The sequence below is a fragment of the Streptomyces harbinensis genome, assembly GCF_900116145.1.
GTDB classification, from domain to species: Bacteria; Actinomycetota; Actinomycetes; order Streptomycetales; family Streptomycetaceae; genus Streptomyces; species Streptomyces carpaticus.
Window position 1 is genome coordinate 1 of sequence record NZ_FPAB01000005.1, and the last position, 111,994, is coordinate 111,994.

General features: G+C 72.8%; 106 protein-coding genes (1 of these 106 cut by a window edge). 63 read left to right on the forward strand and 43 right to left on the reverse strand.

Features of this window, described 5'->3' with window-relative positions; all coding sequences use genetic code 11:
* Window positions 1-224: 224 nt before the first annotated feature.
* The 3 genes from BM385_RS14950 to BM385_RS14960 all read right to left on the reverse strand — a co-directional run bounded on the left by BM385_RS14950 (window position 225) and on the right by BM385_RS14960 (window position 3,541).
* Window positions 225-725, reverse strand: a complete 501-nt coding sequence (locus BM385_RS14950; RefSeq protein ID WP_019431473.1) for a hypothetical protein — start codon at window positions 723-725, stop codon at window positions 225-227.
* Entirely contained in the window at window positions 725-2,161 is a 1,437-nt protein-coding gene (locus tag BM385_RS27165; protein WP_093843351.1) for a hypothetical protein, read from the reverse strand. The genes BM385_RS14950 and BM385_RS27165 overlap by 1 nt, the downstream gene beginning before the upstream one ends.
* A gap of 93 nt (window positions 2,162-2,254) precedes the next feature.
* Window positions 2,255-3,541 (reverse strand): MFS transporter, encoded by a 1,287-nt coding sequence (locus BM385_RS14960; protein WP_093843352.1) that lies wholly within the window; start codon window positions 3,539-3,541, stop codon window positions 2,255-2,257.
* A 94-nt stretch (window positions 3,542-3,635) separates the two neighbouring features.
* On the opposite strand from BM385_RS14960, the gene BM385_RS14965 reads away from it, so the two are divergent.
* The 3 genes from BM385_RS14965 (at window position 3,636) to BM385_RS14975 (ending at window position 6,330) form a co-directional block, all read left to right on the forward strand.
* A complete protein-coding gene (locus BM385_RS14965; RefSeq protein WP_093843353.1) occupies window positions 3,636-4,625 on the forward strand; it encodes a LysR family transcriptional regulator in 990 nt (329 codons plus the stop codon).
* A gap of 61 nt (window positions 4,626-4,686) precedes the next feature.
* The gene (locus BM385_RS14970; RefSeq protein WP_093843354.1) at window positions 4,687-5,826 is read left to right on the forward strand and encodes an adenosine deaminase; all 1,140 of its coding nucleotides are present in this window, start codon (window positions 4,687-4,689) and stop codon (window positions 5,824-5,826) included.
* Window positions 5,827-6,003: 177 nt separating this feature from the next.
* The gene (locus BM385_RS14975; protein ID WP_019431468.1) at window positions 6,004-6,330 is read left to right on the forward strand and encodes a hypothetical protein; all 327 of its coding nucleotides are present in this window, start codon (window positions 6,004-6,006) and stop codon (window positions 6,328-6,330) included.
* A gap of 131 nt (window positions 6,331-6,461) precedes the next feature.
* Here BM385_RS14975 and BM385_RS14980 read toward each other — a convergent pair whose 3' ends face one another.
* The 5 genes from BM385_RS14980 to BM385_RS15000 all read right to left on the reverse strand — a co-directional run bounded on the left by BM385_RS14980 (window position 6,462) and on the right by BM385_RS15000 (window position 10,595).
* Window positions 6,462-6,839: a nuclear transport factor 2 family protein gene (locus BM385_RS14980; protein WP_019431467.1), complete on the reverse strand. Its 378-nt coding sequence runs from the start codon at window positions 6,837-6,839 to the stop codon at window positions 6,462-6,464.
* A 74-nt stretch (window positions 6,840-6,913) separates the two neighbouring features.
* Entirely contained in the window at window positions 6,914-7,492 is a 579-nt protein-coding gene (locus tag BM385_RS27170) for a VanZ family protein (RefSeq protein ID WP_254791591.1), read from the reverse strand.
* 180 nt (window positions 7,493-7,672) lie between these two features.
* Entirely contained in the window at window positions 7,673-8,293 is a 621-nt protein-coding gene (locus BM385_RS14990; protein WP_093843355.1) for a hypothetical protein, read from the reverse strand.
* Window positions 8,290-9,921 carry an ATP-binding protein gene (locus BM385_RS14995; protein WP_093843356.1) on the reverse strand — a complete coding sequence of 544 codons (1,632 nt, stop codon included), beginning with the start codon at window positions 9,919-9,921 and terminating at the stop codon, window positions 8,290-8,292. The genes BM385_RS14990 and BM385_RS14995 overlap by 4 nt, the downstream gene beginning before the upstream one ends.
* Window positions 9,918-10,595, reverse strand: a complete 678-nt coding sequence (locus BM385_RS15000; protein WP_019431463.1) for a response regulator — start codon at window positions 10,593-10,595, stop codon at window positions 9,918-9,920. The genes BM385_RS14995 and BM385_RS15000 overlap by 4 nt, the downstream gene beginning before the upstream one ends.
* A gap of 174 nt (window positions 10,596-10,769) precedes the next feature.
* Here BM385_RS15000 and BM385_RS15005 point away from each other — a divergent pair, with 174 nt between their 5' ends.
* Window positions 10,770-11,555 (forward strand): SigE family RNA polymerase sigma factor, encoded by a 786-nt coding sequence (locus BM385_RS15005; protein ID WP_026047019.1) that lies wholly within the window; start codon window positions 10,770-10,772, stop codon window positions 11,553-11,555.
* Between the two features lie 156 nt (window positions 11,556-11,711).
* Here the strand turns inward: BM385_RS15005 and BM385_RS15010 are convergent, their stop codons facing one another.
* From BM385_RS15010 to deoC, 4 genes are read right to left on the reverse strand one after another with little or no spacing between them, the layout of a single operon-like run.
* On the reverse strand, window positions 11,712-12,380 hold the full coding sequence (locus tag BM385_RS15010; protein ID WP_093843357.1) for a uridine kinase family protein: 669 nt from the start codon (window positions 12,378-12,380) through the stop codon (window positions 11,712-11,714).
* 29 nt (window positions 12,381-12,409) lie between these two features.
* Entirely contained in the window at window positions 12,410-13,291 is an 882-nt protein-coding gene (locus BM385_RS15015; RefSeq protein WP_093843358.1) for an aldehyde dehydrogenase family protein, read from the reverse strand.
* A complete protein-coding gene (locus tag BM385_RS15020) occupies window positions 13,284-14,720 on the reverse strand; it encodes an aldehyde dehydrogenase family protein (RefSeq protein WP_019431459.1) in 1,437 nt (478 codons plus the stop codon). Before BM385_RS15020 ends, BM385_RS15015 begins: the two co-directional genes overlap by 8 nt.
* A 28-nt stretch (window positions 14,721-14,748) precedes the next feature.
* Entirely contained in the window at window positions 14,749-15,702 is a 954-nt protein-coding gene (gene deoC / locus BM385_RS15025) for a deoxyribose-phosphate aldolase (protein ID WP_019431458.1), read from the reverse strand.
* A 161-nt stretch (window positions 15,703-15,863) separates the two neighbouring features.
* Here deoC and BM385_RS15030 point away from each other — a divergent pair, with 161 nt between their 5' ends.
* Window positions 15,864-16,499 (forward strand): PH domain-containing protein, encoded by a 636-nt coding sequence (locus tag BM385_RS15030; RefSeq protein ID WP_019431457.1) that lies wholly within the window; start codon window positions 15,864-15,866, stop codon window positions 16,497-16,499.
* Window positions 16,500-16,572: 73 nt separating this feature from the next.
* Here the strand turns inward: BM385_RS15030 and BM385_RS15035 are convergent, their stop codons facing one another.
* The 3 genes from BM385_RS15035 to BM385_RS15045 all read right to left on the reverse strand — a co-directional run bounded on the left by BM385_RS15035 (window position 16,573) and on the right by BM385_RS15045 (window position 19,593).
* Window positions 16,573-18,240 (reverse strand): phospho-sugar mutase, encoded by a 1,668-nt coding sequence (locus BM385_RS15035; protein ID WP_093843359.1) that lies wholly within the window; start codon window positions 18,238-18,240, stop codon window positions 16,573-16,575.
* A gap of 15 nt (window positions 18,241-18,255) precedes the next feature.
* Window positions 18,256-19,062 carry a purine-nucleoside phosphorylase gene (locus BM385_RS15040; RefSeq protein WP_026047016.1) on the reverse strand — a complete coding sequence of 269 codons (807 nt, stop codon included), beginning with the start codon at window positions 19,060-19,062 and terminating at the stop codon, window positions 18,256-18,258.
* Between the two features lie 78 nt (window positions 19,063-19,140).
* Window positions 19,141-19,593 (reverse strand): gamma-glutamylcyclotransferase family protein, encoded by a 453-nt coding sequence (locus tag BM385_RS15045; protein WP_019431454.1) that lies wholly within the window; start codon window positions 19,591-19,593, stop codon window positions 19,141-19,143.
* Between the two features lie 141 nt (window positions 19,594-19,734).
* Here BM385_RS15045 and BM385_RS15050 point away from each other — a divergent pair, with 141 nt between their 5' ends.
* Together BM385_RS15050 and BM385_RS15055 are read left to right on the forward strand one after the other, a co-directional pair.
* A complete protein-coding gene (locus BM385_RS15050) occupies window positions 19,735-21,165 on the forward strand; it encodes an NAD(P)H-quinone dehydrogenase (protein ID WP_078575701.1) in 1,431 nt (476 codons plus the stop codon).
* Between the two features lie 169 nt (window positions 21,166-21,334).
* The gene (locus BM385_RS15055; RefSeq protein ID WP_254791593.1) at window positions 21,335-22,237 is read left to right on the forward strand and encodes a DeoR/GlpR family DNA-binding transcription regulator; all 903 of its coding nucleotides are present in this window, start codon (window positions 21,335-21,337) and stop codon (window positions 22,235-22,237) included.
* A gap of 1,042 nt (window positions 22,238-23,279) precedes the next feature.
* Here BM385_RS15055 and BM385_RS15060 read toward each other — a convergent pair.
* Window positions 23,280-25,058, reverse strand: a complete 1,779-nt coding sequence (locus BM385_RS15060; RefSeq protein ID WP_026047014.1) for an ATP-binding protein — start codon at window positions 25,056-25,058, stop codon at window positions 23,280-23,282.
* A 407-nt stretch (window positions 25,059-25,465) separates the two neighbouring features.
* Window positions 25,466-26,101, reverse strand: coding sequence for a nucleoside triphosphate pyrophosphatase (locus BM385_RS15065; protein ID WP_106438330.1), 636 nt, complete (start codon window positions 26,099-26,101; stop codon window positions 25,466-25,468).
* Between the two features lie 165 nt (window positions 26,102-26,266).
* On the opposite strand from BM385_RS15065, the gene BM385_RS15070 reads away from it, so the two are divergent.
* From BM385_RS15070 to BM385_RS15080, 3 genes are read left to right on the forward strand one after another with little or no spacing between them, the layout of a single operon-like run.
* Window positions 26,267-27,091, forward strand: coding sequence for a polyphosphate polymerase domain-containing protein (locus BM385_RS15070; protein WP_019431449.1), 825 nt, complete (start codon window positions 26,267-26,269; stop codon window positions 27,089-27,091).
* Window positions 27,081-27,758 (forward strand): DUF4956 domain-containing protein, encoded by a 678-nt coding sequence (locus BM385_RS15075; RefSeq protein WP_019431448.1) that lies wholly within the window; start codon window positions 27,081-27,083, stop codon window positions 27,756-27,758. Before BM385_RS15070 ends, BM385_RS15075 begins: the two co-directional genes overlap by 11 nt.
* Window positions 27,758-29,476 (forward strand): CotH kinase family protein, encoded by a 1,719-nt coding sequence (locus BM385_RS15080; protein ID WP_093843361.1) that lies wholly within the window; start codon window positions 27,758-27,760, stop codon window positions 29,474-29,476. Before BM385_RS15075 ends, BM385_RS15080 begins: the two co-directional genes overlap by 1 nt.
* A 35-nt stretch (window positions 29,477-29,511) precedes the next feature.
* On the opposite strand, the gene mmpB is transcribed toward BM385_RS15080, so the two are convergent.
* The 3 genes from mmpB to BM385_RS15090 are packed head-to-tail and all read right to left on the reverse strand — an operon-like array spanning window position 29,512 to window position 31,569.
* Window positions 29,512-29,655 (reverse strand): morphogenic membrane protein MmpB, encoded by a 144-nt coding sequence (mmpB, locus tag BM385_RS26550; RefSeq protein ID WP_019431446.1) that lies wholly within the window; start codon window positions 29,653-29,655, stop codon window positions 29,512-29,514.
* 55 nt (window positions 29,656-29,710) lie between these two features.
* Entirely contained in the window at window positions 29,711-29,917 is a 207-nt protein-coding gene (locus tag BM385_RS15085) for an acyl-CoA carboxylase subunit epsilon (RefSeq protein ID WP_019431445.1), read from the reverse strand.
* Between the two features lie 53 nt (window positions 29,918-29,970).
* Entirely contained in the window at window positions 29,971-31,569 is a 1,599-nt protein-coding gene (locus tag BM385_RS15090) for an acyl-CoA carboxylase subunit beta (RefSeq protein ID WP_019431444.1), read from the reverse strand.
* Between the two features lie 157 nt (window positions 31,570-31,726).
* Between BM385_RS15090 and BM385_RS15095 the strand changes: the two genes are divergently transcribed.
* From BM385_RS15095 to hutH, 6 genes are all read left to right on the forward strand, one after another.
* On the forward strand, window positions 31,727-32,584 hold the full coding sequence (locus BM385_RS15095) for a biotin--[acetyl-CoA-carboxylase] ligase (protein WP_093843362.1): 858 nt from the start codon (window positions 31,727-31,729) through the stop codon (window positions 32,582-32,584).
* Between the two features lie 165 nt (window positions 32,585-32,749).
* Complete coding sequence (locus tag BM385_RS15100; RefSeq protein WP_019431442.1) at window positions 32,750-33,817, forward strand: adenylate/guanylate cyclase domain-containing protein; 1,068 nt, start codon at window positions 32,750-32,752, stop codon at window positions 33,815-33,817.
* Between the two features lie 4 nt (window positions 33,818-33,821).
* A complete protein-coding gene (locus tag BM385_RS15105; RefSeq protein WP_019431441.1) occupies window positions 33,822-34,619 on the forward strand; it encodes an enoyl-CoA hydratase/isomerase family protein in 798 nt (265 codons plus the stop codon).
* Window positions 34,620-34,635: 16 nt separating this feature from the next.
* A complete protein-coding gene (locus BM385_RS15110) occupies window positions 34,636-34,860 on the forward strand; it encodes a DUF397 domain-containing protein (protein ID WP_254791595.1) in 225 nt (74 codons plus the stop codon).
* 111 nt (window positions 34,861-34,971) lie between these two features.
* The gene (locus BM385_RS15115; RefSeq protein WP_037755058.1) at window positions 34,972-36,072 is read left to right on the forward strand and encodes a GGDEF domain-containing protein; all 1,101 of its coding nucleotides are present in this window, start codon (window positions 34,972-34,974) and stop codon (window positions 36,070-36,072) included.
* Between the two features lie 76 nt (window positions 36,073-36,148).
* A complete protein-coding gene (hutH, locus tag BM385_RS15120) occupies window positions 36,149-37,717 on the forward strand; it encodes a histidine ammonia-lyase (protein ID WP_019431438.1) in 1,569 nt (522 codons plus the stop codon).
* Window positions 37,718-37,731: 14 nt separating this feature from the next.
* On the opposite strand, the gene BM385_RS27175 is transcribed toward hutH, so the two are convergent.
* Window positions 37,732-37,908 carry a hypothetical protein gene (locus BM385_RS27175; RefSeq protein ID WP_019431437.1) on the reverse strand — a complete coding sequence of 59 codons (177 nt, stop codon included), beginning with the start codon at window positions 37,906-37,908 and terminating at the stop codon, window positions 37,732-37,734.
* A 137-nt stretch (window positions 37,909-38,045) separates the two neighbouring features.
* Here BM385_RS27175 and BM385_RS15125 point away from each other — a divergent pair, with 137 nt between their 5' ends.
* The 3 genes from BM385_RS15125 (at window position 38,046) to BM385_RS15135 (ending at window position 40,219) form a co-directional block, all read left to right on the forward strand.
* Complete coding sequence (locus tag BM385_RS15125) at window positions 38,046-38,372, forward strand: hypothetical protein (protein WP_192817026.1); 327 nt, start codon at window positions 38,046-38,048, stop codon at window positions 38,370-38,372.
* 169 nt (window positions 38,373-38,541) lie between these two features.
* Window positions 38,542-39,801 (forward strand): L,D-transpeptidase, encoded by a 1,260-nt coding sequence (locus BM385_RS15130; protein ID WP_254791597.1) that lies wholly within the window; start codon window positions 38,542-38,544, stop codon window positions 39,799-39,801.
* Between the two features lie 82 nt (window positions 39,802-39,883).
* Window positions 39,884-40,219: a helix-turn-helix domain-containing protein gene (locus BM385_RS15135; RefSeq protein ID WP_093843365.1), complete on the forward strand. Its 336-nt coding sequence runs from the start codon at window positions 39,884-39,886 to the stop codon at window positions 40,217-40,219.
* 13 nt (window positions 40,220-40,232) lie between these two features.
* Here BM385_RS15135 and BM385_RS15140 read toward each other — a convergent pair whose 3' ends face one another.
* From BM385_RS15140 to BM385_RS15155, 4 genes are all read right to left on the reverse strand, one after another.
* Window positions 40,233-40,850, reverse strand: a complete 618-nt coding sequence (locus BM385_RS15140) for a ClpP family protease (RefSeq protein ID WP_019431433.1) — start codon at window positions 40,848-40,850, stop codon at window positions 40,233-40,235.
* A 1-nt stretch (window position 40,851) separates the two neighbouring features.
* Entirely contained in the window at window positions 40,852-41,490 is a 639-nt protein-coding gene (locus BM385_RS15145) for a ClpP family protease (RefSeq protein ID WP_019431432.1), read from the reverse strand.
* 356 nt (window positions 41,491-41,846) lie between these two features.
* Window positions 41,847-42,509 (reverse strand): peptide-methionine (S)-S-oxide reductase MsrA, encoded by a 663-nt coding sequence (gene msrA, locus BM385_RS15150; RefSeq protein WP_019431431.1) that lies wholly within the window; start codon window positions 42,507-42,509, stop codon window positions 41,847-41,849.
* Between the two features lie 14 nt (window positions 42,510-42,523).
* Window positions 42,524-43,729, reverse strand: coding sequence for a hypothetical protein (locus tag BM385_RS15155; RefSeq protein WP_093843366.1), 1,206 nt, complete (start codon window positions 43,727-43,729; stop codon window positions 42,524-42,526).
* A gap of 99 nt (window positions 43,730-43,828) precedes the next feature.
* Between BM385_RS15155 and BM385_RS15160 the strand changes: the two genes are divergently transcribed.
* A complete protein-coding gene (locus BM385_RS15160; RefSeq protein WP_019431429.1) occupies window positions 43,829-44,983 on the forward strand; it encodes a cystathionine gamma-synthase in 1,155 nt (384 codons plus the stop codon).
* Window positions 44,984-45,006: 23 nt separating this feature from the next.
* On the opposite strand, the gene BM385_RS15165 is transcribed toward BM385_RS15160, so the two are convergent.
* Window positions 45,007-45,501 carry a MarR family winged helix-turn-helix transcriptional regulator gene (locus BM385_RS15165; protein WP_093843367.1) on the reverse strand — a complete coding sequence of 165 codons (495 nt, stop codon included), beginning with the start codon at window positions 45,499-45,501 and terminating at the stop codon, window positions 45,007-45,009.
* Window positions 45,502-45,684: 183 nt separating this feature from the next.
* Here BM385_RS15165 and ilvA point away from each other — a divergent pair, with 183 nt between their 5' ends.
* From ilvA to BM385_RS15185, 4 genes are all read left to right on the forward strand, one after another.
* On the forward strand, window positions 45,685-46,908 hold the full coding sequence (ilvA, locus tag BM385_RS15170) for a threonine ammonia-lyase (RefSeq protein WP_026047011.1): 1,224 nt from the start codon (window positions 45,685-45,687) through the stop codon (window positions 46,906-46,908).
* Window positions 46,909-47,137: 229 nt separating this feature from the next.
* Window positions 47,138-48,256, forward strand: coding sequence for an ATP-binding cassette domain-containing protein (locus BM385_RS15175; RefSeq protein WP_093843368.1), 1,119 nt, complete (start codon window positions 47,138-47,140; stop codon window positions 48,254-48,256).
* Complete coding sequence (locus tag BM385_RS15180; protein WP_019431425.1) at window positions 48,253-49,122, forward strand: ABC transporter permease; 870 nt, start codon at window positions 48,253-48,255, stop codon at window positions 49,120-49,122. Before BM385_RS15175 ends, BM385_RS15180 begins: the two co-directional genes overlap by 4 nt.
* Before the next feature lie 173 nt (window positions 49,123-49,295).
* Window positions 49,296-52,577, forward strand: coding sequence for a tetratricopeptide repeat protein (locus BM385_RS15185; protein WP_019431424.1), 3,282 nt, complete (start codon window positions 49,296-49,298; stop codon window positions 52,575-52,577).
* Between the two features lie 85 nt (window positions 52,578-52,662).
* Here BM385_RS15185 and BM385_RS15190 read toward each other — a convergent pair whose 3' ends face one another.
* Window positions 52,663-52,971 carry a hypothetical protein gene (locus tag BM385_RS15190; protein WP_093843369.1) on the reverse strand — a complete coding sequence of 103 codons (309 nt, stop codon included), beginning with the start codon at window positions 52,969-52,971 and terminating at the stop codon, window positions 52,663-52,665.
* Window positions 52,964-53,848, reverse strand: a complete 885-nt coding sequence (gene mca, locus BM385_RS15195) for a mycothiol conjugate amidase Mca (protein WP_019431422.1) — start codon at window positions 53,846-53,848, stop codon at window positions 52,964-52,966. The genes BM385_RS15190 and mca overlap by 8 nt, the downstream gene beginning before the upstream one ends.
* Window positions 53,849-53,950: 102 nt before the next feature.
* Between mca and BM385_RS15200 the strand changes: the two genes are divergently transcribed.
* The 3 genes from BM385_RS15200 (at window position 53,951) to BM385_RS15210 (ending at window position 57,232) form a co-directional block, all read left to right on the forward strand.
* Window positions 53,951-54,361 carry a DUF4307 domain-containing protein gene (locus BM385_RS15200; protein ID WP_026047010.1) on the forward strand — a complete coding sequence of 137 codons (411 nt, stop codon included), beginning with the start codon at window positions 53,951-53,953 and terminating at the stop codon, window positions 54,359-54,361.
* 219 nt (window positions 54,362-54,580) lie between these two features.
* On the forward strand, window positions 54,581-55,078 hold the full coding sequence (greA, locus tag BM385_RS15205; protein ID WP_019431420.1) for a transcription elongation factor GreA: 498 nt from the start codon (window positions 54,581-54,583) through the stop codon (window positions 55,076-55,078).
* A 126-nt stretch (window positions 55,079-55,204) separates the two neighbouring features.
* Complete coding sequence (locus tag BM385_RS15210) at window positions 55,205-57,232, forward strand: thioredoxin domain-containing protein (RefSeq protein ID WP_093843370.1); 2,028 nt, start codon at window positions 55,205-55,207, stop codon at window positions 57,230-57,232.
* A 99-nt stretch (window positions 57,233-57,331) separates the two neighbouring features.
* Here the strand turns inward: BM385_RS15210 and trhA are convergent, their stop codons facing one another.
* Window positions 57,332-58,033, reverse strand: coding sequence for a PAQR family membrane homeostasis protein TrhA (gene trhA / locus BM385_RS15215; protein ID WP_051130984.1), 702 nt, complete (start codon window positions 58,031-58,033; stop codon window positions 57,332-57,334).
* Window positions 58,034-58,279: 246 nt separating this feature from the next.
* On the opposite strand from trhA, the gene BM385_RS15220 reads away from it, so the two are divergent.
* The 3 genes from BM385_RS15220 (at window position 58,280) to BM385_RS15230 (ending at window position 62,715) form a co-directional block, all read left to right on the forward strand.
* Window positions 58,280-60,148: a phosphoenolpyruvate carboxykinase (GTP) gene (locus BM385_RS15220; protein ID WP_019431417.1), complete on the forward strand. Its 1,869-nt coding sequence runs from the start codon at window positions 58,280-58,282 to the stop codon at window positions 60,146-60,148.
* A 361-nt stretch (window positions 60,149-60,509) separates the two neighbouring features.
* The gene (locus tag BM385_RS15225; RefSeq protein ID WP_139275180.1) at window positions 60,510-61,415 is read left to right on the forward strand and encodes a hypothetical protein; all 906 of its coding nucleotides are present in this window, start codon (window positions 60,510-60,512) and stop codon (window positions 61,413-61,415) included.
* A gap of 82 nt (window positions 61,416-61,497) precedes the next feature.
* Window positions 61,498-62,715: a helix-turn-helix domain-containing protein gene (locus BM385_RS15230; RefSeq protein ID WP_093843371.1), complete on the forward strand. Its 1,218-nt coding sequence runs from the start codon at window positions 61,498-61,500 to the stop codon at window positions 62,713-62,715.
* Here BM385_RS15230 and BM385_RS15235 read toward each other — a convergent pair whose 3' ends face one another.
* Window positions 62,716-63,927: a pyridoxal phosphate-dependent aminotransferase gene (locus BM385_RS15235; RefSeq protein ID WP_026047007.1), complete on the reverse strand. Its 1,212-nt coding sequence runs from the start codon at window positions 63,925-63,927 to the stop codon at window positions 62,716-62,718.
* A 173-nt stretch (window positions 63,928-64,100) separates the two neighbouring features.
* Between BM385_RS15235 and BM385_RS15240 the strand changes: the two genes are divergently transcribed.
* The 14 genes from BM385_RS15240 (at window position 64,101) to BM385_RS15305 (ending at window position 76,078) form a co-directional block, all read left to right on the forward strand.
* Complete coding sequence (locus tag BM385_RS15240; RefSeq protein ID WP_093843372.1) at window positions 64,101-65,396, forward strand: alanine racemase; 1,296 nt, start codon at window positions 64,101-64,103, stop codon at window positions 65,394-65,396.
* 70 nt (window positions 65,397-65,466) lie between these two features.
* Entirely contained in the window at window positions 65,467-66,519 is a 1,053-nt protein-coding gene (locus tag BM385_RS15245) for a ParB/Srx family N-terminal domain-containing protein (RefSeq protein WP_093843373.1), read from the forward strand.
* Between the two features lie 26 nt (window positions 66,520-66,545).
* Complete coding sequence (locus BM385_RS15250; protein WP_093843374.1) at window positions 66,546-67,427, forward strand: hypothetical protein; 882 nt, start codon at window positions 66,546-66,548, stop codon at window positions 67,425-67,427.
* 67 nt (window positions 67,428-67,494) lie between these two features.
* Window positions 67,495-68,244 (forward strand): Flp pilus assembly protein CpaB, encoded by a 750-nt coding sequence (cpaB, locus tag BM385_RS15255; RefSeq protein WP_019431411.1) that lies wholly within the window; start codon window positions 67,495-67,497, stop codon window positions 68,242-68,244.
* 25 nt (window positions 68,245-68,269) lie between these two features.
* Window positions 68,270-69,502: a CpaE/TadZ family protein gene (locus BM385_RS15260; RefSeq protein WP_093843375.1), complete on the forward strand. Its 1,233-nt coding sequence runs from the start codon at window positions 68,270-68,272 to the stop codon at window positions 69,500-69,502.
* A complete protein-coding gene (locus BM385_RS15265) occupies window positions 69,499-69,993 on the forward strand; it encodes a TadE/TadG family type IV pilus assembly protein (RefSeq protein WP_093843376.1) in 495 nt (164 codons plus the stop codon). The genes BM385_RS15260 and BM385_RS15265 overlap by 4 nt, the downstream gene beginning before the upstream one ends.
* Complete coding sequence (locus tag BM385_RS15270; RefSeq protein WP_093843377.1) at window positions 69,990-70,361, forward strand: TadE/TadG family type IV pilus assembly protein; 372 nt, start codon at window positions 69,990-69,992, stop codon at window positions 70,359-70,361. Before BM385_RS15265 ends, BM385_RS15270 begins: the two co-directional genes overlap by 4 nt.
* A gap of 16 nt (window positions 70,362-70,377) precedes the next feature.
* Complete coding sequence (locus BM385_RS15275; RefSeq protein WP_019434809.1) at window positions 70,378-71,724, forward strand: TadA family conjugal transfer-associated ATPase; 1,347 nt, start codon at window positions 70,378-70,380, stop codon at window positions 71,722-71,724.
* A gap of 20 nt (window positions 71,725-71,744) precedes the next feature.
* Entirely contained in the window at window positions 71,745-72,722 is a 978-nt protein-coding gene (locus tag BM385_RS15280; protein ID WP_019434810.1) for a type II secretion system F family protein, read from the forward strand.
* Window positions 72,723-72,738: 16 nt separating this feature from the next.
* Window positions 72,739-73,632, forward strand: a complete 894-nt coding sequence (locus tag BM385_RS15285) for a DUF5936 domain-containing protein (protein WP_019434811.1) — start codon at window positions 72,739-72,741, stop codon at window positions 73,630-73,632.
* A 270-nt stretch (window positions 73,633-73,902) separates the two neighbouring features.
* On the forward strand, window positions 73,903-74,109 hold the full coding sequence (locus tag BM385_RS15290) for a hypothetical protein (protein WP_380979166.1): 207 nt from the start codon (window positions 73,903-73,905) through the stop codon (window positions 74,107-74,109).
* A gap of 56 nt (window positions 74,110-74,165) precedes the next feature.
* On the forward strand, window positions 74,166-74,675 hold the full coding sequence (locus BM385_RS15295; protein WP_246337928.1) for a hypothetical protein: 510 nt from the start codon (window positions 74,166-74,168) through the stop codon (window positions 74,673-74,675).
* Between the two features lie 35 nt (window positions 74,676-74,710).
* On the forward strand, window positions 74,711-75,328 hold the full coding sequence (locus tag BM385_RS15300) for a hypothetical protein (RefSeq protein ID WP_093843380.1): 618 nt from the start codon (window positions 74,711-74,713) through the stop codon (window positions 75,326-75,328).
* Window positions 75,329-75,340: 12 nt separating this feature from the next.
* Window positions 75,341-76,078, forward strand: coding sequence for an OmpA family protein (locus BM385_RS15305; protein WP_139275181.1), 738 nt, complete (start codon window positions 75,341-75,343; stop codon window positions 76,076-76,078).
* Window positions 76,079-76,092: 14 nt separating this feature from the next.
* Here the strand turns inward: BM385_RS15305 and BM385_RS15310 are convergent, their stop codons facing one another.
* On the reverse strand, window positions 76,093-77,901 hold the full coding sequence (locus BM385_RS15310; RefSeq protein ID WP_093843382.1) for a serine/threonine-protein kinase: 1,809 nt from the start codon (window positions 77,899-77,901) through the stop codon (window positions 76,093-76,095).
* A gap of 491 nt (window positions 77,902-78,392) precedes the next feature.
* On the opposite strand from BM385_RS15310, the gene BM385_RS15315 reads away from it, so the two are divergent.
* The 5 genes from BM385_RS15315 (at window position 78,393) to BM385_RS15335 (ending at window position 84,583) form a co-directional block, all read left to right on the forward strand.
* On the forward strand, window positions 78,393-79,148 hold the full coding sequence (locus tag BM385_RS15315) for a prepilin peptidase (protein WP_093843383.1): 756 nt from the start codon (window positions 78,393-78,395) through the stop codon (window positions 79,146-79,148).
* Window positions 79,149-79,329: 181 nt separating this feature from the next.
* Entirely contained in the window at window positions 79,330-80,118 is a 789-nt protein-coding gene (locus tag BM385_RS15320; RefSeq protein WP_037756290.1) for an isoprenyl transferase, read from the forward strand.
* A 376-nt stretch (window positions 80,119-80,494) separates the two neighbouring features.
* A complete protein-coding gene (phoH2, locus tag BM385_RS15325; RefSeq protein WP_026047602.1) occupies window positions 80,495-81,829 on the forward strand; it encodes an RNA 5'-3' helicase PhoH2 in 1,335 nt (444 codons plus the stop codon).
* Between the two features lie 398 nt (window positions 81,830-82,227).
* Window positions 82,228-82,941: an aggregation-promoting factor C-terminal-like domain-containing protein gene (locus BM385_RS15330; RefSeq protein WP_019434820.1), complete on the forward strand. Its 714-nt coding sequence runs from the start codon at window positions 82,228-82,230 to the stop codon at window positions 82,939-82,941.
* A gap of 160 nt (window positions 82,942-83,101) precedes the next feature.
* On the forward strand, window positions 83,102-84,583 hold the full coding sequence (locus BM385_RS15335; RefSeq protein ID WP_254791599.1) for an AI-2E family transporter: 1,482 nt from the start codon (window positions 83,102-83,104) through the stop codon (window positions 84,581-84,583).
* Window positions 84,584-84,603: 20 nt separating this feature from the next.
* On the opposite strand, the gene BM385_RS15340 is transcribed toward BM385_RS15335, so the two are convergent.
* A complete protein-coding gene (locus tag BM385_RS15340) occupies window positions 84,604-86,436 on the reverse strand; it encodes an alpha/beta hydrolase (protein ID WP_093843385.1) in 1,833 nt (610 codons plus the stop codon).
* Between the two features lie 352 nt (window positions 86,437-86,788).
* On the opposite strand from BM385_RS15340, the gene BM385_RS15345 reads away from it, so the two are divergent.
* The 3 genes from BM385_RS15345 to BM385_RS15355 are packed head-to-tail and all read left to right on the forward strand — an operon-like array spanning window position 86,789 to window position 90,362.
* Window positions 86,789-87,313 (forward strand): PadR family transcriptional regulator, encoded by a 525-nt coding sequence (locus BM385_RS15345; RefSeq protein WP_019434823.1) that lies wholly within the window; start codon window positions 86,789-86,791, stop codon window positions 87,311-87,313.
* The gene (locus tag BM385_RS15350; RefSeq protein ID WP_019434824.1) at window positions 87,310-87,987 is read left to right on the forward strand and encodes an ABC transporter ATP-binding protein; all 678 of its coding nucleotides are present in this window, start codon (window positions 87,310-87,312) and stop codon (window positions 87,985-87,987) included. Before BM385_RS15345 ends, BM385_RS15350 begins: the two co-directional genes overlap by 4 nt.
* Window positions 87,984-90,362 carry an FtsX-like permease family protein gene (locus BM385_RS15355; protein ID WP_093843386.1) on the forward strand — a complete coding sequence of 793 codons (2,379 nt, stop codon included), beginning with the start codon at window positions 87,984-87,986 and terminating at the stop codon, window positions 90,360-90,362. Before BM385_RS15350 ends, BM385_RS15355 begins: the two co-directional genes overlap by 4 nt.
* A gap of 117 nt (window positions 90,363-90,479) precedes the next feature.
* Here BM385_RS15355 and BM385_RS15360 read toward each other — a convergent pair whose 3' ends face one another.
* Entirely contained in the window at window positions 90,480-92,285 is a 1,806-nt protein-coding gene (locus BM385_RS15360; protein ID WP_019434826.1) for a hypothetical protein, read from the reverse strand.
* Window positions 92,286-92,367: 82 nt separating this feature from the next.
* Between BM385_RS15360 and BM385_RS15365 the strand changes: the two genes are divergently transcribed.
* The 5 genes from BM385_RS15365 to BM385_RS15385 all read left to right on the forward strand — a co-directional run bounded on the left by BM385_RS15365 (window position 92,368) and on the right by BM385_RS15385 (window position 99,736).
* Complete coding sequence (locus BM385_RS15365) at window positions 92,368-93,786, forward strand: serine/threonine-protein kinase (RefSeq protein ID WP_093843387.1); 1,419 nt, start codon at window positions 92,368-92,370, stop codon at window positions 93,784-93,786.
* Between the two features lie 50 nt (window positions 93,787-93,836).
* On the forward strand, window positions 93,837-95,516 hold the full coding sequence (locus BM385_RS15370) for a fumarate hydratase (RefSeq protein WP_019434828.1): 1,680 nt from the start codon (window positions 93,837-93,839) through the stop codon (window positions 95,514-95,516).
* 77 nt (window positions 95,517-95,593) lie between these two features.
* A complete protein-coding gene (locus BM385_RS15375) occupies window positions 95,594-96,991 on the forward strand; it encodes a class II fumarate hydratase (protein WP_019434829.1) in 1,398 nt (465 codons plus the stop codon).
* Window positions 96,992-97,032: 41 nt separating this feature from the next.
* Entirely contained in the window at window positions 97,033-97,734 is a 702-nt protein-coding gene (gene fomD / locus BM385_RS15380) for a cytidylyl-2-hydroxypropylphosphonate hydrolase (RefSeq protein ID WP_051131180.1), read from the forward strand.
* A gap of 88 nt (window positions 97,735-97,822) precedes the next feature.
* On the forward strand, window positions 97,823-99,736 hold the full coding sequence (locus BM385_RS15385; RefSeq protein WP_175543002.1) for an ATP-binding SpoIIE family protein phosphatase: 1,914 nt from the start codon (window positions 97,823-97,825) through the stop codon (window positions 99,734-99,736).
* 39 nt (window positions 99,737-99,775) lie between these two features.
* Here BM385_RS15385 and BM385_RS15390 read toward each other — a convergent pair whose 3' ends face one another.
* Together BM385_RS15390 and BM385_RS15395 are read right to left on the reverse strand one after the other, a co-directional pair.
* Window positions 99,776-100,306, reverse strand: coding sequence for an alkyl hydroperoxide reductase (locus BM385_RS15390; protein ID WP_019434832.1), 531 nt, complete (start codon window positions 100,304-100,306; stop codon window positions 99,776-99,778).
* A 10-nt stretch (window positions 100,307-100,316) separates the two neighbouring features.
* Window positions 100,317-100,871, reverse strand: a complete 555-nt coding sequence (locus BM385_RS15395; RefSeq protein WP_019434833.1) for a peroxiredoxin — start codon at window positions 100,869-100,871, stop codon at window positions 100,317-100,319.
* A gap of 174 nt (window positions 100,872-101,045) precedes the next feature.
* On the opposite strand from BM385_RS15395, the gene BM385_RS15400 reads away from it, so the two are divergent.
* On the forward strand, window positions 101,046-101,978 hold the full coding sequence (locus BM385_RS15400; RefSeq protein WP_093843389.1) for a hydrogen peroxide-inducible genes activator: 933 nt from the start codon (window positions 101,046-101,048) through the stop codon (window positions 101,976-101,978).
* Here BM385_RS15400 and BM385_RS15405 read toward each other — a convergent pair.
* Both BM385_RS15405 and BM385_RS15410 read right to left on the reverse strand, forming a co-directional pair.
* Window positions 101,965-102,234 (reverse strand): type II toxin-antitoxin system antitoxin, encoded by a 270-nt coding sequence (locus tag BM385_RS15405; RefSeq protein WP_019434835.1) that lies wholly within the window; start codon window positions 102,232-102,234, stop codon window positions 101,965-101,967. The genes BM385_RS15400 and BM385_RS15405 overlap by 14 nt on opposite strands.
* Window positions 102,231-103,172: an SPFH domain-containing protein gene (locus BM385_RS15410; protein ID WP_019434836.1), complete on the reverse strand. Its 942-nt coding sequence runs from the start codon at window positions 103,170-103,172 to the stop codon at window positions 102,231-102,233. Before BM385_RS15410 ends, BM385_RS15405 begins: the two co-directional genes overlap by 4 nt.
* A gap of 116 nt (window positions 103,173-103,288) precedes the next feature.
* On the opposite strand from BM385_RS15410, the gene BM385_RS15415 reads away from it, so the two are divergent.
* Together BM385_RS15415 and BM385_RS15420 are read left to right on the forward strand one after the other, a co-directional pair.
* The gene (locus BM385_RS15415; RefSeq protein WP_093843390.1) at window positions 103,289-103,960 is read left to right on the forward strand and encodes a DUF1707 SHOCT-like domain-containing protein; all 672 of its coding nucleotides are present in this window, start codon (window positions 103,289-103,291) and stop codon (window positions 103,958-103,960) included.
* A gap of 211 nt (window positions 103,961-104,171) precedes the next feature.
* A complete protein-coding gene (locus tag BM385_RS15420) occupies window positions 104,172-104,528 on the forward strand; it encodes a WhiB family transcriptional regulator (RefSeq protein ID WP_019434838.1) in 357 nt (118 codons plus the stop codon).
* A gap of 92 nt (window positions 104,529-104,620) precedes the next feature.
* Here BM385_RS15420 and glpX read toward each other — a convergent pair whose 3' ends face one another.
* On the reverse strand, window positions 104,621-105,652 hold the full coding sequence (gene glpX, locus BM385_RS15425) for a class II fructose-bisphosphatase (protein WP_026047603.1): 1,032 nt from the start codon (window positions 105,650-105,652) through the stop codon (window positions 104,621-104,623).
* 149 nt (window positions 105,653-105,801) lie between these two features.
* On the opposite strand from glpX, the gene BM385_RS15430 reads away from it, so the two are divergent.
* Window positions 105,802-106,419, forward strand: a complete 618-nt coding sequence (locus BM385_RS15430) for a DUF4245 domain-containing protein (RefSeq protein WP_175543003.1) — start codon at window positions 105,802-105,804, stop codon at window positions 106,417-106,419.
* Here BM385_RS15430 and BM385_RS15435 read toward each other — a convergent pair.
* The 3 genes from BM385_RS15435 to xseA form a co-directional block, all read right to left on the reverse strand.
* Window positions 106,406-106,999 (reverse strand): malonic semialdehyde reductase, encoded by a 594-nt coding sequence (locus BM385_RS15435; RefSeq protein WP_019434841.1) that lies wholly within the window; start codon window positions 106,997-106,999, stop codon window positions 106,406-106,408. The genes BM385_RS15430 and BM385_RS15435 overlap by 14 nt on opposite strands.
* Before the next feature lie 100 nt (window positions 107,000-107,099).
* Window positions 107,100-107,339 (reverse strand): exodeoxyribonuclease VII small subunit, encoded by a 240-nt coding sequence (locus tag BM385_RS15440; RefSeq protein ID WP_037756298.1) that lies wholly within the window; start codon window positions 107,337-107,339, stop codon window positions 107,100-107,102.
* Window positions 107,340-107,365: 26 nt separating this feature from the next.
* Window positions 107,366-108,601, reverse strand: coding sequence for an exodeoxyribonuclease VII large subunit (gene xseA, locus BM385_RS15445; RefSeq protein ID WP_026047605.1), 1,236 nt, complete (start codon window positions 108,599-108,601; stop codon window positions 107,366-107,368).
* A 91-nt stretch (window positions 108,602-108,692) separates the two neighbouring features.
* Between xseA and BM385_RS15450 the strand changes: the two genes are divergently transcribed.
* Complete coding sequence (locus BM385_RS15450) at window positions 108,693-109,703, forward strand: 4-hydroxy-3-methylbut-2-enyl diphosphate reductase (protein WP_374314223.1); 1,011 nt, start codon at window positions 108,693-108,695, stop codon at window positions 109,701-109,703.
* 1 nt (window position 109,704) lies between these two features.
* Here BM385_RS15450 and BM385_RS15455 read toward each other — a convergent pair whose 3' ends face one another.
* On the reverse strand, window positions 109,705-110,115 hold the full coding sequence (locus tag BM385_RS15455) for a DUF6542 domain-containing protein (RefSeq protein WP_019434845.1): 411 nt from the start codon (window positions 110,113-110,115) through the stop codon (window positions 109,705-109,707).
* A 268-nt stretch (window positions 110,116-110,383) separates the two neighbouring features.
* Between BM385_RS15455 and ychF the strand changes: the two genes are divergently transcribed.
* Complete coding sequence (gene ychF, locus BM385_RS15460; protein ID WP_019434846.1) at window positions 110,384-111,472, forward strand: redox-regulated ATPase YchF; 1,089 nt, start codon at window positions 110,384-110,386, stop codon at window positions 111,470-111,472.
* 153 nt (window positions 111,473-111,625) lie between these two features.
* Here ychF and BM385_RS15465 read toward each other — a convergent pair whose 3' ends face one another.
* Window positions 111,626-111,994, reverse strand: partial view of a DUF2075 domain-containing protein gene (locus tag BM385_RS15465; RefSeq protein ID WP_093843392.1) — the 3' end only. It continues 1,512 nt past the right edge of the window; 369 of the gene's 1,881 nt are visible here — the last part of the coding sequence; the start codon falls outside the window, past its right edge; it ends in the stop codon at window positions 111,626-111,628.

Sequence of the window (111,994 nt, forward strand, 5' to 3'; positions counted from 1 at the left end):
GACGTACTCTGGGCGATGCTGCGTGACAAGAGACTGTTCACCTCCGCCCCGCCAGCCACGCAGACGGCTTGACACGGTCATTGAGATTCTCCTCACGCGAAGCGAGTGACCGCACGGCGAAGCCCCGGGGCACTCGCCCCGGGGCTTCGGACTAGGACATCGGTCAGCGCGCCGGGACTCTCTCCGGCGTCGTCGTGTTCGCGGCACGCTGCATGGCCGTGACGTTAGCAGAGCGGGTCGCCCCGGTGCAGGCTGAATTCCCGGCGCACCGGATCGACCACGGCCGCCAGCCGGGAGCCGACCACCAGCCCGGGGAAGCGGTCGTCCGGCTCGGTGGTGCGGGCCTCGAACGGGGCCAAGCCGGGCCCGGTGAGCCGGAGCAGCAGTTCGTGCTGGGTGCTGAGCCCGTCCGGGGTCACCTCCTCGGGGCCGATGGCGATCACCTCGGCGGCGGCGTCGACGCCGGTGGCGGCCAGCCGGCGGGTGGCCGCGCGTACGTCCCGGTTGTGGATCAGCGTGCCGAGCCCCACCCAGCCGACGAGCGCCGCGAACAGGGCGACGGCGCCGAAGACCACCGCGTCCACCGTGGTCTCGGCCCCGGTGGCCGCGCCGACCGTGAAGAGCACGGCACCGGTTGCGCCGCCGGCCAGCAGGACCGCGCCGACGGTGTTCGCGAGGACGGCGTGGACGCGGCCCATCGGCTCCACCCGCTCGGCGTCGCCCATCAGTAGTAGCTCGTCTCGATGAAGTAGCAGTCCGAGTAGGCCGTGCCCGAGGACAGCTCCCAGGTGCCGTGGAAGGGGGTGACCGAGGAGTCGCCCGGGGTGCGGACCACGAACTCGTACGTCCCGGCCGGGAGGCGGATCGTCGTGGTGGGGCGGTCGATGCCGGCCTGGCAGGCGCTGCCCGACCAGCCGGACAGCAGATCGCTCTGGGTGGTGCAGCCGCCGCAGGCGTCCACCGTCCCGGTGCCGGTCTCGGTGCCGGTCTCGGTGCCCGTGTACAGGATCTCCAGCGCCTCGGGTGAGTCGTTGACGATCTCCACGGTCGCGGTGCCGCCGGGAGCGCTGCCCGCCGGCGTGGGGTCGGGGAGGTCGCCGGTGGAGCCGCTGCCGATCTGGGCGATCTCGATGGCGATGAGGGTGTCGTCGACCTGTCCGCTGCGCGCGTCATCCGGGTACAGGGACCGGAACTCCTCCAGGGTGGTGCGGGCGTCGGTGTAGTGCTCGTCGCGGTAGTCGTCCATGCCGCACGCGTACAGCGCGTCCGGGAGCGCGTCGCGGGCGCGGCCGGCGAGGTCTTCGGCGAGCGGGTCGTCGCGGTGTTCGCCGGCCAGCTCCAGGAAGGGCCGCAGTTCGTCGACCGCCGGGCAGTGGTCCCCGGCGGCGAGCGCGGTCGTCCGGGCCTCGTACAGCGCGTCGAGCCGGTCGGGTACGGCCGCCGCCGGTGCCGAGCCGGGGAAGCCGGCCGGGATCGCGGCGTAGGCGGCGTAGGCGGCTTCCACGGTGCCGTCCGCCGCGAGGGAGTCGGCCTGGTCGAGGTGGAGCCCGGCCAGCCGGTCCTCGGCTCCCGGCCACGGCGGGGTGCCGTCGTACCGGGCGAGGTAGTCGCCGTAGCCGTTGATGGCGCCGGGGTAGTCGGCTTCCCCGGCCGCCGCTTCCGCGGTGAGGACGATGCGGCAGCCGGCCCGGCCGTCGGCGGCCCGGTCCAGGGCCGGCGAGAAGGTGAGTTCGTTGCGGGTGGCGGTCGCCGCGTCGTAGTGCTCGACGGCCGTGGCGCAGTCACCGGCCGCGTGGGCGGTGTCGCCGCGCTCCAGGGCGTCCTGCGGGCCGCCCCGGTACTGCACGGCGCCCGCGATCACCAGGGCGAGCAGGGCCGCGCCCGCGGTCAGCGGAAGCCAGGGAGCGCGGCGGCCGGGCGGGCCGGCGCTGCCGTGTTTCCAGCCGCTGTACACCTGGTGGGCCAGCCAGAGCGCGAACAGCGTGATCCAGAACCACGGGGTGCCCGAGGCGTGGAGGCCCAGGGCGGCGAGGACGAGCAGCGCGGTGACGAGCCAGGAGCCCACCGCCCGGCCCCACAGCCGCAGATACAGGTAACCGGCACCCAGGCCACTGGCGTTGAGCAGTGCGGCGGCGGCGCCGCGTGAGGACGAACCGGCCATCGAAGCCCCCGGAGGAGAGGTGTGTGGCCTCTATCACGTTCCGGGGGGTGCGACGGTTCCGGCCGTGCGGGGTGCCTCCGGGGTGTCCGGGGCTCAGGCCAGGGCTGCCGCGCGCCGTCGTACGACCCGGGCGCGTCCGGTGGCGTACAGGGTGATGCCCGCGGTGGTGAGCAGGGCGGCGAGGCCGAAGGCGACGACGCCCTGCCAGCCGGCGCGGTGGAAGATGACCGCGCCGAGGGTGCCGCCGGCGCTGTTGCCGAGGTAGTAGGCGACCTGGTAGAGCGCGGACGCCTGGGCCCGGCCATGGGTGACGGCCCGGCTGACCGAGCCGGAGGCGACGGCGTGGCCGAAGAAGAAGCCGCCGGTGATGAGCACGAGGGAGAGCAGGACGGTCGCCAGGTGGTCGGCCAGGCTGAGCAGCAGACCGCCGGTCACGGTGGTGATGGCCAGGTAGAGCGCGCCGCGCCGGCCGAGGCGTTCGACCAGGGGGCCGGTCACCGAGGAGGAGCAGGTGCCCACCAGGTAGATGACGAAGACGGAGCCGATCAGTCCGGCCGACAGCCCGAAGGGTTCGGCCACCAGCCGGAAGCCGATCACCGTGTACACGGCGCTGAAGGCCGACATCAGCAGCAGGCCGATGGCGAACAGCCGCAGCAGCAGCGGTTCGGACAGGTGGGTGCGGACGGTGCCGAGCAGGGCGCGGGGCCGCAGCGGGGCGGGGCGGAAGTTGCGGGCCCGGGGCACCAGCAGCCGGTAGGCGACGGCGGCGGCGAGCGCGAGGACCGCGACGGCGGCCAGCGCGGCCCGCCAGCCCCAGCCCTCGGCGACCCAGCCGGTGAGGATGCGGCCGAGCATGCCGCCCACGCTGTTGCCGGCGATGAACAGGCCGACCGAGCCGACCGTGGAGCGGGCGTCCAGTTCCTCCGACAGATAGGCGACGGCGGAGGCCGGGATGCCGGCGATGGCGGCGCCCTGGAGGGTGCGCAGCACGATCAGGGTGGTGAGGTCGGGCGCGAACGGGATGACCAGGGCGAGGGCCACCGCGACGGTCACGGAGGCGGTCATCAGCTGCCGGCGGCCGAAGCGTTCGCTGAGGGCGCTCAGCGGGAGGACGGCGGCGGCCAGCGCGATGGTGGTGGCGGAGATGGTCCAGCTGGCCTGGCCGGGGGCGACGGCGAAGGCGGTGGCGAGGTCGGGGAGGAGGGCCTGGGTGGAGAACAGCAGCGCGAAGGTGGCCACACCGAGGGCGAAGAGTGCCAGGTTGACGCGGGCACGGGAGATCGGGGCCGGGCGGGTGGCGGTCGGGGCCGGGGGAGTCGGGGGTGTGGCTGGGGCGGGGTCGGCGGTGGCCGACGCCTTCGGGGCTGCTGTGGTGGGCATGTCGTCAAAATTAGGACCGTCCGGTTTCATGCGTCCAATGCACAGAACTGCGATGATTCATGCAGGATCGCATCAACGGAGGTGGCGGGGGTCCATGTCATACCCGGGCAACGGAAAAGACATCCGTGTAACAAGCGGCCCCGGCTCCGGTGAGCTGCCCGCCGAGGAGTGGGCCGCGCTGCTCAGTCCCCGGCTGGCCCAGTTCGCCGCCGTCGCCCGCCATGAGCACATCACCCAGGCCGCCCGCGATCTCGGGGTGCCGCAGTCCACCCTCAGCCGCGCCATGGCCCGGCTGGAGGCCGATCTGGGCGTGGCGCTGCTGGCCCGGCACGGCCGCAACGTCAGCCTGACCCCGGCCGGCCGGGCGTTCGCCCGCTCGGTGGAGCGCTCGCTCGGCGAGATCGGCCGCGCGGCCGAGGCGGTACGGGCGGACGCGGACCCGGCGGCCGGCAAGGTGGCGTTCGGGTTCCTGCACACCATGGGGCCCGAGACCGTACCGGCGCTGATCCGGGAGTTCCGCGAGGACCACCCCCGGGTGCGGTTCGCGCTGGTGCAGAGCTACGGCGAGGACATGATCGAGCGGATGCGGCTCGGTGAGCTGGATCTGTGTCTCACCTCCCCGATCCCGGAGGCGCCCGATCTGGTGACCCGGCGGCTGGACGAGCAGCGGCTGTTCCTGGTCGTCCCGGCCGGCCACCGGCTGGCGGAGCGCAAGCGGGTGCGGCTCGCGGAGGCGGCGGACGAGCCGTTCGTCACCCTCGAACCCGGGTACGGGCTGCGGAAGCTGACGGATGTGCTGTGCGCCCGAGCCGGGTTCATACCGAAGATCGCGTTCGAGGGGGAGGAGCCGGAGACGCTGCGCGGGCTGGTGGCCGCCGGGCTCGGGGTGGCGCTGCTCCCGCCGCCCATGGTGCCCCGGCCCGGTGCCCGGGATCTGGCGGTGACGGCGCCGCGCGCGGTGCGAGAGATCGGGGTCGCCTGGCTGGCCGGGCACCCGGACACCCGGCCGGTCGCCGACTTCAAGCGGTTCCTGCTGGGCCGGCGCGGCCGGTTCGCCGGAACGGGCCGCGCGGCGGCCAGGTGACGGCGGCCGGTACGGCTCGTTCCAGTCGGCCGTCTACGCGCGTAGGCGCTACAGTGCCGGGATGACTCAGACCTCTCCGCCCCCGGACCGGGAACAGATCCTGCGCGCCCCCAAGGTGCTGCTCCACGACCATCTGGACGGCGGGCTGCGTCCGGCCACGATCGTCGAACTGGCCGCCGAGCAGGGGTACGACCTGCTGCCGGCCACCGACCCCGGCAAGCTGGGCCTGTGGTTCCGCGAGGCCGCCGACTCCGGTTCGCTGCCCCGCTATCTGGAGACGTTCGCGCACACCTGCGCCGTGATGCAGCGCCGGGACGCGCTGGTGCGGGTGGCCGCCGAGTGCGTGGAGGACCTGGCGGCAGACGGTGTGGTGTACGCGGAGATCCGGTACGCCCCCGAGCAGCACCTGGAGGACGGGCTGACCCTGGAGCAGGTGGTCGAGGCGGTCAACGAGGGCTTCCGGGAGGGCGAGCGGCGGGCGGCGGCGGCCGGGCGCCGGATCCGTACCGGGGCGCTGCTCACCGCGATGCGGCACGCGGCCCGGGCGTTCGAGATCGCCGAACTCGCCAACCGCTACCGCGACCGGGGTGTCGTCGGCTTCGACATCGCGGGGGCCGAGGCGGGTTTCCCGCCCACCCGGCATCTGGACGCGTTCGAGTACCTCAAGCGCGAGAACAACCACTTCACCATCCACGCGGGTGAGGCGTTCGGGCTGCCGTCGATCTGGCAGGCGCTCCAGTGGTGCGGGGCCGACCGGCTCGGCCACGGGGTGCGGATCATCGACGACATCGAGGTGGCGGCGGACGGGTCGGGTGCGGTACGGCTCGGGCGGCTGGCCGCGTACGTGCGCGACAAGCGGGTGCCGCTGGAGATGTGCCCGACCTCCAACCTCCAGACGGGTGCGGCGTCCTCGTACGCGGAGCACCCCATCGGGCTGCTGAAGCGGCTGCGGTTCCGGGTCACGGTGAACACCGACAACCGGCTCATGAGCGGCACCAGTATGAGCCGTGAATTCGAGCATCTCGTACGGGCGTTCCGCTATTCACTCGACGACCTCCAGTGGTTCACCGTTAATGCGATGAAGTCGGCGTTCATTCCTTTTGATGAACGTCTCGCGATGATCAATGAGGTGATCAAGCCGGGATATGCGGCACTACGCTCCGAGTGGTTGTTCCCATCCGTGGCTGAAAACCCGTCCTGACCTGGCCGGATGGGAGCGGGGTCGGGCGGAGGGAACGGCGTTGAAAGGCAGTTGATCCGACCGGCGGGCGGGACGCGCGAGACATTTCGATCCTTTGCGGCGCCGGACTTCCACGGCTACGTTCGCCTCGGGCTTTCGCCGCTCACATCCCCACCCCACACAAGGACGTAGTGACTCATGAAGCACACAACCGTGAAGACCCTGGGTGCCGTCGCCGCCGGTGCTGCGCTCGCCGCCACCGGTGCCGGTTCTGCCCACGCGCTGGGCGAGGAGCTGGTGGCCGGCACCACCGGCCAGGTCGTGAAGGCGGTGCCGCTGGGCGATGTGGCCGGTGGTCTCACTGGTGACAACGCCGCCGCCGGCCTCCAGGAGGTCACCAAGCCGCTGAACGGCGCCACGGACGCCAGCAGCCTGCTCGGCGGCAACAACGACGTGCTGAACCAGGCCACCAGCGGCCTCCTGGGCGGTCTGCCCGCCGGCGCCCTCGGTGGCGGGCTGCTGTAATCGGCTGCCCCGCGCAGGCGGACGAAGAAGGGCCGTACCCCCAGCCGTGGGGTGCGGCCCTTCCGGCTCGGACGCCGCCGCTCCCGGTCCGCTCGCGGTCCGCTTCCGCTGTCCTCCCGGAGCGGCGCGGACTACATCGGCTCCACGTAGGCGGCCCGCCACCGCGGGGCCTCGTCGGAGCCCGGCACGCTCCAGTACTCCCGGCCGCGGACGATGCGTCCGTCCCGGACCGTCCAGAACGACGCCACCCGGTGCAGGCCCGACTCCTCGTGCGGGACCTCCACCTCGGAGACCACCTCCTCGCCGTCCGCCACCAGGCGCAGCACCCGGATCGTCCAGCCCTCCGGGTACTCGGCGTTGAGCCGCACATAGTTGTCCCGGCCGACGATCCGCTCACCGCTGACCGGCCACTCCACCACCGCGTCCTCGGCCAGAAGCGCCCCGACCCCGTCCCAGTCCCGCTGCTGTGTGCGCTCCCAGAGCGCGCGTACTGTCTCCTCCGGCTTCATGGGTCCATCGTGACAGGCACCACTGACAACGGCGGTGCGCCGGCGCGGCGGTGGCCGGAGACCGGGCCCGGGCGCTACCGGGCGGCGGCCGACGCGCCGCCCGGGGCGAGCCCCGCCCGGTGCGCGGCGCGGCGCGCCTGCGGCGGCCGGACCGGCGCCGCCGAGCCCAGCGGCGCGGGCACCGCGTCCGGCCCCGGTCCGGGCTCCGGCCGGGAGGACGGCGAGGGCGAGGACGGACTGGCCTCGCGCAGCAACCGGTCCCGCAGCTGCGCGTAGCACAGCAGGTGGGTGACCGTGACGCCGCACGTGTTCAGCAGCAGCGAGTCCACATCGGCGACCCGGGTGGGCTCCAGGGACTGCAGTACCTCGATGCCGAGCGAGATCATCGCGGCGCCGAACACCGTGCGGAAGAGCGAGACGAACCGGGTCCCGCCCAGCCGCTGCCCCAGCAGCGGCAGCAGCACCCCCAGCGGGGCGAAGGCGGCCAGGCCGGTGCCGATGGTGCGCAGCGCCTGCGCCGGGCCGGCGGCCAGATCGGCGCGGATGGTGGCGAACGGCTCCAGGTTGGGCGGGGAGACCCACATCACCGAGCGCGGGCGCAGCATCAGCCACCCCACCACGGCCAGGTAGACGGTGAGCAGAACGAAGGCCACCACCCGAACCCTCGGGTCTACCCTCCGATCGCGGACCGCGCCACGATGACCGCTTGCGCGCTGGGCGGGCCCTGCCGGGCCGCCGTGATGACGGTGCACGGATTCCAGGACGCCGCTGCCCCTGGGCGCGGTTCCGTTTTCCGCCGATGTGATGTGCCGCTCACGCCCGCGGTGCCGGGTTCACAGCGAACGGCCCACCGACGGCGCGGACTCGGGGCTGTGCCGCATCGCCGCGCTGCACGGGTACGTCTGCGGGCGCGGGTCGGGGGAGTCGGCGGGGCCGCCCAGCACCACCGCGTGGCCGTTGCCGAGCTGCTCGACCCGGGAGAAGGTGCAGATGATCTGGGCGAGGGCGAAGGCCGGGAGATCGCTGGGGCGTTCGCTCAGCCGCAGCACCGTGTCCGGGTCGTCCCCGACCGGGCCGGTGACCGCCAGGTCCAGCGGTACCGCGCTGGTGAAACCGGCGGCCTGCTCCTCCTCGTCCGGGTCGTTCTGGAGTTCGGTGAGCAGCGCGGCGGCCAGCGCGACCCGGTCGGTGCCGGCCGTGGTGACATCCACCGGGCGCGGTACGGCCTCCACGCGGGTGCCGCACACCAGGTACACCTCGGTGGCGGCGGCGACCGCCGTGCCGGGTACGGTGCCCGCGCCGGTCTCCATCGCCGTGTCGCAGCTGGCCCGGGACGGGGCGGGGCCGGCGTCCACCGGCACATTGGTGGAGCGGATGCCGCAGCCGGCGGTGGCCGCGAGCGCCAGGCAGGCCGCCAGGAGGGCGGGGCCGGTGCGCAGGGTTCCTCGGGTCATGTGTCGCGCTCCTTCCCCGGGCCGTCCGGCTTCCCCGGACGGTCCCGCTCGCCGCTGCTGTCGCCGTTCCCGCCGTCGCCCTCGGTGCCGTCGCACCCGTCGCTCTCGCCGTCGCCGTCGCCGTCGCCGTCCCCCGGCGCCTCGCGCGGCAGCCGCAGCGTGAACACCGCGCCGCCCTCCGGCGCGTTGGCGGCCGAGATCTCGCCGCCGTGCAGATGGGCGTTCTCCAGCGCGATCGACAGACCGAGCCCGCTGCCGTCGGAGCGCGGGCGCGACGCGCTCGCCTTGTAGAACCGGTCGAAGACGTGCGGCAGGACGTCCTCGGGGATGCCGGGCCCCTGGTCGGCGACCTCCACCACCACGTCGTCCCGCCCGGCCGCCGGGTCGATCTCCTCGCGCACCGAGACCCGTACCGACCGGCCGCCGCCGTGCTTGAGGGCGTTGCCGATCAGATTGGCCAGGATGACGTCCAGGCGGCGCGGGTCGAGCCGGGCGGTGATCGTCCGGTCGGCGTCCAGCTCGACCGCGTCCAGCCAGGCGCGGGCGTCGATGCAGTGGGTGACCTGGTCGGCGATGTTGACGTCGTCCAGGACCATCTTGGCGGTGCCCGCGTCGAAGCGGGTGACCTCCATCAGGTTCTCCACCAGGCTGTTGAGCCGGCGGGTCTCGCTCACCACCAGCTGCACGGCCGGCGCGATCATCGGGTCGAGGCTGTCGACCTCTTCCTCCAGCACATCGGTGACGGCGGTGATGGCGGTCATCGGGGTGCGCAGCTCGTGCGACATGTCGGCGACGAACCGGCGGCTGGCCGCCTCCCGGGCGCGCAGATCGGTCACCCGCTGCTCCAGGGAGGCGGCGGCGGCGTTGAACGTGCGCGACAACTCGGCCAGCTCGTCCGCGCCCCGCTCCTCCAGCCGGGTGTCCAGCTTGCCCTCGCCGAGCCGCTGCGCGGCGTTGCTGAGCCGGGCGACGGGCCGCAGCACCATGGTGGCGGCGGCCTGGGCGAGCAGCGCCGAGCCGATCACCGCGAGCGCGGTGGCGATGCCGAGCGACCAGGCGAGCGAGTTGAGGTCGTCGCGCTCCGGTGCGAGGGAGGCGAGCATGTAGCCGGTGGGGCCGCCGTCGATGACCTGGGCGCCGCCGAGGAGGTACGGGTCGCCGTCGATCTCCACCCGCTGCCAGTACAGGTGGTACGGCGCGTCGGTGTCGTCGCGTTCCTGGTGCACCGCGTCGGCGAGCGAGGCGGGGACCATGTCCAGCCGGAACGCCGCCGGGTCGGTCTCGACGACGCAGTCGCCCTCGGGTCCTTCCCGGTCGACCAGCACCACCTGGTACGTCTGGTTGCCGCTGGTCATGATCGTGCCCATGTCGCGCAGCATCTCGCAGGACGCCTGCTCGGGCAGTCCGCCCGCTCCGTCGCCGAGGGCCTGGCTGAAGTCCTTCAGGGCCGAGTTCTGCGCGCGGGTGAGGACGGCGTCGCGGTTGAGCCAGTACGCGATGCCCGACACCGAGACGGCGGCGACCAGCGCCACCAGCGCGAACACGGTGACCAGGCGCAGCCGCAGCGAGGTGAGCCGCAGGGCGCCGCGTATGAGCCGGCCCCGGCTCCGGGTGGGGGAGTCGGTCACGAAGGCGCGTCCAGCCGGTAGCCCACGCCGCGCACCGTACGGATCAGCTTCGGGGAGGACGGCACGTCCTCCACCTTGGCGCGCAGCCGCTGGACGCAGGCGTCCACCAGGCGGGAGTCGCCGAGGTAGTCGTGCTCCCACACCAGGCGCAGCAGTTGCTGCCGGGAGAGCGCCTGGCCGGGGCGGCGGCTGAGTTCCAGGAGGAGGCGCAGCTCGGTGGGGGTGAGCTGGAGGTCCTCGCCGTTCTTGGTGACGGTCATGGCGGCGCGGTCGATGACGATGGAGCCGAAGGTGGCCGCGTCGTGCGACTCGCGTTCGCCGCGCCGCATGACGGCGCGGATGCGGGCGTCCAGGACGCGGCCCTGCACGGGTTTGACCACGTAGTCGTCGGCGCCGGACTCCAGGCCGACGACGACGTCGATGTCGTCGCTGCGCGCGGTGAGCAGGATGATCGGCAGCTGATCGGTGCGACGAATGCGACGGCAGACCTCAAAACCGTCGATTCCGGGCAGGTTGACGTCCAGCACGATGAGATCGGGCCGCTGTTCCCGCAGCAGCGTGAGGCCGTCCTCACCCGTCGCGGCGGTCACCACACGGTGCCCCTGGCGAGACAGGCTCATCTCCAGGGCCGTACGTACCGCCTCGTCGTCCTCGATCAGCAACAGGAAAGCCACGCGGCTCATTGTGGCCTATGGACCCCGGAGAGTTCGACCGTGCGTTCCCGGGACAAGGGGGCGCGGCCCCTGTGACACCGCTGTGACAGTTGGGGGACGGGCCCATGAAACTGGCCGGGCAATGTATTCCCCGACGCACAGAGCACAGCACGGCGAGACGATGGGGGCAGCGGGATGAGCGCACTGCACAGCATCAGCACCACGGCAGTCGGTACGACGCGCACTCGCACCTGCCTGGTTCCCGCCCGGTGCGACGTGACGGGGAACACAGCGTCCGGCGCCGCGAACCGGCTGGGGAGCCACCGCGGCATCGGTCACCCGCGCCCGGCGCACCTCAGTGCGGTGGACGCGTCGGGGGGGAAGACGGGGGAAAGCGGGGGGACCCGGGGGAACGGGGGAACGGGGGAGGCCGTGCGGGGAGCGCGGCGCGAGGGGGTCACGGAGGCGGAGTTCACCGCCTACGTGCGAGAGCGCCGCGCCTCCCTGTACGCGACCGCGTACCACCTCACCGGTGACCGCCACGAGGCGGAGGACCTGCTCCAGAGCGCGCTGCTGTCCACGTACCGCGCCTGGGAGCGGATCACCGACAAGGCGGCGGTCGGCGGCTATCTGCGGCGCACCATGACCAATCTGCACATCAGCGCGTGGCGCCGCCGCAAGCTGAACGAGTACCCGACCGAGGAACTGCCCGAGGCCCCCGGCGAGTACGACACGATGCGCGGCACCGAACTGCGCACCGTGCTGTGGCAGGCCCTGGCCCGGCTGCCCGAGCAGCAGCGCACGATGCTGGTGCTGCGGTACTACGAGGGCCAGACCGACCCGGAGATCGCGGCCACGCTGAACATCAGCGTCGGCACGGTGAAGAGCAGCATCTGGCGCACCCTGCGCCGGCTGCGCGAGGACCGCTCGCTGAGCATGGGGCGGGACGTGGAGGAGTCCTTCGGCGAACTGGTCGCCTGAGGATCGGGGGAACGGGGAAAAGCGGGGGACCGAGGGAAAGGGGAACGGGGGAAACAGGGGAAAACGGGGGACAACGGGGGAAAGAGCGGGGTCCGGTGCCTGGGGGGCGCCGGACCCCGCTGAGTTGTGCACGGGGGCGTCGCCGGTCCCGTCCCGCTACTTCGCCACCGTCACCGCCCCCGTCAGCCGCGCGATGCGGGCCCGTGCCTCGTCCCGGCCGCAGGCGTGTGCGCCCAGTGCCTCGTGGCGGGCCACGATCCCGCGCTCCGCGCGCATCAGCTTCCAGCCGCGCCGCAGCAGGAACGCCAGGGACTTGCGCGACTCCCGCACATCGCGCACCAGCCGGCGGCGGAACGTGGTCAGCGGCCGGTTGCGCAGGCACAGGGTGTCCGCCGCCAGGCCCTCGCGCCGGCAGGCGGCGCTGATCTCCGCCGCGAAGATGCCCTCCGCCACGAACAGCGGCGCCCCGCCCAGCTCCAGCCGACCCGCTCCGGTGATCGAGCTGGAGGAGATGTCGTACACCGGGACCGGCGCCGCGCCCTCGCCGCACAGCAGGCGGACGGCGGCCAGCGCCGCGTCCGCGTTCCACGACGCCGGGTCGTCCCAGTCGGTGCCCGACCCGTCCGGCAGCGGCGGGAGGGTCGGGTCCGTGCCTTCCTTGTAGAAGTCGTCGAGCCGCAGCACCGGCAGCCCGGTGCGTGCGGCGAGCCGGGACTTCCCGGAACCGGAGGGCCCGGTCAGCAGGACGACCCGGGCCCGGGGGCCGGGCTCGGGTTCCGCCTGCGACGTGGGGGGTATCGGCGGCGTCTGCGGCGTAACGGTCACGGGACCCCATTGTCCCGGATGCGCGCCGTTCAGATACCGATGGGGTGCCAGACGGTCTTCGTTTCCACGAAGGACAGCAGCCGCCCGGTGCCCGGGTCCGCCGACCAGTCCTCGGCGGCGGCCGGACGCCGTACCCGCTTGAGGTTGCCGGCCGCGGCCGTCTCCAGCTCGGTGGCCAGCGCCGCGTCACCGGCGGCGCCGGTCAGGTCGATCGCGTTGACGTCCTGGTGCGCGGCCAGCGGCGCGCCCAGCTCGGCGGTCCTCCCGGACAGGATGTTGACCACCCCGCCCGGCACGTCGGAGGTGGCCAGCACCTCGGCCAGCGACAGCGCGGGCAGCGGCGCCCGCTCACTGGTGACCACCACCGCCGTGTTGCCGCTCACCACGACCGGCGCCAGCACCGAGACCAGGCCGAGCAGCGAGGAGTCCTGCGGCGCCAGCACCGCCACCACACCGGTCGGCTCGGGCACCGAGAGATTGAAGAACGGGCCCGCCACCGGGTTGGCGCCGCCCGCGACCTGGGCGATCTTGTCCGACCAGCCCGCGTACCAGACCCAGCGGCCGATGGCCGTGTCCACCGCCGCCAGCGCCGCCTCCCGGTCCAGCCCTTCGGCGGCGGCCACCTCGTCCGCGAACTGCTCGCGCCGCCCGGTCAGCATCTCGGCGACCCGGTACAGCACCTGCCCCCGGTTGTACGCCGTCGCCCCCGACCAGCCGGGGAACGCCTTGCGGGCCGCGACCACCGCGTCGCGCGCGTCCTTGCGGGAGGACAGCGGGGCGTTGGCCAGCCAGCCGCCCTGGGAGTCGGTCACCTGGTACACCCGTCCGCTCTCGGAGCGGGGGAACTTCCCCCCGACGAACAGCTTGTAGGTCTTGAACACGCTCAGCCGCGCGCCGGACTTCTCAGACATCGAGGTACGCCTCCAGACCGTGCCGGCCGCCCTCGCGCCCGAAGCCGGACTCCTTGTAGCCGCCGAACGGCGACGAGGGATCGAACTTGTTGAACGTGTTGGCCCACACCACGCCCGCGCGCAGCTTGTCGGCCATCCACAGGATCCGCGAACCCTTCTCCGTCCAGATCCCGGCGGAGAGTCCGTACGCGGTGTTGTTGGCCTTGGCGACCGCTTCCTCCGGGGTGCGGAATGTCAGCACCGACAGCACCGGGCCGAAGATCTCCTCCCGGGCGATGCGGTGCGACTGGGCCACGCCCGTGAACAGGGTCGGCGCGAACCAGTACCCCTGGCCGGGCAGTTCGCAGCCCGCCGGGGACCAGCGCTCGGCGCCCTCGGCCTCGCCCGCGGCGGCCAGCTCCTGGATGCGGGCCAGCTGCTCGGCGGAGTTGATGGCGCCGATGTCGGTGTTCTTGTCCAGCGGGTCGCCGACGCGCAGCGTCTCCATCCGCCGCTTCAGGGCCTCCAGCAGCTCCTCGCGCACCGACTCCTGGACCAGCAGCCGGGACCCGGCGCAGCACACATGGCCCTGGTTGAAGAAGATGCCGTTGACTATCCCCTCGACGGCCTGGTCGATCGGCGCGTCGTCGAAGACGATGTTCGCCGCCTTGCCGCCCAGTTCGAGGGTGAGCCGCTTGCGGGTGCCGGCCACCGTACGGGCGATGGACCGGCCGACCTCCGTCGAACCGGTGAACGCCACCTTGTCGATCCCGGGATGGGCGACCAGCTCGGCGCCGGTGGAGCCGTCACCGGTGAGGATGTTGACGACACCGGGCGGCAGCTGGGCCTGGCGGCAGACGTCGGCGAAGAACAGCGCCGACAGCGGGGTCGTCTCGGCCGGCTTGAGGACCACCGTGTTGCCGGTGGCCAGCGCGGGGGCGACCTTCCAGGCGAGCATCAGCAGCGGGAAGTTCCACGGGATGACCTGCCCGGCCACCCCCAGCGGGCGCGGGTCGGGGCCGAAACCGGCGTGGGCGAGCTTGTCGGCCCAGCCGGCGTAGTAGAAGAAGTGCGCGGCGGCCAGCGGCAGATCGACGTCGCGCGACTCACGGATGGGCTTGCCGTTGTCGAGCGATTCGAGGACGGCCAGCTCCCGCGAGCGCTCCTGGAGGATGCGCGCGATGCGGAACAGGTACGTGGCGCGCTCGGAACCCGGCAGGGCCGACCAGGGGCCGAAGGCGGCACGGGCGGCCCGGACGGCCGCGTCCACGTCCGCCGCCCCGGCGTGGGCGACCTCCGAGAGCTGTTCCTCGGTGGCGGGGGAGTGGGTGGGGAAGACCTTGTCCTCGGCGGCGGGCCGGAACTCGCCGTCGATGAACAGGCCGTAGGAGGAGGCGATGTCGACGACGGCGCGCGACTCGGGCGCCGGTGCGTACGCGAAGATGCTCATCAGTTCGTGGTGTCCTTAGCGTCCTCGGTCAGTCGACGGTCACGTAGTCGGGGCCGCTGTAGCGGCCGGTGGCCAGCTTCTGGCGCTGCATCAGCAGGTCGTTCAGCAGGCTGGAGGCGCCCAGCCGGAACCAGTCCGGGGAGAGCCAGTCGGCACCGGCCGTCTCGTTGACCAGGACCAGGTACTTGATGGCGTCCTTGGTGGTGCGGATGCCGCCGGCCGGCTTGACCCCGACCTGCCGGCCGGTGGCGGCACGGAAGTCGCGCACCGCCTCCAGCATCAGGAGGGTGTTGGGGAGCGTCGCGTTGACGGATACCTTCCCCGTCGAGGTCTTGATGAAGTCCGCCCCGGCGAGCATCGCCAGCCAGGAGGCGCGGCGGATGTTGTCGTACGTCGACAACTCGCCGTTCTCCAGGATGACCTTGAGGTGGGCCGGCCCCGCCGCCTCCCGCACGGCGGCGATCTCCTCGAAAACCTGCAGGTAGCGGCCGGAGAGAAACGCGCCCCTGTCGATGACCATGTCCACCTCGTCCGCGCCGGCGGCCACCGCGTCCCGGGTGTCCGCGAGCTTGACGGGACGGGCCGCGCGGCCCGCCGGGAAGGCGGTGGCGACGGAGGCGACCCGCACCGGGCTGCCGGCCAGCGCGTCCTTGGCGATTGCCGCCATATCCGGGTAGACGCAGATGGCGGCGACATGAGGCACGCCGGGGTCGCCCGGATCCGGCCGCACGCCCTTGGCGCACAGCGAGCGCACCTTCCCGGGGGTGTCCGCGCCCTCCAGGGTGGTCAGGTCGATCATCGAGATGGCCAGATCGATGGCCTCGGCCTTGGCGGTGGTCTTGATCGAACGGGTGCCGAGGACGGCGGCACGGGCGTCGAGGCCGACCGCGTCGACGCCGGGGAGGCCGTGGAGGTAGCGGCGCAGGGCCGCGTCGGAGGCGGTGACATCCGCGAGAGCGGCTGGGGGTGCGGTGGGTGGCATGCTCACCAGACGAGCATATCTACGCGCGTAGTGGGAGGCCAGTCCCCCGCGTCCGCGCATTGCCCCCGCCCGCCGGGCCCCGATACGACGCGGCGGGTGAGCTGGTCTACGACTCCCGTACCGACGACCCCCGGTTCTGAGCCATCCGGCAGAATCGGGGCATGACGAGTGAGCCCCCGAAGTACGCGGACCGCGTCTACCGCTCCGGCTCGGCGCTCGCGGCCGGTGTGCTGCTGATCGGCCTGGCCGCCTGGCTGGGCGGCGACGCCATGCTGCGCGGCGAGGGCCGGACCCCGGTCACCGCCGCCGCCGCGCTGCTGCTGGCGGTGCCGCTGGTCACCGCGTTCACCTTCCGCCCGGCGGTCTTCGCCGGGGACGAGCGGCTGCGGGTGCGCAACCCGTTCCGTACCATCGTCGCGCCCTGGGCCACGGTGGAGAGCGTGAAGGCGGCCTACTCGTGCGAGGTGCGGGCCGGCGGCGCCACCTACCAGCTGTGGGCCATCCCGGTCTCGCTGCGCGCCCGCGGCAAGGCGACCCGGCACAACGAGCGTCTCGCCGCGGGCGAGTCGCCGCGCGGTGTGTTCGGTCTCGGCGGCCGGGACCGGATCGGCCAGGACGCGGACCGGCCGCGCACCGCGCCGTCCGACGCGGCGGTGGGCGAGCTGCGCGAGCTGGCCGAGCGACACGCGGACGCCCCCGGCGCGCAGGGCGAGGTCAGCGTGCGCTGGAGTTACGAGATCATCGCCCCGGCGGCGGTGGGCGCGGTGGCGCTCCTCGTCCTGTGGATCACCGGCTGACCGGACCCCCGGCTTCCCGCGCGCCCGCGGTACCGGGTCCCGGGGCGCGGAGCCGATCCGCGCCCCCGTCCGCTCACAGCCCGGCGTGCTCGGCCACCGCCTGCTTCAGGTGGGCCAGGACCGTGGTCGCCGTTTCGCGGACGCCGGGGAGGGTCGCCAGGTCCGGGACCGGCAGGACGGTCTCCAGGTAGATCTTCAGCTTGGGTTCGGTACCGCTGGGGCGCACGATCACCCGCGCCGAGCGCACCGGGCCGCTGCCGGTGCCGCCGAGCGTGTAGCGCAGACCGTCGGTCGGCGGCAGGGTGTCGGTACCCCGGGTGAGGTCCTCGGCCGAGGTGACCGGCAGGCCGGCCAGTTCGGTGGGCGGGGTGGCCCGCAGCCGCCGCATCGCCGCCGTGATCAGCGACAGATCGGTGACCCGTACCGACAGCTGGTCGGTGGCGTGCAGGCCGTGTTCGACGGCGAGGTCGTCCAGGACGTCCAGGACGGTACGCCCGTGCTCCTTCTCGGCCGCCGCCAGTTCCGCGATCAGCAGGGCGGCGGTGATGCCGTCCTTGTCGCGTACGCCCCGGGGGTCCACGCAGTAGCCCAGGGCCTCCTCGTAGCCGTACCCCAGATCCTCGACCCGGCCCAGCCACTTGAAGCCGGTCAGGGTCTCCTCGTACCGCAGCCCCGCGGCCGTCGCGATCCGGCCGGTCAGTGACGAGGACACGATCGAGGCGGCGAAGGTGCCGCCGCGCCCGCCGCGTACCAGATGGGTGGCCAGCAGCGCGCCGACCTCGTCGCCGCGCAGCATGCGCCAGCCGCCCTCGGCGAAGGCGTCGGGGACGCCGACCGCGCACCGGTCGGCGTCGGGGTCGTTGGCGATCACGAGGTCGGGGCGGACGGAGCGGGCCACCTCGAAGGCCAGGTCCATGGCGCCCGGCTCCTCCGGGTTGGGGAAGGCGACCGTGGGGAAGTCCGGGTCGGGCTCGGCCTGCGCGGGCACCTCGGCGGGCGCAGGGAACCCGGCCCGCTCGAACGCGGCCGTGAGCACGGACTGCCCGACACCGTGCAGCGGGGTGTAGACGACCCGGGTGGTGCGCGGCGAGCCCGGCGTGAGCGGGGCCATGGCGCGCGCCAGATAGTCGGTGACCAGCTCCTCGCCGAGCACGTCCCAGCCGCCCTCGGCCAGGGGGACGTCCGCCAGCGCGCCGACCGCGCCGATCTGGGCGGCGATGTCGGTGTCGGCCGGGGGCACGATCTGGCTGCCGTCGCCGAGGTAGACCTTGTAGCCGTTGTCCCGGGGCGGGTTGTGGCTGGCGGTGACCGCGACGCCGGCCACCGCGCCCAGGTGGGTGATGGCGTAGGCCAGGACGGGCGTGGGCAGCGGACGCGGCAGCAGCGCGGCGCGCAGCCCGGCGCCGACCATGACGGCGGCGGTGTCGCGGGCGAAGTCGGCGCTGCGGTGCCGGGCGTCGTACCCGATGACGACCAGGCCGCCGCCGTGGCCCCGGTCCCGCAGATAGGCGGCCAGCCCGGTCGCGGCGCGGATGACCACGGCCCGGTTCATGCGCATCGGGCCGGCGCCCATCTCGCCGCGCAGGCCCGCGGTGCCGAACTGGAGGGTGCCGGCGAACCGCTCCGCCAGGGCCGCCTCGTCACCGGCCGCCAGCAGGGCGGCCAGCTCGGCGCGGGTCTCCGGGTCGGGGTCCTCGGCCAGCCACGCCTCGGCCGCCGCCCTCAGCTCCTGCGTCGTCATTGCTTCTCCCGCTTCTCAGATGCGCCCGAGTACCTGCGACAGCAGTGTGCCCATGCGTACCGCGGAGTCACGGCCCGCCTGGAGGACTTCCTCGTGGTTCAGCGGTTCGCCGGTGATTCCGGCGGCCAGATTGGTGACCAGGGAGATACCCAGCACCTCGGCGCCGGCCTCGCGGGCGGCGATCGCCTCCAGCACGGTGGACATGCCGACCAGGTCGCCGCCGATGGCGCGCACCATGCCGATCTCGGCGGGGGTCTCGTAGTGCGGCCCGGGGAACTGGACGTACACGCCCTCCTCCAGGCTCGGGTCGACCTCCTTGCACAGCGCCCGCAGCCGGGGCGAGTACAGGTCGGTGAGGTCGACGAAGTGGGGCCCGGTGATGGGGGAGGTGGCGGTGAGGTTGATGTGGTCGCTGATGAGGACGGGCTGGCCGGGGCGCATGCCCTCGCGCAGGCCGCCGCACCCGTTGGTCAGCACGATCACCTTGCAGCCGGCCGCGACCGCCGTGCGCACCCCGTGGACGACGGCGCCGACGCCGCGGCCCTCGTACAGGTGGGTGCGGCCCAGGAAGACGAGGACGTGCTTGTCGCCGAGCCGGTAGGAGCGGATGGTCCCGGCGTGGCCGGCGACGGCCGGGGGCGGGAAGCCGGGCAGCTCGGTGACCGGGAATTCGGCGACCGCCTCGCCCAGCGCGTCGGCCGCGGGGAGCCAGCCCGAGCCCATCACCAGGGCCACGTCATGGCTGTCCACACCGGTCAACTCGCGCAGCCGGGCCGCCGCGTCGTCCGCCGACGCCTTGCCCGCAATCTCTGAAGCAGTCACGGGGGGAGCCTAGCCGAGTTTGGCCTACGCGCGTAGACGAGCAGCTGATCCGACCTGGGTGACCGGCCCCGCGGGCGGTCAGCAGGGGCGCTTGCGCAGTTCCATCACATAGTCGTGCGGGGCCCCGGCCGACTCGGCGGCGTCCGCGACCTCGCCGAGGTAGCGGGCGGAGGGCAGCCCGCCCTCGTACCCGTTCAGCACGTAGACCCACGCCTGGGCGTCGCCGTCCAGGGTGTGCACCCGGATCCGCATCCGCCGGTAGATGCCCAGACCCACCCCCTCCCAGCGGTCCATGGCGTCCTCGTCCATCGGCGCGATGTCGTACAGCGCGACGAAGACCCCGGCGCCCGGGCCGTCGTCGGGGACCGCCTCCACGATGGTGGCGAGCGCCCCCTCCCAGCCCATGTGCTCACCGCCGAAGGTGAGCCGCCAGCCCGTGATCCAGCCGGTGCCGCGCAGGGGGGAGTGCTTGGCGCGGCGGGCCATCAGCCGGGCATCGAGGTTTCCGGCGTATGCGGCGTAGAGCGACATGGAACCGAGCGTACGGGAGTGGTGCGGGTCATCGGCTGAGCCGTACGTTCCTGTCCGCCTTCGCACGGGCTTCGCAACGCCCCGGTCTGACAGGTCACAGTCAGGGGGTCGCACGTTCCCCGCGCGGTGCCATAAGGGACACTGGGGTATGTGACTCGGATCGTGATCATCGGTGGCGGACCTGGCGGCTACGAGGCGGCACTGGTGGCCGCGCAGCTCGGCGCGGAGGTGACCGTGGTCGACCGGGACGGTCTGGGCGGCGCCTCGGTGCTCACCGACTGCGTGCCGTCCAAGACGCTGATCGCCACCGCCGAGGTCATGACCAGCTTCGACTCCTCCCACGACGAGCTGGGCATCCTGCTGCCCGGCGGGGAGGGCCCGGCTCTCGCCGTGGACCTCGGGAAGGTCAACCGGCGGGTCAAGCGGCTCGCGCTGGCCCAGTCGCAGGACATCACCGCCTCCGTCACCCGCACCGGGGTCACCGTGCTGCCGGGCCGGGGCCGGCTGGCCCCGCAGCAGGCGCCGGACGGTTCGCGCCGGGTGTCGGTCACGCACCCGGACGGCAGCGAGGTGGAGCTGGTCGCCGACGCCGTGCTGATCGCCACCGGCGGGCACCCGCGCGAGATCCCGGACGCCCGCCCGGACGGGGAGCGCATCCTCAACTGGACGCAGGTGTACGACCTCGCCGAGCTGCCCGAGGAGCTGATCGTGGTGGGCTCGGGCGTCACCGGCGCCGAGTTCGCCGGCGCGTACCAGGCGCTGGGCTCCCGGGTCACGCTGGTCTCCTCGCGGGACCGGGTGCTGCCGGGCGAGGACCCGGACGCCGCCGCCGTGCTGGAGGACGTGTTCCGGCGGCGCGGCATGAACGTGATGGCGCGCTCGCGGGCGGCGGCGGCCAAGCGGGTCGGGGACCGGGTGGAGGTCACGCTCGCCGACGGCCGGGTCATCTCCGGCACGCACTGCCTGATGGCGGTCGGCGCGATCCCGAACACCGCGGGCATGGGCCTGGAGGAGGCCGGGGTCCGGCTGAAGGAGTCGGGCCACATCTGGACGGACCGGGTCTCGCGCACCTCGGCGCCCGGGGTGTACGCGGCGGGCGATGTGACCGGGGTGCTGGCGCTGGCGTCGGTGGCCGCGATGCAGGGCCGGATCGCGATGTACCACTTCCTCGGGGACGCGGTGGCCCCGCTGAACCTCAAGACGGTCTCGGCGAACATCTTCACCGACCCGGAGATCGCCACCGTCGGTTACACCCAGGCGGACGTGGACGAGGGCCGGATCGACGCGCGGGTGGTGAAGCTGCCGCTGCTGCGCAACGCGCGCGCCAAGATGCAGGGGGTGCGGGACGGTTTCGTGAAGCTGTTCTGCCGTCCCGGGACCGGGATCGTGGTCGGCGGCGTCGTGGTGTCTCCGCGGGCGAGCGAGCTGATTCATCCTATTTCGATCGCCGTTGACAACAGTCTGACCGTAGAACAGATCGCAAAAGCGTTCACCGTGTACCCGTCCCTGTCGGGTTCGCTCGCCGAAACGGCGCGGCAGTTGCAGACGAGCAAGGTCGCCGAGGAACAGTAGACACTGGTCAGCGCGGGTTGCGCGAAGCAGGCGCCTCTGGCATATATCACGCCGGGGGCGCACGTACAGACAACTTCGGTAATTCCCCGCAACCTGGTGAAACCAGACGGTCGTTAGGGTTACTGTCGGTTCCGTGTTCGCTGCAGAACGTCGTCAGATGATTCTCGAAATGGTGCGAGCCAACGGGGCCGTGTCGCTCCGCGAGCTCGCCCGCGTCGTCCAGACCTCCGAAGTGACCGTGCGGCGCGATGTGCGCGCCTTGGAGGCCGAAGGACTGCTGGACCGCAGACACGGTGGTGCGGTCCTGCCCGGCGGCTTCGCCCGGGAGTCCGGGTTCCCGCAACGCTCGCTGGCCGTCACCGCCGAGAAGGCCGCCATCGCCGAACTCGCCGCCTCCATGGTGACGGAGGGTGAGGCCATCGTGGTCGGTGCCGGCACCACCACGCAGGAACTGGCCCGCCGGCTCGCCCGGGTCCCGGGGCTGACGGTGGTCACCAACTCCCTGCTGGTGGCCCAGGCGCTGGCCCACGCCAACCGGGTCGAGGTGGTCATGACCGGCGGCACCCTGCGCGGCTCCAGCTACGCGCTGGTCGGCAGCGGCGCCGAACAGTCGCTGCAAGGGCTGCGCGTCACCCGGGCGTTCCTCTCCGGGGCCGGGCTCACCGCCGAACGCGGCCTGTCCACCTCGAACATGCTCTCCGCGAGCGTGGACCGGGCGCTGGCCAGGGCCGCTTCGGATGTCGTGGTGCTCGCCGACCACTCCAAGATCGGCGCGGACACCATGCTCCAGACGGTGCCCACCGAGATGATCACCCACCTGGTCACCGACCAGCCGCCGCCGGACTGTTCACGGGCCGGTACGGAGCTGGAGGCGCTCGCCGACCAGGGCGTACGCATCTCGGTGGCGGGCGGCACCGGCCGGGCCCAGCCGGGCGAGCGGGAGCGCACGCTCCCCGGCCCCCGTGGCGCCCAGCCGCCGCACGGCAAGCCACCGCTGTCCGGCCCGCCGCCCATCACACCGCCCTCCGCCCAGCAGCGCCTGTCCGACCTGGCGGCCCAGCGCCGCCGCTGACCCCCCCGGGGCCACGGCGGCGCAGGCGCAGGCGCCGGCGTCGGCACGGGCGCGCGGGGACCGGCGGAGCGTGGCGCCGGCCGGCCGGCCGCGGGTGACGAGGAACCGTACGCGGGGGCGATCCCGCCCGGCTCACCGAGCCGGCGCGGCAGGGTGTTCCGGCGGTGCCGCGCGAGAGCGGCCTACCGCCCCTCGGCGGACCGGCACGCCCCGGGGTGGAGTCGCCGGTGCCGGCGGGTCACGCCGACACGTACCGGCCGACGGCCGGACCGTCGCCGCAGCCTTTCGACGGCCGCGTTGGCGGACGGCGCGGACCGGCGTGAACGCGGGCGGACGCGCGCCGTGAGGGCACCGGCCATGCGCGCGGGTGAACCGCCGCACAGCGGCAGCGGTGTGCCGCGCGGCGTGGAACCGCCCCGGACTCCCCGGAAACGAACCGGCCTTCCGCCTCCCGCACACGCACCTCCCGCAGCGGGCCGCCCGATCGTCGGCGGCCGTGGTGCCACGGACGAACCCCTCCGGGGGTCGGGGGCGGAGAAGACGGCCAGAGACGCGTCGTCGGTGACGTCCGCACGTCCGCACGTTCGCCGTCCGCCGCCCCCGTCCGCACGTCCGGGCCGCCCGGCGGCCGTCCGGCCGCGCCGGGTTGGTGGCAGCCGGGACGCTCGCCCGTCCGCCGCTTCCGGGCGGTGCTCCGCGCACGCCGATCCCGGGCGCCGCCGTCCGGTACGACGGTCCGTCCCCCCGGCCGGTGCCCTGGGCATGCGGGCGGTGTCCCGCGCACCGCCGTCCGTCACGCGGGTCCGTCCGCCGGTTCCCCGGGCACGCGGGCGGCGTCCCGCGCACCCCCGCCCGTCCCGCGCGGACCGGCCGCACGGCCCGCGCGCCCCGGCACGCTCACTTCCCGCAGCGGGCGGCAAGGCCACCGCACGGCCCCCGCGCCCCGGCACGCTCACGTCCCGCAGTGGGCGGCAAGGCCACCGCACGGAGCCCCCGGCCGCCGGGCGAGGCGGCCGGGGGCTCCGGCAGGGGCGGGGCGCCCTCAGTCCTTGATGTCGCAGATCGCCGCGCCCGACGACAGCGCGCCGCCGACCTCCGCCTTCAGGTCCGTGACGGTGCCGGCCCGGTGGGCATTGATGGGCTGCTCCATCTTCATCGCCTCCAGCACCAGGATCAGCTCGCCCTCGGCGACCTGCTGGCCCTCCTCCACCGCGACCTTCACCACGGTGCCCTGCATCGGCGAGGCCAGCGTGTCCCCCGAGGCCGCGCTCGCCGCGCGCCGGCCGGCCTTGCGCCGGGCCGGCTTCGCGCCGCCCGCCACCGCCGCCCGCGCCAGCGGCATCGCCAGCGTGGCCGGCAGCGACACCTCAAGGCGCTTGCCGCCGACCTCGACGACCACCGTCTCGCGGGTGTCGCTCTCCTCCTCGGCCGTGGCGGCGGCGCCGAAGGGCTCGATGGTGTTTTTGAACTCGGTCTCGATCCACCGGGTGTGCACCGCGAACGGCTTCCCGGCCGTCTCCTCGGACACCTCCGGCGCGAACGCCGGATCGGCCACCACCGCGCGGTGGAACGGGATCGCGGTGGCCATCCCCTCCACCTGGAACTCGGCCAGCGCGCGCGCCGCCCGCTGGAGCGCCTGCTCCCGCGTCGCACCGCTCACGATCAGCTTCGCCAGCAACGAGTCCCACGCCGGACCGATCACCGAACCCGACTCGACCCCCGCGTCCAGACGGACCCCGGGACCGCTCGGCGGCACGAAGGCCGTCACGGTGCCCGGCGCGGGCAGGAAGTTGCGGCCCGGGTCCTCGCCGTTGATGCGGAACTCGAAGGAGTGCCCGCGCAGCGGCGGGTCGTCGTACCCCAGCTCCTCGCCGTCCGCGATCCGGAACTGCTCGCGCACCAGGTCGATCCCGGTGACCTCCTCGGTCACCGGGTGCTCCACCTGGAGCCGGGTGTTGACCTCAAGGAAGGAGATGGTGCCGTCCTGGCCCACCAGGAACTCGCAGGTGCCGGCGCCCACATAGCCGGCCTCCTTGAGGATGGCCTTCGACGCGCGGTACAGCTCGGCGTTCTGCGCCTCGCTCAGGTACGGGGCCGGGGCCTCCTCCACCAGCTTCTGGTGCCGCCGCTGGAGGGAGCAGTCACGGGTGGAGACCACGACCACATTGCCGTGCGTGTCGGCCAGGCACTGCGTCTCCACGTGGCGCGGCCGGTCCAGGTAGCGCTCCACGAAGCACTCACCGCGCCCGAACGCCGCCTGGGCCTCGCGGACGGCCGACTCGTACAGCTCGGGGACCTCTTCCAGCGTGCGCGCCACCTTCAGGCCGCGCCCGCCGCCGCCGAAGGCCGCCTTGATGGCGATGGGCAGCCCGTGCTGTTCGGCGAAGGCCACCACCTCGTCCGCGCCGTTCACCGGGTCGGGGGTGCCGGCCACCAGCGGCGCGCCGGCCCGCTGCGCGATGTGCCGGGCCGCCACCTTGTCGCCCAGGTCGCGGATCGCCGCCGGGGGCGGGCCGATCCAGGTCAGCCCGGCGTCCAGCACCGCCTGCGCGAACTCCGCGTTCTCAGAGAGGAATCCGTAGCCGGGGTGGATGGCGTCGGCGCCGGAGTCGGCGGCTGCCTTGAGGACCTTGTCGATGTCCAGATAGCTGGTGGCCGGGGTGTCACCACCCAGGGCGAACGCTTCGTCGGTGGCGCGCACATGGACGGCCTCCCGGTCCGGCTCGGCGTAGACGGCAACGCTGGCGATGCCGGCGTCACGGCACGCCCGGGCGACGCGGACGGCGATTTCGCCGCGGTTGGCGATGAGCACCTTACGCACGATGGCTCCCTCCTTGGAACAAGCCGAGTTTAGGTACTGACGACACCCCGCGCCGAGTCGCCCGGATGAGTGAGCTTTTCCGCACGGTGGGTGAGGGAGCGTGGAACGAGGTGCCTGCTGCCCTGCGATACCACGGTACGCGCCCGGCTCGGCGCCACCTCGTGCGGTGCTCGGCTGAGGCCCGGATGGGGGCGGACAGCGCACCCGGATTGTTGGGACTCCATAAACGCGGCCCGGATTCTTTTTCGCGGGCGGCCGGGCCCGCGCCCCCGTGGGCGCGGGAGGTGCGCGGGAGCCCGCCCGCCGCGCCGCCCGGCCGGTGCGATGTGCTCCGCTCCGTGTCCCGGCGCGGACGAAACGTGGCGGCCGGCCGCGTGGCGGTGCTCACCGGTGCACCGGCGCCCCTCTCAGTCCCGGTCCCACAGCTCGTCGACCCGGACGCCGAGCCGCCCGAGCAGGGTACGCAGCAGGGGCATCGACAGCCCGATCACATTGCCCGGGTCGCCGTCGATGCCGTCGATGAACGGCGCGGAGCGGCCCTGGAGGGTGAAGGCGCCCGCCACGTGCAGCGGTTCACCGGTGGCGACGTACGCGGCGATCTCCGCGTCGTCGGGTGTGCCGAAGCGGACGGTGGTGGCCGCCACCGCCGACTCCGCCCGGCCGGTGACGGTGTCGATCACCCGGTGGCCGGTGAGCAGGTCGGCGGACCGGCCGCGCATCGCCTTCCAGCGAATGACGGCCTCCTCGGCGGAGCCCGGCTTGCCCAGGGCCTCCCCGTCCAGGTCCAGGACCGAGTCGCAGCCGATGACCAGCGCCCCGGCGGCCCGCGGCAGCGCGGCGACGGCCGCGGCCTTGGCCTCTGCCAGCACCTGGGCGAGCGCGCGCGGGGACGGGGCGCTCAGCGCGTCCTCGTCCACGCCGCTGACGATCACCTCGGGGGCGAATCCGGCCTGCCGCAGCAGCCCGAGCCGGGCCGGTGACTGCGAGGCGAGCACCAGGCGGCGCCGGGTGCCGGGGGCGGGGGTGCGGGGCGCGGTGTCCATGCCGGCCAGCGTATCCAGCGGGGGCACCGGCCCGGTCCCGGCCGGTCGCGAACGGCGCCGGATGCCGTTCATCCCAACGCTTCAGACCGTTCACAGGCGGTTCTTATTCGTTTCTCATCTCGGCCTTGTTGGTTGGCCCTTCGGATTCGATCGAACGGAGGATGGATGGCCGCCGACGACGACGAGACCGGGCTCGCCCGGGGCGTGGCCAGCAGGCTGCACGCGTTCAACCGCTACGAGATCAAGTACCTGGTGGCGAACGAGGACGTGCCCGCGATCCGCTCGGAGCTGGCCCGCCGCATGGACCGGGACGAACACAGCCCGCCGGGTGGGTACGGGGTGTGGAGTCTCTACTACGACACCCCGGCGCTCCGCTTCTACTGGGAGAAGATCGAGGGCCTGAAGTTCCGGCGCAAGCTGCGGATCCGGCACTACGGCGAGCTGGACGCGGTCACCGACGACTGCCAGGTCTTCGTTGAGATCAAACAGCGCGTGAACCGGGTGACCCAGAAGCGCCGGGTCCGGCTGCCGTACGGGGCGGCCCGTCGGCTGTGCGACGGCCGCGAACTCGTCGATCCCGGCCCGTTCGGCCACGAGGTGGTCGATCTGCTCGTCCGGCTCGATCTGCGGCCCACCGTCATCACCGGCTACCGCCGTGAAGCGCTCAAGGGCCGCGACCAGGACGTGGGCCTGCGGGTGACGTTCGACAGCCGGATCCGGGGACGCGACCGCGACTTCCACTTCGGCGCGGCGGCGGAGAACCGTTACATCATCCCGCCCCGGCTGACCGTGATGGAGGTCAAGGTCAACGAGCGCGTCCCGTACTGGATCACCGACCTGATGGCGCGGCGCAGCCTCAGCGTGGTCCGCGTCTCCAAGTACGTCCAGAGCGTGGAGGCCCACGGCAAGGCCCCGCGCTCCGTCTTCCACGTCCGTGAGGAAGCCCTCCCGGACCCCGCCCTCCAGAAGGAAAACGCCCGTGTTCTCTGAACTCCAGGACCTCAGCGGTACGTTCAGTGTCGCCGACATCGTGCTCTCGCTGGTGATCTCGTTCGCGCTGAGCATGATGGTCGGCTACGTCTACCGCGCCACCCACCGCAATGTGTCCTACAGCCAGTCGTATGTGCAGACGCTGGTGATCATCGGCGTCATCGTGGCGATGATCCTGCTGGTCGTCGGCTCCAACCTGGCCCGGGCGTTCTCGCTGGTCGGCGCGTTGTCGGTGGTGCGGTTCCGCAACGCCATCAAGGAAACCCGGGATGTCGGCTTCATCTTCCTGGTGATGGGCCTGGGCATGGCCTGCGGCGCCCGGTTCTACGCGCTGGCCGTCATCGCCGGCATCACCATCTGCGTGATCATCCTGGTGATGCACAAGTTCAACATGTTCCAGCTGAACGTGCAGCGCCAGGTCGTCAAGGTGCAGGTGCCGGCCGGTGAGGACTACACCCAGCGCATCCAGGACGTCCTGATCGACTTCACCACCGAGTTCGAGCTGGTCAGCACCGAGTCGATACGCGGCGGGGCGCTCAGCGAGGTCTTCTACACCGTGCGGATGAAGAAGGGCCGGCAGCCGGGCGCCCTGGTGGCGGCGCTGACGGAGCGCACCATGGGCCAGCGGGTGACCGTCCTGACCGGCTACGACCAGACGGACCTCTGATGACGGGCGACGGCGGGCGGGCCCGGCTCGTCCACCGGTTGCCGGTGCCGCTGCGGCAGCACTGGAAGCCGGTGGCGGCGCTGGCGGTGACGCTGGCCCTGCTGCTGGTGTACTTCGGCGACACCCGGGTCTCGGCGCTGGTGACCAGCGCCTCGGACGGCGACGGCGAGCAGATCACCCAGAACATCGCGGGCATCACCGACCTCTACGACAGTGCCGCCGAGCACACCGTCTCGCTGGAGTACGACGAGGCCGACTACCAGCGGCTGATCACCGCCTTCCAGGAGGACGGCGACAAGGAGTGGATGGAGGCCGATCTCACCATCGACGGCACGTTCATCGAGTCCGTCGGCGTCCGGCTGAAGGGCAACTCCACGCTCAGCTCGCTGGGCGGCGAGGGCATGGGCGTCTCGGGGCTGCGGATCGTGGGACCGGACGGCGAGGAGCTCGACCCGGCGGACATCGCCCTGCCCGAGGAGGGGGTCGCGGGCGGCGGGGGGATGAACATGATCGAACTCTCCCCCGATGAGCCCGAGAACCTGCCCTGGCTGATCAAGATCGACCAGTACATCGAGGGCCGCGCTTACCAGGGGCACACCGAGATCTCGGTGCGGCCCGGCACGGACGAGAGCCTGGCGCTGAACGAAGCGCTCATGCTGTCGCTGATGGACGACTCGGGGCAGGTCGCGGAGCGGTACGCGTTCTCCACCTTCACCGTCAACAACCGCCCGGCCGCCACCCGGTTGCTGGTGGAGAACCCGAGCACCGGGTACGCCACCGAGCAGATCGACGGCAACGGGGTGCTGTACAAGGCGCGGGCGTCCAGCAGTTTCGCGTACGTCGGGGACGATCCGACCGACTACCAGGACCAGTTCAAGCAGATCACCAAGAAGGGCAGCCAGGACCTCCAGCCGCTGATCAATCTGATCAAGTGGGCCGAGGAGGCGAGCGACGAGGAGTTCGCGGCGGGGCTGGGCGACCGGGTCGACCTGGATTCGTTCGCGGCGTACGTGGCGACCCAGAACCTGCTCATGAACTTCGACGACATGAGCGGTCCCGGGCAGAACTATCTGCTCTGGTACGACCTGGACACCAAGAAATTCTCGGTGCTGGGCTGGGACTTCAACCTGTCGCTGAGCGGGGACGCCACCGCGGGCCCGCACGACCAGGCGTCGATGGGCGGATTCGCCAGGGGGACGCTGCCGGAAGGTGCTCTCCCGGAGGACGGCGCGTTCCCGGAGGGCGCCTTCCCGGAGGACGGCGCGTTCCCGGACGGGGTCGAGATCCCGGAGGGCGCCTTCCCGGACGGTGCGTTCCCCGACGGCGGCGGCCCGGGCGGCGGCGGCCGGATGCCGCCGGGCGGCGACCGCGGCGGCGAGGACGGCGGCGCGGGTGGTGGCCCGCGGTTCGTCGGCCCGGACGGCGAGGAAATCGCACCGGACGGCGACGGGGAGATGCGCGGGATGGGCGGCAACATCCTCAAGGAACGCTTCCTGGAGCTGGACGCCTTCGACGACGTCTACCTCGACGCCTACCACGACCTCTACCAGCAGTGGTTCGCCTCCGGCAGCGCGCTGGAGGCCCTGGACGCGGTACTGGAGGCGGCCGGGGCCAACGGCGCCGACCCGGACGCCCTGGCGGCCACGGCCGACCAGCTGCGCGCCACGCTCACCGAGCGGGCCACCGCACTGGCCGCCGACGAGACGGTCACCGGCTGACCCCCGGCCGGACGACCGATGACGCAGCCGCCGGCCTACGCCGGCGGCTGCGCCAGCATCACCAGCGAGGTGCCGATCAGCCCGGCCAGGGCGATCACCCAGCCCACCCGGCGCAGCATCGCCCGGGTGGTCCTGGCTTCCCGGGAGGGCTCCTCGCGGCGCATGTCGGACCACAGCATCCTTCGATGGTCCCGCGCGAGCGGCCCGGCCGCCTGAGTACGGCTACTCAGATCGTCACCCGCGCGGCCCGAACGCGGCCTGCCACGCGCCGGGCCCCGGCGCCGGCAGCGGGCGGCGCACCGCCTGCCGCGGGCCGGCCCACCGCTGGCGCGGTGCCTCGGCGGCGGTGGTGCCGGCCGCGGCCGAGGCCCGCGCCTGCATCACCGCGACCGCCGCGGCCAGTTCCTCGGGGGTCGGATTGCCCCGCACGACACGGATCATGAGCGACTCCTCCTTCGGTTCCCCGCCTGTCTCCCGGCTTCCCGGCTCCCGGTCTACAGCGGGATGTTGCCGTGCTTCTTCGGCGGCAGCTGCTCCCGCTTGGTCCGCAGCGCCCGCAGCCCGCGCACGATGTGCCGCCGGGTGTCGGCCGGCATGATCACCGCGTCCACGTAGCCGCGCTCGGCGGCGACGTACGGGTTCAGCAGCGTGTTCTCGTACTCGGCGGTCAGCCGGGCCCGTTCCGCCTCCCGCTCGCCCTCGTCCTCCAGCGCGGCCAGCGTGCGCCGGTGCAGGATGTTCACCGCGCCCTGCGCGCCCATCACCGCCACCTGGGCGGTGGGCCAGGCCAGGTTGAGGTCGGCGCCCAGGTGCTTGGAGCCCATGACGTCGTAGGCGCCGCCGAACGCCTTGCGGGTGATCACGGTGATCAGCGGGACGGTGGCCTCGGCGTACGCGTAGATCAGCTTGGCGCCGCGCCGGATGATGCCGCCGTACTCCTGGTCGGTGCCGGGCAGGAAGCCGGGCACGTCCACGAACGTCAGCACGGGGATGTTGAACGCGTCGCAGGTGCGGACGAAGCGGGCCGCCTTCTCGGAGGCGTTGATGTCCAGGCAGCCGGCGAACTGGAGCGGCTGGTTGGCGACGACCCCGACCGGCCGGCCCTCGACGCGGCCGAAGCCGGTGATGATGTTGGGCGCGAAGAGCGGCTGCGTCTCCAGGAACTCCCGGTCGTCCAGCACCCCTTCGACGACCTGGTGCATGTCGTAGGGCTGGTTGGCGGAGTCCGGGACGAGCGTGTTGAGCTGCCGGTCGTCCTCGTCCGGCTCCAGGTCCGCCTCCTCCTCGGGGAAGGCGGGCGGCTCGGCGAGATTGTTGGACGGCAGGTACGACAGCAGCGCCTTGACGTACTCGATGGCGTCCTTCTCGTCGCCCGCCAGATGGTGCGCGACGCCCGAGACGGCGTTGTGGGTGCGGGCGCCGCCCAGTTCCTCGAAGCCGACGTCCTCCCCGGTGACCGTCTTGATCACATCCGGTCCGGTGATGAACATGTGCGAGGTCTGATCGACCATCACCGTAAAGTCGGTGATCGCGGGGGAGTAGACGGCACCGCCCGCGCACGGGCCCATGATGAGCGAGATCTGCGGGACGACGCCCGAGCCGTGCACGTTACGGCGGAAGATCTCGGCGAACAGGCCGAGCGCCGTGACGCCCTCCTGGATCCGGGCCCCGCCGCCGTCGTTGATGCCGATGATCGGGCAGCCGGTCTTCAGCGCCCAGTCCATGACCTTGACGATCTTCTCGCCGTACACCTCGCCCAGCGAGCCACCGAAGACCGTGAAGTCCTGCGAGTAGACGGCCACCGGGCGGCCGTCGACGGTTCCGTAGCCGGTCACCACCCCGTCCCCGTACGGGCGGTTGCGCTCGATGCCGAAGGAGGTGGAACGGTGCCGGGCGAACTCGTCCAGCTCGGTGAACGACCCCTCGTCCAGCAGCGCCAGCACCCGCTCGCGCGCCGTCCCCTTCCCCTTGGCGTGCTGTTTGGCCACCGCCCGGTCGGAGCCGGCGCGCACCGCCTCCGCCACCCGCAGCCGGAAGTCCTCGATCTTGCCCGCCGTGGTGTGCAGGTCGGGGCTGGTGTCCTGGGGCGACAATTCGGGCACGGTACGCGGCTCCTACTCGTCCTCGGGTGGGCTACCGGAAAGTAGCGTATCCAGGGCACGGCCGGGCCGGCGGTGCGGCGTGGATCACAGCGCGAACCGGCCAAAGATCGCGCGCCTCGCCGGGGCACGCACGGCCTAGGGTGAGCCCATGACCCCTCCCCCCGGCCGCTGGTCCGACCTGGACCGGCCCCCGCTCAACGCCCGGGCCCTGCGCACCGCCCTGGTCCGTCCCGCCGCCCTGTGGACCGGCCTCACGGTGGTCGAGTCCACCGGCTCCACCAACGCCGACCTGGCGGCAGCGGCGACCTCCGGCGCGGCGGCACCCGGCACCGTTCTCGTCGCCGAGGAGCAGCTGAGCGGACGCGGCCGGCTGGACCGGCGGTGGAACGCCCCGGCCCGCTCCGGTCTGTTCGTCTCCGTGCTGCTCACCCCCGGCCACGACGTACCGGCCGAACGCTGGGGCTGGCTGCCGCTGCTGGCCGGCGTCGCCGCCGTCACCGCGCTCAGCCCGGTCGCCGAGGTGGAGACCGCCCTGAAGTGGCCCAACGATCTGCTGGTGACGGTGGACGGCACCGAACGCAAGCTCGGCGGCATCCTCGCCGAACGGGTGACCCTGCCGGACGGCACGGCCGCCGTCGTCCTCGGCATGGGCGTGAACGTCTCGCTGCGCGCCGACGAGCTGCCGGTACCGACCGCCGGCTCACTGCTGCTCGCGGGCGCCCGCACCACCGACCGCGACCCCCTGCTGCGCGCCCTGCTGCGCTCCCTCGCCGACTGGTACGGCCGCTGGACGGCGGCCGGCGGCGACGCGAGCGCCGCCGGACTGCTCCCGGCGTACGCGGCCTGCTGCGCGACGCTCGGCCGCACCGTGCGCGCCCTGCTGCCCGGCGGCGCCGAGGTACGCGGCGAGGCGGTGGCCCTGGACGGCACCGGCCGGCTGGTGATCGCCGACGCCGACGCCGTACAGCGCCCCGTCGACGCGGCCGACATCGTGCACCTGCGGTGATCGCCCGGCAACGCCCCGCGTGACTTAGGGCACACCTGCCGTAGGGTTGTGCGATGGACAGCACGCGATGGGCGTGAGCGAGCAGGAACGGTAGGGCGGCGGCAGTGCGCAGCGGAGGGAACCCCACCCCGGTGGCGTTCGCGTGGGCGTGGGCGAGGGCGGGCAGTGACCGTGGCTGATGCGGATGGCGCCCCGCCCGACGGAACCGGTGACGATACCATCGCGCTGCGCATCGAGCAGCTGATCATCGGATCCGAGCGGCAGTACACCCCGTTCCAGGCGGCGCGTGCCGCCGGGGTCTCGCTGGACCTGGGCACCCGCTTCTGGCGGGCGATGGGCTTCCCGGATGTGGGGCAGGCCAAGGTGCTCACCGAGGCGGACGTGCTGGCGCTGCGCCGGCTCGGCGGTCTGGTGGAGGCCGGGCTGCTGAGCGAGTCGATGGCGATCCAGGTGGCCAGGTCCACCGGGCAGACCACGGCCCGGCTGGCGGACTGGCAGATCGACTCCTTCCTGGAGGGCCTGATCGAGCCGCCGGAGCCGGGCATGACCCGCACCGAGGTGGCGTACCCGCTGGTGGAGCTGCTGCTGCCGGAACTGGAGGAGTTCCTGGTGTACGTGTGGCGCCGCCAGCTGGCGGCGGCCACCGGCCGGGTGGTCCAGGCGCAGGACGACGCCGAGATGGTGGACCGGCGGCTGGCGGTGGGCTTCGCCGACCTGGTGGGCTTCACCCGGCTGACCCGGCGTCTGGAGGAGGAGGAGCTGGGCGAGCTGGTGGAGGCGTTCGAGACGACCGCCGCCGACCAGGTCGCGGCGCAGGGCGGGCGGCTCATCAAGACGCTGGGCGACGAGGTGCTGTTCGCGGCGGACGACGCGGGCACGGCGGCCGACATCGGGCTGCGGCTGGTGGAGACCCTGGGCGACGACCCGATGATGCCGGAGCTGCGGGTCGGTATCGCGTTCGGCACCGTGACGACGCGGATGGGCGACGTCTTCGGCAACACCGTGAATCTGGCGAGCCGGCTCACCTCGATAGCGCCCAAGGACATGGTGCTGGTGGACGGCGCCCTGCGGGACGAGCTGACCTCGGCCGGGCTCGCCCCGGAGTCGGAGAAGACGGTGAGCGCGCGGGACGCGCGCGCCTACCGGTTCGCGCTCCAGCCGCTGTACCAGCGGCCGGTGCGCGGGCTGGGGATAGTGGAACCGTGGCTGCTGTCGAGACGAGGCGGGGAGTGAGCCGGTGAGGTACGGCGAGTGGGTGGAGGTCCGCCGGGACGCGGACACCGGCGTGGCGGAGCTGGTGCTGGACCGCGTCCCGGCGATGAACGCCGTCTCGACGGCGATGGCGCGCGGTATCGCGGAGGCGTGCGCGGCGCTGGCGGCGGCACCGGCCCGGGAGGTCCGGGCGGTGGTGCTCAGCTCCACCCACGAGCGGGCGTTTTGCGTCGGCGCGGACCTCAAGGAGCGCAACGCGCTGAGCGACGCCGAACTCGGCCGCCAGCGCCCGCTGGCGCGGGCCGCGTACACCGGTGTCCTCACCCTGCCGGTGCCGGTGATCGCAGCGGTGCACGGGTACGCGCTCGGCGGCGGCTTCGAACTGGCGCTCTCCTGCGATCTGATCGTGGCCGACCCGACGGCGGTGGTCGGGCTGCCGGAGGTGACGGTCGGCGTGATCCCGGGCGGCGGTGGCACCCAGCTGCTGCCGCGCCGGGTGGGCGCGGCGCGGGCGGCGGAGCTGGTGTTCACCGGCCGCCGGGTGGCGGCGCAGGAGGCGCTGTCGCTGGGCCTGATCGACCGGCTGACGGGGGAGGGCGAGGACCGTACCGAGGCGCTGGCGCTGGCGTCCCGGATCGCGGCCAACTCCCCGGTCGGGCTGCGGGCGGCCAAGCGGGCGCTGCGCTCCGGGTTCGGGCTCGACCTGCCGACCGGTCTTGAGGTGGAGGACGCGGCCTGGCGCACGGTGGCCTTCTCGGGGGACCGGGCGGAGGGTGTGGCGGCGTTCAACGAGAAGCGCACCCCGGACTGGCCGGGGGAGTAGCCGGGTAGACCTGTCCGTGACCCGACACAGCACGGAGGGCGGGGTGGTGGGCGTGGAGCGGCAGCCGGCCGTCAGATGGCGCAGGAGTTCGTACTCGCTGAAGGGCAACTCCGAGTGCGCGGAAGTGGCCAGGTTCCCCGGCGGTGCGGTCGGGGTCCGGGACTCCAAGCGGGGCGACGGCCCGGTGCTGCGGTTTCCGCGCCCGGCGTGGACGGCGTTCCTGGCCACGGTCACCGGCTGAGGCGGCCGGCCCGTCCTTCGCTCCGTCCGCCGCACCGTCCGCCGCCCCGCGTCCGCCGGGGTGGAGCAGGCCGCCGGGCGGTGCCCGCGCGGCGCGCATAGCCTGAGGCGCATGGACGCTTCCAGGGTGCGGGCCGTCGCCGCGCTGGTGGCCGCGATGGCCGGGGCGGTGCGCCTGCCGGAGGTGGCGCGGGCGGCGGCGGAGGGCGCCCGGACGGCGCTCGGCGGGTCGTTCGCGGCGCTGTCGGTCTGGGAGCGCGAACGCGGCCGGCTGCGGGTGCTGGTGAACACCGGCCGGCTGGTGGCCGGCGAGGAGGAGTTCCCGGCGGACGAGTCGTACGCGGTGCGGGACTTCCCGGAGATCGCGCTCGCCTCCCCGCACGAACCCCGGGCCTGGGTGGAGCGGGCCGACGGCCCCCGGCGCGGGGCGGCGCTGCGCCGGCAGGGGCGCGGCTGCTGTGTGGCGGCGCCGGTGGTGCTGGCCGACCGCGCCTGGGGCGAGCTGTATGTGGCGCGGGACGCGGGGGCTGCGGTGTTCACGCCGGACGAGGCGGAGTTCGCGGCGGTTCTGGCCTCGGTCACGGCCACCGGTCTGGCCCAGTACGAGCGGCTGGAGCGGGTGCGGCGGCTGGCGTTCACCGATCCGCTGACCGGGCTCGGCAACCGCCGCGCGGTGGACGAGCGCCTGGCGGAGGCGGTGGCCGCGCACCGGTCGGGCGGCGAGCCGCTGACGCTGGTGGTCTGCGACGTCAACGGCCTGAAGAAGGTGAACGACACCTACGGGCACGCCGCCGGGGACCGGCTGCTGGAACGGTTCGGGCGGCTGCTGTCGCTGTGCGCCGCCGCGTTCCCCGGGGCGCTCGCGGCCCGGCTCGGCGGGGACGAGTTCGCGCTGGTCGTCACCGGCCACCCGGACACCGAGGTGGAGGCGGCGGTCGACGGGCTGTGCCGCGGGGCGGCGGGGCTCGCGCTGGGCGAGGGGGTGGCCTGCGGCATCGCCGGTACGGGTGAGGGGGTCGGCCCGCCGCCCACCGCGCGACGGCTGTTCCGGCTGGCGGACGCCGCCCAGTACCGGGCGAAGGCCACCCACGCGCCGGGCCCGGTGGTGGCCGGGCGCGGCGCCGAGGGCCGGGCGGCGCTGCGGATGGCGGACGCGCCGGCCGTGTACGCCCCCGGTGAGCCCGAACGGCGCAGGTTCCGGGGGCGGGAGTGACCCGGCGCCGTACGTCCGGTTCCGGCCCCCTCTGTGACGGTTATCGATTCACTCTTTAGGCTCTGTGAATATGGCTATGCACTCCCTCGTGGTCGGCCCCTCCGGCACCACCCCCGCCGATGTCGTCGCCGTCGCCCGGCACGGCGCCCGCGTCGAACTCTCCCCCGCCGCCCGGACCGCGATGGCCGCCGCCCGCGCCGCCGTGGAGGACCTCGCGGCCCGCCCCGAACCCGTCTACGGCGTCTCCACCGGCTTCGGCGCCCTCGCCGTCCGCCACATCAGCCCCGAACTGCGCGCCCGCCTCCAGCGCAACATCGTCCGCTCGCACGCCGCCGGGATGGGCCCGCGCGTGGAGCGCGAGGTGGTCAGGGCGCTGATGTTCCTGCGGCTGAAAACCCTCGCCTCCGGCCACACCGGGGTACGGCCCGAGGTCGCCGACACCATGGCCGCCGTCCTCAACGCCGGCATCACCCCCGTCGTCCACGAGTACGGATCGCTCGGCTGCTCCGGCGACCTGGCGCCGCTGTCGCACTGCGCCCTCACCCTCATGGGCGAGGGCGAGGCCGAGGGCCCCGACGGCCGGATCCGCCCCGCCGCCGAACTCCTCGCCGAACACGGCATCAGCCCCGTCGTGCTGCGCGAGAAGGAAGGTCTTGCGCTCCTCAACGGCACCGACGGCATGCTCGGCATGCTGCTGATGGCCTGCGCCGACCTGGCCGGCCTCTTCACCGCCGCCGACATCACCGCGGCCCTCACCCTGGAGGCGCTGCTCGGCACCGACCGGGTGCTCGCCCCCGAACTCCACGCCATCCGCCCGCACCCCGGACAGGCCGTCAGCGCCGCCAACATGCTGCGCGTCCTGGCCGGCTCCGGCCTCACCGGCCACCACCAGGACGACGCCCCGCGCGTCCAGGACGCCTACTCGGTGCGCTGCGCCCCGCAGGTCACCGGCGCCGGCCGGGACACCCTGGAGCACGCCCGGCGGGTGGCCGGGTACGAACTGGCCGCCGCCGTCGACAACCCGGTGGTCGTCCCGGCGGCCGGCGGCCGGCCCGCGCGGGTGGAGTCCAACGGCAACTTCCACGGCGCGCCGCTCGGCTACGTCCTGGACTTCCTGGCCATCGCCGTCGCCGATCTCGCCTCCATCACCGAACGCCGCACCGACCGGCTGCTGGACAAGAACCGCTCGCACGGCCTGCCGCCGTTCCTCGCCGGCGACGCGGGCGTGGACTCCGGACTGATGATCGCCCAGTACACGCAGGCCGCGCTCGTCAGCGAACTGAAGCGGCTGGCCGTACCCGCCTCGGTGGACTCGATCCCGTCCTCCGCGATGCAGGAGGACCACGTCTCGATGGGCTGGTCGGCGGCCCGCAAACTGCGGACGGCGGTGGCCGGGCTGACCCGGGTGATCGCGGTGGAGCTGTGCGCGGCGACCCGGGCCCTGGAACTGCGCGACGGGCTGGCCGCCCAGGGCCTGCGCCCGGGTCCTGCCGCCCGCGCCGTGCTGGAGGCGGTCCGGGCGGCGGGGGTCGGCGGGGCGGGCGAGGACCGCTATCTGGCGCCCGATCTGGCGGCGGCGGAGGAGTTCGTCCGCGCCGGCTCACTGGTGGCGGCCACCGAGGCGGTCACCGGACCGCTCGGCTGACCCGCCCCCTGCCGCTACTCCTCGGCGGGCACCTGGTGCTCGCTGACGGCGTCGTTGCCCACCGCGTCCTCGCCGCCGGCCTCGCTCCCGGCGTGCGCGGTGGGCATCAGCCAGACCAGACCCAGTACGGCCGCGGCGACGAGGCCGGTGATCAGCGGCTGGTTGTTCGGGGTAGCACGGTGCTCGGCCACGGGGGCCTCCTGGGGACGGAGCGGGGGGAGCGGGGGGTGGGGGTGTAGCGGTGGCTGGGGTGGTGCCGAGAGCGATGTTAGGCGCCCATGCGGGTCGCGGGGAAGAGCTGTCCGAGGCGGCGGTTACTCTCCGTGTCATGAGTAGCAGCGAAGAGATGTACCCGATCGCGGCCGAGGCGGCGCGCCATGTCCGGGTCCGGGTGGACATGGTGCTGGAGCTGACGGACGCGGACGAGGTGATCCGGGCCGCCTGGGCGCGGATCCACGGGGACGAGCAGATGCCGGAGCTGGAGCGCCGGCAGGCGGCGGACGCGGTCGCGCAGGACCCGGCGGAGGCGATCGCGTACCTGCTCGACCCGGTGGATCTGGTGGCCGAGGTGCCGGGGGTGGAGCTGGCGCAGGCGTCCTGGAGCAGCGAGCTGGCGGAGTACGATCCGGAGGAGACGTGGGACAGTGACGACTAATAGGACAAAGATTCCCTAAAAGGGGGAACGGTTCGAACGCCGCCCGCGTTGTCACGCGAGATGCCCGGACGAATGATCCCAAGGGCGTCTTTTCCGCGCGAAGCAGAGCAACGCAATGCCGCCGGGGCCGCCGTCACCGGGAGCCCCGGCGGGGATGGAGTGGCTGACGATGAGGGACGGCATGCGGCGCAGGGGCGCCGCCGGTGTGGCGGTGCTGCTGTCCGGAGTGCTCACTCTGGGCGCCTGCGGTCTGCGGGGCGGCGACGGCGACGGGGCGGACGACGCCAAGGCCGGCCGGCCGACGGCGTCGGAGAGCGACGCCGCCTCGGCCGACATCTCGGACGCGGACATCTCCATCACCCCCGGTGACATGGCGGACAACGTCGGCATCACCGACAGTGTCGCCGTCCATGTGACAAACGGCACACTCGACACCGTCACCATGCGGGCCATCGACAGCGACACCGAGGTGCCCGGCACCATATCCGCCGACGGCACCGGCTGGAGCCCCGACGGCCAGCTCTCGCGGGCCACCCGCTACGAGCTGGTCGTCCAGGCCGGCGACGGCCAGGGCCGCAAGGCGCACGAGAGCGCCACCTTCACCACCGTCTCCCCGGACAACAGCTTCATCGGCAACTTCACCCCCGAGGACAACTCCACGGTGGGCGTCGGCATGCCCATCTCGCTGAACTTCGACAAGGAGATCACCAACAAGGCCGCCGTCGAAGCCGCCGTGGAGATCAACACCAGCAGCGGCCAGGACGTCGTCGGACACTGGTTCGGCGACAAGCGCCTCGACTTCCGCCCGCAGAACTACTGGCAGGCCGACACCCACGTCACCGTCACCCTGGACTTCAACGGCCTCGAAGGCGCCCCCGGCATCACCGGCGTCCAGGACCGCACCTTCAGCTTCGACGTCGGCCGCTCCCAGATCAGCACCGTCGACGCCAGAACCCACCAGATGACGGTGGTCCGCGACGGCCGCACCCTGCGCACCGTGCCGATCTCCGCCGGCAGCGAGGAGAACCCCACCTACAACGGCGCCATGGTGATCTCCGAGAAGTTCGAGGAGACCCGCATGAACGGCGCCACCGTCGGGTTCACCGACGACGACGGCAAGGGCGAGTACGACATCCCGGACGTGCCGCACGCCATGCGGCTCTCCACCTCCGGCACCTTCATCCACGGCAACTACTGGAGCGCGCCGGAGATCTTCGGCTCCACCAACACCAGCCACGGCTGCGTCGGCCTCGCCGACGTCCAGGGCGCGGGCGACCCCGAGCAGGACGCCGCCTGGTTCTACGACGAGTCCCTGCTCGGCGACGTGGTCATCGTCGTCAACTCGCCCGACGAGACCATCCAGCCCGACAACGGCCTCAACGGCTGGAACATGGACTGGAACGAGTGGCAGGCCGGCAGCGCCCTGTAACACCCCTCGGCGGCGGCGGATTTCGCGCCGGGCGAAACCCCACGGGGGTCCCCGCCCGGCGTTCGCCTTCTACGCTGAGGAGATGACCAGCCACCCGTACCAGCCGGCCGGCGAGCCCCTGTGGCGGCACCTCATCGGCGAGGTCCTGCGCCGTGAGCGGCTGGCCCAGGGCCGTACCCTCAAGGACGTGGCCGAGGCCGCCCGGATCTCCATGCCCTACCTCTCCGAGCTGGAACGCGGGCGCAAGGAGGCCTCCTCCGAGATCCTCGCCGCCGCGGCCCGCGCCCTCGGCCTCACCCTCGCCGACCTGCTGGCCCTCGCCCACCGGGAACTGGCCGGCCCGGCCCGGGTCACCTCCCTCACCCGGCCGGCCGCCCCCGTACGGCAGGCCGGTCAGACCCTGCTGCTGGCCGCCTGAACCCTTCCGGTGCTCAGGTGGCGGTCACCATCGCCGCCGCATCCCGCCGGGACAGCACCTGGTCGGCCAGCCCGTACGCGACCGCCTCCTGCGCCGTGAACACCCGGTCCCGGTCCAGGTCCGCCCGCAACTGCGCCACCCCGCGACCGGTGTGGCGGGCCAGCACCTCCTCCACCTGCGCCCGGATCCGCGCCAACTCCTTCGCCTCCAGGCTCAGATCGGAGATCGTGCCCCGCCGCCCCCCACTGGCCGGCTGCCCCAGCAGCACCCGCGCGTGCTCCAGCACCACCCGCCGCCCCGGCTCCCCGCCCGCCAGCAGCACCGCCGCCGTCGAGGCCGCCTGCCCCACGCAGAACGTGGACACCGGCGCGGTGATGAAGCTCATCGTGTCGTAGATGGCCATCAGCGACGTGAACGAGCCACCCGGCGAATTGATGTACAGCGAGATCTCCTGCTCCGGCGCCGCCGCCTCCAGATGGAACAGCTGCGCGATCACCACATTGGCGACCCCGTCGTCGATCTCGGTCCCCAGGAAGATGACCCGCTCGGACAGCAGCCGGCTGTAGACGTCGTACGCCCGCTCCCCGTTCGGCGTCCGCTCCACCACGGTCGGAATCGTGTACTGCGCCATCTCAGAACCCCGCCTTCCGCGCCCCGCCGGCCGGCCGCACCTCGTCCAGCGAGGTCACCACCCGGTCCACCATCCCGTACTCCAGCGCCTCCTGCGCCGTGAACCACCGGTCCCGGTCCCCGTCCCGGCGGATGGTCTCCTCGCTCTGCCCGGTGTGCTCGGCGATGATCCGCTCCATGGTCCGCTGGGTGTGCTCCAGGTTCTCCGCCTGGATCGCGACATCGGCGGCGGTCCCCCCGATACCCGCCGACCCCTGATGCATCATGATCCGCGTGTGCGGCAGCGCGTACCGCTTCCCGGGCGTGCCGACGGTCAGCAGCACCTGCCCCATGCTGGCGGCGAACCCAACGGCCAGGGTGGCCACATCATTGGGGATCATCCGCATCGTGTCGTAGATCCCGAGCCCCGCGTGGACCGAGCCGCCCGGGCTGTGGATGTACAGCAGAATCCCGGCCCGCGGATCCTCGGCGGCCAGCAGCAGCAACTGCGCGCACACCCGGTTCGCGGACGTCTCGTCCACCTGGGTCCCCAGCATGACGATCCGCTGGTCCAGCAGCCGGTCGGCCAGCTGATCATCGAACCGGGACGGCGCCGTATCACCCTCCCCGGCCCACGGCCCCCTCGTACGCACCACGGACATCGCACCCTCCTCAGCGACAAGCGGCGCCCTTCGCCGCCCTCACCCCCCACCATCGGCGCCCCCACCCCGGAACGGGACCCTTCTCTGCCTGCCGCAGATTCGCCGATGGCAGAGGGCCCCTGTCGGCCGGACACCCGGTTCGCGGATCAGGGTCGGAGCGTCGCCGTCGCGGTGCGGTGTGAGGTTCCCCGGGTGGTGTCCGGTGAGGCGTTCCACGACGCTCGACGGGGGTGAGGTGCAGTCCCCCGGACCGGCGCCGGGGGACGGAGTCGTCAGCTGTCTGCCGGGCGATGCCCGTGGGCCGGGGGCGCTCCGTTGGTTTCGAACGAATTCCCCGGCCCGCGTGTGGCGGGCCGTCAGCCGGCCTTGGCCACGCCGATCGGGCAGGACAGGCCCGTGCCGCCGAGGCCGCAGTAGCCGGCGGGGTTCTTGTCCAGGTACTGCTGGTGGTACAGCTCCGCCACGTAGAACGGGCGGTCGGCCGCCGGGAGGATCTCGGTGGTGATCGTGCCGTAGCCCGAGGACTCCAGGACCTTCTGGTACGCCGCCCGCGACTCCTCGGCGGCCTGCTGCTGCTCCGGCGAGTGGGTGTGGATCGCCGAGCGGTACTGGGTGCCCACGTCGTTGCCCTGGCGGAAGCCCTGGGTGGGGTCGTGCGACTCCCAGAACACCTTCAGCAGCTCCGCGTACGACACCCGCGAGGGGTCGAAGACGACCCGCACCGTCTCGGTGTGCCCGGTCAGCCCGCTGCACACCTCCTCGTACGTCGGGTTCGGGGTGATACCGCCCTGGTAGCCGACCAGCGTCGTCCACACGCCCTCGGTCTGCCAGAAGCGCCGCTCGGCGCCCCAGAAGCAGCCCAGCGCGAAGTCCGCCACCTCCAGGTGCTCCGGGTACGGGCCGGCCAGCGGGGTGTCCAGCACCGTGTGCCGGCCCGGGTCGGCAAGTATCGGCTCGGAGCGGCCGGGGAGGGCGTCCTCGGGGCCCGGCAGCCGGGTCTTGAAAGCGTTCAGCATCATCTTTCTTCTCTCTCCTACTGACGGGTGATCGCCAGCGCGCGGTACGCCGCGTACTCCTGTGCCGGGTGCTGCCCGTCCACCCAGGGGATCGCCCCCACATAACCGTCGACGGCCCGCACCTGTTCCGCCGCCTCCGCGTACCTCTCGGCGCGCACCAGGAAACACAGCAGCAGATGGCGCACGTGCGCCTCCACCGGGTGACCGGGCCGCACGTTGTTCACGGCGTACTGCGCCGCCTCGATCGCGTCGCCGATCACCGCACCCTGGTACATGCCCGAGGACAGCTGCACCTCGGGCAGGTGCTCGTACACGGCGAACAGCGGCAGCGCCGGCAGCAGGCTGCCCGCCGGGGCCGCGCCCGCCGCCGAGCGGGCGAAGCCCTCGGCGTCCTGGCGGGAGCCGTGCCACTTCTCCGCGAAGTACGGCAGGGCCGCCAGATGCGCGCCCATGTGCTGCCGGTCGCGCTGGGTGACCTTCGCCCACAGGGCCTCGAAATCCGGCCGCCGGTAGCTGAGGCCCCGGGCGATGAACAACTCCGTGATGTACGGGATCGGGTCGTCCGGCGCCAGCCGCGCCGCCTCGCCCGCGACCGTACGGGCCTCCTCCAGCACGATCCGGTGGTCCGCCGAACCGGTGTCGGACATCGCCTGCCAGACCAGGAACTGCGCGTACACCTGCGCACCGCCCACGTCCGCCGGCTCCTCCTGCCGCCAGCGGCGCAGCCAGCCCGCGTCGTGCCGGGGGGCCTCCTTGGACAGCGACAGCCGGCCGTCGCCGGGTGCCGGAGCGTCCTCGGTGGGCTGCCCGGAGGCGCGCCAGTGCGCCAGCTCCATGGCGGCGGCGCCCGCCAGGGACTGCACGCGCTGCCAGCGCAGCTCGTTGTCGTCCGTCATGGCCAGCAGATGCCCCGCCGGACGCCAGTTCTGGGTGCGCCGGACCTCCTCCAGGGTGGTCACCAGCTCCGGGTCGGGGCCCGGCAGCCGCAGATCCAGCTGATCGACGGGGACGAGGCCGGTGTCGTGGTACGGCTCGTCGTCCCCGCCGCGCCCGCCGAAGGCCGGACCCGGACCCGGACCCGGGCCGGGGCCCTGGGCGGGGCCGCCCGCCGTCCGCCGGGCGGCGGCTTCCAGCTCCTGGCGCTCCTTGCGCCGGCGCAGGGCGGGCATCACCACCACGCCGAAGATGGCGGTGATGGCGACGAGAAACAGAAGGACTTCCATGGCGGGCGGCTCCCCCGGACAGGATTTCGACGGTGCGGACAGCCTATGGCCCTTGTTGTGGCGGGCTGTCTCCACCGTACGGCCCATTACGGTGTACTCATGACTGAGCACGGGAGCAGGCAGCACTTCGAGACGCTTGCCATCCACGCGGGGCAGGAGCCCGACGCGGCCACCGGCGCGGTGGTGCCGCCCATCCACCAGGTGTCCACCTACAAGCAGGACGGGGTGGGCGGACTGCGCGGCGGCTACGAGTACAGCCGGTCGGCCAACCCGACCCGTACCGCCCTGGAGGAGAACCTCGCCGCCCTGGAGGGCGGCCGGCGCGGGCTCGCCTTCGCCTCGGGCCTGGCCGCCGAGGACTGCCTGCTGCGCACCCTGCTCAAGCCGGGCGACCACCTGGTGATCCCGGACGACGCGTACGGCGGCACGTTCCGGCTGATCGCCAAGGTCGTGGAGCGCTGGGGCGTGGCGTGGTCGGTGGCCAACACCTCGGACCCGGCGGCGGTGCGGGAGGCCGTGCGCCCCGAGACGAAGCTGATCTGGGTGGAGACGCCGTCCAACCCGCTGCTCGGCATCACCGACATCGCGCTGATCGCGGACATCGCCCGCTCGGCGGGCGCGCGGCTTGCGGTGGACAACACCTTCGCGAGCCCCTACCTCCAGCAGCCGCTGGCGCTGGGCGCGGACGTGGTGGTGCACTCCACCACCAAGTACATGGGCGGCCACTCGGACGTGGTCGGCGGCGCGCTGGTGACGGCGGACGAGGAGCTGGGCGGCGAGCTGGCGTTCCACCAGAACGCCATGGGCGCGATCGCGGGCCCGTTCGACTCCTGGCTGGTGCTGCGCGGCATCAAGACGCTGGCGGTGCGGATGGACCGGCACAGCGCGAACGCGGCGCGGATCGTGGAGGCGCTGGCGGCGCACCCGAAGGTCACCCAGGTGTACTACCCGGGTCTGGCCTCGCACCCGGGGCACGAGGTCGCGGCCAAGCAGATGCGGGACTTCGGCGGAATGGTGTCCTTCCGGGTCGCGGGCGGCGAGGAGGAGGCCGTGGCGGTGTGTGACCGCACGCGGGTCTTCACGCTGGGCGAGTCGCTGGGCGGCGTCGAGTCGCTGATCGAGCACCCGGGGCGGATGACGCATGCCTCGGTGGCCGGCTCCGCGCTGGAGGTGCCGGCCGATCTGGTGCGGCTGTCGGTGGGGATCGAGGCGGTCGACGACCTGCTGGCGGATCTGCGGCAGGCCCTGGGCTAGAGCCGGGGCCGGGCGGCGGGCCGTCAGGTGGCCGGCCCGCCGCCTCCCGTGTGCAGGTGGGCCATGGCGGCGTTGAAGCGGTGCAGCAGGGAGTGGATCTGCTCACGTTCCCCCTCGGTCCACTCCTCGGTGAGCAGCGCCATCAGTTCGCGGCGGGAGGAGCGGATCTCCTCCAGCCGGGCGCTGCCGCGCGGGGTGAGCTGGAGGACCACGGCCCGTCCGTCGTCGGGGTCGGCGGCGCGGCGGACCAGGGCGGCCTCCACCAGGGGCGCCGCCTGCCGGGTGACGGTGGAGGAGTCGATGCCCATGCCGTGGGCGAGGGCCTTCACTCCGGTGGGCCCTTCCTGGTCGAGCCGGCTGAGCAGCAGGTAGGCGGCGCGGTCCATGGAGTTGCGGGCCGGGCCGAGGGCGCCGAGGCGGCTCTGTTCGGCGCGGCGGGCGAAGACGGCCACCTCGTGCTGGAGCCCGTCGAACAGTTCGCGGCCCTCGGCCGTCGGTGGTGTCGATTCAGACGTCATGTCTCGCGGGAGGTAGGGCGGGCAACGGCGGTACGGCGTAGGGGTGCCGGCGTACGGGGGATGGCTCGCGGCACAGCGTACGCGGCCGTACGCACTGCGCGGAGACCCGTGGCCGAGACCCGTCGTCCGATCCGGTACGGCACCGGGCGCGCCGGGCCGCCAAACGCCTGCCAGACTGGCGCTATGGCCACAAATCCCCCGGCCGGCGCGCCGAGTCCGGATGACATACGCGCCGCGCAGAAGGTGCTCACGGGAGTTTCGCGGGTGACCGCGATGGAGGGCAGCCGCTATCTGACCCAGCTGGTGGGCGCCCCCGTCCACTTCAAGTGCGAGAACCTCCAGCGCACCGGGTCCTTCAAGGTGCGCGGCGCCTATGTGCGCATCGCGGCGCTGTCGGAGGAGGAGCGGGCGCGCGGCGTGGTGGCGGCGAGTGCCGGGAACCATGCGCAGGGCGTGGCGCTCGCGGCGACGCTGCTGGGGGTGCGGTCGACGGTGTTCATGCCGGCGGGTGCGCCGCTGCCGAAGGTGGCGGCCACCCGGGAGTACGGGGCGGAGGTGCGGACGGCGGGGCAGGTGGTGGACGAGACGCTGGCGGCGGCGCGCGAGTACGCGGAGGCCACCGGCGCGGTGTTCATCCATCCCTTCGACCATCCGGACGTGGTGGCGGGGCAGGGCACGATCGGCCTGGAGATCCTGGAGCAGTGTCCCGAGGTGCGCACCGTGGTGGTGGGGATCGGCGGCGGGGGGCTGGCGGCGGGGGTGGCGCTGGCGGTGAAGTCGCTGCGGCCGGACGTACGGGTGGTGGGCGTGCAGGCGGCCGGGGCGGCGGCGTATCCGCCGTCGCTGGCGGCCGGGCGGCCGGTGGCGCTGGAGTCGGTGGCGACGATGGCGGACGGGATGAAGGTGGGGCGGCCGGGGGAGGTGCCGTTCCGGATCATCGCGGAGCTGGTGGACGAGGTGCGCACCGTCTCCGAGGACGCGCTCTCCAGCGCGCTGCTGCTGTGTCTGGAGCGGGCGAAGCTGGTGGTGGAGCCGGCGGGGGCGGCGCCGGTGGCGGCGCTGCTGACGGACCCGGAGGCGTTCGAGGGTCCGGTGGTGGCGGTGCTGTCGGGCGGGAACGTGGATCCGCTGGTGCTCCAGCGGACGCTTCAGCACGGGATGGCGGCGGCGGGGCGGTATCTGTCGCTGCGGGTGCGGCTGCCGGACCGGCCGGGGGTGCTGGCGCGGCTGCTGGGGGAGTTGTCGGAGGCGGACGCCAATGTGCTGGCGGTCAACCACACCCGGACGGATCCGCGGCTGGGGGTGAGCGAGGCCGAGGTGGAGCTGCATCTGGAGACACAGGGACCGCGGCACTGCGCGGCGGTGGCGGCGGGGATGCGGGACGCGGGGTACCGGATTCTGGACTGAGCCCGGGCGGGCTGAGCCCGGGCGGACGGTGGACGGTGGACGGCGGACGGTCGCGATGTGACGCGACTGTCCGCCGTTGTGGTGTTTCGGCAGGTCAGCGCGGTGATGGTGGGAGTTGTCCACAGGGTGTCGCGTGGGGGTTGCGATATATCGCGTTACCCGTAAAACTGGCGGAGTCGCCCGGCCGGGGCGACGCTGAACGTCGGCCACCGAACACGGGGAGACCACAATGCCGGGTGCGATTTACGCCGAGGGGCTGGTGAAGACCTTCGGGGATGTCAGAGCACTGGACGGCGTCGACTTCGACGTGCCGGAGGGCACCGTGCTGGGCCTGCTCGGTCCCAACGGCGCGGGCAAGACCACCGCCGTCCGGGTGCTCACCACACTGCTGCGGGCCGACAGCGGGCGGGCCGAGGTGGCCGGGCTCGATGTCGCCACCCAGCCCAACGAGGTACGCCGCGCGATCGGGCTGTCGGGCCAGTTCGCCGCCGTGGACGACTATCTGACGGGCAGGGAGAACCTCCAGATGGTGGGGCAGCTCTACCAGCTGCCGGCCCGCGAGGCGAAGGCCCGCGCCGGGGACCTGCTGGAGCGGTTCAACCTCGCCGACGCCGGTGACCGCACCGCTCGCACCTACTCCGGCGGCATGCGGCGCCGGCTCGACCTGGCCGCCTCGCTGGTGGTCAGCCCGCCGGTGATGTTCATGGACGAGCCCACCACCGGGCTCGACCCGCACAACCGGCAGGCCCTGTGGGAGCTGATCAAGGAGCTGGTGGCCGGCGGCACCACCCTGCTGCTCACCACCCAGTACCTGGAGGAGGCCGACCACCTCGCGGACACCATCGCCGTCGTGGACCACGGCCAGGTCATCGCGCGCGGCACCTCCGACGAGCTGAAGACCCGCAGCGGCGGCGACGTCATCGAGCTGGTGGTGCACGACCGGGAGCGCATCCCCGAGGCCCAGGACATCCTGCGCCGGCTGGGAGAGGGGGAGCCGGGGCTGGTGGCGCACACCCGGCGGCTGACCGTCCCGGCCACCGGCGGGGCCAAGCTGCTGGCCGAGGTCATCCGCGAGCTCGACGGCCGCGCCATCGAGATCGACGACATCGGGCTGCGCCGGCCGACTCTGGACGACGTCTTCATCTCGCTGACCGGGCACAGCGCCGAGTTCGACGAGCTGAACGGCGCGGGGAACGGCAACGGCGGCCGGGACGGAGGCCGGGACGACGGCCGGGAGAAACCCCCGCGCGGGCCCGATCCGGGCCGTCCCGATCCCGGCAGCCCCGGGCCCGGGCGCACCGGCGAGGGCCCGGTGCGCGACGACGGCCGGGAAGGGGGTGCGGCATGAGCATCGACACCCGTCGCGCGCCGTCCCCGCCCCCGGCTCCCGCCGGCGGCCGGATCACCCTCCGGCAGAACCTCCGGGATTCCCTGGTCGTCGCCAAGCGCAATCTGCTGCGCATGCTGCGCATCCCCGAAACGGTCGTCTTCGGGCTCATCCAGCCGATCATGTTCGTGGTGCTGTTCGCCTACGTCTTCGGCGGCTCCATCAGCATCCCCGGGGCCGGGCTCAGCGCCAGCGCCTACCGCGAGTTCCTCATGGGCGGCATCTTCGCGCAGACCGTCACCTTCGCCACCGCGGGCGCCGCCGCCGGCATCGCCGAGGACATGCAGAAGGGCATCATCGACCGGTTCCGCTCGCTGCCCATGGCCCGCGGCGCCGTCCTCACCGGCCGCACCTTCGCCGACCTGGCGCAGACCGCCGTCATCCTCGTCGTCCTCGCCGTCGTCGCCTTCCTGGTCGGCTGGCGCATCCACGACGGGCCGCTGAGCGCCCTGGCCGCCTTCGGGCTGCTGCTCCTCCTCGGCTACGCGTTCACCTGGATCGGCGCCCTGATCGGGCTCTCGGTGCGCACCCCCGAAGCCGCCACCTCCGGCGGGCTGGTGTGGCTCTTCCCGCTGACCTTCATCTCGGTCGCCTTCGTCCCCTCCGAGAACATGCCCGGCTGGCTCCAGCCCGTCGCCGAGTGGAACCCGTTCAGCGCCACCGTGCTCGCCGTGCGTGATCTGTTCGGCAACCTGCCGCCCGACTACCGGGCACCCGACGTCTGGCCCATGCAGCACCCGGCCCTCGCGTCCGTCCTGTGGTCCGTGCTGATCATTGCGATCTTCCGCACCCTCGCCGTCCGCAAATACCAGCGCGCCACCGGCTGACACCCCGGCCGGGCCGCGCCCGCGCGGCGGCGCCGCCCGGCCGGGCGGCGCACCGCTCCACCCCGCGCCCGTCGCCCAACGGCACGGTTTGGCCAAGAACCGCGTGAGGCGGCGGGCTCGGGGAAGGCGTCTGAGGGTGTGTCTGGACGGCGGACACCACGGGAGGGGGACACATGGCGACACAGCTGGCACTGACCCAGGAACACCGGGAGGAGATCGACCGGCTGCTGGTACGGGCCGCGGAGGAAGAGGTACGCCGCTCCGACGGCCGCGTCGACGGACGGCAACTGCTGCAACGGGCCCGCAGCACCATCGAGGAAATCCACCGGCCCGCCCTGGAGGAGTACGCCGTCTACCGGCGGGCCGCCGAGGAGTTCTCCCCCGGCAAGCTCAGCGACCGCTTCCGGCTCCAGGCCCTCGGCGGCGCCCTGGCGGCCACCATCGCCGCCTCCATCGCCGTCCTCATCCTGATCGGCGGCAGCGAGCTGGCCACCTCGGTGGCCTTCATCGACGCCGTCGTCGTCATCGCCGCCGGCATCCTCGGCTACGCCCTGTACGCGGTGTTCGCCCACCAGTGGGCCGTCCAGCGGCACGCCGGTGACCGGCACCAGCCCGGCGGCGTCGAAGCGCTGCGCCTGGAATGGCTCACCGCCGTCGAGGTGCGCGGCATCCGCCCCTACCTCGACCAGCAGCGCGCCCTCGCCCCGCACCGCGACAGCGCCGTCCCCGAGCAGCGCGACCCGCGCCGCGCCCCGCAGCAGCAGCGCCGCCCCGACCGCAGCGCCGCCGCCAGGACCCGCGCCGTCCTCGCCAAGTCCTTCGGCCGGCTCCCCGAACCGGGCCACCCCTTCATCGGACGCCGCCGCCACCTCACCCAGATCACCCAGTGGGTCAACCGCGACCGGGCCCGCACCGACACCCGGCCCACCGTCGTCGTGCTGCACGGCCCCTCCGGCTCCGGACGCACCATGCTCGCCCGCTGGGCCGCCCACGAACTGCGCGAACTCTTCCGCGGCGCCTGCCTGGTCGACCTGCGCGGCCAGAGCGTCGACCCGCTGCCCACCCGCGACGCCATCCTCCATCTGATGAACCGGCTCGGCGCCCCCCGCGACCAACTGCTCTTCCGCGAGGGAGCCGGCCGCGAGGCCGACGCCGGCCAGCTGCGCCGGCTCGCCGAGCGCTACCACCAGCACCTGGCAGGGCTCCCCGTCGTCATCATCCTCGACGACGCCACCGACGCCGAGCAGGTCGCCACCCTCATCCCCGAACGCTCCGACTCCCTCGTCCTGGTCACCGCCGCCGAGCCGCTCGACCTCGACCCCGAGCTGCCCGCCTCCGTCCACCAGCTGCCCCTCGAAGCGCTCGACCCCACCAGCGCCGAGGAACTGCTGCGCGCCACCGTCACCGACAACTCCACCCTCGCCACCGGCCCCGAGGCCCAGCACGACTGGCACCGGCTGGCCGACCTGTGCGACGGCCGCCCCCTGCTCCTCCAGCTCGCCGGCCCCACCCTCACCCGGCGCACCCCCGCGCAGCTCGTCGAGGCGCTGGAAGCCGCCACCCCCGAGGGCCCGGGCCCCGACCCCGCCGAACGCGTCCTGCGCAGCCGCTACACCGACCTGAGCGACCCGGCCCGCAAACTGCTGCGCCGCCTCGCCCTGGCCGGCCGCGCCAGCCTCGGCGCCCGCGCCGCCGCCGCCCTGCTCGACGTCGGCCAGAAGGAAGGCGCCCAGCAACTCGAAGAGCTGCACGAGGCCGGGTTCGTCAGCCATGTGCGCGGCAGCCGCTACCGCCTGCACGACCTGGTGCGGCGCTTCGCCCGGGTCCGGCTCTTCGACGAGGAGAGCCACGAGGAGCGCTCGGCCGCCCAGGAACGCCTCATCCGCAGCTACGCCGAGCTGGCCGACACCGTCATCCGGCTCGTCGACGGCAAGACCTCCACCCGCGCCGACCTGCTGCCCGCCGCCGCCGGCGGACACGGCTTCTCCTCGCTGGACTCCGCGCTGCGCTGGCTGGACGACGAGACCAGCTTCATCACCGCCACCCTCCGCTACGCCGACGAACGCGTGGACCGGCAGGCCGTCCAGCACCTGCTCGGCGCGCTGTGCGACTACTGCCTGCTGCGCGGTGACCTCTACCGGCTCGGCGAGCTGAACGAGCTGACCCAGGCCGTCAACCAGGGCTTGCTGACCCGTTCCGTCCAGTGGCGCACCGGTGTCGCCGCCCGCCAGCTCGGTGAGCTGGACAAGGCCCGCTCCACCCTCTCCTCGGTGGTCTCCCTCTACCAGGAGGCGCAGAACAACGCCGGCACCGCCGCCGCCCTGCGCGACCTCGGCATCACCCTCCAGCACCAGGGGCAGCTGCCCGAGGCCCAGAGCAAGCTGCGCGAGGCGCTCGACCTCCAGCAGGCCCCGGAGCTGGCCGGCGACCGGGGCTGGACCCTGCACGCCCTGGCCGCCGTCGAACGCGAACGCGGCCGGCTCGGCTCCGCCCGGGGCATGCTCGCGGAAGCCCTGCGGCTGCACCAGGGCAGCGGCTCGGTGCACGGCGAGGCGTGGACCCGTTTCCAGCTCGGCCAGACCCTGCTGTGGGCGGGCCGCACCGCCGACGCGGAGCAGGAGCTGCGGACCGCCCTCGACCTGTACGAACGCTCGCAGGACGTGCGCGGCGTGGCGTTCGCGACCACCGAGCTGGGGCTGGCCCGGCTGCACGACGGTGACGCCACCTCCGCCCAGGAGCAGGTGCGCGCGGCCCTCGCGCAGCACCGGGAGACCGAGGACGCCCGCGGTGAGGCATGGGGCCTGTACTACCTGGGGCAGGCCCAGGAGGAGGGCGGCGACCCGGAGGGCGCGCTGCGCTCGCTGGAGCAGGCGCGCACCATGTTCAGCCGGATGCGTGACATCTACGGCCTCGCCTGGGCCCGGCACCACTCCGCGCGGCTGACCCGCGACATCCGGGCGCAGAGCACGGGTTCGCTGCGGAATTCCGGGTTCGCCCGGCAGCTGCTCACCGATGCCCGCCGCGACTTCCAGCGGGCCGGGGTGGTGCACGGCGAGGCCTGGTCGGCGCTGGAGCTGGCGGTGATCGACGCGGGCAACGAGCGGGCCGGGCAGGCGCTGGAGCTGGCCGACGAGGCACTGCGGCTGTTCACCGAGGGCTACGGGGACGGCGGCCCCGACCGGCGCGGCGCGGACTGGGCGCAGTTCCTGCGCTGCACGCTGCTGCCGCTGGCCTCACCGGGCGGCTCGGAGATCGGCGAGGCGGTGGCGCGGGAGGAACTGGACGAGCTGCTGCGCGCGGAGCATCCGCTGCGCGACCCGCGGCTGACGGACGCGGCGTCCAGCTACGTCCTGATGCTGGAGCGGGGCCAGGGCCCCGAGTCGGGCTGGCCGGCCTGGCGGATGGGCATGGTGCCCCGGCGCGGTGCCCGGGATGTGCTGGGCGTGCCGGCCTGACCGCCCGGCGCGCCGGGCGGGCGGCGGGCGGTGTGCGGGGCGGGCGGGGAGGGAACGCCTCCCGGTCCGCGCCGGGCCCGGTGGGTCAGGCGGGGGAGGAGCTGCGGTCCCGGTCGCCCGCGGCCGGTTCCGAGCCCTGCGGTTCCCCCGTGCCGCTGCCGTCGCCGCCCTCGCGGGCCGCGCCGCCGTCCGGGTCGGCGGAGCCGCCCAGCCGCTCGGCGCGCTCCTGCTCCTTGAAGTCGATCCTGCCCAGCTGCCGGCTCATCGACTTCAGCAGCACCCAGACGGCGACCCCCAGGGCCGCGAACACGACGAAGCCCAGCACGCCGGGCGTCACCGTGTACTCGGTGAGTTTCTTTTCGGCCTCTTCGGCCAGGGGAAGCAGCTCACTCATACCCGTCATTGTCGCGGATGCCCGCGAACAGGTCCGACTCGGGGATCGAGGTGGGCACCCGGGACTTCGCCAGCTCGTAGTCCTCGGTCGGCCACACCTCCTGCTGCACCTCCATCGGCACCCGGAACCAGCCGCCCTCCGGGTCGATCTGGGTGGCGTGGGCGATCAGCGCCTTGTCCCGCACCGGGAAGAACTCGGCACTCGGAACGAACGTGGTCAGGGTGCGCCCCTCCCGGTCCGACTCGTCCCAGCGCTCCAGCCACTCCCCGTACGGCGACTCCAGGCCGCGCGCCAGCAGCGCCTCGTGCAGGGCGACGGTGCGCGGCCGGTTGAAGCCCTGGTTGTAGTACAGCTTCAGCGGCGTCCACGGCTCACCCGTGCCCGGGTAGCGCTCCGGGTCGCCGGCCGCCTCGTACGCCACCATCGAGATCTTGTGCGTCATGATGTGGTCGGGGTGCGGGTAGCCGCCGTTCTCGTCGTACGTCGTGATGACGTGCGGCCGGAACGACCGGATCAGCCGCACCAGCGGCTCGGCCGCCGCCTCCACGTCCTGGAGCGCGAAGCACCCCTCGGGCAGCGGCGGCAGCGGGTCGCCCTCGGGCAGCCCGGAGTCCACGAACCCCAGCCACTCCTGCTTCACCCCCAGGATCTCCCGGGCTTCCGCCATCTCCTTGGCCCGTACCTCGTGGATGTGCTCCTCGATGTAGGTGTCACCCTGAAGCTTCGGGTTCAGGATGGAGCCCCGTTCTCCGCCGGTGCAGGTGGCGACGAGGACGTCGACCCCCTCCGACACATACTTCGCCATCGTCGCGGCGCCCTTGCTCGACTCGTCGTCGGGGTGGGCGTGCACGGCCATGAGCCGCAGCTGCTTGGTCAAGACTGGTCCTCGTGTCTCGGTCCTGGAGTCGCCTTCTATAGTGACTGATGGACCAGCGCGGGATATTCCCGTGCGTCACGCCCACCCGCCGGAGGACGCACCATGGCTACCGTTCGTGACGGCGTGCCCGAGGGGCGGTACGGCAGGTCCGGCGCCGCCTCCGACGCGCGCACGGACCGGCGGCTGAAGATCACCGGCCTGGTGCTCGGTGTGCTGCTGCTGGCCTTCGTCGGCTGGGCGGGCGTCCACTACATCAGCGGGCAGAAGGTCACCGGAGAGGTCACCGGTTTCACGGTCACCTCCGACACCGAGGTTTCGGTGAATATCGCCGTGCGCAAGCCCGCCTCCGTCACCGGCGTCTGTACGGTGCGGTCCCAGGCCGCCGACGGCCTGGAAGTCGGCCGGGCCGAGTTCCGCTTCGAGGAGGACGGCGACGCCCTCCACCGCACGGTGGTGCTGAAGACCACCGAGCGGGCCACCTCCGCCGAGCTGATGGGCTGCGCCGAAGGCTGACCGGCGGCGGCGAACGCAGCCGGCGGCGGCCCCGCCCCCGGCCGGTGTGGGTTTGCTCACGTCGCCAGGGGGTAAATCCTTTCGCAAATCGATCGGCGTTGTTAGGGTCGACGTTTCGATCGCTGATTCGCCCACCCAGGAGCGCTGCCTTCCGGGCGGGCGATGTTTTTGTATCGACCCCACGTTGTATCCATCACCACCTGTACCCGAGGAGCACCTGTGACCCAGACCAGCGACACTGTCACCTGGCTGACCCAGGAGGCGTATGACCAGCTGAAGACGGAGCTGGACTATCTGTCGGGTCCCGCGCGCATCGAGATCGCCAAGAAGATCGAGGCCGCCAGGGAAGAGGGCGACCTGAAGGAGAACGCCGGTTATCACGCGGCGAAGGAGGAGCAGGGCAAGCAGGAGGCGCGGGTGCGCCAGCTGACCCAGCTCCTCGAAAGCGCGCAGGTCGGGCAGGCTCCGGCGGACACCGGCGTGGTCGCGCCCGGCATGGTCGTCACGATCGCCTTCGACGGCGACGAGGACGACACGATGACGTTTCTGCTCGCCTCCCGCGAATTCGCCACCTCCGACATCGACACCTATTCACCGAAGTCGCCGCTCGGCGCCGGTGTCAATGGCAAAAAGGTCGGCGAGGACGCGACGTACGAACTGCCGAACGGCACCGTCGCCAGTGTGCGGGTCCTGGAGGCCAAGCCCTATCAGGCGTGAGCAGGACCGGGCGGCCACCGCCGCCCGCTGAAACCCGTGGAATGCCTCCGCGCCGGACGCGCGGGGGCATATCTGCGCCGGGCGATCCCCAGCGCCGAGCCGCCCGGGACGGTGCAGGATGGGGATATGGCCAATCGACTCGCCGACGAGACATCGCCGTATCTCCTCCAGCACGCCGACAACCCCGTGGAATGGTGGCCGTGGTCACCCGGGGCATTCGACGAGGCACGGCGCCGGGACGTACCCGTGCTGCTGAGCGTCGGATATGCGAGTTGTCACTGGTGTCATGTGATGGCACGCGAGAGTTTCGCGGATCAGGAGACCGCGGACTATCTCAATGAGCATTTCGTCGCCGTCAAGGTCGACCGCGAGGAACGCCCGGACGTGGACTCCGTCTACATGGACGCGGTGCAGGCGGCGACCGGTCAGGGCGGCTGGCCGATGACCGTGTTCATGACGGCCGACGGGGAGCCGTTCTACTTCGGGACGTATTTCCCACTGGAGCCCCGCGAGGGCCTGCCGTCGTTCAAGCAGCTGCTGGTGGGCGTGCACACCGCGTGGAGCGAGCGGCGCGGCGAGGTCACCGACGTGGCGGCCCGGATCGGGCGGGAGCTGGCCGGGCGCGATGTGGAGTACGCGGCCCCGCGCGCGCCCGGCGAGGCGGAACTGGCGATGGCGCTGGGCGGCATGCGCGGCGACTTCGACGCCGAGCGGGGCGGTTTCGGCGGCGCCCCGAAGTTCCCGCCGTCGATGGTGCTGGAGTTCCTGCTGCGCCACCACGCCCGTACCGGCGCCGAGGAGGCGCTGGAGATGGTGGAGCGCACGGCGCAGGCGATGGCGCTGGGCGGGCTGTACGACCAGCTGGGCGGCGGCTTCGCCCGGTACGCGGTGGACGGCGCCTGGGCGGTGCCGCACTTCGAGAAGATGTGCTACGACAACGCGCTGCTGGCGCGGGTGTACGCCCACTGGTGGCGGGCCACGGCCTCTCCGCTGGCCCGCCGGATCGCGCTGGAGACGGCGGATTTCCTGGTACGGGAGCTGCGCACGGCCGAGGGCGGCTTCGCCTCGGGCCTGGACGCCGACAGCGACGACGCGGACGGCCGGCACCGCGAGGGCGCCTACTACGTGTGGACACCGGAGCAGCTGCGCGCCGCCCTGGGCGAGGCGGACGGGGCGCGGGCGGCCGGGCTGTACGGGGTGACCCCGGCGGGGAACTTCGAGGAGGGCGCCTCCGTGCTGCGGCTGCTGCCGGGCACCGACCACGATCCGCAGCTGCGGGCGCGGCTGCTGGCGGCGCGGGCGGAGCGCGCCCGGCCGGGCCGGGACGACAAGGTGGTGGCGGCCTGGTGCGGGCTGGCCGTGGCGGCGCTGGCCGAGATCGGGGCCTGTTTCGAGCGGCTCGATCTGGTGGACGCGGCCCGGGACGCGGCGCGGCTGCTCGCGCGGGTGCACACCCGGCGCGACGGGGACGGCGTGCGCCTGGTGCGGACCTCGCGGGACGGCCGGGCCGGGCCGAGCGCGGGGGTGCTGGAGGACTACGGGGATGTGGCCGAGGGGTTCCTGGCGCTGTACGCGGTGACCGGGGAGACCGAGTGGCTGACCCGGGCCGGGGAACTGCTGGAGACGGTGCTGAGCCGGTTCGCGAGCCCGCAGGGGGCGCTGTACGACACGGCGGACGACGCGGAGCGGCTGATCCGCCGCCCGCAGGACCCGAGTGACGGGGCGACCCCGGCGGGGTGGACGGCGGCGGCCGGCGCGCTGCTGTCGTACGCGGCGTACACCGGGAGCGCGCGGCACCGGGAGGCGGCCGGGCGGGCGCTGGGCATCGTGACGGCGCTGGCGGAGCGCGCCCCGCGCTTCATCGGCTGGGGTCTGGCGGTGGCGGAGGCGGCGCTGGACGGCCCGCGCGAGGTGGCGGTGGTGGGGACGCCGGGGGACCCGGCGACCGAGGAGCTGCACCGTACGGCGCTGCGCTCCACCGCGCCGGGCGCGGTGGTCTCGGTGGGCGCCCCGGACACCCCGGACGCGCCGCTGCTGCGGGACCGCGCGCTGCGGGACGGGCGGCCCACGGCGTATGTGTGCCGCGACTTCGTGTGCGGGCTGCCGACGACGGACCCGGTGGAACTGGCGCACCAGCTGCGCGCCACGCGCTGAGCGGCGGCGGTGCGGGCCGGCGGTGACGGCCGGCCCCGGTCCGCGCCCGCGGGAGTCGCGGTCGAGCGGCGGTGACTCCCGCGGGAGAGCGCTGTCCGGTTACGCGTGCTGGTAGGCGACGATCGAGATGCCCACGTAGTGCACGGCGAAGGCGGCCAGCGTCAGCGAGTGGAACACCTCGTGGAAGCCGAACCAGCGCGGCGACGGGTTGGGGCGCTTCATCCCGTAGATGACCCCGCCCACGCTGTACAGCAGCCCGCCGAGGACCACCAGGGACATCACCACGACGCCGCCGGTGCGCAGGAAGTCCGGGAGGAAGAAGACCGCCGCCCAGCCCATCGCGATGTAGCACGGGGTGTACAGCCAGCGCGGCGCGCCGACCCAGAAGACCCGGAAGGCGATCCCGGCGACGGCCGCCGCCCAGATCCCCCAGAGCAGCAGCTGGCCGCGCGCGCCCTCCAGCAGCAGGATCGTCAGCGGTGTGTAGGTGCCGGCGATGATCAGGAAGATGTTGGCGTGATCGAGCCGGCGCAGCACGCCGGCGATCTTCGGCGGCCAGTTCCCCCGGTGGTAGAGCGCGCTCACTCCGAAGAGCAGGCACGCGGTGAGCGTGTACACGGCGCAGGCGATACGGCCCCGGGGGCTGCCGGCCAGCGCGGTCAGAAAGACGCCGGCGATCAGCACCGCCGGGAACATCATCGCGTGCAGCCAGCCGCGCAGGCGGGGCTTGACCACGGACAGGGGCGGCGGTGATGCGGGCGCTTCGGCCTCCTCGGCGGCCTGGGCCGCGGCAGCAGTCATGCGCCGATGCTACCGAGGTGGGCTCGGCGATTGGAGGGGCGCGGCCCGGGTGTGCCCGGGTGGTGCGTACCGGACCGGGCGTGCGCCTGCTCACTTGAGCTGCCCTGGACACAGACGAGAAGACGACGCAGAATCATAGAAACAGATGAGCGAGATGGCTCCCGGATGAGCAGTTGGCGTACTCATCGGGAACGCTCACCCGTCACCACCACCCTCACGACAGACCTCTCACCCTCAGGAGTGATCGTGACCCTGACATCAGCCGGTCCCGACACCACCGACAGCACGGATCCCGCGCCCACCCGTCACCGCGAGCTGCTCGCCTGGGTGACGGAGATCGCGGACCTCACCCAGCCCGACCGGGTCGTATGGTGCGACGGCTCCCAGGCCGAGTACGACCGGCTGTGCGCGGAACTGGTCCAGCGGGGCACGTTCACGGAACTCGACCCCGTGAAGAGGCCGCACTCCTACTACGCGGCCTCCGACCCCACCGATGTGGCCCGGGTCGAGGACCGCACCTTCATCTGCTCCGAGCGCGAGGTGGACGCCGGACCCACCAACCACTGGAAGGACCCCGCCGAGATGCGGGAGATCTTCAGCGGCGAGGACGGCCTCTTCCGCGGCTCGATGCGCGGACGCACCCTGTACGTCGTCCCGTTCTGCATGGGCCCGCTCGGCTCCCCGCTGTCCGCCCTCGGCGTCGAGCTGACCGACTCCGCTTACGTCGCGGTCGCCATGCGCACCATGACCCGGATGGGCAGCGCCGTCCTCGAACAGCTCGGCACCGACGGCGAGTTCGTCCGCGCCGTCCACTCGGTGGGCGCCCCGCTCGCACCCGGCGAGCAGGACGTGCCCTGGCCCTGCAACACCACCAAGTACATCTCGCACTTCCCCGAGACCCGCGAGATCTGGTCCTACGGCTCGGGGTACGGCGGCAACGCGCTGCTCGGCAAGAAGTGCTATGCCCTGCGCATCGCCTCCGTCATGGCCAGGGACGAGGGCTGGCTGGCCGAGCACATGCTCATCCTCAAGCTCACCCCGCCCACCGGCGAGGCCCGCTACATCGCCGCCGCCTTCCCCTCCGCCTGCGGCAAGACCAACCTCGCCATGCTCCAGCCCACCATCCCCGGCTGGACCGTGGAGACCATCGGTGACGACATCGCCTGGATGCGGTTCGGCGCCGACGGCCGGCTGTACGCCATCAACCCGGAGGCCGGCTTCTTCGGCGTCGCGCCCGGCACCGGCGAGCAGACCAACGCCAACGCCATGAAGACGCTGTGGGGCAACTCCGTCTTCACCAATGTCGCCCTCACCGACGACGGCGACGTGTGGTGGGAGGGCATGACGGAGGAGCCGCCCGCCCATCTGACGGACTGGCGCGGCAACGACTGGACGCCGCAGTCCGGGACCCCGGCCGCGCACCCCAACGCCCGCTTCACCGTGCCCGCCGCCCAGTGCCCGACCATCGCCCCGGAGTGGGAGGACCCGGCCGGGGTGCCGATCTCCGCGATCCTGTTCGGCGGACGCCGGGCCACCGCCGTTCCGCTGGTGACCGAGTCCTTCGACTGGCAGCACGGCGTCTTCCTGGGCGCCAACGTCGCCTCCGAGAAGACCGCGGCGGCCGAGGGCACGGTTGGGGAGCTGCGGCACGACCCGTTCGCGATGCTGCCGTTCTGCGGCTACAACATGGGCGACTACTTCGGGCACTGGCTGCGGATGGGGCAGCAGGCGGCCGACCCGGCGAAGCTGCCGAAGATCTACTACGTCAACTGGTTCAAGAAGGACGCCGAGGGCCGGTTCGTGTGGCCGGGCTTCGGCGAGAACAGCCGGGTGCTGAAGTGGATCGTCCAGCGGCTGGGCGGCGAGGCGGCCGGGGTGGACTCGCCGCTCGGCGTGCTGCCCGCCCCGGGTTCCCTGGACGTGGACGGGCTCGGCCTGAAGGACGGCGACCTGGAGTTCCTGCTGGAGGTCGACCGGGAGGTGTGGCGGCGCGAGGCCGCCCTGATCCCGGCCCACCTGGACACCTTCGGCGACCACACGCCGCGCGCGCTGTGGGACGAGTACCACGCGCTGGTCGAGCGGCTGCGGCAGCTGCCCGCGCCCGACCGCGCCTGACCCGGTGACCGAGGCGAACACCCTCCGTCACCGCCACGACAAGCCGGCCCCCGCCCGACGGCGTGCGGGGGCCGGCTTTGTGCTGCCCGGCCCCGTGTCCCGCGCGGCGTCCCACAGCTGGAGAAAAGTGCAGGTCAGATGGTGTTCTGCGTCCCATCGTCCCGGAGCGGCGGCTGTGCGTTGACCGGTGGGGGAGGGCAGGGGGCACTCTTCTTCCGGACCGCGGCGCACGGCCGTGGTGACCACGCACAGTGGAGGGTGTCGGGATGAAGAAGCGGACCAGGGTGCCGCACACGGGGGCCGGGAGCGCGGCGGGGGCCGCGGGACCGGCGAGGTCCGCGGGGCCGGCCCGCGACCGGTGGTGCTGAGCCCGTTCCGTCCCGCGCTGCTGCTGCTCGCCGGGGTGGTGATCCTCGTGGCCGGATGTACCGTGTCCGGCCGCGAGGCCCCGCCCGAGCCGCCCGATCCACGACCGCTGGGCGGCGCCGTCGACTTCTCCGCGGACCAGGCGAAGGCGCTGTGGGAGGCGGAGGAGGCGAAGGTGCGGGCCTGTATGCGGGAACGTGGCCACCGCTATCTCTCTCCCGGTCACCGGGAGGGTTCGCCGGCCGCCACGGCCAGTCCGTACGCACTGCTGCGGCCCGCAGGGGCGGAGAGCGACGGTTACGGCATGAGCGCGGAGTACCTGGCCGGTCCGCCGGCCGATCCCAACGAGGACCATCTGGCCGGGCTGAGCGAGGAGGAAGAGCAGATCTGGCGGCGGGCGCTGCTGGGAGAGGAGGAGAACGACCACGAGGTGCTGTCGCGTGGGAGGGCCGTCGCCGGCTACGACGCGCAGTCCTGTGTGGGCGCCGCACGGGCCGAGCTGTACGGGCCCGAATGGCCGGATCTCTACTACGCGATGGCGGAGCTGAGCCACGAGGTCATCGAGCTGACCCGGGAGTCGGGGGGCTTCCGGGGGGCCGAGGCCCTGTGGGCGAGCTGCATGGCGGAGCGGGGGCTCGCCTACCGGTCGCTGGAGGATCCGCGCCGGGAGATCCGGGAGCTGCTGTCCGAGGGGGTGGCTCCGCAGGCCGCCGGGGAGCGGGAGCGGGAGCTGGCCCGCACGGACTTGGAATGCCAGCTGGAAACGGGGCTTCACGAGGAGGTGGAACGTGCCCAACAAGAAGTCGAACAATCCATCGGAGCCGAAGCGCGGCTGGAGCTGGAACGCCTCGAACAAGCCAAACGGGGCGCTCTTGAACGATCCAATGTTGGCCGAGAGTAATCGAATTCGTAACGGAGGGTAGCGGGATCCCCCGCTGGTCACTAAGCTGCCGGTGACAGGCACGTGGATCACTGGGGGAGAGATGCCCGAGGGGCGCGATGGTGCGGTCGCTATCGAGGCATTCGCCGAGCGACTGCGCCAGTTGAAGGACGGCACCAGCCACAGCTTCGAATCACTGGCCCGCCGCATCGGGGTGAGCCGTTCCACACTGCACCGCTACTGCACGGGAAAGGGGGTCCCGGGCGAGTTCGCGACCGTGGAACGCCTCGCGCGGGCCTGCAAGGCCGACCGGGCCGCCCTGACCGAGCTGCACCGGTTGTGGGTGCTGGCCGATGAGGCCTACCGGCGGGGAGACGGTCCCGGCCCGGCAGAGGTGACGACGGGGGAGGAAACGCACCCGTCACCCGAGCCGGCCACCGGGGCCGGGCCGGTGACCGAGCCGGCCGGCACCTCCGCAGCCGACCCCGCACCGACCGGGTCCCCCGACCAGGGACCGGGGCCGGTACGGGGCCCGGCCGGGTCGTCCCGGTCCCGCCGCTGGCTGGTGGCGGGAGCGGCGGCGGCCGTCCTCGCCGTCACCGTCACCTTCCTGCTGTGGGACAAGACCGCCCCCTCCGGCAGCGCCGCCTCCGAAGGACAGACCGACGACCGCGGGGACGACCGGATGCTCTTCCGCGACCCCTGCGCCGAGCCCATCACCATGGGCCAGCACGACGGCTGCGTCGAAGAACTCCAGACCCTGCTCGCCGACCGCGGCGTCTCCATCGACATCGACGCCCAGTTCGGCCCCGAGACCCTGCGCCGGGTCACCGCCTTCCAGGTCCTGGCCGGTCTGCCCGTCAACGGCGTGGTGGGCGACGGCACCAAAGAGGCGCTGTACGAATCCGACGTCAGCATGACCAGCTGGAGCGAGGAGCAGGTCGTCGAGCGCATCCGCGAGGTGTTCCCCGGCGAGGCCGGTGACCAGGCGGTCCGCATCTCCGGCTGCCAGTCCCTGCTCGACCCGCTCTACGTCCTCGCCAACGAGAACGGCACCCGCAACTGGGGCCTGTTCCAGATCTCCGACTCCCGGCTGCGCGACCTCGGCGGCACCCAGCGGGACGCCCTGGACCCCGAGTGGAACATCCAGAGCGCCTACCGGCTGTGGGCCCAGCACGAGGACTTCCGCGACTGGCCGTTCTGCCTCGCCGCCCTCGACGACCCGGACGACCTCACCGAGGGTGAGGCCGACGCCGCCGCCGAGGCGGGGGCCGATGTCGAGGACACCACCGGCGAGGAGCCCGAGGAGGGCCGGCCCTGATCAGTACTGCTGGTACCCGTCCAGGAAGGTGCCGATCCGGGTGATCGCGTCCGTCAGCTGGGTCACCGACGGCAGCGTCACGATCCGGAAGTGATCCGGCTCCGGCCAGTTGAAGCCCGTACCGTGCACGATCATGATCTTCTCGGCCCGCAGCAGATCCAGCACCATCTGCCGGTCGTCCTTGATCTTGTACACCTTGGGGTCGAGCCGCGGGAACGCGTACAGCGCGCCCTTCGGCTTGACGCAGGTCACCCCGGGGATCTGGGTGAGCAGGTCGTACGTCACATCCCGCTGCGCCCCGATCCGGCCCTGCGGCAGCACCAACTGCTCGATCGACTGCCGCCCGAACAGCGCGGCGGCCACCGCGTGCTGCGCCGGCATGTTCGCGCACAGCCGCATGTTCGCGAGGATCGTCAGCCCTTCGATGTAGCTGCCCGCGTTCTCCTTCGGCCCGCACACCGCCAGCCAGCCGCTGCGGAACCCGGCCACCCGGTAGTTCTTCGACAGACCGTTGAACGTCAGCGTCAGCACATCCGGCGCGATCGCCGCCAGCGGGGTGTGGGTGGCACCGTCGTACAGGATCCGGTCGTAGATCTCGTCCGAACACAGCACCAGCCGGTGCCGCCGCGCCACATCCGCCAGCTGCCGCAGCATCTCCTCGCTGTATACGGCCCCGGTCGGGTTGTTCGGGTTGATCACCACCAGCGCCTTGGTGCGATCGGTGATCTTCCGCTCGATGTCCGCGATGTCGGGCATCCACTCGGACTGCTCGTCGCACCGGTAGTGCACCGCCGTGCCGCCGGCCAGCGACACCGACGCCGTCCACAGCGGATAGTCCGGGGCCGGCACCAGCACCTCGTCACCGTTGTCGAGCATCGCCTGCATCGACATCTGGATCAGCTCGGAGACCCCGTTGCCCAGGTAGATGTCCTCCACCGACAGCTGGATGCCCTTGGTCTGGTAGTGCTGCATCACCGCGCGCCGCGCCGACAGCAGCCCCTTGGCGTCGCCGTACCCGTGGGCGCTGGAGACATTGCGCAGAATGTCCTCCAGGATCTCCGGCGGGCACTCGAAGTCGAACGCCGCCGGATTGCCCGTGTTCAGCTTGAGGATGCGGTGACCCGCCGCTTCGAGCCGCATGGCCTCCTCGAGAACGGGGCCGCGGATTTCATAACAGACATTGGCGAGCTTCGCCGATTGGGTCACCTGCATGTCCGCCACCTTACGACCGCGTACCGCGGGACGCCCTGTGTTTTCCCCCACCGGTGCGAGCCCCCATGGCCTCGGCCGATCGCACTGCGTTGACCGGTGCGCTACCCGGTGCTAGGGAAGAGAACGGCCCCCGCCCCTCCCGCCGCCGCCCCGCTCCCGCCCCTGGAGACGCCATGAGCACCGCCGCACTGGACCAGCTCGCGGACGAGATCGTCGACCACCGCTTCAAGGGCCTGCCGCCCGACGCGGCCGGGAGCACCGTCGGACGGCTGCGGGCCCAGCGCCGCGACCTGTACACCGGCGGCTTCACCACCCCCGTCCTGACCCTGTCCGCCGAGGCCGTCGACCACAACGTACGGTCCCTCGACCGCTTCGCCGCCCGGCACGGACTGGCCCTCGCTCCGCACGGCAAGACCTCCATGGCCCCGCAGCTCTTCCAGCGGCAGCTGGACGCCGGCGCCTGGGGCATCACCCTGGCCGTACCGCACCAGGTCCGTGTCGCCCGCGCCTTCGGCGTGCGCCGCGTCTTCCTCGCCAACGAACTCGTCGACACCGCCGCGCTCACCTGGCTGGCCGGCGAACTGGAGGAGGACGCCGAGTTCCGCTGTGTCTGCTACGTCGACTCGGTCCGCGGCGTCGAGCTGATGGACGAGACGCTGCGCGCCGCCGGCGGTGCCCGCCCGGTGGAGGTCGTCGTCGAACTCGGCGCGCCCGGCGCGCGCGCCGGAGTGCGCGACGCCCGGCAGGCCGCCGCCGTCGCCGACGCCGTCGCGGACACCGAATCGCTGCTGCTGGTCGGCGTCGGCGGCTACGAGGGCGAACTGCCGGACGCGGACGGCGACACCGTACGGGAGTGGCTGAACGCCCTGTGCTCCCTGGCCGTGGAGTTCGACAAGGCCGGCCGGTTCGCCGACGCCCCCGAGATCATCGTCAGCGCCGGCGGCAGCGCCTGGTTCGACGCGGTCGCCGAGGTCTTCGAGGAACTGCCCGACCTCTCCCGGCCGGTGTGCAAGATGCTCCGCTCCGGCGCGTACATCAGCCACGACGACGGCCGCTACCGCGCGGCCACCCCCTTCCGCCGCGTCCCGGGGGAGGGCTCGCTGCTGCCCGCCTTCCGGCTGTGGACCCAAGTCGTCTCCCGCCCGGAGCCGGGCCTGGCGCTCGTCAACGCCGGAAAGCGGGACGTCAGTTACGACCTGGGCCGGCCCGAGGTGCAGATCGTGCGCGACGCCCGCGGCACGGTCCGCAGCGGCACCGGACTGCTGGTCTCCCGCCTCGCCGACCAGCACGCCTTCGTGGTGCCCGACCCGGACGCCGCGCCGGAGGGACCCGCCCCCCGGCTGCCCGAGGTCGGCGACTGGGTGGGCCTGGGACTCTCCCACCCCTGCACCGTCTTCGAGAAGTGGCCGCTGATCCCCCTGGTCGCGGGCGACGGCACCGTCACCGACTACATCCGCACCTTCTTCTGAGCCCGCCGCTTCCCCGGCCCGCCACCCGGACGCCACCCGCAGGTCACCGGCCCCTGTGACGGTGTCCGGTATGACCCGCTCCCGGACCCCGCGGCGCCTCGCGCTGCTGCTCACCGTCCTGACCGCACTCACCACGCTGGGCACGGCCACCGCCGCCACCGCCGCCCCCGCGACCACCGGCACCCCGGCGGCGGCAGCCGCGGCCAAGCCGCGCGCCGGGGAGCTGATCACCGTGCGCCTGGACGAACTGCGGCCCACCCAGGCCGCGCTCGGCCACGACCAGATCCGCTACAAGCTGGGCCGCTACACCAGCACCAAGGACGAGGACCGGGGCAAGCCCAACAAGAAGTACGACGACTGGTGCGAGGCCAACGGCCAGGGCGAGGCCGCCACCGTCCGCCCCGATGCCCGCCTCGACAAGCCCCAGCGCTTCACCTGCACCATCCCGCTCGGCCAGGAGACCGCCGAGTCGCTCGCCGCCATGAAGACCGTCGTGGTCGGCCCGCGGGGCCGTCTCTACCTCACCGACGGCCACCACACCTTCACCAGCTTTCTGGAAATGCCCGACGGCGGCAAGAACATGAAGATCCGGGTCCGGGTCACCGACAACCTCAGCCGGCTCTCCGAGCGCGACTTCTGGCGCGAGATGAACGACCGCGGCTACCTCTGGCTGCGCGACGCCGCCGACCGTCCCATCACGTCCGCCCAGCTGCCCACCCGGCTCGGCCTGCGCACCATGGCGGACGACCCGTACCGCTCCCTGGTCTACTTCACCCGCGACATCGGCTACCGCAAGCCGGACCTCGCCGACGGACCGGCCCCGGAATTCCTGGAGTTCTTCTGGGCCCAGTGGCTGCGCACCCAGCCCGCCCTCGACCCGGCCCGGCACGACCGCACCGACCTCGGCACCTACCTCGCCCTCATCGAGGACACCGCCCGCGCCATGGTCGCCCTCGACGCCGGCACCCCGCTGCCCGGCAGCGGACGCACCGCAGCCGAACTCGGACGCCTGGACGCCTTCGACAGCAAGGAGTTCGCCGCGCTGTCCGCCCCGATGACCGACAGCAAGCCGGGCAAGCCGGCCTACGCCCTCAGCTACCGGAGCGCGCCCGGCTGCCGATAGGCTTCGCCCCGACGACAGGGGGTGGTATGCCGATCGCCATCGCGGTGACCAGCGCCGACCTGGTGCTGCCGGCCACCGATCCGCACACCCCCGGTGCCCATGTCCTCACCCCGCCGGGCGAACAGGACTTCCCCACCGCCCTGGCGGAGACGGCCGGGCTGCTGGAGCGGCACGGCCATGTGATCGCCGTCTACCCGGCCACCACCCCCCGCGCCCACGTCCAGCGGCTGCACGCCGTACGCGCCATGCTGGAGAGCGACCGCATCGCGCTGCTGTCCACCTCGCTGCCCCCGCTGGGCGCCGCCGTACTGGTGCGCCAGCTGCGGCAGTTGTCGGTGTGCGACTTCAGCCCCGGGGTGCTCGGCGCCGCCACCCGGCTGCTGTCGCACTACATCTACGCGGGCGCGCTGCTCGGCTCGGCCGCGCGCACCGACCGGCTGCCGGTCCCCCTGCCGCCGGTGACCGGACCGCGCTCGGCCGTCTCCGCACCGCACGCCGTCCTCGCCCGCCCCACCGCCCAGCTGGTACCGGCGGGCGACCGCTCCGGCGCGGCCGGCCTGGCCGGGCCGCAGTTCGCCACCACCCTCACCTACGCCGCCGGCCGGTTCGACACCGCCTGGGTCACCGGCCCGCTGGCCCGGCAGTGGCAGGTGCAGGGGGTGCACCCGGTGCCGCTGCCCGCGCAGTCGCCCGGCTGGTGGCACACCCCCAAGCTGGTGGAGTTCGCCGCCGCCATCCACGACGCCTCACTGCTCTACCAGATGGTGTCCTCGATGCGTCAGGAAGCCTGCCACTGGTGCGGTTTCACCCTCATCGGCGACCGCTGCGCCTTCTGTTCGGCGCCGGTATCCACCGGACGGGAGCGCCCGGCGATCGGCGGCGGCCACCGCAAGGCGCTGGCGCGGTGAGCCGCATTTTGGCACCGATATCCCCAACGGCCGACGCGCTGTCCGACGCAGAAGGTAAAAAGACTCCATGAATGCTCGTCAGCGCCGCGGCTTCCTGCTGCTGCTCGTCTCGGCCCTGCTCGCCCTCGGCGCGTTCGCCGGGGTGGTCGCGGTGATCAACGACGTGGAGTCGAAGGTCGGCCCCGAAGTGACGGCGTACGAGCTGGGCGAGGACATCGAGCCCTACACCGAGCTGCGCGCCGACCAGCTGCGCGAAGTCTCCATCCCCGAGCGCTACATATCCGACTCGGCGGTCACCGACCTGGCGCAGATCGAGGGCAAGGTCGCCCTCTCCCCGCTGACCGAGGGCTCGCTGCTCCAGCGGGACATGATCGCCGACCGGCCGGAACTTGCCCCCGGCCAGCAGGAGATCGCGGTACTGATCGACGCCTCCACCGGCGTCGCCGGCAAGATCTACCCCGGCGCGAAGATCAACCTGTACGCGGCCTACCGGGTACGGGAGACCGGGACCGACGACGGCGACGAGATCGAGATGGTCCGGCTGATGGTCAACAACGCCGAGGTGATCGAGGTCGGCGACCTGACCGAGGTCGAGGAGGACCGCCGTACCACCGAGGCCGTGCCGATCACCTTCGCCCTCGACCACCTGGACGCCGAGCGGGTCACCTTCGCCGAAGCCTTCGCCGAGCAGGTGCGATTGGCCCTGGTCGCTCCCGGGGAGGAGCAGGAGATCCCGGAGGAGGAGCGCACGTACACCATCGTGGGCGACCTGGCCGGCAGCCCGCACAGCGGCCTCCCGCTGGGGCAGATTCCGTGACGAGCATGGGGTTGGGGTGGCTTGGATGACGACGCGCATTCTCCCGGCGGTGGGCGACCCGGACACCGCGCGCTCACTGATCACGCTGCTCAGCCGGCTGCCCGGCAGCGAACCGATGCGCTCGGTGCCCGACTCCGTCACCCTGCTGGACACCCTCGCCGCGCTCTCCCACGAGTCGGTCGCCGGGCTGCCCGAAGTGGTGATCATCCACGAACGGATCGGGCCGCTGCCCGCGCTGGAGCTGATCCGCGAAGTGGCGCTGCGCTTCCCCGCGGTCGGCGTGGTGCTGGTCTCCGCCGATCCGACCGCCGGACTGTACTCGGCGGCGATGGACGCCGGCGCGCGCGGGCTGGCCGGACTGCCGCTGTCCTTCGAGGAACTGTCCACCCGGCTGGCCGCAGCCGCCCAGTGGGCCGCCGGGATGCGGCGCCACCTGGGCCTGGGCGACAGCCCCGGCACCGGCCCCGGCGGCCGGCTCGTCACCGTCTCCGGCGCCAAGGGCGGCGTGGGGGCCACCCTGCTGGCCACCCAGCTGGCGCTGGCCGCCCAGGGCTCCGCGCCCGCCGAGGGACGCGGCGTGGTCCTCGTCGACCTCGACCTGCTCAGCGGCGACGTCGGCTCCTTCTTCGACGTGCAGTTCCGCCGCTCGCTGGCCGACCTCGCGGGCATCGGCGACATCTCCCCGCAGGTGCTGGCCGAGGCGGTGTTCACCCACCGCACCGGACTGTCGATGCTCATCGCCCCGGCCGAGGGCGAACGCGGCGAGGACGTCACCGACACCACGGCCCGGCACCTGCTCACGGCGGTGCGGGCCCGGTACGACACGGTGATCGTCGACTGCGGCTCCCAGATGAACGCCGCCACCGCCGCCGCCGTCGAACTGGCCGACACCGCGCTGCTGGTCACCACCCCGGACGTGATCGCGGTCCGCGCCGTCAACCGCATGGTGCGCATGTGGGACCGGCTCCAGATCCGCAAGGCCGAAGGGGTGGTCACCGTCGTCAACCGGCTCAGCCGCTCCAGCGCCATCCAGCCGCAGCTGATCGCGCGGATCACCGGCACCCAGGTCGCCCGCCAGCCGGTGCCCGCCAACTTCCGGGAGCTCCAGGAGGCGCAGGACGCCGGCCGCATCCAGGACCTGGACGCCAAGGGCCCGGTCCGCCGCGCGATGTGGGCCCTCGCCACCGAACTCGGCCTCGCCGCCCCGCAGCCGGCCGGCGGCGGGGGCGGCAGCCGGCGCAAGGGACGCCGGGGATGAGCCCGGCGCTCCCGGCCGCACCGCACCGGGACGGCGCCGGGCCCGCGCCGTCCGGGCACCGCGCGCGCCGCCCGCACCGCGCCCGGCCCGTGCGCGCCGCCCGGCCCGCGCACGCCGCGCCGCCCGCGCGCTCCGCCCGGTCCGACCGGGGCGCGGTGCTCGTCGAGTTCACCGGGATGTTCCCGCTCATCCTGCTGATGCTCGCGGTCGTCCTCCAGTGCGCCGTCATCGGCTACGGCTTCCACCTCGCGGGCAACGCCGCCGACGAGGCCGCCCGCGCCGGGGCCGCGGCCGGCGGCGGCGAAGGCGCCTGCGGCGAGGCCGCCCGCGCCCACATCCCCGACTCCTGGTCGATGAGCGTGTCCTGCCCGCTCCAGGGCGAGGTCCGCCAGGCCCGCGTCGAACTCCGGGTGCCGGTGCTCTTCCCCGGCGCCTTCAACCTCCCCATCACCATCTCCGGCACCGCCGGCGCCGTCCAGGAGGGACCGTGAGGCGCCGGGCCCGCACCTCGCGCGGCGACCGCGGCGTCACCGCCGTGGAGTTCGCCGGCTGGCTGCCGCTGCTGCTGATCGTCGCGCTGGCCGCGCTCCAGCTCGGCATCGCCGGCTACACGGCGCTCCAGGCCGGATCGGCGGCCCGCGCCGCCGCCCGTACCGCCTCCCAGGACGAGATCGCCGACCTGTACCAGACCAGCGGGCGGGCCGCGATGAGCGGCTGGCTGGCCGGGAACACCCGCTTCGAACTCTCCGCCTGCGGCGAGACGGCCACCGTCACCGCACACGTCACGGTGCCCTCGGTCCTGCCCTTCCTGAACAACCTCGGCGAGGCCAGCAAGACGGTGACCATGCCATGCGACTGACGAAGGGACCGCAGCGATGGGCCTGAGAGCACGCGTCCACGCCCAGCAGGAGCCGGGAGCCGGCCCCGGGCCCGGCGAGCAGGACCGCCTCGTCGCCGTCTACCGCGCCAAACTCCTGGAGGAGATCGACCTCGCGGAGATGTCGGCGCTCTCCACGGCCGACCGCCGCGACCGGCTGGAGCGCGTCCTCGGCCACATCCTCAGTCGCGAGGGGCCGGTCCTCTCCACCCAGCAGCGCGCCCTGCTCATCCGCCGCGTCGTCGACGAGGCGCTGGGCCTGGGCATCCTCGAACCCCTCCTGGAGGACGCCTCCATCACCGAGATCATGGTCAACGGGCCCGACCAGATCTTCGTCGAACGCTCCGGCCGCGTGGAACAACTGCCGCTGCGCTTCGCCTCCGAGGACCAGCTCATGCAGACCATCGAACGGATCGTCTCCACCGTCAACCGCCGCGTGGACGAGTCCAACCCGATGGTCGACGCCCGGCTCCCCACCGGCGAACGGGTCAACGTCATCATCCCGCCGCTGTCCCTGTCCGGCCCCGCCCTCACCATCCGCCGCTTCCCGCGCGCGTACACCCTCGCCGAACTCGTCGGCTTCGGCACCCTGGACGAACACCTGGTGCTGCTGCTCGCCGGGCTGGTGCGCGCCAAACTCAACATCATCGTCTCGGGCGGCACCGGCTCTGGGAAGACCACGCTCCTCAACGCGCTCTCCGGCCTGATCCCCGAGGGCGAGCGCATCGTCACCGTCGAGGACGCCGCCGAACTCCAGCTCCAGCAGAGCCACGTCATCCGCCTGGAGTCCCGGCCCCCCAACATCGAGGGCAAGGGCGAGGTCACCATCCGCGACCTGGTGCGCAACTCCCTGCGCATGCGCCCCGACCGCGTCATCGTCGGCGAGGTGCGCGGCGGGGAAACCCTCGACATGCTCCAGGCCATGTCCACCGGCCACGACGGCTCGCTCGCCACCGTGCACGCCAACAGCGCCGAGGACGCGCTCCTGCGGCTCCAGACCCTGGCCTCCATGTCCGAGATCAAGGTCCCCTTCGAAGCGCTGCGCGACCAGATCAACAGCGCCGTGGACGTCATCGTCCAACTGGTACGGCACCCGGACGGCACCCGCCGCCTCAGCGAGATCGCGGTGCTCGCCTCGCACGGCCGGCAGCCGTTCACCATCGCCACCGTCGCCGACTTCGGCGCCGAACCGCTCACCCCCGACGGCACCGTGCACGGCCGATTCCGGCACTACCCGATACCGCGCGCCATCGCCGACCGGCTGTACCTGGCGGGCGAACAGATCCCGCAGGCGTTCGGCGTCCACCTGGACGACAGCCAGCTGGCCACCAGAGAGGCGCGGTAGTGGCAGGAGTGGAAGCGCAGATGGGCATCGCCCTGGACAGCGGCGCGGCGCGGGTCACCCTCAGCCTGGCGCTCGGCGCGCTGGTGCTCGCGGTCGCCGGGTGCTACGTGTACGTCACCGGCCGCGCCGCCCGGCGCGCGCTGCTGGCGCGGCTCTCCGCGGGCGGGCCGGAGGGCGCCGCCCCCGCGGGGGCCGGCGGCGGGCGGGACGGGGACCGCCCGTTCGCCGCCCTCGACCAGCGGCTGCGCGGCACCCGCGTCGGCCGGTCGATCCGGCTGAAGCTCCAGTCCACCGGCCTGGAACTGACGTCCGGCGAGTACGTCGCGTACGTGCTGGGCGCGATGGCCGCGCTGTGGGCGGTGGGCCATGTGCTCCTCGCACCGTTCTTCGGGCCGGTCTTCGGCCTCCTCGCGATCTGGGGCGGCAACGCGTTCCTCGGCTGGCAGCGCACCAAACGCACCGAGAAGTTCATCGGCCAGCTCCCCGAGCTGGCCCGGCTGATCGCCAACGGCACGGCCGCCGGCCTGGCGCTGCGCACCGCCCTGTCGATGGCGGCCGAGGAGATGGACGACCCGGCCGGCGCCGAACTCGCCCTGGTCGCCAACCAGCTCACCGTCGGCCGGTCCCTGGACGAGGCACTGGGCGAACTGGGCGAGCGGCTGCCCTCGCGCGAACTGAACGTCCTGGTCACGACGTTGATACTGGCCAACCGGGCGGGCGGCTCCATGGTCGGCTCGCTGCGCAATCTGACCGCCACCCTGGAGGAGCGCAAGGAGACCCGGCGCGAGGTGCGCACCATGCTCGCCGAGGTCAACGCCACCGCCGTCACCGTGCCGCTGCTCGGCCTGGGCGCGCTGCTGATGATCAACGGCATGGCGCCCGGCGCGCTGGGCCGGGTCACGGCGAGCCCGGGCGGCCAGATCGCGATGGTGATCGCGCTGGCACTGTACGCGGTCGGCTTCGTGGTGGTCCGCCGCTTCGGCCGGATCGACGTCTGAGAAGGGGCGCTGACGCATGCTCGCACTGCTGCTCGGCCTGGCGATGGGCGCCGCGGTCCTCGGCATCGTGACCGCGATACGGCTGCTGCGCACGCCCTCGCCGCTGCCGCCCGATCTGGCGCTGGCGCTGGAGATCGGGGCCACCCGGGTGACGGTGGCCGGGTCCGCCGTCGACCGGCTGGGGATACGCTTCGCCCCGCTGGTGCTGCGGCTGATGGGCCCGGAGCGGGTGGAGCGCAAACGCCGCAGGATCGACCAGGCCGGCAACCCGCAGGGCCTGACGGTGGAGCGCTACGCGGCCCGGCGCGCGGTCTACGGCGTCTTCGGGGTGCTGCTGACGCTGATCTTCCTCGGCAACGGCTGGCCGTTCTTCGCACTGTTCGCCCTCGGCTTCGGCGCGTTCGCGGCGGACGCGGTGATCTGGCAGAGCATCAGGGAACGCCGGGACGTCATCGACCGCACGCTCCCCGACTTCCTGGACGTGCTGGCGGTGGTCGTCTCCGCCGGTCTCGGCTTCCGGCAGGCACTGGAGCGGGTCTCCGCCCGCTACGAGGGGCCGTGGGCGGACGAGATCCGCATCACGCTGCGGCAGATGGACATGGGCGTCTCCCGCCGCCAGGCCTTCGACGACCTGCGGCGCCGCAACGACTCCGAGCCGGTGAACCAGTTCGTCACGGCCCTCCAGCAGGGCGAGGAACTCGGCGCGCCGATCGCCGACACGCTGGTACAGATCGCCACCGACATGCGCCGCACGGACGCCCAGAACGCCCGCCGCCGCGCGGCGAAGGCGATCCCCAAGGCGACGCTGGCGACGCTGGTGTTCATGGTGCCGGCCACGATGATCGTGATCGTGGCGGGCATGATCCTGGGCTCCGGCACCAACATCACGGACATCCTGAACGGCCGCTGAACCCCGCCCGCCCGGCCGCGCCGGCCACGATACGGTGCCTTTGCCGAGGTCTCCCTGCCCAACTGGCCCCGGGTGTGGCACAGTCAGTGCCGACAGGTGTGTGTACGGGTTGGCCCGCGGCGAGCGGGAGGGGGTCGGGCATGCTGCGTCCACGCTTCAACCAGGCGTCTTCCGGGCAGAGTCATTCCCCGGACCCCGATGCCGGGCACATACCACCTCGGGGCATGAGCAAGCCGGGCGGAACGGGGCCGGCCGGGGGAAAAGGACGCCATGAGCAGGATGCTGCTGAACTGGAGAAAGACGGTCGTCACCCACCTGACGACCCGCCGCCACACCGACCGCGGCGCGGGCTTCGTGGAGTACGCGGGCCTGCTGCTGCTGATCGCGGCGATCGTGGGTGTGGTGTTCAGTCTGGGGCTGGACACGCAGATCAGCAACGCCATTCAGCGAGCGGTGACCAGCGTCCTGGGCAACTGATACCCGCCGGTCGGGGCGGTGACCGGGGGGCGGTCTTTCCGCTGTACATCGCGGTGGTGACGCTGACCCTCCTGGCCGCCTTCCTCTTTCTGGTCTTCGCCCAGGCCGCCGTGGTGCGCAGCGAGGGGCAGTCGGCGGCCGACGCCGCCGCGCTGGCCGCCGCCCAGGAGGCCAGGGACCGGCTGCTGGACGGAGGCGGTGACTGGGGCGACATCGTGGCCGGTGACGGGTTCGCCGTGGGTTCGGCGTGCGAGGCCGCCGCCCGGCTGGCCGGGCGGAACAACGCCACGGTGGCCTCCTGCGATCCGGACCGCGCACGGACCGGCTACACCGTGACGGTGGAGACCGGCCGTACGGTCGGCGACTCCCTCATCCCCGGCACGGAGCAGCAGACGGCCCAGGCGCGGGCGACCGCGGTGATCAGGGGCCTGTGCGATGTGGACACCGACGAGGAAGATCTCGTCGAACTCCGCTGCGAAGAGGATCGGCGCTGGTCGTTCGACCCGCAGGACGAGGAGACCTGGCCCGACGCCCGCGACCTGTTCCGGGTGTACCTGGACGAATGACCCTCGACGAGTGAACGCAAAGGAAAAGCGAGCAGATGGATCTCCGCGACAGCAAGTCCCGCCTCATCCTCATCGTTGTCGCTCTCGGGGCTGCCCTGGTGATCGCGGTGGCCAGTTGCAGCGGAGGCGGGGGCGACGACGACAACGCCGGCACGGGCGGCGATGACACCGCGCAGTCGTCCGGCGGCGGCGCCGGTGACGGTGGTGGTGAGCAGGACGACGCGCCGGGTGACGACGCGCCGGACGATTCCGGCTCCACCGAGGTGCTGGCGGAGAGCACGGGAGAGGGTGGCATCACCCTCACGTTCACCCGCGCGCAGCGGGAGGCCGGAGGGTTCCTCACCGTGGAGGGGACCATCCGGAACGACAGCAGTGAGACCTGGTTCGACGTGGGCTGGGCCGGTCCCGAGCGGGAACTGCGGGACAACGCCTTCTCCATGGCGGGTTCGTCCCTGGTCGCCGCGGAGGAGGGGAAGCGGTACCTGATTCTCCGCGACACCAGTGGCCGCTGCCTGTGCACGGGGTTCGGTCCGGGGATCCCGCAGGGCGAGACCGTCGAGTGGTTCGCCCAGTTCCCGGAGCCCGATCCGGCCACCACCGAGGTGCAGTTCCAGATCGGCAACATGCCGCCCGCCACCCTTGAGATCCGCTGAGAGGCGAGCCAGATGACGTATCGACCCCATGTGCCCGTCCGCGTGTCGCTGGTCGCCGCCGTCGGCACCGTCGCGGTGCTGGCCTGGAGCACCCCGGCACTGGCGGACGAGGGCGACGACACGTTCGAGCAGCCGCCCGGCTACGAGGCCCCCGCGGTGCCGGACATCGACGCGAACGCTCCGGGACTGATGCTGGGCGACGGGGCCACCCTGGCCGAGCCGCGGGTGCTGGACATCAAATTCATCACGGAGGACCTGGGCAGTGCGGCGGATCCGCCGCCGAACAGCGGTGGCAGCAATGAGGAGCCACCGCCCGCGAACCCCGACCCGGACCCCGATCCGGTCCCCAACCCGGGAACGGGTGGGGAACAGCGCGAGGAACGCACCGGGGGCCAGCACAAGTTCACGCTGCAGACGGACGTGGTGTTCGGCAAGAACAGCGACGAGATCACCGAGGAGTCCCGCGCCGCGCTCGCCGAGGTGGCCGCCGCGATCGACGAGTACCAGCCGGAGCAGGTGAACGTCTTCGGCTTCACCGACAACCTGGGCTCGTACGAGAACGGCGTGACCCTGTCCGCCAACCGCGCGCGCAACACCCAGACGGTGCTGCTGGAGCTGATCGAGGACCCGTCCGGCATCACCTTCAACGTCCGCGGCTACAGCGAGGACTACCCGCTGTACGACAACAGCACCGAGGAGGGCCGGCAGAAGAACCGCCGGGTGGAGATCTCCTGGCCGAGCGGCAACTGACGCACCGCGCGTGGTCAGTCGCTGGGCTTCCACTGGGTGGCGGTGACGAGGTAGCTCCGCAGATCCTGGTTCTGCGGAGCGGGCTCGGCCCGGTCGATCCACAGCAGAACGATCGTGCCTTCCCCGGTCTCGACGCACAGACCGGTGTCCGCGTGCAGAATGGTGTCGGCGCGGATGTCCTCGACGGCGATGGGGTTCGGGACGTCCGACCGGTGGGCCGCGTCGTAGCACTCCTGTGCCGACAGACCGGGGCTGTCGGCGATTCCGACGAACGCGTCGCTGTGGAAGGCCATGCCCTCGTTCAGCGCGGTGGGCTGGTCGCAGAACTGGTAGGTGATGTGGGAGCTTTCGGGGACGTCCCCCAGGGTGCCGACCGGTGACGTGGTGTCGACCGTCATCTCCTCCAGATCGACCCGGGTGACATTGGCTCCGTAGCAGGTGCCGAGATGGGCCTTGATGTCCTCCAGGAACAGGGGCGCCTTGATCGTGAGGGCCACCTCCGACGCCGTCAGCCGGTACGCCGCGTCCGGGTCCTGCGCCGGGTCCGGCTCCGCCTCCTCGCTCCCGCCCGGCTCACCGGCGTCGCTCCGCTCCCCGTCCGGGTCCGCCGCCCCGCCGCCGCCGTCGTCCGCGTCCGCCGGGTCCGGGTGCGGGTCGTCCTGCGGCGAGCCGGCGGCGTCCGGGGCGGCGGGGGTGCCGGTGTCCGGCAGCAGCATCGCCGCCGTCACGCCGCCCACCGTCGCCGCCAGGACGGCGGTGGTGGCCACCGCGATCGCCAGCGTGGGGCGCGGCCGGCCCGCCGCCGGTACCGCCGTGGTCGTGGCCGGGGCCGCTGTGGTCACCGCCGGGGCCGTCTCCGGCGGGGGCGGCGGCAGGGTGGGGGCGGGGGCGTCGGGCGGGCGGACGGTGTCGCGCTGCGAGACCTGGGCGGCCAGTGCCGGTGGCAGCCAGCCGTCCCGGCGCTGGAGGGTCTGGCCGGGGGACAGGGCGCGGCACATCTCCACCACCTGCGCCGGTCCTGGCCGGTCCGCCGGGCGTTTGGCCAGGCAGGCGGCGATCAGCGGGCGCAGGACCTCGGGGGCGGCGCTCAGGTCCGGGTCCTCCTGGACGATGCGGTACATCAGTCCGTGCGCCCCGCCTTCCCCGAAGGGGTGGCCGCCGGTGGCCGCGAAGTGGGCGACGATGCCGAGCGCGAACAGGTCGGTGGCGGGTCCGGCCGGCGGGTTGCCGACGATCTGTTCCGGTGCCATGTACGCGGGGGTGCCCACCCGGACGTCGGTCCCGGTCAGCGCCGTCGTGTCGGCCGCCTGCGCGATGCCGAAGTCGATCACCTTCGGGCCCTCGGCGGACAGCAGCACATTGCCCGGCTTCAGGTCCCGGTGCACCACGCCCGCCCCGTGGATCGAGGCCAGCGCCTCGGCGACCCCGGCCACCAGCAGCAGTACGGTGTCCAGCGGCAGCGGCCCGTGCCGGCGTACCGCTTCGGCGAGCGGGAAGCCGGGGATGTACGCGGTGGCCAGCCACGGGGCGGCGCCCTCGGTGTTGCTGTCCAGTACGGGCACGGTGTACGGCCCCTGGACGCGCCGCGCGGCGCGTACCTCGGCGGTGAAGCGGCGGCGGAAGTCGGGGTCCTCGGCGAACTCGCCGCGTACCACCTTCAGCGCGATGGGCTGCCCGCCCCGGGTGTAGGAGAGGTAAACGGCCCCCATGCCGCCCGTCCCGATGCGGGCCCGCAGCGCGTAACCGGCGACCTCTCGCGGGTCGGTCGGCCCGAGCGGGCCGAACTGCGGCCTGGGTGGTGGGTGTTCGTCGTGCGCGGCCATGGAGTCCCCCCTGGCGGTGACGGCGTACGGGCGTACCGGCGCATGGTAGCGGGGGCCCGCGCGCGGCCCGCCGCCGTACCGGCCCGGTCCGCCGTTCCCGGCGGCGCGGGTGCCCCTTCGAACGCGTTTCCCCCCGCGCGTCCCGGCCGCCCTGCGCGCACCGCCGGGGCGCTCCGTACGCCCCTCACCTGCGGTCCCCGACCGCGAACCGGGGCCACCGGATCACCGTCGGTAGTGTGAGGGAAGGGCTTGTGCGAAGGGGGTCACACTCTCCTGTCACGTACGGTAGGGTTCCCTTCAGTCAGTCACGCTGACACCGAAACTGCCAGCGTCGTCACTCCCACCCCGGCGACGTCTGGCGGGGCGGACCGTGAGCCACCCCCCCCGCTCCGGTCCCCCCATACAAGCGGGCCGGTCTGCCCTCCCCCCCACTCGGGCGGACCGGCCCGCAGTATGTCCGCGCCCCCCGCCCAGCCCGTACGCTCGGCCGGGTGCATGCGCTGCTGATCCTCGCCGCCGCCGGGTACGGAGCCCTGATCGGACCGCTCCTCACCCGGCCCCGCTACCGGCTGACCGTGGAACCGGAGGAGCCCTGGCGCTCCGCCTGCCCGGCCGGTCATCCGCTGCCGCCGCCGTGGCAGGGCGGCTGGCTCGGCACCGCGCGCTGCGCCGCCTGCCCGCCCGCGACCCGCCGCTACGGCACGCCGGCGCACGCCCTCGCCCTCACCCTGTGGACGGCCGCCGGCTGCGCGGCGCTGGCCGCCGCCACCGGCCCCCGCCCCGAACTCGCCGTCTGGCTGCTCGCCGTCCCGCCCGTCGTACTGCTCGCCTCGGTGGACCTCGCCGTGCAGCGGCTCCCCGACCCGCTGACCCTGCCGCTGGCCGCCGCCCTGCCGGTCGCGCTCGGCCTGGCGGCCCTGGCGCCCGCCGCGGCCGGCAGCTGGCCGCGGGCCCTGCTCGGCGGGCTCGTGCTGGGCGCCGTCTACTTCGTGCTCTTCCTCGTCAATCCGCGCGGCATGGGCTTCGGCGACGTCAAGCTGGCCGTCCCGCTGGGCACCGCGCTGGGCTGGTACGGCTGGGACGTGGTCTTCTTCGGCACCTTCACGGGCTTCCTGCTGGCAGCCGGGTACGGCCTGACCCTGGTGCTGGCCCGCCGCGCGACCCGCAGGACGGCCGTGCCGTTCGGCCCCTTCATGGCCCTGGGCGCCCTGGTCGCCCTGCTCCTCGGAGGACTCGCCGCCTCCTGAATCCGGCTACTGGCGCACAGCACCCACTTCTATGCGTTACGGTGGAATACCCCCCCTCGGGCCGGTCCGTATCCCCCCCACGGACCGGCCCGCTTTCTGTTCCGGCGCCGCCCTGCCCTACAGTGCTGAGTTCCGGCGGCTCTGGGTGTGTGCGAGGGGATGCGGCGTGACTGGTCAGGGGATCTTCGACAGGGGGCGGAACAAGGTCCGCCGTCTGTTCGTGCGGTTGTACGCACGCCGCGAGAAGGGCAAGCTCGGCCGGCTCGGCACCGACGGCGTGCCCAAGCACATCGGGGTGATCCTGGACGGCAACCGCCGCTGGGCGAAGGCCGCCGGGGGCACCACCAAGGACGGGCACGAGGCGGGCGCGGCCAAGATCCAGGAGCTGCTGGGCTGGTGCGCCGAGACCGACGTCGAGGTGGTCACCCTGTGGATGCTCTCCACCGACAACCTGGCCCGGCCCGCCGAGCAGCTCGATCCGCTGCTGACGGTCGTCGAGGGCGCGGTGCGTGATCTGGCGGCGGACGGCCGCTGGCGGGTCCACCACGTGGGTGCGCTGGACGTGCTGCCCGAGCGCACCCGGACCGTCCTCCAGGACGCGGAGGAGGTGGCCGGAAAGCGTGAGGGGATACTGGTCAATGTCGCCGTCGGCTACGGCGGGCGGCAGGAGATCACCGACGCGGTGCGCTCGCTGCTGGCCAAGCGGGCCGCGGAGGGCCAGACGCTCGACGAGGTCGCCGAGTCCCTGGGCGTCGAGGACATCTCCGAGCATCTGTACACCCGCGGCCAGCCGGACCCGGACCTGGTGATCCGCACCAGTGGTGAGCAGCGTCTCTCCGGTTTCATGCTCTGGCAGTCGGCCCATTCCGAGTACTACTTCTGCGAGGCGTACTGGCCGGCCTTCCGCAAGGTCGACTTCCTGCGGGCGCTGCGCGACTACGCCGCCCGGCACCGCCGCTACGGCGTCTGAGGGGCGGCCGGGCGCTCGGGTGCCCGGCCGATCGGGTCACCGGAGCCCGGAAAGCACGTGATTCATCCGGTTTTACCCTCTCGTTCCTTCGGTCACCATCCCATGTCCGCCGAGCGGGCATGGGATGGTGCCGTCCGAGGGGTTGTTCGCATGAGATGCGAAGGCAGCGGGCATATTCATCGCGGATCGGGCGTCAGCCCCGTCCGCCGGGAGGCCCGTTTGCGTACCACGGACATGGACCAGGGCCGGTACCCGGCCCGTGCGTGCCATGGGTCCCATGGAGGCGGCGGGCCCACGCCGGCCAGCAGACGCCGGGCGTCGCACGTACCAGCGGCGCCGCGTCATCCACACCTCTCCCGAGGGGGTTCGTCCACACGTGGTGACCAGCAAGAAGCGCCTGAGCGATCGGCGCATGTACGTCCTCGACACCAGTGTCCTCCTGGCCGACCCATCGGCGATGACCCGCTTCGACGAGCACGAAGTGGTGCTCCCGGTGGTCGTCATCACCGAACTGGAGGCCAAGCGCCACCACCCGGAGCTGGGGTATTTCGCCCGGCAGGTGCTGCGCAGGCTGGATGAGTACCGGGTGCGGTACGGCCGTCTCGACACCCCGCTGCCCATCGGCGATCTGGGCGGCACACTGCGGGTGGAGCTGAACCACTCGGATCCGGCCATTCTGCCGCCGGCCATGCTGACCGGCCGCGGACAACTGCTGGACAACGACACCCGCATCCTGGCCGTCGCCCGCAACCTCCAGGCGGAGGGGCACGATGTGACGGTGGTCTCCAAGGACCTGCCGCTGCGCATCAAGGCGTCCTCGGTCGGTCTGGCCGCCGAGGAGTACCGGGCGGAGCTGGCGATCACCGACTCCGGCTGGACCGGGATGATGGACATCACGCTGCCGGGCGAGACGGTGGACGAACTGTTCACGTCCGAGAGTGTGTTCGATCCACAGGCGGCCGAGCTGCCGGTGCACACCGGTCTGGTGATCTCCTCCGAGCGCGGGCGCGCGCTGGGCCGGGTGGCGCCGGAGGGCCGGGTGAAGCTGGTGCGCGGCGACCGGGAGGCGTTCGGCATCCACGGCCGCAGCGCGGAGCAGCGCGTCGCCCTCGATCTGCTGCTCGACCCGGAGGTCGGCATCGTCTCGATGGGCGGCCGGGCCGGCACCGGCAAGTCGGCGCTGGCGCTGTGCGCGGGTCTGGAGGCGGTGCTGGAGCGCCGCCAGCACCGCAAGGTGATGGTGTTCCGCCCGCTGTACGCGGTCGGCGGCCAGGATCTCGGGTACCTGCCCGGCACCGAGGCCGAGAAGATGAACCCGTGGGCGCAGGCCGTCTTCGACACCCTCTCCGCGGTGACGACCCGTGAGGTCATCGAGGAGGTGGTGGCGCGCGGGATGCTGGAGGTGCTGCCGCTCACCCACATCCGGGGCCGGTCGCTGCACGACGCGTTCGTCATCGTGGACGAGGCGCAGTCGCTGGAACGCAATGTGCTGCTGACGGTGCTCTCCCGGATCGGCCAGGACTCCCGGGTGGTGCTCACCCACGACGTGGCGCAGCGCGACAACCTGCGGGTCGGCCGGTACGACGGCGTGGTGGCGGTGGTGGAGAAGCTGAAGGGGCACCCGCTGTTCGCGCATGTGACCCTGACGCGCTCCGAGCGCTCCCCGATCGCGGCCCTGGTGACCGAAATGCTGGAGGAGGGACGGGTTTGACCGCCCGTCGGCGCTGATCGCGTCACCCGCCCGCCGCACTCCCATAGCGGCGGGCGGGTGAAGCGCAAGCCCCGTTCGGATGACTGCTCCTGTGACCTTTCCCACATCGAGCTGAATTGCTTCCCGCTCCACGTTTCCGGCAGTGTGTGCGTCTGTCAGGCCCCGCATACGGCACCGCCGCACCGCCATCGGCGCGGCACAGCACAGCGTTTGACAACTGAACAGCCGTCCGCCGTATGCCGCCCGAAGCACCACGCGGCCCCCTGCCGGTACGGAGGGGCCGCCGGGCCCGCGCCTTCAGCGACCCGCTGGTCCGTTCAGCGGTGAAGGCCCGCGCCAAGGGGCACGATTGCGCCCGTGGGGGTCACCCGGACGGGCGATGGTTGGAAGGAAACCGTGTGAGCCGGATTTCGGTCCGGGGATTCGCCGTGGCGTCTGCTACCGCGGTCACCACCGTCGGTGCTGCCGTCGGTGTTGCCTCGGGAGACGAGCAGGGCGGCGTCAGCGACATCGAGTTCGCCGCCGCCGACGCGACGCTGCTGGCGGACATACCCGCTGCCCCGAATGCCCAGCTGCACACCGCGTCGCTGGTCCAGCAGGCGGAGTCGCAGGCGGACGTCGCCGACGTCCAGACCCGCAAGGCGGCCGAGGAGGCCGCGCGGGTACAGGCCGCCTCCGACGCCCAGGAGCGCCGTGAGCGTGCGGAGCAGGAGGCCAGGGAGCAGGCGGAGCGCGAGGCCGAGGAGCAGCGCCAGCGCGAGGCGTCGGAAGCCGCCAGCCGGGCCGCCCAGCGGGCCTCGGCGCCGGTCCAGTCCTCGTACACCAAGGCGGAGATCCAGGCGATCGCCCGGGACATCGTGGCGGCCGACCAGTTCCAGTGCTTCTCCACGATCGTGGAGCGCGAGAGCGGCTGGAACCACACCGCCACCAACCCCTCCTCCGGCGCCTACGGCCTGATGCAGGCCCTGCCGGGTTCGAAGATGGCCTCGGCCGGCGCGGACTGGCAGACCAACCCCGCCACCCAGATCCGCTGGGGCGTCAACTACATGAACGAGCGCTACGGCAGCCCCTGCGGCGCCTGGGAGTTCTGGCAGGTCAACCACTGGTACTGACCCACCCGTCAGCACCCGGGCCCCGGCCTTTCGCGACATCCCCGTACCGATCACGGTACGGGGATGTCCGCTTCTGTGAACGCAACCCCGTCCCGCGCCCGGCGCAGGGTAACGTCGGGTCGCGACCGCGGTGCGAAAGCTGGGGGAAGAGGGAAACGGGATGTCTGGAGTGAGCCGGTTCAAGGCCGGCATGGCGCGGATCAACTCGCGCGTGTCGGCCTACCGGGCCGCGGCGGAGCGCGAGATACAGCGCCGCGAGCGGGAGGCCGAGGAGCGGGTCGCCCGGGACGCCGTGGGGGAGGACGGCGTGCCGGGCGCCCAGGAGGGGCTGCAGGCCCGGGTCCGCCGGACCGTGGCGCCGGATGTACCGGAGGCGGCGGCCGAGCGGCCGAGCGAGCCCGAGGCGGGCGGCGCGGCCGGCGGCGACGGTGGCGACGGCGGCTACGGGCCCGGTGCGCCGCCGCCGGCCGGCCAGCCGGAGCGCCCGGCGCCCGACACGGTGATCCCGTGGGGGGTTCGGGTCGCGGCCGAGGCCGGCTGGCGGGTGCTGGTGCTGGCGGCCGTGGTGTGGGTGCTCATCCAGGTGGTGTCGGCCGTCAGCCTGCTGGTGATCTCGTTCGCCGCCGGGCTGCTGATCACCGCGTTGCTCCAGCCGTTCGTGGGCCGGCTCAAGCGCTGGGGCCTGGGCCGGGGCGCGGCCACCGCGATCACCTCCATCGGCGGCTTCCTGGTGATGGGCGGCGTCGGCTGGTTCGTGGTCTGGCAGGTGATAGAGAACACCGACCGGCTGGTGGAGCAGGTCCAGGACGGTATCGACCAGCTGCGTGACTGGGTGCTCCAGCTGCCGTTCGGGGTGACCGAGGAGAACATCAACGAGACGGTCGACAACCTCAACACCTGGATCACCGATCACAGCGACGAGCTGACCTCGGCGGGTCTTGAGGGCATCAACTACCTCACCCAGTTCCTGACCGGCGCCGGTCTCACCCTCTTCGTGACGCTCTTCCTGCTCTACGACGGCCGCGGGGTCTGGTACTGGTTCCTCAAGCTGGTCCCCGCCCAGGCGCGGGACGGGGTGGCGGGCGCCGGGCCGCGGGCCTGGATCACGCTGACCGGCTATGTGCGCGGCACGGTGCTGGTGGCGCTGATCGACGCGGTCGGCATCGGGATCGGGCTGTTCGTGCTGAAGGTGCCGATGGCGGTGCCGCTTGCGGTGATCGTCTTCCTGTCGGCGTTCGTGCCGCTGGTGGGCGCCATCGCCTCGGGCGCGCTGGCGGTGGTGGTGGCGTTCGTGACGCACGGCGCCGTCACCGCGCTGATCGTGCTCGGTGTGGTGCTGCTCGTGCAGCAGATCGAGGGGCACATCCTCCAGCCGTTCATCCTGGGCCGGCTGGTGCGGGTGCATCCGCTGGCGGTGGTGCTCGCGGTGACGGCCGGCACGCTGCTGGCCGGTATCCCGGGCGCCGTGGTGGCGGTGCCGCTGGTCGCGGTCAGCAACACGGTGGTCGGCTATCTGCGGGCCTACCAGGCGGAGGCGGACCTGCGGGACGGGCGGCAGGGCCCGGGCGGGGCGACGATAGCGCCGCTGGCTCCGGTGAAGCCGCAGCCGCCGATAGACGCTCCGGGCTCCGAACGCCCCTGAGACGCGGTGGCGCGGGGGCGCTACCCGGCCCAGCCGTGCTGGGGCGGGTGGCGCTCCTCCAGCAGGACGCTCAGCGCGTCCGTCTGCGGTTGGCTCCACCCTTCGGAGGGGGCGATGTACGCCCAGCCGTCCACCGGGTTGGAGCCGTACCGGTGTCCGTGCGGTGCCGGTGAGCCGTACGAGACGGCCATGTCGACCGTGGTCTGCCAGAAGGTGACGAACGGGAACCAGTCGATCTGCGAGGTGACGTCCGGGCCCAGCGGCTCGTTCATCCACTCCGGCCGCTGGAAGAGCAGGTCGGGGGACCACCACACCACCGGGTCCGAGGCGTTCTGGAGGTAGATCACCCGGGGTTCCTCCCAGGGGCCCGGCTCCAGCAGCAGGTCGCGTTCGGGGAACTGGGCGAACCGTACGTGCCGCCCGCCGTCGTACACCGGCCGCCACACCGGGCTGCCGGGGTCGCGGTTGTCGGTCAGCTCGCGGTGGATGGGGGCGAAGTCGGGCGGGCCGACCAGCAGCGCGCCGTCGGTGCGGGCCAGCATGTCGTCCAGCCCGTCGAAGGCGTCCTCGATGGCGGTGACGGCGAGCGATTCGCCGAAGACGACCAGCTTGGGGCGGTCGTCCTCGGGCAGCCGCGACCAGTGCTCCCACACGGCGTCGACGAGTTCGCGGGTGGCGTTGCCGGCCTCCTCGCGGTCCACCACGAAGGAGGCCCAGCTGGGCAGGTAGGAGTACTGCATGGTGACGACGGCGGTGTCGCCGCCGTGCATGAACTCCAGGGCCTCCACGGTGGTCGGGTTGATCCAGCCGGTGCCGGTGGTGCCGGCGATGGCGAGCACCTCGCGGTCGAAGGCGCCGGTGCGCTCCAGTTCGCGCACCGCGAGGTCGGCGCCGTCCGGGTACTCGTCGTAGGCGGCGCGGCCCACGTAGACCCGGATCGGGGCGAGCGCGGGCTTTCCGGTGAACTCGGTGATCTCCTCGGTGGACAGGACCGTTCCGGTGAAGGTGCGGCCCTTGTTGCCCAGCTCCTCCCAGGGGACGAGGGAGTCGGGGCTGCCGGAGACCATGGGGGAGTAGGGGCGCATGACCCCGTCGTCGGTGCTGCGGTCCTTGGCGGCCGACAGCCGGTCGGCGATGGTGAGGACGCCCCGGTCCCAGACGACGTCGCGGGTGCCGTAGACGACGATGACGCTGGTGGCGGCGAGTCCCAGGGCGACGGCGGCGGGCCAGGGCAGCCCGATGTGGTTGAGCCAGCGGGTGATCAGCCGGGTGAGCAGCCGGATGGCGCGGGCGACGGCCACGAACAGCACCAGCACGCCGAGCGAGATCAGCGCGATCATCAGGGAGTGCCAGGTGAGGGTGGGCGGCAGCTCCTGGAGCCGGCGCAGTTCGCGCTGCATGTCGGCGCTGCGGCCGAGCATGATCGCGACCGCGAACGGGAGCAGCAGTTCGTAGCCGAGCCAGGCGCGGGCGCGGTAGCGCGGCGGGGGCTGCCAGGGCAGCAGCCGGTAGAGCGCGGAGGCGGTGGAGCCCAGGCCGTAGCCGATGGCGGCGGTGATGCCGCCGATGGCGCCCTGGTAGTACCAGGGGCGGGGCACCAGCGAGGGGGTGAGGGAGAGCCAGAAGAAGAAGGTGGCGACCAGGCAGGCGGTGAGGTCGGGCCAGCGGCGCATCAGCCATTCGGAGCTGGGCCGGTCCCAGTAGGGCTTGCGGGCGTAGGCCAGGGCGAGGTCGCGGGTGCGGCGGGCGGCCGTACGGGCGAGGGCGGTGGCGCGGGCGGTGCCGTGCTCGGTGGTGCCGGCCGGGGACGGGGCGGGCCGCTCGTCTCCGTTGTCCCCCGTGGTGTGCTGCATTGGCTGTCTCCGACCGCTCCCTATGGCGTGACTGACCGTGTCCACGCGCCAGTGGGACAGACGCAGCGGTAGTGGGCCGAGTTGCTTCATTCCGTGTTGAACAAACTACAGGTTTCGACGGGATCCAATCGGTTGCCCTCGCGACGGGACGCGGGGGCGCCGGGGTCGGCTCCCGGGGCGAGTCTGCCGCGCGGAGCGCCGGTGCGCACGCCGTTTCCGGGCCGGGGCGGTCAACGGGCGGCGGGCTGCGCGCAGTTGCGCCATGATCGGGGAAATTGATCATCACCGCAGGTCAGCGGCTATGCAGCGCACGTATACACGTGGTTTATACGTGGTGTGTATAGTGGCCGGCATGTCCATCGGTCACACCCTGCTCGCCCTCCTCGAAGCCGGCCCCAGACACGGCTACGACCTCAAGCGCACCTTCGACGACCACTTCGGCCAGGACCGCCCCCTGCACTACGGGCAGGTCTACTCCACGATGTCCCGGCTGCTGAAGAACGGCCTCGTCGAGGTGGACGGCATCGAGGCCGGCGGCGGCCCCGAACGCAAGCGCTACGCCATCACCGACGCCGGCGTCACCGACGTCGACGGCTGGCTGCGCACCCCGGAGAAGCCCGAGCCGTACCTCCAGTCCACCCTCTACACCAAGGTCGTCCTCGCCCTGCTCACCGGGCGCGACGCCAACCAGTTGCTGGACACCCAGCGAGCCGAGCACCTGCGGCTGATGCGGCAGCTCACCCGGCGCAAGAGCGGCGGCGACCTCGCCGACCAGCTCATCTGCGACCACGCCCTGTTCCACCTCGAAGCCGACCTGCGCTGGCTGGAGCTCGCCGCCGCGCGCCTGGACCGGCTCGCCAAGGAGATCCACCCATGACCGCCCTGCTCACCGCGGAAGGACTGCACAAGTCCTACGCCAGCACCCCCGCCCTGGCCGGCGCCGACTTCACCATCGACGCCGGGGAAGTCGTCGCCGTCATGGGCCCCTCCGGATCCGGCAAGTCCACGCTGCTGCACTGCCTGGCCGGCCTGGTGGCACCCGACGCCGGCCGCGTCCGCTACCAGGGGCGCGACCTCGCCGGCCTCTCCGACGCCGAACGCAGCGCCCTGCGCCGCGGCGACTTCGGCTTCGTCTTCCAGTTCGGCCGGCTCGTCCCCGAACTGAGCTGCGTCGAGAACGTCGCCCTGCCGCTGCGGCTCACCGGCACCAAGCGCAAGGACGCCGAGGCCCGCGCCACCGAGTGGCTGGCCCGGCTGGAGGTCGACGACGTCCGCCACCACCGCCCCGGCCAGATCTCCGGCGGCCAGGGCCAGCGCGTGGCCGTCGCCCGCGCCCTCGTCGGCAACCCCCGGGTGATCTTCGCCGACGAACCCACCGGCGCCCTCGATTCCCTCAACGGCGAGCGCGTCATGGAACTCCTCGTCCAGGCCGCCAAGGAGAGCAGCGCGGCCGTCGTCCTGGTCACCCACGAATCCCGGGTCGCCGCCTTCTCCGACCGCGAGGTCGTCGTCCGCGACGGCAAGGCCCGCGACATGGCGGGGGCGGTATGACCACCCCCGTCTCCGTGTGGGCGCGGGACCTGCTGATGGGTGTCCGGTTCGCCGTGGCCGGCGGCCGGCCCGGCTGGGCCCGCACCACCCTCACCGCCATCGGCGTCGGCCTCGGCGTCGCCCTGCTGCTGCTCGCCGCCTCCGCGCCCCACGTCCTCAGCGCGCGCGAGGCGCGCTCGGACGCCCGCGACCCCGTCTGGCACGAGGAACTGCCGCCCGGCAGCGACACCTTCCGGTACGAGGTCCTGGCCACCACGTACCACGGCGAGCAGGTGCGCGGCGTCCTCCTCCAGCCCGACGCCGGCCAGGACACCACCGCAACCCCGCCGCCCGGCCTGGACGCCTTCCCGGAACCCGGCGAGATGCTGGTCTCCCCGGCCCTGCAACGGATGCTCGACGCGTCCGGCAACGCGCCGCTGCGCGAGCGGCTCGCCGAATGGGAGGCCACCGGCACCATCGGCGACAGCGGGCTCGTCGGCCCCGCCGAACTCGCCTTCTACGCCGGGACCGACAGCCTCTCCGACACCTTCGCCGACGGCACCCCCAGCAACAACCGCAGCGACGCCTTCGGCACCACCTACCCGTCCACCCCGCTGCACCCCATGCTGATCCTGCTCATCCTGGTGATCTGCGTGGTGCTGCTCATGCCAGTGGCCGTCTTCATCGCCACCGCCGTACGGTTCGGCGGCGAACGCCGCGACCAGCGGCTGGCCGCGCTGCGCCTGGTCGGCGCCGACCGGCGCAGCACCCACCGGATCGCCGCCGGGGAGGCGCTGGCCGGCGCGGTGCTCGGACTGGTGGTCGGCGTGGCGCTCTTCCTGGTGCTGCGCTCCCTCGCCTCCCGGGTCAGCATCGCCGGTTTGAGCGCCTTCCCCGGCGACTTCGTGCCCAGCCCGCCGCTGACCGTGCTGATCCTGGTCGCCGTGCCGCTGTCCGCGGTGCTGGTCACCCTGTTCGCGCTGCGCGGCGTCGCCATCGAACCGCTGGGCGTCGTCCGCGACGCCGTCCCCCGGCCCCGGCGGCTGGGGTGGCGGCTGATCCCGGCCGTCCTCGGACTGCTGCTGCTCCTGCCGTTGGCCGGCTCGTACTCCGCCGGCGGCGACGGTGCCCGGGAGATCCAGGCCGGGGCCGGCATCGTGCTGGTACTCGTCGGGGCCACCGCGTTCCTGCCGTGGATGGTCGAACGGTGCGTCGCCGCTTTCCGGGGCGGCCCCGTCTCCTGGCAGCTGGCCGTGCGCCGGCTCCAACTCGGCAGCGGCCCCGCCTCCCGCGCGGTCAGCGGCATCACGGTCGCGGTGGCCGGGGCCATCGCCCTTCAGATGCTGTTCGGCGGGGTGCGCGGCGAGCAGACCGTGGAGACCGGGCGCGACACCGAACAGGCCCAGGTTCAGGTCAGCACCTACGGCATGGATTACGAGAACGGCTCCCGGCTCTTCGGCGAACTCGCCGGCACCCAGGGTGTGGCGGAGGTCTTCGGAACCTATTCCGGCTCCGCGGTCCGTCCCGAGGACCGGGACGGCATCGATGACCGGATCCCCATGGACGTGGTGGTCGCCGACTGCGCCACCCTGCGGCAGATGGCCGCCCTCACCGCGTGCGCCGACGGCGACGCCTTCATCAGCGTGGACCCGGACCAGGAAGCCGCGGCCGACTACGTCCCGCTGCCCGGCCCGGGTGACACCGTCGATCTGGGAGTGGACTCCGGGGGTGTCACGTACCCGGGAGGGCCCGCGCTGTGGACCGTCCCGGATGCCACCGAGCGGGTCGAACCGGTCTCCGGCGTGACCGGTCGGTGGGCGCACGGCATCCTGGCGACGCCCGCCGCGCTGGACGGTTCGATGATCGGCTACGGCTACACCGAGGCGGTGATCCGTCTCGCCCCCGAGGACCGGGCCGAGACCGTCGAGGAGTTGCGCACCCTCGTCTTCGGGCTGCCCGAACGCCCCTATCTGTGGCAGCTGCAATCGGAGAGCGTCTCGGACGAGTTCGCCACCGTCCAGCGCGGGCTGCTGGTCGGCGCGATCGCCGTCCTGGCCCTGATCGGTGCCAGCATGATCGTCTCCCAGCTGGAGCAACTGCGCGAGCGCAAGCGGCTGCTGGCCGCCCTGGTGGCCTTCGGCACCAAGCGCTCCACGCTCGGCGTCTCCGTGCTGTGGCAGACCGCCGTCCCGGTGCTGCTCGGCCTCGCGGTGGCCAGCCTCGCGGGCACCGTGCTGGGCGTCGTCCTCATGCGGATGGTCGGCCTGCAGGTCAGCGACTGGTTCGGCTTCCTGCCGATGGCGGCGGCCGGTCTGGTGGTCATCGCGGTGGTCACCCTCGCCAGCATGCCGCTGCTGTGGCGGCTGATGCGGCCGGAGGGCCTGCGCACCGAGTGACCGCCCCGGACCCCGCGCCCCGGCCCGCGCCCCCGGGCCACCACCGGTACCGCACACCGCGTGGTGGCCCGCGGCCCGAGCCGCTGGAGGGCTGAGCGTGCGCGGGCCGGGCGGTGCTCAGTCCGTCGCCGGCCGCGCCTCCGTCCGGCGCCACAGCTCCAGCGCCCGCGTCAGCCGGCCGGCGCGCTCCCGGATGGACCGGACGTCCTCCCAGGTCACCGCGTCCGCGTGGGCCTGGAGCAGCCGTTCGTGCTCGCTGCGGATGCGCTGGAGCGCCCGTACCCGGCGGGGGCTGGTACGCGGCATCGGCAGGCCGGCCAGCACCTCGTCCAGCTTCTCCAAGTCCTGGCGCGCCGCCAGCGCGGGCAGCTCCGCCCGCTCCCGTTCCTTCGCCAGTTGCTGCGGCGTCATCCGGGCCAGCTTGCGGGCCCGGGCCGTCGCCGCCCTGATCCGGCGGCGGCGCGGGGAGAGCACGAAGAACGTCTCCCGCACCAGCAGCCCGATCGGCAGCAGACCGACCAGCGCGATCAGCATCCACGGCGACACCCAGCCGCTGCCCCCGCCGGAGCCGCCGGCCGCCCGGTCCTCCCCGGCGCCGCCCCCGGAGCCGCCCGCCTCCGGTGCCGGCGCGCCCACCGCGTCGAGCAGCGCGTCCAGCGAACCGGCCGCGAAGTCGTCGCCGCCGGCCCGGGCCGACCCCGCCGACCGGACGAAGTCCGCGCCGCCGGCCACCGACATGCCGCTGATGTGCCCGCCGTGGTACGGGGAGAACCGGTAGACCACCACCCGCTGGTCCTCCTCCGGCGCCGTCCCCCAGTCGATGTGCCCGGCGAGCAGCCCGGCCAGCTCCGTGTCGTCCCCCGACCACGGCAGGTCATCGCCCAGCTGCAATGCCAGGACGTTCTCCGGCAGGAACGCCACCTTCACCGGTTGGCCGGCCTCGCTCAGCGCCTGCTCGTACTCCGCCTCCCGGTCGAAGCCGGGCACGCCCGGATGCACGAACAGGGACTGCCCGCCGAGCCGTTCGCCCGCCGCCGTCAGCAGATCGGTCTCCGCCAGCGCCGACGCCAGCAGCGCCAGCCGCCCGGGCATCTCCGGCACCGGGATCTCCGTGATGGCGCTGCCGCCGACGACGCTCACCAGATCGCTGATCGCGTACGGGACCCCGGGCCCGGTGGCCATCACGGCGGAGAAGTCGTCGTCCTCGAACTGGAGCAGCAGCGCGGCCCCGTCGTCCGCGAGGCCGTCCGCCAGGGCCGCCATGGTGGCGTCGGTCGGCCCGCTCACCCCGGACACCAGGGCCACCCGCAGCCCGGGCAGCTCCGCGAAGGCCGAGGCCAGCAACTCCTCGTCCAGGCCGGGGAACGCCTCGGTGACCGCCGGGTCCACGTAGTACCCGCCGTCCTCGGCCAGCGCGCGCACCCCGGGCGTCACGTCCCGGTCCAGCAGATCGGGCAGGGTCAGCAGGAAGTTGCCCTCGTTGATCCCGACCCGGTCCATCTCCTCGTCGAACAGGGCCCATTCGTCCAGCGACAGGCCCACCGTCGTGGTCTGCTCGCTGCGGTCCGGGCTGTCGGACAGCGCGCTGCGCACCTCGCTGTGGACCATGTACACGCCGGGCTCGCCGACGGCGGCGGCCAGTTGCTGGGACGCGGCGGCGTCCTCGCCGATCTCCTCGGTCACGAACGCGATCCGCACCGTCGTATCGGCCCGCGCGTACCGGGCGCGCAACAGGCCGACCAGCTCCGGGGAGACGCCCGCGTAATCCTCGGCGACCCAGACCGTCTCACCGCCGGACAGCGCCTCGATCGCCTCGTCCAGCTGCCCGGCCGCCCGCGCGGGCGGAGCGGTGAGCAGTCCGCACGCGAGCAGCACGCCCAGTACGCCGGCGAGCCACGCCCGCCGGCCGCCGGTGACCCTCATCCCGTCCCCCCTGTGCCGTATTCCTGTGGAATGCTAAGCCCGCTCACTGACAAGCGGTACGGAAGGGCGGGAACGGGGCGCCATGGCGGTCGGGGATCTTCTGGACGGCCGGTACCGGCTGGTGCGCAAGCTCGGCGAGGGCGGCATGGGCCAGGTGTGGCAGGCGCACGACGAGCGGCTGCGGCGGGATGTGGCCATCAAGACGGCCACCGACGGCGCGGACAGCTCCCTGGTGCGCCGCCTGGAACGCGAGGCGATGGCGGTCGCGCAGCTCGCCCACCCGCATATCGTCACGGTGCACGACCTGTTCACCGGCACGTTCGAGGGCGGCTCGGCCGTGATGCTGGTGATGGAGCTGGTGCCGGGTGAATCCCTGGACCGTACGCTCACCGGCGGGCCACTGCCGGTGGAGCGGGCGCTGACCTGGGGCGCCCAGATCGCCGACGCGCTGTCCGCCGCCCACGCGCCGGGCGTCGGCATCGTGCACCGCGACCTCAAGCCGGCCAATGTGATGATCACCCACGACCGGGTGAAGCTGCTCGACTTCGGGATCGCGCACCTCGCCGAGGGCATCGGCGAACGGCAGCGCACCTCCCTCACCGCCACCGGCACCGCCATCGGGACCCCCGACTACATGGCGCCCGAACAGTGCACCGGCGGCGACATCAGCAGCGCCACCGACCTGTACGCGCTGGGCTGCGTGCTCTTCGCGATGCTCACCGGCCGCACCGTCTTCCCGCCCGGCGGCACCGTGATGCAGGTGATGTACCGGCAGGTCAACGAGCCACCGCCGCAGCGTCCGCGCGAACTGCGCCCCGAACTGGCGGCGGAGGTGGACGAGCTGGTGCTGGCCCTGCTGGCCAAGGACCCGGCCGCCCGCCCGGACGGCGCCGCCGCCGTACGCGACCGGCTGTTCGACCTGGCCGGGCCGCGCCCGAAGCCCGACCCCCGGGTGGCCCGGGCGGACGCCCCCGCCTCCCGGCACACCCTGCGGCTGGCCCCGGCGGGCCCGGAACCGGCCGACCGCGTGCCGACCGGACACCGCGACCCGGGACCGGCCGTCCGCGACGCCCGGCCCGGACCGTCCCTCCAGGACGCCCGCCCCGGACCGTCCGTCCAGGACGCCCGGCCCGCGCCGGAGACCGCCGCCTCCGAGCCGGCGGCCGGACCGGAGGCCGGTCCCGATCCGGCGGCCGAGCCGGTCGAGTCCGTCCCGCCCCGCCCCGCCGACCTCCTGCGGGCCCGCACCCGGGAGGCCCTGGACGCCCAGCAGGCCGGCAACACCGCCGCGGCCGGTGAGCTGTGGGCCGGCCTCATACCCCGGCTCGCCGAGTACTACGGCCCGGACGGCTGGCCCACCGAACGCGCCTGCGTCCAGCTCGGCCGCCTCGGCCACCCCCGGGCCGCCGCCCTCGCCCGGGAACTGGAGACGGCCTACGGCGCGCGCCGCACCCGCCGGGCCCGCAAGGCGCTCTCCGGCCGACCCGTCCCGCTGGAGTGACACCGGGGCCCCGTACCCTGGATGGGCTGTACCGCCCCGGACCTGTGGAGATGACGATGTCTGCCAGCCCCGACTTCCGCTACACCGATCTCCTCCCGGTCGGCGAGGACGACACCCCGTACCGGCTGGTCACCGCCGAGGGCGTCAGCACCTTCGAGGCCGGCGGCCGTACCTTCCTCACCGTCGAGCCCGAGGCGCTGCGCCGGCTCGCGGCCGAGGCGATGCACGACATCTCGCACTATCTGCGCCCGGAGCACCTGGCCCAGCTGCGGAAGATCCTGGAGGATCCCGAGGCGTCCCCGAACGACCGCTTCGTCGCCCTCGACCTGCTGAAGAACGCCAACATCGCCGCCGCCGGCGTCCTGCCCATGTGCCAGGACACCGGCACCGCGATCGTCATGGGCAAACGCGGCCAGCAGGTGCTCACCGAGGGCGAGGACGCCCGCGCGCTGTCCCAGGGGATCTTCGACGCCTACACCAAGCTGAACCTGCGCTACTCCCAGATGGCGCCGCTGACCATGTGGGAGGAGAAGAACACCGGCACCAACCTCCCCGCGCAGATCGAGCTGTACGCGGAGGACGGCGACGCCTACAAGTTCCTCTTCATGGCCAAGGGCGGCGGTTCGGCGAACAAGTCCTTCCTCTACCAGGAGACCAAGGCGGTGCTGAACGAGGCATCGATGATGAAGTTCCTGGAGGAGAAGATCCGCTCGCTGGGCACCGCGGCCTGCCCGCCGTACCACCTGGCGATCGTCGTCGGCGGCACCTCCGCCGAGTACGCGCTGAAGACCGCCAAGTACGCCTCCGCCCACTACCTGGACGAGCTGCCCGCCGAGGGCTCGCCGGACGGCCACGGCTTCCGCGACCGGGAGCTGGAGGAGAAAGTCTTCGAGCTGACGCAGAAGATCGGTATCGGCGCCCAGTTCGGCGGCAAGTACTTCTGCCACGACGTGCGCGTGGTGCGGCTGCCCCGGCACGGCGCCTCCTGCCCGGTGGCCATCGCGGTGTCCTGCTCCGCCGACCGGCAGGCCAAGGCCAAGATCACCGCGCAGGGCGTGTTCCTGGAGCAGCTGGAGACCGACCCGGCGCGTTTCCTGCCGGAGACCACGGACGAGCAGCTCACCGACGACGACGTGGTGCGCATCGATCTGACCCGTCCGATGGACGAGATCCGCGCCGAGCTGTCCCGGCACCCGGTGAAGACCCGGCTGTCGCTGACCGGCCCGCTGGTGGTGGCCCGCGACATCGCGCACGCCAAGATCAAGGAACGCCTGGACGCGGGCGAGGAGATGCCGCAGTACCTGCGCGACCACGCCGTGTACTACGCGGGCCCGGCCAAGACCCCCGAGGGGTACGCCTCCGGCTCCTTCGGCCCGACGACGGCCGGCCGGATGGACTCCTACGTCGCCCAGTTCCAGGCGGCGGGCGGCAGCCACGTCATGCTGGCCAAGGGCAACCGCTCGGCCCAGGTGACCAAGGCGTGCGCCGAGCACGGCGGCTTCTACCTCGGCTCGATCGGCGGCCCGGCGGCGCGGCTGGCCCAGGACTGCATCAAGGCGGTGGAGGTGCTGGAGTACGCGGAGCTGGGCATGGAGGCCATCTGGAAGATCGAGGTGGAGGACTTCCCGGCGTTCATCGTGGTCGACGACAAGGGCAACGACTTCTTCACCGACCCGGCCCCGGACCAGCCCTTCATCACCAGCATCCCGGTGGGCGGCCCGCGCGGCTGACCGCTGCCCGGCGGGCCGGCGCGCGCCGCCGCGGCGCGCGCCGACCCGCCCGGGAGCCGCCGCGTTAGCTTGGGGGGATGAGCGACGTGAGTGGTGAGTTCCGCATCGAGCACGACTCGATGGGTGAGGTACGGGTCCCGGCGGCGGCGAAGTGGCGGGCCCAGACACAGCGGGCGGTGGAGAACTTCCCGCTCTCCGGGCGCGGTCTGGAGCGCGCGCACATCGCGGCGCTGGCCCGGATCAAGGCCGCCGCGGCGACCGTGAACGTCCGGCTCGGGGTGCTGGCCGAGGACACCGGGGCGGCGATCTCCGCCGCGGCCGGGGAGGTCGCGCGGGGGGAGTGGGACGAGCACTTCCCGGTGGACGTCTTCCAGACCGGCTCCGGCACCTCCTCGAACATGAACATGAACGAGGTCCTGGCCACGCTGGCCGGTGAGCGGCTGGGCCGGCCCGTCCACCCCAACGACGACGTCAACGCCAGCCAGTCCTCCAACGACGTCTTCCCGTCCTCGATCCACATCGCGGCCACCGGCGCGGTGCTGGGTGAGCTGATCCCGGCGCTGGAGACACTGGCCGGCGCGTTCGAGGCCAAGAGCGTGGAATTCGCCGAGGTGGTGAAGTCGGGGCGCACGCATCTGATGGACGCCACCCCGGTCACCCTGGGGCAGGAGTTCGGTGGCTACGCGGCGCAGCTCCGGTACGGCGTGGAGCGGTTGCGGACCGCGCTGCCCCGGCTGGCCGAACTGCCGCTGGGCGGTACGGCGGTGGGGACCGGGATCAACACGCCCGCCGGGTTCTCGGCCGCGGTCATCGCGGAGGTGGCCGCCGCCACCGGGCTGCCGCTGACCGAGGCGCGCGATCACTTCGAGGCGCAGGGCGCCCGCGACGGGCTGGTGGAGACCTCGGGGCAGCTGCGGACGATCGCGGTCTCGCTCACCAAGATCTGCAACGATCTGCGCTGGATGGGTTCCGGGCCGCGCGCCGGGCTGGCCGAGATCAATCTGCCCGATCTCCAGCCGGGCTCCTCGATCATGCCGGGCAAGGTCAATCCGGTGGTGCCCGAGGCGGTATTGATGGTGTGCGTCCAGGTGACCGGTAATGACGCGGCGGTGGCGGCGGCCGGCGCGGCCGGGAATTTCGAGCTGAATGTCATGCTGCCGGTGATGGCGAAGAATCTGCTGGAATCCATCCGGCTGCTGGCGAACGCCGCCACCCTGCTCGCCGAGCGCACGGTGACCGGTATCACCGCCAACGCCGAACGGGCCCGGGAGTACGCCGAGTCGTCCCCGTCGGTGGTCACCCCCCTCAACCGCTACCTGGGGTACGAGGAGGCGGCCCGGATCGCCAAGCGGGCGCTGGCCGAGCGCAAGACGATCCGGGAGGCGGTCCTGGACGGCGGGTACGTGGAGCGCGGCGAACTGACCCGGGAGCAGCTGGACGAAGCGCTCGATGTGCTGAGCATGACTCATCCTTGAGGGTGGCGCCTTGTCCCGGTCGCCCGGAATATCATGTGCCGATGACAGAACCAGTGCACGCTTGGCGACCAGGGGAACACATTCTGTGGCGTTACCGGGCGAACGGGGCGCCGGGTATTCATATCTGCCGCCCCGTCACCGTCGTCCGTGATACGCCGGAGCTGCTGGCGGTGTGGATGGCGCCGGGCACCGAATGCGTCCGCCCGCTGCTCGCCGACGGCACCCCGATCCACGACGAGCCGCTGCCCACCCGGTACACCAAGCCGCGCATCACGGTGCGCGACCGCTGGTCGGGCGCGGGGGTGCTGAAGCTGGCCCGCCCCGGTGATCCCTGGTCGGTGTGGCTTTTCTGGGATCGGGGGTGGCGCTTCAAGAACTGGTACGTCAATCTTGAGGAGCCCCTGCACCGCTGGTCGGGCGGGGTCGATTCGGAGGATCATTTTCTCGATATCGCGGTCTATCCCGATCGCAGCTGGGAGTGGCGGGACGAGGACGAATTCGCCCAGGCGCAGCAGGCGGGTCTCCTGGACGCCGGGCAGGCGGAGCGGATCCGCGTGGCCGGGCAGGCGGCGGCGCGTGTGATCGGGGCGTGGGGCCGGCCGTTCAGCGAGAACTGGGCGTCCTGGCGGCCCGACCCCCGGTGGCGGAACCCGGTCCTGCCCCGCGACTGGGACCGCGCCGCCGCACCGGCCGCTCCGCCGCACAGCACGCACGCGATCCCGCAGCATCCCAGAGCCTCTTGATGCACCCCCGGGCGTCAAACGTAGGATCGACCCCCACGACCGCACCACCGCACAACATCCCCACTTCGCACGCCAGTTCCTCGCCCGGATGGATGGACATCCCCTCGTGACGGACCCGACCTCACCCCAGCCCGCGGCTCGCACGGCGGACGTACCCTCCCACGCCGGCTCCGCGGCCCTGCCGCACGCGCGCTCCGAGCCCGATCCGGCCGAACATCCCCCGGTCCAGGCCGATCCGGAGACGGCTCCCGGCACGCTCGGCGGCGGCGGGTCGGGGACCGTGGGCAGCGGCTCCGGGGCCATCGACCGGCTGCGGTTCGTGGGAGTCGCCACCCGGCGCATCGCCCGGGGCAGCGACGCGGAGGAGATCATCCTGGGGCTGTGCCGGGCCACCGTCCCCACCTTCGCGGACGCCATCCTGGTCTATCTGCTCAACCCGCTCCCGGTCGGCGACGAACAGCCCACCAACCCGTGGGTGTTCATCCTGCGCCGCACCGATCGCATCCCCGATGTCTCCGGCGGTCTGGCGGGCGACGGCGGCGGGGGTACGGCGACCGCCGCCGTGCTGCCGCTGCTGTCGGGCGCCCTGACCCGCGTCGAGCTGCGGGGCAACGGACCGCTCGCCGAGGTACTGCGCGGGGTGCGCCCCGTCTTCACCGACTCCCAGGTGTCCCAGCAGGCGCTGTCGGAGCTGACCGGCGCCGGGACGCCGCCCCAGGAACGGCACGCGATCCTCGCCCCGCTGCGCGGCCAGCGCCGGGTGATCGGCGCCGCCGTCTTCCTGCGCCGCCCCGACAACGACGCCTTCCAGAAGGACGACCTCCAGGTCGCCCAGCAACTGTCCACCCACGCGGCGCTCGGCGTGGACAAGGCCATCCTGCACGGCCGCGAGGCGTCGGTCGCCGACGAGCTCCAGCGCACCATGCTGCCGGACGACCTGCCCGAGCCCACCGGCGTGCGGCTGGCCAGCCGCTATCTGCCCGCGGGCAAGACCGCCCGGGTCGGCGGCGACTGGTACGACGCGATCCCGCTGCCCGGCAGCCGGGTCGCGCTGGTCGTCGGCGACGTGATGGGCCACTCCACCACCTCGGCCGCCATCATGGGCCAGCTGCGCACCACCGTGCAGACGCTCGCGGGTCTGGACCTGCCGCCGCAGGAGGTGCTGCACCACCTGGACGAGCAGGCCCAGCGGCTGGGCGACGACCGGATGGCGACCTGCCTGTACGCGGTGTACGACCCGGTCGCGCACCGCATCACCGCGGCGAACGCGGGCCACCCGCCGCCCGTCCTGCTGCACCGGGACGGCAGCACCGAGGTGGTCAATCTGGAGCCCAACGCCCCCATCGGCGTCGGCGGCGTCGACTTCCAGACCGTCGAGCTGCCCGCACCGCCCGGCTCCACCCTCGTGCTGTACACCGACGGCCTGGTGGAGTCCAGGACCCGGGACGTGTGGACGGGCGTGGAGGACCTGCGCGAGAAGCTGACCGAGACCGCCGCGCTGACCAGGCCCGACCACGCCACCCCGCTGGAGCCGCTGTGCGAGGCGATCCTCGACATCGTCGGCCCGGGCGACCGTGACGACGACATCGCGCTGCTCGCCGCCCGCTTCGAGGGCATCGCGCCGGGCAACGAGGCGTCCCTGGAGCTGGAGCCGCGCCCCGAATCGGTTCGACACGCGCGCCGCCTGGTGCGCGACTCGCTGGCCGGCTGGGACCTGACCGAGCTGGAGGACGCGGTCGAGCTGCTGGTCTCCGAGGTGGTCACCAACGCCGTACGGTACGCCGAGCGGCCGGTCAGCGTCCGGCTGCTGCGCACGGATGTGCTGCGCTGCGAGGTGGGCGACGACGTCCCGCAGCTGCCGCGGCTGCGGCAGGCGGGCCCGGCGGACGAGGGCGGGCGCGGGCTGTACCTGGTGCAGCGGCTGGCCCGCAAGTGGGGCGCGACCCGGCTGTCCACCGGCAAGCTGGTGTGGTTCGAAATGGCGCTGCCCGGCCGGTCCTGAGGCGGACCGGCCGGGCAGGCCGTGACGGGCGGGGCGCGCTCAGGCGAGCGTGGCCTCCGCGTCCAGGGTGGTGCCGACCGCCTGGACGACGGCGGCGATCTTGAACGCCTCCTGGATCGTCTCGCGGTCGACGCCGGCCTTGCGCAGCACCTGCTCGTGCGAGTCGAGGCACTGGCCGCAGCCGTTGATGGCGGAGACGGCGAGGGACCACAGCTCGAAGTCGGTCTTCTCCACGCCCGGGTTGCCGATGACGTTCATCCGCAGGCCGGCGCGCAGGGTGCCGTACTCCGGGTCGCTCAGCAGGTGGCGGGTGCGGTAGAAGACGTTGTTCATCGCCATGATCGCGGCGGCGGACTTGGCGGCGGTGTACGCCTCGTCCGAGAGGTGCTTGCGCGCCTCGGGCTCCAGCTCGCGCAGGACGATCGGGGAGCGGGAGGCGATGGCGCAGGCGAGTACGGTGCCCCACAGCTGCTGCTCGGGCAGCGGCGAGTTGCCTATGACCGAGCCGAGGTTCAGCTTGAGGTCCTTGGCGTACGCCGGAACGGACGCCTTCAGGTCGTCGAGGGCCATGGGGTCCGCCTCACGCACCCGCGAGGAGCGCGACCGGGTCGAGGGTGTTCTCGCCCTTGGTCCAGTTGCAGGGGCACAGCTCGTCGGTCTGCAGGGCGTCCAGCACCCGCAGGACCTCCTTGGGGTTACGGCCGACGGAGCCGGCGGTCACCATGGTGAACTGGATCTCGTTGTTGGGGTCGATGATGAAGACGGCCCGCTGCGCGAAGCCGTCCTCGCCCTGCACACCGGCGGCGCGCATCAGCTCGTGCTTGGAGTCGGCGAGCATGGGGAAGGGCAGGTCGCGCAGGTCGGCGTGGTCCTTGCGCCAGGCGTGGTGCACGAACTCGGAGTCACCGGAGACACCGAGGATCTGCGCGTCGCGGTCCGCGAACTCCTCCTCCAGCTGACCGAAGGCGGCGATCTCGGTCGGGCAGACGAAGGTGAAGTCCTTGGGCCAGAAGAACACGACCCGCCACTTGCCCTCGTAGGTCTTGTGGTCGATCTGAGCGAAGGCGCTCTCGGCGTCGAGGCTGACGCAGGCGGTGAGGTCGTACTCGGGGAACTTGTCGCCGACGGTGAGCAACGCGATCTCCTTGTGCTTGTGGTGCCGAGGGTTGCTGCCGGGGCTGCCGGGGGGTTCCCGGTGGTCCTGGCGGGCACTACGCTGCCATATCGGCCATTGATCTCAGAAATAGCTAGACTCGTCGTGATTAATCGGAGGTAGTTATCAGTGGCCGGTACGACGGGGCCCGCGGGCATGGCACGACAGCCCACATTCGCGCAGCTGAGGGCGTTCGCCGCGGTCGCGGAGCATCTGCACTTCCGGGAGGCGGCCGCCGCCATCGGGATGAGTCAGCCCGCGCTGTCCGGCGCCGTCGCCGCACTCGAAGAGACCCTCGACATCACCCTGTTGGAGCGCACCACCCGCAAGGTCATGCTCTCCCCGGCCGGTGAACGGCTCGCGGTGCGGGCCCGCTGCGTCCTGGACACGGTACGGGAGCTGGTGGAGGAGGCCGAGGCCGCCCGGGCGCCGTTCACCGGACTGCTGCGGCTGGGCGTGATCCCCACCTGCGCGCCGTATCTGCTGCCCACCGTGCTGCGGCTGATCCGCGAGGAGTTCCCGGCCCTGGAGCCCCGGGTGCACGAGGAGCGCACCGCCGAACTGCTGGAGGGCCTGGCCGGCGGCCGGCTGGACGCGCTGCTGCTGGCCGTGCCGCTCGGCCACCCCGGTCTCACCGAGCTGCCGCTGTACGACGAGGACTTCGCGCTCGTCCTGCCGCACGGCCACCCGCTGGCCGGGCGGCGCGACATCCCCCGGGCGGCGCTGCGCGACCTGGAGCTGATCCTGCTGGACGAGGGGCACTGCCTGCGCGACCAGGCGCTGGAGATCTGCCAGGAGGCGGGCCGCGAGGCGGGGGCCACCATGGCGGCCAGCGCGGCCGGGCTCTCCACGCTGGTGCAGCTGGTGGCCGGCGGCCTCGGGGTGACGCTGCTGCCGCGCACCGCCCTGAAGGTGGAGACGGCGCGCAGCGAGGAGCTGGCCACCGGGTTCTTCGCGGACCCGGCGCCGACCCGGCGGATAGCGCTGGTGACGCGTACCGGGACGGCGCGCGCGGCCGAGTTCGAGACCCTGGCACGCGCGCTGCGCCGGGCGTTGCGCCCGCTGCCGGTCCGGATCAGCCGTCCGTAGCCGGCGGCGGGCCGTCCGCGTCCGGCTCGCCGCGGCTGCGCCGTGGCGGCCGGCCGCGCCGCGGGTGCGGCCTGGCGGTGCCCGGCAGCCGCCCGGCGTCCCGCAGGGCCTGGCGCAGCAGATAGTCGATCTGCGCGTTGGTGCTGCGCAGTTCGTCGGCGGCCCAGCGGGCGAGCGCGTCGTGCACGGCGGGATCGAGCCGGAGCAGCACCTGCTTGCGGGCCGGCCGGGCGGGGCGCTCGGCGGGGTCCGTCACTGGTACAGCGACCCGGTGTTCAGTACGGGCTGCGGGGTGTGGTTGCCGCACAGCACGACCAGCAGGTTGGAGACCATGGCGGCCTTGCGCTCCTCGTCCAGCTCGACCATCTGGGACTCGGTGATGCGGGCGAGAGCGCTCTCCACCATGCCGCAGGCGCCGTCCACGATGGTCTGCCGGGCGGCGACGACCGCGCCGGCCTGCTGGCGCTGGAGCATCGCGGAGGCGATCTCGGGGGCGTAGGCGAGGTGGGTGAAGCGGGCCTCGATGATCCGCACCCCGGCGGCCTGCACCCGGGCGGTCAGCTCGACGGCCAGCTTCTCGGTGATCTCCTCGGCGTCCTCGCGCAGTGACAGTTCGTCCTCGCCGTGCGCGTCGTAGGGGTACTCGATGGCGATGTGGCGCAGCGCGGACTCGGTCTGGGTGGACACGAACTCCACGAAGTCGTCCACCTCGAAGCTGGCCTGCGCGGTGTCCTCGACCTTCCAGACGATGACCCCGGCCAGCTCGATCGGGTTGCCGTGGGCGTCGTTGACCTTGAGGACGGCCGTCTCGTGGTTGCGGACCCGGGTGGATATCTTGACGCGGGTGGTCAGCGGGTTGACCCAGCGCAGCCCGTCCTTGCGGATGGTGCCGGAGTAGCGGCCGAAGAACTGCACCACGCGGGCCTCGCCGGGGGCGACCATGTTGAGGCCGCTCATCATGAAGAGCGAGACGAGGAAGACCAGTCCGCCGCCGATGATGAGCAGCACTCCGGCGGCGACCGAGTCGTTCCCGGCGAGCACCGCGCCGACGGCGGTGACGCCGGCGCCGGCGAGGGTGCCCAGGAAGGTGAGCAGCAGGGCGAGGCCGCCGGGGATGCTGTGTGCCGCCGTCTCCCTGACCCGGGGTTCGGGCATGTCGGGTGTGTCGATGTGGAGTTCGGTTCCGCTGGTCATGGTCTCCCCGTCCGGTGTGTGGTGGCCGGTGCGGCCACGGTCGAACTTTAGCAATCTGATAGCACTTTATGGCAAGGGGGTGGTCGCGATGTATCGCGAATCGGTAGCCTGGCGGGGTGACTGCCGAAAAGCCTCCCGCCGTGCCGCTCGCCAAGCCGGCCGCACCGGCCCCCGTACCGCACACCGCGCCGGATCCCGTACGCGCCTCGGACGCCGACCGGGACCGGATCGCGGACATCCTGCGCGAGGCGCTGGCCGAGGGCCGGCTCGACGCGGAGGAGCACGCCGAGCGCATCGAGTCCGTCTACCGGGCCAAGACCCTGGGCGAACTGGAGCCGCTGATCCGGGATCTGCCGGCCGGGCAGCGCCCGGCGGCGCCCGCTCCGCCGCCGCAGCCCGGGCCCGTCGCGCCGGTGCCCCAGGGGCCGCGCAGCGTGGTCGCCGTCTTCAGCTCCGCCAACCGGCACGGGCGGTGGCGGCTCGGGCTGCGCACGGTGGCCTCCGCCGTCTTCGGCAGCGTCGAACTCGACCTGACCGAGGCGATCTTCGACCAGCAGTACGTGACCATCGACGCCACCGCCGTGTTCGGCAGCGTGGAGATCAAGGTCCCGGAAAACGTCACGGTGCGGACCGGCGGCACCGGCGTGCTCGGCAGTTTCGAGGTCGTCGAGATGGTCTCGGGCGACCCGTCGGCGCCGGTGATCATGGTCAAGGGGGCGGCCGTCTTCGGCTCGGTCGAAGCCCGCCCGGTGCCGGGCAAGACCGTCCGGAATCTGCGGAATGCCTGATATATCCGGCGGATGTGACTGATACGACCGCCCGAGTGGTCGCTCCGTGCATAAGCCCGCGTACAGCGGGTAGGGCTCGGGGGACCGTCACTCGTTTGGCCGCGCGAGGTGGGAAAGGCATCTCCATCCAGATGGGGACCTGTCCGGTCCGGGTGAGGGTCTCTTAGCCAGCCATGAGCGACCCCCGGTAGCCGTCGTCAGGAGTTTGACTGTGCTGCAATCGTCACCGCCCCAAGAGTCCCAGTGGTCACCTGCCGTCCCGGCTCAGCGCAGTTCGAGAGACCTGGCGGGCCCGTGGCACTCCGAGGCAGCGTGCCGGCGGGATGAGGCAGGACTCTTCTTCGCCCCCTCCCAGGAGCCCACCGCGGCCCGGCTCTCACGCGAGCAGGCCGCCAAGGCGGTCTGCGCCCGCTGCCCCGTGCTGCTGGAGTGCCGCGAGCACGCCCTGCTCCAGCCCGAGCCGTACGGGGTGTGGGGCGGGCTGACCGCCGCCGAGCGCCGCGTCGTGCTCAGCCGGCGCCGCCGCCGCGAGGCCACCAGCGGAAGCGGCAGCACCCGGGTCGCCTGACCGGCCCCCTCCCGGCCGGGCGCCCCGCCGCCACCCGCAGGCCGGCCCGCACCCGTGCGCGGGCCGGCCCCGGAGTCCTGGGCCGTACGCCGTCACTTCCCCCGGTCGAAGTCCACCGCGCTGTACGCCCGCAGCTTGGACAGCCGGTGCGTGGAATCGATCTGCCGGATCGTGCCCGAGCGCGAACGCATCACCAGGGACTGGGTGGTGGCGGTCTCGGCGCTGTAGCGCACCCCGCGCAGCAACTCGCCGTCCGTGATGCCGGTGGCCACGAAGAACACGTTCTCGCCGCGCACCAGATCACCCGTGTGCAGCACCCGGTCCAGGTCGTGCCCCGCGTCCAGGGCCGCGCGCCGCTCCGCCTCGTCCTTGGGCCACAGCTTGCCCTGGATGGTCCCGCCCAGACAGGTGATGGCGCAGGCCGCGATGATGCCCTCGGGCGTGCCGCCGATGCCCAGCAGCAGATCCGCCCCGGTGCCCTCGCGCACACTCATGATGGCGCCGGCCACATCGCCGTCCGAGATCAGCTTCACCCGGGCGCCGGCCTCCCGGACCTCCCGCACCAGTCCGTCGTGGCGCGGCCGGTCCAGGATGACCACCGTCACATCGCCGGGCGCGCCGCCCTTGGCCTTGGCGACCCGGCGCACGTTCACGGCGGGCGGTGCCTCGATGTCCACGAACTCGGCTGCCTCCGGGCCGGTCGCCAGCTTGTCCATGTAGAACACGGCGCTCGGATCGAACATCGCGCCCCGCTCGGCCACCGCCAGCACCGACACCGCGTTGCCCATGCCCTTGGCGGTCAGCGTCGTCCCGTCCACCGGATCGACGGCCACATCGCACTCGGGACCGGTGCCGTCCCCCACCCGCTCGCCGTTGAACAGCATCGGGGCCTCGTCCTTCTCGCCCTCGCCGATGACGACCACGCCGTTCATCGAGACGGTGGAGACGAGCGTCCGCATGGCCTTGACGGCGGCGTCGTCCGCGCCGTTCTTGTCACCCCGGCCGACCCAGCGGCCCGAGGCCATCGCGCCGGCCTCGGTGACCCGGACCAGCTCCAGGGCGAGGTTGCGGTCGGGCGCCTCGGGAGCCACTTCGAGGGGAGGCGGAAGATGATGGTCAGCCATCGGAACGCACCTTTCTGCGCGGCTCGGCCGCTGGGGGAGGGTGTCCATGACTTTAGCCGGAATTCGTACAACTGAGCAGAGTGCCCATCTGATGAGCGATTCCGGGGGTGGTTTCGAGCGCGCCACCCGCATACGGGACGATGGGGGGCGTGTCGAGCGACGTGACCGAGAAGAGCCAGCCGGCCGAGCAGGCCGGGGAGACCGGGGACACCCAGCCGACGGCCCCGCCGCCCCCCAAGCGGTCGAAGCTGAAGTCCGTCCGCGACATGGTGCTGTCCATGGCCGTGATCACCGCCGTGTCCTTCGGCCTCTACCTGCTCGCCCCCGGCCGCGACGCGGGCGCCGACCCCGTCAAGGAGATCGGGTACCAGACCGAGGCCGACCTGGCCGCCCGCGCCGCGCCGTACGAACTGCTGGTCCCCGAAGGACTCTCCGAGGAGTGGCGCGCCACCTCGGTGCGCTACCGGGCCACCGACCCGCTCGGCGCCACCTGGAAGCTCGGCTTCACCGACCCGGACAACGAGTTCGCCGGCCTGGTCCAGGCCGACGGCGACCCGGCCACCGTCATCCCCGGCGCCACCCAGGGCGCCGAGGACACCGGCGAGAGCATCACCCTGGGCGGCCGGGAGTGGACCTGGTACGAGGGCACCCCCTACAACGCGCTCGTCCTGGCGGGCGACGAGGCGACCGCCGTGGTCGCCGGCACCGCCCCCCGCGAACGGCTGACCGAGTTCGCCGAGGCCCTGCGGCCCGTCACAGCACCGTGACGGCCTCCGCGTACTCCAGCCGCGGATTGCGCGGCCGGAACGCGTCGGGCCCCGGCCGGCCGATGTTCACCACCAGCAGGACCTTCTGCCGGCCGTCCCCGAAGAACTCCTTGTTGACGCCCTCCGCGTCGAAACCGCTCATCGGACCGGCCGCGAGACCCGCGGCCCGCACCCCGAGCAGGAAGTAACCGGCCTGGAGCGTGGCGTTGAAGCTGCCGGACCGCTCACGCACCGCCTCCTCGGCGTACATGCCGTCCTTCAGGTCCGGCAGCGCGGGCAGCAGCTTCGGCAGCTTCTCGTGGAAATCCACATCCGCCGACAGGAGCGCGGTCAGCGGCGCGCTGCCGGTTTTGTCCCGGTTGCCCCGCGACATCAGCGGCAGCAACCGCTCCCTGGCCTCGCGCGACCGCAGCAGGGTGACCCGCAGCGGCGACTGGTTGAACGCGGTCGGCGCCAGCTTGATCAGGTCGTACACGGCCCGCATCTGCGCCTCGCTCACCGGCTCGTCGGTGAAGGTGTGCGCGGTGTGCGCCTCGCGGAACAGCAGATCCTGCGCGGCGGGGTCGAGGGCGAGCGTCATCGGGACAGGGCCTTTCATCGGGTACGCGGACGCCCGGCACCGGTCGGCGCCGGGACGCGGGGAGGCTTCCCCGCCGCGCCAACCCCGACGCGTCCGCGCGCTATTCCCCGCCGTCGCCGGCCTCCGCCTCCGCTTCCTCCTTCAGCGCCTGGTCCAGCCGCGCCCGGGCACCCGCCAGCCGCCCGGCGCAGACCTTCGCCAGCTCCTCGCCGCGCTCCCACAGCGCCAGGGACTCCTCCAGGGTCACGCCACCCGCCTCCAGCCGGCGCACCACATCGATCAGCTCGTCCCGCGCCTGCTCATAGCTGAGCGCCGCGTCGTCCGTGTCCGGTTCTGCCATGTCCGCCACCTTAGATCCGCCGTCCGTCACCGTTCCGCCTCCTGCCCCTCGCCCCGCTCGTCGACCGTCACCGAGAACGCCCCCTCGGCCACCCTGGCCCGCAGCCGCTCACCGGACGCCACCCGGCCGGCGTCCCGTACCGCCGAACCGTCCGCCCGCTGGAGCACCGCGTAGCCCCGCCGCAGCGTCGCCGCCGGGGACAGCGCCACCACCCGGGCCCTGGTGTGCGTCAGATCCGCCTCCGCGCGCTCCAGCAGATGCCCCAGCGTGCGCCGCGCCCTGGCCACCAGCGCGTCGACCTCCTCCGCCCGCCCGGCGATCATCCGCCCCGGCTCCGCCAGCACCGGCCGGCTCACCGCCGCCGCCAGCCCGCGCTCCTCCCGGTCCAGGAACGTCTCCAGCACCCACCGGCCGCGCTCGCGCAACTGCCGCACCCGGGACTGCTCCTCGCCCACATCGGGCACCGTCCGCTTGGCGGCGTCGGTGGGCGTGGACGCCCGCAGATCCGCCACCAGATCAAGCAGCGGGGAGTCCGGCTCGTGGCCGATCGCCGACACCACCGGCGTCCCGGCCGCCGCCACCGCCCGCACCAGCCGCTCGTCCGAGAACGGCAGCAGATCCTCCACGCTGCCCCCGCCGCGCGCCACGATGATCACCTCGACCTCGGGGTCGGCGTCCAGCTCCCGCACCGCCTCGATGACCTGCGGCACGGCGTGCACCCCCTGCACCGCCACGTTGCGCACCGCGAACCGCACCGCCGGCCAGCGCAGCTTCGCGTTCTGCAGCACATCCCGCTCCGCCGCCGACGCGCGCCCGGTGACCAGGCCCACGCACCCCGGCAGGAACGGCAGCCGGCGCTTGCGCTCCGGCGCGAACAGCCCCTCCGCCGCCAGCGACTTCTTCAACGCCTCGATCCGGGCCAGCAGCTCCCCGACCCCCACCGCCCGCAGATCCGTGGCCCGCAGCGACAACTGCCCGCGCGGGGCGTACCACTCCGGCTTGCCGAACACCACCACCCGCGCGCCCTCGCCGACCACCTCCGCCACGCGATCGAACACGGCCCGGAAACAGGTGACCGTCAAAGAGATGTCCTGGGACGGGTCGCGCAACGTGAGGAACACCACGCCCGCCCCCGGACGGCGCGAGATCTGGGTGATCTGCCCCTCCACCCAGACCGCGCCCAGCCGGTCGATCCACTGACCGATCAGCCGGGACACCTCGCCGACCGGCATCGGCGCTTCCGCCGTCGTCTGTACCGCCATGCCCGCAACGCTAGCGCCGCCCACCGACAACGCCCGCCCCGCCGCCCGCGGCCCGCCCGCACCGGCCGCCGCCCCGTGCCGTCCCCGTACGATGGGGGACATGGCCGACCCAGCACTCTCCGGCACCGCCGAGCCCGCCCGCCGCGTCCTGCTCGCCGCCCCCCGGGGCTACTGCGCGGGCGTGGACCGCGCCGTCCTCGCCGTGGAAGCGGCTCTCGAACAGTACGGCGCCCCGATATACGTCCGGCACGAGATCGTCCACAACAAGCACGTGGTCAAGACGCTGGAACGCAAGGGCGCCATCTTCGTCGAGGAGACGGCCGAGGTGCCCGAGGGCTCCATCGTCATCTTCTCCGCGCACGGGGTCGCCCCCGAAGTGCACCGCGAGGCCGAGCGCGGCAAGCTCGCCACCATCGACGCCACCTGCCCGCTGGTCACCAAGGTGCACAAGGAAGCGGTCCGGTTCGCCAAGGAGAACTACCAGATCCTGCTCATCGGCCACGAGGGCCACGAGGAGGTCATCGGCACCAGCGGCGAGGCCCCCGACCACATCACCCTGGTGGACGGCCCCGCCGACGCGGCCAAGGTTGAGGTGCCCGACCCGGACCGGGTGGTGTGGCTCTCCCAGACCACCCTGTCGGTCGACGAGACCATGGAGACCGTGGACGCGCTCAAGGGGCGCTTCCCCAACCTGCTCAGCCCGCCGAGCGACGACATCTGCTACGCCACGCAGAACCGCCAGCTCGCCATCAAGCAGGTGGCGGCCGACTCCGAGCTGGTCCTGGTGGTCGGCTCGAAGAACTCCTCCAACTCCGTCCGCATGGTCGAGGTCGCCCTCGGCGCCGGCGCCGAGCGCGCCCACCTGGTCGACAACGCCTCGGAGATCGACGAGGCGTGGCTGACCGGCGTCACCACCGTGGGCCTGTCCTCCGGCGCCTCGGTGCCCGAGGTCCTGGTCGAGGGCGTGCTGGAGTGGCTGGCCGAGCGGGGCTACGCGGACGTGGAACTGGTGCAGCCCACCGAGGAGCACATCCAGTTCTCGCTCCCCAAGGAACTGCGCCGGGACCTGCGCGCCGAGGCCGCCGCGAAGGTCGCCGGCTGAGTCAGTGCCGTACGGCGGCGGCCCGGCGCCGCCGCCGTCGGATCCGGCCCACCGCCACCCCGATCCCGCGCAGCAGCGCCAGACCGGCGGCGGTGGCCGTCCCGCCGAACAGCCACGGAGCCCGCAGCGCCAGCTCGGTGACGGCCGCCATCGGCCCCAGCGTGGTGACCAGGCCCACCGCGAAGGCGATGGGGGCCGCCACCGGGGCACAGATCAGATCGGCGGGCCGCACCCACAGCGCGGCGGCGGTGCAGGCCAGGATGAACAGCACCCCGTACAGCGTGGGAGCCCCGCCCATCGGCTCGCACAGCCAGGCGGCGCCGACCATGACGACGGTGGCGAGCACCCCGCAGCCGAGGCCGGTCAGCCGGGGACGGGGGAGTCGGGAGAGCGCCACCAGCACGGGCGGCACCGGGCGCGTCCGCGGGCGCCCCCGCACCGCCGCCTGTCCGGCGGGCCGGGGCACACTCGTCCGCACCACGGCGGGATATGGCCGAGGGTGTTCGGTTGTGTGCGTACTGTAGTCCACGGATCCAAAGTAAGCCGCCGGACGGGGGCCGGGCGGGTATGGACACGCTTGACGTTCCATATGACTGTGCGCCCACAGGCTCGTACGGCCGCATGCGGGCGCCCGTAGACTGAGGACCGCTTCGTTTCTCCTCGCTACGGGAAGTCGTCACGTGTCGCTCACGATCGGAATCGTCGGTCTGCCGAATGTCGGCAAGTCGACCCTGTTCAACGCCCTGACCAAGAACGACGTGCTGGCGGCCAACTATCCGTTCGCCACCATCGAGCCGAACATCGGCGTGGTGGGCGTCCCGGACCCGCGGCTGGACGAGCTCGCCAAGGTCTTCGGCTCCCAGCGCCGGCTGCCGGCCACGGTGGACTTCGTGGACATCGCCGGCATCGTCCGGGGCGCCAGCGAGGGCGAGGGCCTGGGCAACAAGTTCCTGGCGAACATCCGCGAGTCGGACGCCATCTGCCAGGTGATCCGCGCCTTCAAGGACGAGAACGTCGTCCACGTCGACGGCAAGGTCTCCCCGAAGAGCGACATCGAGACGATCGACACCGAGCTGATTTTGGCCGACCTCCAGACGGTGGAGAAGGTCCTCCCGCGCCTCCAGAAGGAGGCCCGGATCAAGAAGGACCGGCTGCCGGTGGTCAAGGCCGTCGAGGAGGCCAAGGCCATCCTGGAGGACGGCCGCACCCTCTTCTCGGCCGGCATCGCCCAGGGCACCGAGCGTGCCGAGCCGCTGCACGAGCTGCACCTGCTGACGGTCAAGCCGTTCCTCTACGTCTTCAACGTCGACGAGGACGAGCTGGTCGACGACGTCTTCAAGGACGAACAGCGCGCCCTGGTCGCCCCGGCCGAGGCGGTCTTCCTGAACGCCAAGCTGGAGGCGGACCTCGCCGAGCTCTCCGAGGAGGACGCCCTGGAGCTCCTCCAGTCGGTGGGCCAGCAGGAACCCGGCCTGGCCACCCTGGCCCGCGTCGGCTTCGAGACCCTGGGCCTCCAGACCTACCTGACGGCCGGCCCCAAGGAAGCCCGCGCCTGGACGATCCCCAAGGGCGCCACGGCCCCCGAGGCGGCCGGTGTGATCCACACGGACTTCCAGAAGGGCTTCATCAAGGCCGAGGTCATCTCGTACGACGACCTGATCACCACCGGCTCCATCACCGAAGCCCGCGCCCAAGGCAAGGCCCGCATCGAAGGCAAGGACTACGTGATGCGCGACGGCGACGTGGTGGAGTTCCGCTTCAACGTGTAGTGACCCGCAGGCCACCCATCCGGTGGAAGGGCTCGTCAGGAGGGGTGGCCTCGTAGGGGCCACCCTTTCCGGCATCTCGGCAAGCACCGAGTGGTCTTGGGGATCGGCTCGACGCCGCCGTACCAGAGGTGCACGGCCGGCAAGGCGGAGACGTCACACCGCCGCGAAGCTCGAGGCCGCGCCGATCAGCTCCCGCAGTTTGGCCCGGGTCTCGGCGTCGGTCGAGTACACGATGGTGCCGATCATGCCGCGGGTCAGCAGGACCTTATAGGTGTTGCGGATCAGTCGGCTGACGTCTTCATCGGGTGTCGACTTCTTGAAGACGGGGTCCTTCGACGCACCGCGGTTGACGTGCCACCCGTCCCCGCGCCAGACGAGGTCGGGGCCGATGATGACGCCACTCCAGTCGTATTCGAAGCCCTGCGCCGTGTACACGCAGCCCACCTGTCCGAAGCCGGCCGGGTCCGTGGCCCACAGAGCGGCCGGGGGCGCGCCCCCGACGGCTCGGTCGCCGTAGACGTT

What these genes read in the sequence shown, in the direction of transcription:
- BM385_RS14950 (WP_019431473.1), bottom strand. Translation starts at nt 725, where the DNA reads ATGGGCGACGCCGAGCGGGTGGAGCCGATGGGCCGCGTCCACGCCGTC.
- BM385_RS27165 (WP_093843351.1), bottom strand. Translation starts at nt 2,161, where the DNA reads ATGGCCGGTTCGTCCTCACGCGGCGCCGCCGCCGCACTGCTCAACGCC.
- BM385_RS14960 (WP_093843352.1), bottom strand. Translation starts at nt 3,541, where the DNA reads ATGCCCACCACAGCAGCCCCGAAGGCGTCGGCCACCGCCGACCCCGCC.
- BM385_RS14965 (WP_093843353.1), top strand. Translation starts at nt 3,636, where the DNA reads ATGTCATACCCGGGCAACGGAAAAGACATCCGTGTAACAAGCGGCCCC.
- BM385_RS14970 (WP_093843354.1), top strand. Translation starts at nt 4,687, where the DNA reads ATGACTCAGACCTCTCCGCCCCCGGACCGGGAACAGATCCTGCGCGCC.
- BM385_RS14975 (WP_019431468.1), top strand. Translation starts at nt 6,004, where the DNA reads ATGAAGCACACAACCGTGAAGACCCTGGGTGCCGTCGCCGCCGGTGCT.
- BM385_RS14980 (WP_019431467.1), bottom strand. Translation starts at nt 6,839, where the DNA reads ATGAAGCCGGAGGAGACAGTACGCGCGCTCTGGGAGCGCACACAGCAG.
- BM385_RS14990 (WP_093843355.1), bottom strand. Translation starts at nt 8,293, where the DNA reads ATGACCCGAGGAACCCTGCGCACCGGCCCCGCCCTCCTGGCGGCCTGC.
- BM385_RS15005 (WP_026047019.1), top strand. Translation starts at nt 10,770, where the DNA reads ATGAGCGCACTGCACAGCATCAGCACCACGGCAGTCGGTACGACGCGC.
- BM385_RS15015 (WP_093843358.1), bottom strand. Translation starts at nt 13,291, where the DNA reads ATGTCTGAGAAGTCCGGCGCGCGGCTGAGCGTGTTCAAGACCTACAAG.
- BM385_RS15020 (WP_019431459.1), bottom strand. Translation starts at nt 14,720, where the DNA reads ATGAGCATCTTCGCGTACGCACCGGCGCCCGAGTCGCGCGCCGTCGTC.
- deoC (WP_019431458.1), bottom strand. Translation starts at nt 15,702, where the DNA reads ATGCCACCCACCGCACCCCCAGCCGCTCTCGCGGATGTCACCGCCTCC.
- BM385_RS15030 (WP_019431457.1), top strand. Translation starts at nt 15,864, where the DNA reads ATGACGAGTGAGCCCCCGAAGTACGCGGACCGCGTCTACCGCTCCGGC.
- BM385_RS15035 (WP_093843359.1), bottom strand. Translation starts at nt 18,240, where the DNA reads ATGACGACGCAGGAGCTGAGGGCGGCGGCCGAGGCGTGGCTGGCCGAG.
- BM385_RS15045 (WP_019431454.1), bottom strand. Translation starts at nt 19,593, where the DNA reads ATGTCGCTCTACGCCGCATACGCCGGAAACCTCGATGCCCGGCTGATG.
- BM385_RS15055 (WP_254791593.1), top strand. Translation starts at nt 21,335, where the DNA reads ATGGTGCGAGCCAACGGGGCCGTGTCGCTCCGCGAGCTCGCCCGCGTC.
- BM385_RS15065 (WP_106438330.1), bottom strand. Translation starts at nt 26,101, where the DNA reads ATGGACACCGCGCCCCGCACCCCCGCCCCCGGCACCCGGCGCCGCCTG.
- BM385_RS15070 (WP_019431449.1), top strand. Translation starts at nt 26,267, where the DNA reads ATGGCCGCCGACGACGACGAGACCGGGCTCGCCCGGGGCGTGGCCAGC.
- BM385_RS15080 (WP_093843361.1), top strand. Translation starts at nt 27,758, where the DNA reads ATGACGGGCGACGGCGGGCGGGCCCGGCTCGTCCACCGGTTGCCGGTG.
- mmpB (WP_019431446.1), bottom strand. Translation starts at nt 29,655, where the DNA reads ATGCTGTGGTCCGACATGCGCCGCGAGGAGCCCTCCCGGGAAGCCAGG.
- BM385_RS15085 (WP_019431445.1), bottom strand. Translation starts at nt 29,917, where the DNA reads ATGATCCGTGTCGTGCGGGGCAATCCGACCCCCGAGGAACTGGCCGCG.
- BM385_RS15095 (WP_093843362.1), top strand. Translation starts at nt 31,727, where the DNA reads ATGACCCCTCCCCCCGGCCGCTGGTCCGACCTGGACCGGCCCCCGCTC.
- BM385_RS15115 (WP_037755058.1), top strand. Translation starts at nt 34,972, where the DNA reads ATGGACGCTTCCAGGGTGCGGGCCGTCGCCGCGCTGGTGGCCGCGATG.
- hutH (WP_019431438.1), top strand. Translation starts at nt 36,149, where the DNA reads ATGCACTCCCTCGTGGTCGGCCCCTCCGGCACCACCCCCGCCGATGTC.
- BM385_RS15125 (WP_192817026.1), top strand. Translation starts at nt 38,046, where the DNA reads ATGAGTAGCAGCGAAGAGATGTACCCGATCGCGGCCGAGGCGGCGCGC.
- BM385_RS15130 (WP_254791597.1), top strand. Translation starts at nt 38,542, where the DNA reads ATGAGGGACGGCATGCGGCGCAGGGGCGCCGCCGGTGTGGCGGTGCTG.
- BM385_RS15135 (WP_093843365.1), top strand. Translation starts at nt 39,884, where the DNA reads ATGACCAGCCACCCGTACCAGCCGGCCGGCGAGCCCCTGTGGCGGCAC.
- BM385_RS15140 (WP_019431433.1), bottom strand. Translation starts at nt 40,850, where the DNA reads ATGGCGCAGTACACGATTCCGACCGTGGTGGAGCGGACGCCGAACGGG.
- BM385_RS15145 (WP_019431432.1), bottom strand. Translation starts at nt 41,490, where the DNA reads ATGTCCGTGGTGCGTACGAGGGGGCCGTGGGCCGGGGAGGGTGATACG.
- msrA (WP_019431431.1), bottom strand. Translation starts at nt 42,509, where the DNA reads ATGATGCTGAACGCTTTCAAGACCCGGCTGCCGGGCCCCGAGGACGCC.
- BM385_RS15155 (WP_093843366.1), bottom strand. Translation starts at nt 43,729, where the DNA reads ATGGAAGTCCTTCTGTTTCTCGTCGCCATCACCGCCATCTTCGGCGTG.
- BM385_RS15160 (WP_019431429.1), top strand. Translation starts at nt 43,829, where the DNA reads ATGACTGAGCACGGGAGCAGGCAGCACTTCGAGACGCTTGCCATCCAC.
- BM385_RS15165 (WP_093843367.1), bottom strand. Translation starts at nt 45,501, where the DNA reads ATGACGTCTGAATCGACACCACCGACGGCCGAGGGCCGCGAACTGTTC.
- ilvA (WP_026047011.1), top strand. Translation starts at nt 45,685, where the DNA reads ATGGCCACAAATCCCCCGGCCGGCGCGCCGAGTCCGGATGACATACGC.
- BM385_RS15175 (WP_093843368.1), top strand. Translation starts at nt 47,138, where the DNA reads ATGCCGGGTGCGATTTACGCCGAGGGGCTGGTGAAGACCTTCGGGGAT.
- BM385_RS15180 (WP_019431425.1), top strand. Translation starts at nt 48,253, where the DNA reads ATGAGCATCGACACCCGTCGCGCGCCGTCCCCGCCCCCGGCTCCCGCC.
- BM385_RS15185 (WP_019431424.1), top strand. Translation starts at nt 49,296, where the DNA reads ATGGCGACACAGCTGGCACTGACCCAGGAACACCGGGAGGAGATCGAC.
- BM385_RS15190 (WP_093843369.1), bottom strand. Translation starts at nt 52,971, where the DNA reads ATGAGTGAGCTGCTTCCCCTGGCCGAAGAGGCCGAAAAGAAACTCACC.
- BM385_RS15200 (WP_026047010.1), top strand. Translation starts at nt 53,951, where the DNA reads ATGGCTACCGTTCGTGACGGCGTGCCCGAGGGGCGGTACGGCAGGTCC.
- BM385_RS15210 (WP_093843370.1), top strand. Translation starts at nt 55,205, where the DNA reads ATGGCCAATCGACTCGCCGACGAGACATCGCCGTATCTCCTCCAGCAC.
- trhA (WP_051130984.1), bottom strand. Translation starts at nt 58,033, where the DNA reads ATGACTGCTGCCGCGGCCCAGGCCGCCGAGGAGGCCGAAGCGCCCGCA.
- BM385_RS15230 (WP_093843371.1), top strand. Translation starts at nt 61,498, where the DNA reads ATGCCCGAGGGGCGCGATGGTGCGGTCGCTATCGAGGCATTCGCCGAG.
- BM385_RS15235 (WP_026047007.1), bottom strand. Translation starts at nt 63,927, where the DNA reads ATGCAGGTGACCCAATCGGCGAAGCTCGCCAATGTCTGTTATGAAATC.
- BM385_RS15240 (WP_093843372.1), top strand. Translation starts at nt 64,101, where the DNA reads ATGAGCACCGCCGCACTGGACCAGCTCGCGGACGAGATCGTCGACCAC.
- BM385_RS15245 (WP_093843373.1), top strand. Translation starts at nt 65,467, where the DNA reads ATGACCCGCTCCCGGACCCCGCGGCGCCTCGCGCTGCTGCTCACCGTC.
- BM385_RS15250 (WP_093843374.1), top strand. Translation starts at nt 66,546, where the DNA reads ATGCCGATCGCCATCGCGGTGACCAGCGCCGACCTGGTGCTGCCGGCC.
- cpaB (WP_019431411.1), top strand. Translation starts at nt 67,495, where the DNA reads ATGAATGCTCGTCAGCGCCGCGGCTTCCTGCTGCTGCTCGTCTCGGCC.
- BM385_RS15260 (WP_093843375.1), top strand. Translation starts at nt 68,270, where the DNA reads ATGACGACGCGCATTCTCCCGGCGGTGGGCGACCCGGACACCGCGCGC.
- BM385_RS15265 (WP_093843376.1), top strand. Translation starts at nt 69,499, where the DNA reads ATGAGCCCGGCGCTCCCGGCCGCACCGCACCGGGACGGCGCCGGGCCC.
- BM385_RS15275 (WP_019434809.1), top strand. Translation starts at nt 70,378, where the DNA reads ATGGGCCTGAGAGCACGCGTCCACGCCCAGCAGGAGCCGGGAGCCGGC.
- BM385_RS15280 (WP_019434810.1), top strand. Translation starts at nt 71,745, where the DNA reads ATGGGCATCGCCCTGGACAGCGGCGCGGCGCGGGTCACCCTCAGCCTG.
- BM385_RS15285 (WP_019434811.1), top strand. Translation starts at nt 72,739, where the DNA reads ATGCTCGCACTGCTGCTCGGCCTGGCGATGGGCGCCGCGGTCCTCGGC.
- BM385_RS15290 (WP_380979166.1), top strand. Translation starts at nt 73,903, where the DNA reads ATGAGCAGGATGCTGCTGAACTGGAGAAAGACGGTCGTCACCCACCTG.
- BM385_RS15300 (WP_093843380.1), top strand. Translation starts at nt 74,711, where the DNA reads ATGGATCTCCGCGACAGCAAGTCCCGCCTCATCCTCATCGTTGTCGCT.
- BM385_RS15305 (WP_139275181.1), top strand. Translation starts at nt 75,341, where the DNA reads ATGACGTATCGACCCCATGTGCCCGTCCGCGTGTCGCTGGTCGCCGCC.
- BM385_RS15310 (WP_093843382.1), bottom strand. Translation starts at nt 77,901, where the DNA reads ATGGCCGCGCACGACGAACACCCACCACCCAGGCCGCAGTTCGGCCCG.
- BM385_RS15335 (WP_254791599.1), top strand. Translation starts at nt 83,102, where the DNA reads ATGTCTGGAGTGAGCCGGTTCAAGGCCGGCATGGCGCGGATCAACTCG.
- BM385_RS15340 (WP_093843385.1), bottom strand. Translation starts at nt 86,436, where the DNA reads ATGCAGCACACCACGGGGGACAACGGAGACGAGCGGCCCGCCCCGTCC.
- BM385_RS15345 (WP_019434823.1), top strand. Translation starts at nt 86,789, where the DNA reads ATGTCCATCGGTCACACCCTGCTCGCCCTCCTCGAAGCCGGCCCCAGA.
- BM385_RS15350 (WP_019434824.1), top strand. Translation starts at nt 87,310, where the DNA reads ATGACCGCCCTGCTCACCGCGGAAGGACTGCACAAGTCCTACGCCAGC.
- BM385_RS15355 (WP_093843386.1), top strand. Translation starts at nt 87,984, where the DNA reads ATGACCACCCCCGTCTCCGTGTGGGCGCGGGACCTGCTGATGGGTGTC.
- BM385_RS15360 (WP_019434826.1), bottom strand. Translation starts at nt 92,285, where the DNA reads ATGAGGGTCACCGGCGGCCGGCGGGCGTGGCTCGCCGGCGTACTGGGC.
- BM385_RS15365 (WP_093843387.1), top strand. Translation starts at nt 92,368, where the DNA reads ATGGCGGTCGGGGATCTTCTGGACGGCCGGTACCGGCTGGTGCGCAAG.
- BM385_RS15370 (WP_019434828.1), top strand. Translation starts at nt 93,837, where the DNA reads ATGACGATGTCTGCCAGCCCCGACTTCCGCTACACCGATCTCCTCCCG.
- BM385_RS15375 (WP_019434829.1), top strand. Translation starts at nt 95,594, where the DNA reads ATGAGCGACGTGAGTGGTGAGTTCCGCATCGAGCACGACTCGATGGGT.
- fomD (WP_051131180.1), top strand. Translation starts at nt 97,033, where the DNA reads ATGACAGAACCAGTGCACGCTTGGCGACCAGGGGAACACATTCTGTGG.
- BM385_RS15385 (WP_175543002.1), top strand. Translation starts at nt 97,823, where the DNA reads ATGGATGGACATCCCCTCGTGACGGACCCGACCTCACCCCAGCCCGCG.
- BM385_RS15390 (WP_019434832.1), bottom strand. Translation starts at nt 100,306, where the DNA reads ATGGCCCTCGACGACCTGAAGGCGTCCGTTCCGGCGTACGCCAAGGAC.
- BM385_RS15400 (WP_093843389.1), top strand. Translation starts at nt 101,046, where the DNA reads ATGGCACGACAGCCCACATTCGCGCAGCTGAGGGCGTTCGCCGCGGTC.
- BM385_RS15410 (WP_019434836.1), bottom strand. Translation starts at nt 103,172, where the DNA reads ATGACCAGCGGAACCGAACTCCACATCGACACACCCGACATGCCCGAA.
- glpX (WP_026047603.1), bottom strand. Translation starts at nt 105,652, where the DNA reads ATGGCTGACCATCATCTTCCGCCTCCCCTCGAAGTGGCTCCCGAGGCG.
- BM385_RS15435 (WP_019434841.1), bottom strand. Translation starts at nt 106,999, where the DNA reads ATGACGCTCGCCCTCGACCCCGCCGCGCAGGATCTGCTGTTCCGCGAG.
- BM385_RS15440 (WP_037756298.1), bottom strand. Translation starts at nt 107,339, where the DNA reads ATGGCAGAACCGGACACGGACGACGCGGCGCTCAGCTATGAGCAGGCG.
- xseA (WP_026047605.1), bottom strand. Translation starts at nt 108,601, where the DNA reads ATGGCGGTACAGACGACGGCGGAAGCGCCGATGCCGGTCGGCGAGGTG.
- BM385_RS15450 (WP_374314223.1), top strand. Translation starts at nt 108,693, where the DNA reads ATGGGGGACATGGCCGACCCAGCACTCTCCGGCACCGCCGAGCCCGCC.